At 67.3% G+C, this 113,119-nt stretch carries 103 protein-coding genes and 2 tRNA genes (1 of these 105 cut by a window edge); 56 read left to right on the top strand and 49 right to left on the bottom strand.

Features of this window, described 5'->3' with window-relative positions; all coding sequences use genetic code 11:
- Window positions 1-183 precede the first annotated feature (183 nt).
- The 5 genes from ACFLIT_RS15855 (at window position 184) to ACFLIT_RS15875 (ending at window position 9,011) form a co-directional block, all read left to right on the top strand.
- Window positions 184-930 carry a TetR family transcriptional regulator gene (locus ACFLIT_RS15855; protein ID WP_479912235.1) on the top strand — a complete coding sequence of 249 codons (747 nt, stop codon included), beginning with the start codon at window positions 184-186 and terminating at the stop codon, window positions 928-930.
- Between the two features lie 178 nt (window positions 931-1,108).
- Entirely contained in the window at window positions 1,109-2,170 is a 1,062-nt protein-coding gene (locus ACFLIT_RS15860; protein WP_479912236.1) for a sugar phosphate isomerase/epimerase family protein, read from the top strand.
- A gap of 279 nt (window positions 2,171-2,449) precedes the next feature.
- Window positions 2,450-5,236, top strand: a complete 2,787-nt coding sequence (locus tag ACFLIT_RS15865; RefSeq protein WP_479912237.1) for a TonB-dependent receptor plug domain-containing protein — start codon at window positions 2,450-2,452, stop codon at window positions 5,234-5,236.
- A gap of 148 nt (window positions 5,237-5,384) precedes the next feature.
- On the top strand, window positions 5,385-7,046 hold the full coding sequence (locus ACFLIT_RS15870; protein ID WP_479912238.1) for a carboxylesterase/lipase family protein: 1,662 nt from the start codon (window positions 5,385-5,387) through the stop codon (window positions 7,044-7,046).
- A 90-nt stretch (window positions 7,047-7,136) separates the two neighbouring features.
- A complete protein-coding gene (locus ACFLIT_RS15875; RefSeq protein ID WP_479912239.1) occupies window positions 7,137-9,011 on the top strand; it encodes a bifunctional sugar phosphate isomerase/epimerase/4-hydroxyphenylpyruvate dioxygenase family protein in 1,875 nt (624 codons plus the stop codon).
- A gap of 6 nt (window positions 9,012-9,017) precedes the next feature.
- Here ACFLIT_RS15875 and ACFLIT_RS15880 read toward each other — a convergent pair whose 3' ends face one another.
- From ACFLIT_RS15880 to ACFLIT_RS15890, 3 genes are all read right to left on the bottom strand, one after another.
- Entirely contained in the window at window positions 9,018-9,473 is a 456-nt protein-coding gene (locus ACFLIT_RS15880) for a type II 3-dehydroquinate dehydratase (protein WP_479912240.1), read from the bottom strand.
- Window positions 9,474-9,584: 111 nt separating this feature from the next.
- On the bottom strand, window positions 9,585-9,848 hold the full coding sequence (locus tag ACFLIT_RS15885; protein ID WP_479912241.1) for a DUF6894 family protein: 264 nt from the start codon (window positions 9,846-9,848) through the stop codon (window positions 9,585-9,587).
- A 10-nt stretch (window positions 9,849-9,858) separates the two neighbouring features.
- Window positions 9,859-10,770, bottom strand: coding sequence for an iron-containing redox enzyme family protein (locus ACFLIT_RS15890; RefSeq protein ID WP_479912242.1), 912 nt, complete (start codon window positions 10,768-10,770; stop codon window positions 9,859-9,861).
- Window positions 10,771-11,031: 261 nt separating this feature from the next.
- Between ACFLIT_RS15890 and ACFLIT_RS15895 the strand changes: the two genes are divergently transcribed.
- The 11 genes from ACFLIT_RS15895 (at window position 11,032) to ACFLIT_RS15945 (ending at window position 22,643) form a co-directional block, all read left to right on the top strand.
- On the top strand, window positions 11,032-11,307 hold the full coding sequence (locus tag ACFLIT_RS15895; protein ID WP_479912243.1) for a hypothetical protein: 276 nt from the start codon (window positions 11,032-11,034) through the stop codon (window positions 11,305-11,307).
- 169 nt (window positions 11,308-11,476) lie between these two features.
- Window positions 11,477-11,887, top strand: a complete 411-nt coding sequence (locus ACFLIT_RS15900) for a hypothetical protein (protein ID WP_479912244.1) — start codon at window positions 11,477-11,479, stop codon at window positions 11,885-11,887.
- A gap of 50 nt (window positions 11,888-11,937) precedes the next feature.
- Complete coding sequence (locus ACFLIT_RS15905; protein ID WP_479912245.1) at window positions 11,938-13,230, top strand: L,D-transpeptidase family protein; 1,293 nt, start codon at window positions 11,938-11,940, stop codon at window positions 13,228-13,230.
- Window positions 13,231-13,314: 84 nt separating this feature from the next.
- On the top strand, window positions 13,315-14,715 hold the full coding sequence (locus ACFLIT_RS15910; protein ID WP_479912246.1) for an alkaline phosphatase family protein: 1,401 nt from the start codon (window positions 13,315-13,317) through the stop codon (window positions 14,713-14,715).
- Entirely contained in the window at window positions 14,705-15,952 is a 1,248-nt protein-coding gene (locus tag ACFLIT_RS15915) for a 3-dehydroquinate synthase (RefSeq protein ID WP_479912247.1), read from the top strand. The genes ACFLIT_RS15910 and ACFLIT_RS15915 overlap by 11 nt, the downstream gene beginning before the upstream one ends.
- Window positions 15,949-17,148, top strand: coding sequence for a metabolite traffic protein EboE (gene eboE / locus ACFLIT_RS15920; protein ID WP_479912248.1), 1,200 nt, complete (start codon window positions 15,949-15,951; stop codon window positions 17,146-17,148). Before ACFLIT_RS15915 ends, eboE begins: the two co-directional genes overlap by 4 nt.
- A complete protein-coding gene (locus ACFLIT_RS15925; protein ID WP_479912249.1) occupies window positions 17,121-18,014 on the top strand; it encodes a UbiA family prenyltransferase in 894 nt (297 codons plus the stop codon). Before eboE ends, ACFLIT_RS15925 begins: the two co-directional genes overlap by 28 nt.
- Complete coding sequence (locus ACFLIT_RS15930) at window positions 18,011-18,877, top strand: EboA domain-containing protein (protein WP_479912250.1); 867 nt, start codon at window positions 18,011-18,013, stop codon at window positions 18,875-18,877. The genes ACFLIT_RS15925 and ACFLIT_RS15930 overlap by 4 nt, the downstream gene beginning before the upstream one ends.
- A gap of 10 nt (window positions 18,878-18,887) precedes the next feature.
- Window positions 18,888-19,976 carry a TatD family hydrolase gene (locus tag ACFLIT_RS15935; protein WP_479912251.1) on the top strand — a complete coding sequence of 363 codons (1,089 nt, stop codon included), beginning with the start codon at window positions 18,888-18,890 and terminating at the stop codon, window positions 19,974-19,976.
- A gap of 225 nt (window positions 19,977-20,201) precedes the next feature.
- Window positions 20,202-21,839, top strand: a complete 1,638-nt coding sequence (locus tag ACFLIT_RS15940; RefSeq protein ID WP_479912252.1) for a hypothetical protein — start codon at window positions 20,202-20,204, stop codon at window positions 21,837-21,839.
- Window positions 21,840-22,643: a hypothetical protein gene (locus ACFLIT_RS15945; protein ID WP_479912253.1), complete on the top strand. Its 804-nt coding sequence runs from the start codon at window positions 21,840-21,842 to the stop codon at window positions 22,641-22,643.
- A gap of 155 nt (window positions 22,644-22,798) precedes the next feature.
- Here ACFLIT_RS15945 and ACFLIT_RS15950 read toward each other — a convergent pair whose 3' ends face one another.
- The 12 genes from ACFLIT_RS15950 to ACFLIT_RS16005 all read right to left on the bottom strand — a co-directional run bounded on the left by ACFLIT_RS15950 (window position 22,799) and on the right by ACFLIT_RS16005 (window position 35,224).
- Window positions 22,799-23,368 (bottom strand): DUF2939 domain-containing protein, encoded by a 570-nt coding sequence (locus ACFLIT_RS15950; RefSeq protein ID WP_479912254.1) that lies wholly within the window; start codon window positions 23,366-23,368, stop codon window positions 22,799-22,801.
- Between the two features lie 217 nt (window positions 23,369-23,585).
- Window positions 23,586-24,803, bottom strand: coding sequence for an NADP-dependent isocitrate dehydrogenase (locus ACFLIT_RS15955; protein ID WP_479912255.1), 1,218 nt, complete (start codon window positions 24,801-24,803; stop codon window positions 23,586-23,588).
- A 109-nt stretch (window positions 24,804-24,912) separates the two neighbouring features.
- Window positions 24,913-25,479: an NUDIX hydrolase gene (locus tag ACFLIT_RS15960; protein ID WP_479912256.1), complete on the bottom strand. Its 567-nt coding sequence runs from the start codon at window positions 25,477-25,479 to the stop codon at window positions 24,913-24,915.
- On the bottom strand, window positions 25,479-26,636 hold the full coding sequence (gene rodA, locus ACFLIT_RS15965) for a rod shape-determining protein RodA (RefSeq protein ID WP_479912257.1): 1,158 nt from the start codon (window positions 26,634-26,636) through the stop codon (window positions 25,479-25,481). Before rodA ends, ACFLIT_RS15960 begins: the two co-directional genes overlap by 1 nt.
- A complete protein-coding gene (mrdA, locus tag ACFLIT_RS15970) occupies window positions 26,633-28,630 on the bottom strand; it encodes a penicillin-binding protein 2 (protein WP_479912258.1) in 1,998 nt (665 codons plus the stop codon). The genes rodA and mrdA overlap by 4 nt, the downstream gene beginning before the upstream one ends.
- Entirely contained in the window at window positions 28,627-29,142 is a 516-nt protein-coding gene (locus ACFLIT_RS15975; protein WP_479912259.1) for a hypothetical protein, read from the bottom strand. The genes mrdA and ACFLIT_RS15975 overlap by 4 nt, the downstream gene beginning before the upstream one ends.
- The gene (gene mreC / locus ACFLIT_RS15980; RefSeq protein ID WP_479912260.1) at window positions 29,139-30,194 is read right to left on the bottom strand and encodes a rod shape-determining protein MreC; all 1,056 of its coding nucleotides are present in this window, start codon (window positions 30,192-30,194) and stop codon (window positions 29,139-29,141) included. Before mreC ends, ACFLIT_RS15975 begins: the two co-directional genes overlap by 4 nt.
- 42 nt (window positions 30,195-30,236) lie before the next feature.
- A complete protein-coding gene (locus ACFLIT_RS15985) occupies window positions 30,237-31,280 on the bottom strand; it encodes a rod shape-determining protein (RefSeq protein WP_479912261.1) in 1,044 nt (347 codons plus the stop codon).
- Window positions 31,281-31,459: 179 nt separating this feature from the next.
- The gene (locus ACFLIT_RS15990) at window positions 31,460-32,338 is read right to left on the bottom strand and encodes an EamA/RhaT family transporter (protein ID WP_479912262.1); all 879 of its coding nucleotides are present in this window, start codon (window positions 32,336-32,338) and stop codon (window positions 31,460-31,462) included.
- Window positions 32,339-32,407: 69 nt separating this feature from the next.
- Window positions 32,408-32,692 carry a hypothetical protein gene (locus ACFLIT_RS15995; protein WP_479912263.1) on the bottom strand — a complete coding sequence of 95 codons (285 nt, stop codon included), beginning with the start codon at window positions 32,690-32,692 and terminating at the stop codon, window positions 32,408-32,410.
- 19 nt (window positions 32,693-32,711) lie between these two features.
- Window positions 32,712-34,394, bottom strand: coding sequence for a YbaL family putative K(+) efflux transporter (gene ybaL, locus ACFLIT_RS16000; RefSeq protein WP_479912264.1), 1,683 nt, complete (start codon window positions 34,392-34,394; stop codon window positions 32,712-32,714).
- Between the two features lie 155 nt (window positions 34,395-34,549).
- Entirely contained in the window at window positions 34,550-35,224 is a 675-nt protein-coding gene (locus ACFLIT_RS16005; RefSeq protein WP_479912265.1) for a hypothetical protein, read from the bottom strand.
- Window positions 35,225-35,381: 157 nt separating this feature from the next.
- On the opposite strand from ACFLIT_RS16005, the gene ACFLIT_RS16010 reads away from it, so the two are divergent.
- Together ACFLIT_RS16010 and ACFLIT_RS16015 are read left to right on the top strand one after the other, a co-directional pair.
- Window positions 35,382-37,439, top strand: coding sequence for a TonB-dependent receptor domain-containing protein (locus tag ACFLIT_RS16010; RefSeq protein ID WP_479912266.1), 2,058 nt, complete (start codon window positions 35,382-35,384; stop codon window positions 37,437-37,439).
- Between the two features lie 50 nt (window positions 37,440-37,489).
- Entirely contained in the window at window positions 37,490-37,885 is a 396-nt protein-coding gene (locus ACFLIT_RS16015) for a hypothetical protein (protein ID WP_479912267.1), read from the top strand.
- Between the two features lie 24 nt (window positions 37,886-37,909).
- Here the strand turns inward: ACFLIT_RS16015 and ACFLIT_RS16020 are convergent, their stop codons facing one another.
- Window positions 37,910-39,481, bottom strand: coding sequence for a 2-isopropylmalate synthase (locus ACFLIT_RS16020; protein WP_479912268.1), 1,572 nt, complete (start codon window positions 39,479-39,481; stop codon window positions 37,910-37,912).
- A gap of 219 nt (window positions 39,482-39,700) precedes the next feature.
- Window positions 39,701-40,441 (bottom strand): TVP38/TMEM64 family protein, encoded by a 741-nt coding sequence (locus ACFLIT_RS16025; protein WP_479912269.1) that lies wholly within the window; start codon window positions 40,439-40,441, stop codon window positions 39,701-39,703.
- A 321-nt stretch (window positions 40,442-40,762) separates the two neighbouring features.
- Here ACFLIT_RS16025 and ACFLIT_RS16030 point away from each other — a divergent pair, with 321 nt between their 5' ends.
- Both ACFLIT_RS16030 and ACFLIT_RS16035 read left to right on the top strand, forming a co-directional pair.
- A complete protein-coding gene (locus ACFLIT_RS16030; RefSeq protein ID WP_479912270.1) occupies window positions 40,763-41,674 on the top strand; it encodes a LysR family transcriptional regulator in 912 nt (303 codons plus the stop codon).
- Window positions 41,671-42,270, top strand: a complete 600-nt coding sequence (locus ACFLIT_RS16035; RefSeq protein ID WP_479912271.1) for a helix-turn-helix transcriptional regulator — start codon at window positions 41,671-41,673, stop codon at window positions 42,268-42,270. Before ACFLIT_RS16030 ends, ACFLIT_RS16035 begins: the two co-directional genes overlap by 4 nt.
- 3 nt (window positions 42,271-42,273) lie before the next feature.
- On the opposite strand, the gene ACFLIT_RS16040 is transcribed toward ACFLIT_RS16035, so the two are convergent.
- Both ACFLIT_RS16040 and ACFLIT_RS16045 read right to left on the bottom strand, forming a co-directional pair.
- Complete coding sequence (locus ACFLIT_RS16040; RefSeq protein ID WP_479912272.1) at window positions 42,274-43,155, bottom strand: AraC family transcriptional regulator; 882 nt, start codon at window positions 43,153-43,155, stop codon at window positions 42,274-42,276.
- A 76-nt stretch (window positions 43,156-43,231) separates the two neighbouring features.
- Window positions 43,232-43,765, bottom strand: a complete 534-nt coding sequence (locus ACFLIT_RS16045; protein ID WP_479912273.1) for a hypothetical protein — start codon at window positions 43,763-43,765, stop codon at window positions 43,232-43,234.
- A 116-nt stretch (window positions 43,766-43,881) separates the two neighbouring features.
- Here ACFLIT_RS16045 and ACFLIT_RS16050 point away from each other — a divergent pair, with 116 nt between their 5' ends.
- The 8 genes from ACFLIT_RS16050 to ACFLIT_RS16085 all read left to right on the top strand — a co-directional run bounded on the left by ACFLIT_RS16050 (window position 43,882) and on the right by ACFLIT_RS16085 (window position 49,966).
- Window positions 43,882-45,084, top strand: a complete 1,203-nt coding sequence (locus ACFLIT_RS16050) for a pyridoxal phosphate-dependent aminotransferase (protein WP_479912274.1) — start codon at window positions 43,882-43,884, stop codon at window positions 45,082-45,084.
- A gap of 175 nt (window positions 45,085-45,259) precedes the next feature.
- A complete protein-coding gene (locus ACFLIT_RS16055; RefSeq protein WP_479912275.1) occupies window positions 45,260-45,607 on the top strand; it encodes an ArsR/SmtB family transcription factor in 348 nt (115 codons plus the stop codon).
- Window positions 45,608-45,618: 11 nt separating this feature from the next.
- A complete protein-coding gene (locus ACFLIT_RS16060; protein ID WP_479912276.1) occupies window positions 45,619-46,572 on the top strand; it encodes an SRPBCC family protein in 954 nt (317 codons plus the stop codon).
- Window positions 46,569-47,027, top strand: a complete 459-nt coding sequence (locus ACFLIT_RS16065; RefSeq protein ID WP_479912277.1) for an SRPBCC family protein — start codon at window positions 46,569-46,571, stop codon at window positions 47,025-47,027. The genes ACFLIT_RS16060 and ACFLIT_RS16065 overlap by 4 nt, the downstream gene beginning before the upstream one ends.
- Window positions 47,024-47,698: a YceI family protein gene (locus ACFLIT_RS16070; protein WP_479912278.1), complete on the top strand. Its 675-nt coding sequence runs from the start codon at window positions 47,024-47,026 to the stop codon at window positions 47,696-47,698. Before ACFLIT_RS16065 ends, ACFLIT_RS16070 begins: the two co-directional genes overlap by 4 nt.
- Before the next feature lie 37 nt (window positions 47,699-47,735).
- A complete protein-coding gene (locus ACFLIT_RS16075; RefSeq protein ID WP_479912279.1) occupies window positions 47,736-48,203 on the top strand; it encodes an SRPBCC family protein in 468 nt (155 codons plus the stop codon).
- Between the two features lie 29 nt (window positions 48,204-48,232).
- The gene (locus ACFLIT_RS16080) at window positions 48,233-48,835 is read left to right on the top strand and encodes a glutathione S-transferase family protein (protein WP_479912280.1); all 603 of its coding nucleotides are present in this window, start codon (window positions 48,233-48,235) and stop codon (window positions 48,833-48,835) included.
- Between the two features lie 57 nt (window positions 48,836-48,892).
- The gene (locus ACFLIT_RS16085; protein WP_479912281.1) at window positions 48,893-49,966 is read left to right on the top strand and encodes an acyltransferase family protein; all 1,074 of its coding nucleotides are present in this window, start codon (window positions 48,893-48,895) and stop codon (window positions 49,964-49,966) included.
- A gap of 1 nt (window position 49,967) precedes the next feature.
- On the opposite strand, the gene ACFLIT_RS16090 is transcribed toward ACFLIT_RS16085, so the two are convergent.
- Window positions 49,968-51,374 (bottom strand): Mur ligase family protein, encoded by a 1,407-nt coding sequence (locus ACFLIT_RS16090; protein WP_479912282.1) that lies wholly within the window; start codon window positions 51,372-51,374, stop codon window positions 49,968-49,970.
- A 46-nt stretch (window positions 51,375-51,420) separates the two neighbouring features.
- Here ACFLIT_RS16090 and ACFLIT_RS16095 point away from each other — a divergent pair, with 46 nt between their 5' ends.
- Together ACFLIT_RS16095 and ACFLIT_RS16100 are read left to right on the top strand one after the other, a co-directional pair.
- Window positions 51,421-52,287, top strand: a complete 867-nt coding sequence (locus ACFLIT_RS16095; RefSeq protein ID WP_479912283.1) for an LD-carboxypeptidase — start codon at window positions 51,421-51,423, stop codon at window positions 52,285-52,287.
- 73 nt (window positions 52,288-52,360) lie between these two features.
- On the top strand, window positions 52,361-53,539 hold the full coding sequence (locus ACFLIT_RS16100) for a class I SAM-dependent methyltransferase (RefSeq protein WP_479912284.1): 1,179 nt from the start codon (window positions 52,361-52,363) through the stop codon (window positions 53,537-53,539).
- Window positions 53,540-53,921: 382 nt separating this feature from the next.
- Here the strand turns inward: ACFLIT_RS16100 and ACFLIT_RS16105 are convergent, their stop codons facing one another.
- Window positions 53,922-54,839: a hypothetical protein gene (locus ACFLIT_RS16105; protein ID WP_479912285.1), complete on the bottom strand. Its 918-nt coding sequence runs from the start codon at window positions 54,837-54,839 to the stop codon at window positions 53,922-53,924.
- Between the two features lie 287 nt (window positions 54,840-55,126).
- On the opposite strand from ACFLIT_RS16105, the gene ACFLIT_RS16110 reads away from it, so the two are divergent.
- The 5 genes from ACFLIT_RS16110 (at window position 55,127) to ACFLIT_RS16130 (ending at window position 59,424) form a co-directional block, all read left to right on the top strand.
- Entirely contained in the window at window positions 55,127-56,284 is a 1,158-nt protein-coding gene (locus tag ACFLIT_RS16110; protein ID WP_479912286.1) for a tyrosine-type recombinase/integrase, read from the top strand.
- A 194-nt stretch (window positions 56,285-56,478) separates the two neighbouring features.
- On the top strand, window positions 56,479-56,703 hold the full coding sequence (locus ACFLIT_RS16115; protein ID WP_479912287.1) for an antitoxin PaaA2 family protein: 225 nt from the start codon (window positions 56,479-56,481) through the stop codon (window positions 56,701-56,703).
- 671 nt (window positions 56,704-57,374) lie between these two features.
- Window positions 57,375-57,560, top strand: a complete 186-nt coding sequence (locus ACFLIT_RS16120) for a helix-turn-helix transcriptional regulator (RefSeq protein WP_479912288.1) — start codon at window positions 57,375-57,377, stop codon at window positions 57,558-57,560.
- Complete coding sequence (locus ACFLIT_RS16125; protein ID WP_479912289.1) at window positions 57,557-57,709, top strand: hypothetical protein; 153 nt, start codon at window positions 57,557-57,559, stop codon at window positions 57,707-57,709. The genes ACFLIT_RS16120 and ACFLIT_RS16125 overlap by 4 nt, the downstream gene beginning before the upstream one ends.
- On the top strand, window positions 57,706-59,424 hold the full coding sequence (locus tag ACFLIT_RS16130; protein ID WP_479912290.1) for an AAA family ATPase: 1,719 nt from the start codon (window positions 57,706-57,708) through the stop codon (window positions 59,422-59,424). The genes ACFLIT_RS16125 and ACFLIT_RS16130 overlap by 4 nt, the downstream gene beginning before the upstream one ends.
- Window positions 59,425-59,448: 24 nt before the next feature.
- Here the strand turns inward: ACFLIT_RS16130 and ACFLIT_RS16135 are convergent, their stop codons facing one another.
- Together ACFLIT_RS16135 and ACFLIT_RS16140 are read right to left on the bottom strand one after the other, a co-directional pair.
- Window positions 59,449-59,676: a hypothetical protein gene (locus ACFLIT_RS16135; protein WP_479912291.1), complete on the bottom strand. Its 228-nt coding sequence runs from the start codon at window positions 59,674-59,676 to the stop codon at window positions 59,449-59,451.
- Window positions 59,677-59,715: 39 nt separating this feature from the next.
- Window positions 59,716-59,928 carry a hypothetical protein gene (locus ACFLIT_RS16140; RefSeq protein ID WP_479912292.1) on the bottom strand — a complete coding sequence of 71 codons (213 nt, stop codon included), beginning with the start codon at window positions 59,926-59,928 and terminating at the stop codon, window positions 59,716-59,718.
- Between the two features lie 120 nt (window positions 59,929-60,048).
- Between ACFLIT_RS16140 and ACFLIT_RS16145 the strand changes: the two genes are divergently transcribed.
- Window positions 60,049-60,792 carry a hypothetical protein gene (locus ACFLIT_RS16145; protein WP_479912293.1) on the top strand — a complete coding sequence of 248 codons (744 nt, stop codon included), beginning with the start codon at window positions 60,049-60,051 and terminating at the stop codon, window positions 60,790-60,792.
- A gap of 214 nt (window positions 60,793-61,006) precedes the next feature.
- Here the strand turns inward: ACFLIT_RS16145 and ACFLIT_RS16150 are convergent, their stop codons facing one another.
- From ACFLIT_RS16150 to ACFLIT_RS16165, 4 genes are all read right to left on the bottom strand, one after another.
- Window positions 61,007-61,849, bottom strand: coding sequence for a restriction endonuclease (locus ACFLIT_RS16150; protein WP_479912294.1), 843 nt, complete (start codon window positions 61,847-61,849; stop codon window positions 61,007-61,009).
- A 25-nt stretch (window positions 61,850-61,874) separates the two neighbouring features.
- Window positions 61,875-63,035 carry a hypothetical protein gene (locus ACFLIT_RS16155; protein WP_479912295.1) on the bottom strand — a complete coding sequence of 387 codons (1,161 nt, stop codon included), beginning with the start codon at window positions 63,033-63,035 and terminating at the stop codon, window positions 61,875-61,877.
- A 199-nt stretch (window positions 63,036-63,234) separates the two neighbouring features.
- Complete coding sequence (locus ACFLIT_RS16160; protein ID WP_479912296.1) at window positions 63,235-64,683, bottom strand: PIN domain-containing protein; 1,449 nt, start codon at window positions 64,681-64,683, stop codon at window positions 63,235-63,237.
- 270 nt (window positions 64,684-64,953) lie between these two features.
- A complete protein-coding gene (locus ACFLIT_RS16165) occupies window positions 64,954-65,544 on the bottom strand; it encodes a hypothetical protein (RefSeq protein ID WP_479912297.1) in 591 nt (196 codons plus the stop codon).
- A 322-nt stretch (window positions 65,545-65,866) separates the two neighbouring features.
- Between ACFLIT_RS16165 and ACFLIT_RS16170 the strand changes: the two genes are divergently transcribed.
- A complete protein-coding gene (locus tag ACFLIT_RS16170) occupies window positions 65,867-66,193 on the top strand; it encodes a hypothetical protein (RefSeq protein WP_479912298.1) in 327 nt (108 codons plus the stop codon).
- Between the two features lie 161 nt (window positions 66,194-66,354).
- On the opposite strand, the gene ACFLIT_RS16175 is transcribed toward ACFLIT_RS16170, so the two are convergent.
- Window positions 66,355-66,987 (bottom strand): hypothetical protein, encoded by a 633-nt coding sequence (locus tag ACFLIT_RS16175; RefSeq protein ID WP_479912299.1) that lies wholly within the window; start codon window positions 66,985-66,987, stop codon window positions 66,355-66,357.
- A 30-nt stretch (window positions 66,988-67,017) separates the two neighbouring features.
- Window positions 67,018-67,794 carry a hypothetical protein gene (locus ACFLIT_RS16180; RefSeq protein ID WP_479912300.1) on the bottom strand — a complete coding sequence of 259 codons (777 nt, stop codon included), beginning with the start codon at window positions 67,792-67,794 and terminating at the stop codon, window positions 67,018-67,020.
- 269 nt (window positions 67,795-68,063) lie between these two features.
- Here ACFLIT_RS16180 and ACFLIT_RS16185 point away from each other — a divergent pair, with 269 nt between their 5' ends.
- The gene (locus ACFLIT_RS16185) at window positions 68,064-69,476 is read left to right on the top strand and encodes a hypothetical protein (protein ID WP_479912301.1); all 1,413 of its coding nucleotides are present in this window, start codon (window positions 68,064-68,066) and stop codon (window positions 69,474-69,476) included.
- Here ACFLIT_RS16185 and ACFLIT_RS16190 read toward each other — a convergent pair.
- Together ACFLIT_RS16190 and ACFLIT_RS16195 are read right to left on the bottom strand one after the other, a co-directional pair.
- Window positions 69,452-72,133, bottom strand: a complete 2,682-nt coding sequence (locus tag ACFLIT_RS16190; protein ID WP_479912302.1) for a TrlF family AAA-like ATPase — start codon at window positions 72,131-72,133, stop codon at window positions 69,452-69,454. The two genes, ACFLIT_RS16185 and ACFLIT_RS16190, sit on opposite strands and share 25 nt — an antisense overlap.
- 306 nt (window positions 72,134-72,439) lie before the next feature.
- Window positions 72,440-72,515: transfer RNA gene (locus ACFLIT_RS16195), tRNA-Lys, on the bottom strand.
- Window positions 72,516-72,601: 86 nt separating this feature from the next.
- On the opposite strand from ACFLIT_RS16195, the gene ACFLIT_RS16200 reads away from it, so the two are divergent.
- Window positions 72,602-72,955 (top strand): Hpt domain-containing protein, encoded by a 354-nt coding sequence (locus ACFLIT_RS16200; protein WP_479912303.1) that lies wholly within the window; start codon window positions 72,602-72,604, stop codon window positions 72,953-72,955.
- Here ACFLIT_RS16200 and ACFLIT_RS16205 read toward each other — a convergent pair.
- From ACFLIT_RS16205 to ACFLIT_RS16225, 5 genes are all read right to left on the bottom strand, one after another.
- Window positions 72,952-74,532: a putative bifunctional diguanylate cyclase/phosphodiesterase gene (locus ACFLIT_RS16205; RefSeq protein WP_479912304.1), complete on the bottom strand. Its 1,581-nt coding sequence runs from the start codon at window positions 74,530-74,532 to the stop codon at window positions 72,952-72,954. The two genes, ACFLIT_RS16200 and ACFLIT_RS16205, sit on opposite strands and share 4 nt — an antisense overlap.
- Before the next feature lie 70 nt (window positions 74,533-74,602).
- A complete protein-coding gene (locus tag ACFLIT_RS16210) occupies window positions 74,603-75,544 on the bottom strand; it encodes a DMT family transporter (RefSeq protein ID WP_479912305.1) in 942 nt (313 codons plus the stop codon).
- A 58-nt stretch (window positions 75,545-75,602) separates the two neighbouring features.
- The gene (locus ACFLIT_RS16215; protein ID WP_479912306.1) at window positions 75,603-76,856 is read right to left on the bottom strand and encodes a TolC family protein; all 1,254 of its coding nucleotides are present in this window, start codon (window positions 76,854-76,856) and stop codon (window positions 75,603-75,605) included.
- Complete coding sequence (locus ACFLIT_RS16220) at window positions 76,853-79,942, bottom strand: efflux RND transporter permease subunit (RefSeq protein WP_479912307.1); 3,090 nt, start codon at window positions 79,940-79,942, stop codon at window positions 76,853-76,855. Before ACFLIT_RS16220 ends, ACFLIT_RS16215 begins: the two co-directional genes overlap by 4 nt.
- A 3-nt stretch (window positions 79,943-79,945) precedes the next feature.
- Window positions 79,946-80,992 (bottom strand): efflux RND transporter periplasmic adaptor subunit, encoded by a 1,047-nt coding sequence (locus ACFLIT_RS16225; RefSeq protein WP_479912308.1) that lies wholly within the window; start codon window positions 80,990-80,992, stop codon window positions 79,946-79,948.
- A 180-nt stretch (window positions 80,993-81,172) separates the two neighbouring features.
- Here ACFLIT_RS16225 and ACFLIT_RS16230 point away from each other — a divergent pair, with 180 nt between their 5' ends.
- Entirely contained in the window at window positions 81,173-81,826 is a 654-nt protein-coding gene (locus ACFLIT_RS16230) for a response regulator transcription factor (RefSeq protein WP_479912309.1), read from the top strand.
- Window positions 81,827-81,830: 4 nt separating this feature from the next.
- A complete protein-coding gene (locus tag ACFLIT_RS16235; RefSeq protein ID WP_479912310.1) occupies window positions 81,831-83,198 on the top strand; it encodes an ATP-binding protein in 1,368 nt (455 codons plus the stop codon).
- Window positions 83,199-83,248: 50 nt separating this feature from the next.
- Here ACFLIT_RS16235 and ACFLIT_RS16240 read toward each other — a convergent pair whose 3' ends face one another.
- Window positions 83,249-84,634, bottom strand: coding sequence for an MFS transporter (locus tag ACFLIT_RS16240; protein WP_479912311.1), 1,386 nt, complete (start codon window positions 84,632-84,634; stop codon window positions 83,249-83,251).
- Window positions 84,635-84,836: 202 nt separating this feature from the next.
- Between ACFLIT_RS16240 and ACFLIT_RS16245 the strand changes: the two genes are divergently transcribed.
- Genes ACFLIT_RS16245 through ACFLIT_RS16275 form a run of 7 tightly spaced genes read left to right on the top strand, consistent with a single transcriptional unit; the run spans window position 84,837 to window position 93,791 of the window.
- Window positions 84,837-87,260 carry a TonB-dependent receptor plug domain-containing protein gene (locus ACFLIT_RS16245; RefSeq protein ID WP_479912312.1) on the top strand — a complete coding sequence of 808 codons (2,424 nt, stop codon included), beginning with the start codon at window positions 84,837-84,839 and terminating at the stop codon, window positions 87,258-87,260.
- A gap of 20 nt (window positions 87,261-87,280) precedes the next feature.
- Complete coding sequence (locus tag ACFLIT_RS16250; protein ID WP_479912313.1) at window positions 87,281-88,228, top strand: TauD/TfdA dioxygenase family protein; 948 nt, start codon at window positions 87,281-87,283, stop codon at window positions 88,226-88,228.
- Window position 88,229: 1 nt separating this feature from the next.
- Window positions 88,230-90,005 carry an ABC transporter permease gene (locus ACFLIT_RS16255; RefSeq protein WP_479912314.1) on the top strand — a complete coding sequence of 592 codons (1,776 nt, stop codon included), beginning with the start codon at window positions 88,230-88,232 and terminating at the stop codon, window positions 90,003-90,005.
- Window positions 90,002-91,156: an ABC transporter ATP-binding protein gene (locus tag ACFLIT_RS16260; RefSeq protein ID WP_479912315.1), complete on the top strand. Its 1,155-nt coding sequence runs from the start codon at window positions 90,002-90,004 to the stop codon at window positions 91,154-91,156. The genes ACFLIT_RS16255 and ACFLIT_RS16260 overlap by 4 nt, the downstream gene beginning before the upstream one ends.
- Entirely contained in the window at window positions 91,153-92,253 is a 1,101-nt protein-coding gene (locus ACFLIT_RS16265; RefSeq protein ID WP_479912316.1) for an ABC transporter substrate-binding protein, read from the top strand. The genes ACFLIT_RS16260 and ACFLIT_RS16265 overlap by 4 nt, the downstream gene beginning before the upstream one ends.
- A gap of 10 nt (window positions 92,254-92,263) precedes the next feature.
- Window positions 92,264-92,932 (top strand): glutathione S-transferase family protein, encoded by a 669-nt coding sequence (locus ACFLIT_RS16270; protein ID WP_479912317.1) that lies wholly within the window; start codon window positions 92,264-92,266, stop codon window positions 92,930-92,932.
- 43 nt (window positions 92,933-92,975) lie between these two features.
- Window positions 92,976-93,791, top strand: coding sequence for a hypothetical protein (locus tag ACFLIT_RS16275; RefSeq protein ID WP_479912318.1), 816 nt, complete (start codon window positions 92,976-92,978; stop codon window positions 93,789-93,791).
- 16 nt (window positions 93,792-93,807) lie between these two features.
- On the opposite strand, the gene ACFLIT_RS16280 is transcribed toward ACFLIT_RS16275, so the two are convergent.
- A complete protein-coding gene (locus ACFLIT_RS16280) occupies window positions 93,808-94,476 on the bottom strand; it encodes a hypothetical protein (protein WP_479912319.1) in 669 nt (222 codons plus the stop codon).
- Window positions 94,477-94,532: 56 nt separating this feature from the next.
- Window positions 94,533-94,608 (bottom strand) — tRNA-Asn (locus ACFLIT_RS16285).
- A gap of 159 nt (window positions 94,609-94,767) precedes the next feature.
- Here ACFLIT_RS16285 and ACFLIT_RS16290 point away from each other — a divergent pair.
- A complete protein-coding gene (locus tag ACFLIT_RS16290) occupies window positions 94,768-95,841 on the top strand; it encodes a flavodoxin family protein (RefSeq protein ID WP_479912320.1) in 1,074 nt (357 codons plus the stop codon).
- Window positions 95,842-95,845: 4 nt separating this feature from the next.
- On the opposite strand, the gene ACFLIT_RS16295 is transcribed toward ACFLIT_RS16290, so the two are convergent.
- Window positions 95,846-96,409, bottom strand: a complete 564-nt coding sequence (locus ACFLIT_RS16295; RefSeq protein ID WP_479912321.1) for a GNAT family N-acetyltransferase — start codon at window positions 96,407-96,409, stop codon at window positions 95,846-95,848.
- A gap of 6 nt (window positions 96,410-96,415) precedes the next feature.
- Window positions 96,416-96,826, bottom strand: a complete 411-nt coding sequence (locus ACFLIT_RS16300; protein ID WP_479912322.1) for a helix-turn-helix domain-containing protein — start codon at window positions 96,824-96,826, stop codon at window positions 96,416-96,418.
- A 394-nt stretch (window positions 96,827-97,220) separates the two neighbouring features.
- On the opposite strand from ACFLIT_RS16300, the gene ACFLIT_RS16305 reads away from it, so the two are divergent.
- Entirely contained in the window at window positions 97,221-98,780 is a 1,560-nt protein-coding gene (locus ACFLIT_RS16305; RefSeq protein WP_479912323.1) for an MFS transporter, read from the top strand.
- Between the two features lie 54 nt (window positions 98,781-98,834).
- Here ACFLIT_RS16305 and glcF read toward each other — a convergent pair whose 3' ends face one another.
- The 3 genes from glcF to ACFLIT_RS16320 form a co-directional block, all read right to left on the bottom strand.
- On the bottom strand, window positions 98,835-100,109 hold the full coding sequence (gene glcF / locus ACFLIT_RS16310) for a glycolate oxidase subunit GlcF (protein ID WP_479912324.1): 1,275 nt from the start codon (window positions 100,107-100,109) through the stop codon (window positions 98,835-98,837).
- Between the two features lie 192 nt (window positions 100,110-100,301).
- Window positions 100,302-101,525: a glycolate oxidase subunit GlcE gene (gene glcE, locus ACFLIT_RS16315; protein ID WP_479912325.1), complete on the bottom strand. Its 1,224-nt coding sequence runs from the start codon at window positions 101,523-101,525 to the stop codon at window positions 100,302-100,304.
- 16 nt (window positions 101,526-101,541) lie between these two features.
- Complete coding sequence (locus tag ACFLIT_RS16320; protein WP_479912326.1) at window positions 101,542-103,029, bottom strand: FAD-linked oxidase C-terminal domain-containing protein; 1,488 nt, start codon at window positions 103,027-103,029, stop codon at window positions 101,542-101,544.
- 174 nt (window positions 103,030-103,203) lie between these two features.
- Between ACFLIT_RS16320 and ACFLIT_RS16325 the strand changes: the two genes are divergently transcribed.
- Entirely contained in the window at window positions 103,204-103,626 is a 423-nt protein-coding gene (locus tag ACFLIT_RS16325; protein WP_479912327.1) for a suppressor of fused domain protein, read from the top strand.
- Window positions 103,627-103,701: 75 nt separating this feature from the next.
- On the opposite strand, the gene ACFLIT_RS16330 is transcribed toward ACFLIT_RS16325, so the two are convergent.
- Window positions 103,702-104,916 (bottom strand): hypothetical protein, encoded by a 1,215-nt coding sequence (locus ACFLIT_RS16330; RefSeq protein ID WP_479912328.1) that lies wholly within the window; start codon window positions 104,914-104,916, stop codon window positions 103,702-103,704.
- A gap of 166 nt (window positions 104,917-105,082) precedes the next feature.
- On the opposite strand from ACFLIT_RS16330, the gene ACFLIT_RS16335 reads away from it, so the two are divergent.
- A complete protein-coding gene (locus ACFLIT_RS16335; protein ID WP_479912329.1) occupies window positions 105,083-105,322 on the top strand; it encodes a hypothetical protein in 240 nt (79 codons plus the stop codon).
- Between the two features lie 65 nt (window positions 105,323-105,387).
- On the opposite strand, the gene ACFLIT_RS16340 is transcribed toward ACFLIT_RS16335, so the two are convergent.
- On the bottom strand, window positions 105,388-106,056 hold the full coding sequence (locus tag ACFLIT_RS16340) for a nucleotide-binding protein (RefSeq protein WP_479912330.1): 669 nt from the start codon (window positions 106,054-106,056) through the stop codon (window positions 105,388-105,390).
- A gap of 152 nt (window positions 106,057-106,208) precedes the next feature.
- Here ACFLIT_RS16340 and ACFLIT_RS16345 point away from each other — a divergent pair, with 152 nt between their 5' ends.
- Complete coding sequence (locus tag ACFLIT_RS16345; protein WP_479912331.1) at window positions 106,209-107,084, top strand: SMP-30/gluconolactonase/LRE family protein; 876 nt, start codon at window positions 106,209-106,211, stop codon at window positions 107,082-107,084.
- Window positions 107,085-107,150: 66 nt separating this feature from the next.
- Here the strand turns inward: ACFLIT_RS16345 and dld are convergent, their stop codons facing one another.
- The 3 genes from dld to ACFLIT_RS16360 form a co-directional block, all read right to left on the bottom strand.
- The gene (gene dld / locus ACFLIT_RS16350; RefSeq protein WP_479912332.1) at window positions 107,151-108,878 is read right to left on the bottom strand and encodes a D-lactate dehydrogenase; all 1,728 of its coding nucleotides are present in this window, start codon (window positions 108,876-108,878) and stop codon (window positions 107,151-107,153) included.
- A 133-nt stretch (window positions 108,879-109,011) separates the two neighbouring features.
- Window positions 109,012-109,758: an SDR family NAD(P)-dependent oxidoreductase gene (locus tag ACFLIT_RS16355; RefSeq protein ID WP_479912333.1), complete on the bottom strand. Its 747-nt coding sequence runs from the start codon at window positions 109,756-109,758 to the stop codon at window positions 109,012-109,014.
- Window positions 109,759-109,861: 103 nt separating this feature from the next.
- Window positions 109,862-111,160 (bottom strand): MFS transporter, encoded by a 1,299-nt coding sequence (locus ACFLIT_RS16360; protein WP_479912334.1) that lies wholly within the window; start codon window positions 111,158-111,160, stop codon window positions 109,862-109,864.
- 241 nt (window positions 111,161-111,401) lie between these two features.
- Between ACFLIT_RS16360 and ACFLIT_RS16365 the strand changes: the two genes are divergently transcribed.
- From ACFLIT_RS16365 to ACFLIT_RS16375, 3 genes are all read left to right on the top strand, one after another.
- Entirely contained in the window at window positions 111,402-112,175 is a 774-nt protein-coding gene (locus ACFLIT_RS16365) for a GntR family transcriptional regulator (protein WP_479912335.1), read from the top strand.
- Between the two features lie 70 nt (window positions 112,176-112,245).
- On the top strand, window positions 112,246-113,067 hold the full coding sequence (locus ACFLIT_RS16370) for an SDR family NAD(P)-dependent oxidoreductase (protein ID WP_479912336.1): 822 nt from the start codon (window positions 112,246-112,248) through the stop codon (window positions 113,065-113,067).
- A gap of 48 nt (window positions 113,068-113,115) precedes the next feature.
- A protein-coding gene (locus ACFLIT_RS16375; RefSeq protein ID WP_479912337.1) for an SDR family oxidoreductase crosses the window boundary here: on the top strand, window positions 113,116-113,119 show its start. 740 nt of this gene lie beyond the right edge of the window; only the first 4 of its 744 coding nucleotides appear in the window; it begins with the start codon at window positions 113,116-113,118; its stop codon lies beyond the right edge, outside the window.

Below are 113,119 nucleotides of genomic sequence, written 5' to 3' on the forward strand. Positions count from 1 at the left end.
CTGTTCAACTTCTGCACCAACCTGGCGGGCATCATCACCCCCATCGTCATCGGCTTCGTCGTCGCCGCCACCGGCTCCTTCTTCGGCGGCCTCGCCTTCATCGGCCTCATGGCCCTCATCGGAGCCTGCTCCTACATTTTCCTGCTAGGCGAGGTGAAGCGCGTCGGCGATGAATAGGGCGACATGACTCGAACTCCGACGCGCCGCAGCGCCCCTCAAGAGCTCCAGGCGGCCGACGCCCCGTCGGCCCCGAAGCGGCGCGTCGCCCACACCGCTACCCGCATCACCAAGGCCGGTCCGGAACTGGTGATCAAGGACGCCGAGCGCACCCGGGCCGAGATCATCGAGGTGGCGACCAAGGAGTTCTCGCAGCGCGGGTACAGCGGCGGTCGAATCAACGAGATCGCCGAGCGGACCCGCACCTCCAAGCGGATGATCTACTACTACTTCGGCGGCAAGGAGGGGCTCTACCGGGCGGTGCTGTTCGAACACTACCGCCGGCTTAGGGCCAACGACCGGGCCGCCGGCCTGGAGGATCTGCCGCCGACCGAGGCGCTGGCCAAGCTCACGCTCACGACCTTCGACTGGTATGTCGAGCACGCCAGCGAAGTGCCGCTGGTCATGGTCGAGAACATCCATCACGCCCGCCATGTCAGCAGCATGCCGGACATCGGGTCGCTGAACCTGACCGCTATCGAGCTGGTGAAGTCGATCTACGATCGGGGGGTGGAGCAGGGGACCATGCGGCCCGGCCTGCGGCCGATCGACATCTACATGGCCATCGCCTCGGCGAGCTTCTTCAACGTCTCCAACCGCTACACCTTCAAGGCCATCTTCGGCCATGACATGAGCGCCAAGGCCGAGACCGCCACGCGGCGGGAAGCCCTGGTCGACACCGTCCTCCGCTACGTCGCCGCCGACCGCGGCTGAACGCGCCGAGCCGTTCGCCGGGCGGGGGAGGACTTTGCGAATTAACTCACCAAATGGTTCATCTAATGCTTGACGGCGCTCCACCGGCCATACCAACTGACCGCGAAACAGCGTGAGGGCCGGGCGAACCGGCGCGCCGACAACGGCGCATCGCGCGGGAGGAACAAGGGCCGCCATCATGGACAGACGTCAACTTCTGCTGGCCGGGGGCGCCCTGGCGTCGGGCCTCACCGCCCGTCAGGCCCTGGCTCAGGGCCAACCGGCGGCCGCCGCGCCGGCGTCGCGAAAGCTGCAGATCGACGCCTATTCGCGCCACCTGCAATGGCTGCGCGATCCGGCGGAGGTCGCCAAGGCCGTGCTCGAAATGGGCTACGAAGGCCTGGACATCACCGTGCGGCCCTATCCGGGACATGTCGATCCCGAGAAGGCAGCCACCGACCTGCCGGTGTTCGTGAAGGCCGTGCGAGCCCAGGGCGTGAAGGTCTCGTCGATCACCTGCCCGATCACCGACGCGGATTCGCCCAACGCTGAGCGGATCATGGACGCGGCGTCCAAGCTCGACATTCACCACTACTGGTGGGGCACGTTCCGCTACGACCAGACCAAGCCGGTCATGCCCCAGCTCGACGCCCTGAAGCCGCGCATCGCCAAGCTGGCGGCCCTCAACGCCAAGTACGGCATGACGGCGATGTACCATAACTACTCCGGCCCCGGCACGGTCGGCTCCGCCATTTGGGACATGCTGCTCCTGATGCGCGACCATGACCCGAAGCTGATGGGTTTTCACTTTGACGTCGGCCACGCCACCAACGCCGGAGGCAACAACACCTGGGCGCTGAACATGCGCGCCGCCGGTCCCTATATCGCCGGCCTGTCCATCAAAGACTCGTTCCTCGAGCGGGTGACGCCCGGCTCGGCCCCGGCCCCGGCCCGTCCGCCAGGCGGCGCGGCGCCTGCCGGCGCGGCGAGAGGGGCGGGGCCCGCGAGCGACGGTCCGCCGTATCCCTGGCGCGTGAAGTACACGCCGCTGGGCGAGGGCAACGTCAATCTGCCACTGCTGGCCCAAGTGCTGAAAGAGATCGGCTTCGCCGGTCCCACCGAGATTCAGGCCGAATATCCGAACGGCGGCGCCGACTCGGCGCAGGACAAGCTGACCCTGCCGCGAGAGGTGGTGCTCGGCGCCATGAAACGCGATCTCGAGACCCTGAAGAAGGTCTGGGCGGGCTCGGGGCTGGTCTAACCCTCGAAAGAATCCCAGCGATTCCAGCATCACGCCGTCCGAGCCTCGCTCGGGCGGCGTTTTCGCGTGTGAGCGCGAGGCCACGCAGGCGCAGCTTGTTGCACCAAATGGTACAAGAGAGTTGACAGCCGATACCGGCTGCGTGCTATCGCTACTGTACCGCACGGTACACGAACAACGACAAGTGCGGTGGAGGGAACACGGCGCCGTCTCGGCGCGCAGGTTCTGAAGCGTGGGCGAGGCTGTTCGCCCGCCGCGGCAGGGACTCAGGAGAGGGTTATGAGCAGCAGATTCACCACCAGCCGGCGCATCGCGCTACTCGCCACCGTCGCCGGGATGCAGGCCCTGGCCGGCCAGGTCGTCGCCCAGACGGCTCCCGCCGCCGACACGGCGGTCGAGGAAGTCGTCGTCACCGGCACGGCCATCCGCGGCGTGGCGCCGGTCGGTTCGGCGACCGTCAACGTGACCCGCGAGACGCTGATCGAGGCGCCCGCCCGCAGCCCTTCGGAATTGATCCTCAACCTGCCGCAGGCCTCGGGCCTCGGCGCCACCCTGGCCAACAGCACCGGGCGCACCGCCGGCGTGAACCTGCGCGGCCTCGGCAACAACGCCACTCTGCTGCTGTTCGACGGCCACCGCGGCGTGTCGCAGGGGGTGACCAACCAGATCTCCGATCCGAACACCATTCCCTTCGCCGCCATCGAGCGCGTCGAGGTGGTGACCGACGGCGCCTCGGCCATCTACGGCTCCGACGCCGTGGCCGGGGTGGTGAACTACATCCTGCGCAAGCCCTTCGACGGGCTTGAAGTCACCGCCCGCTACCAGAATAACCTGTTCGACCAGTATGTGATCGAGGGCGTGGGCGGGAAGCGCTGGGACGGCGGCGGCGTGATCTTCGGCCTGGCCTACGAGACCAACGATCTGGTCAAGCGCTCGGTCAGCCCCCTGCTGGCGTCGGACCTGCGTCGCTATGGCGGCAACGACAACCGCTTCATCGGCACGAGCGTGACTCCCGGCGTCAACGGCGCTCTGATCCAGGGCACCACGGTCTACGGCCTGCCGGCCGGTCTCAACGGCCGCATTCCGACGGCGGCCGAGGTGCAGGCGCTGCGCAACAATCCGGAGTTGGTCGACACCTCGATCTACTCGCCCTACTTCGCCGAACGTGAGCGGATCAGCGGCATCATCCGCGCGAACCAGGACTTCGGGCGCGCGGGCGAGGTCACGGCGACGGTGCTGTTCAACAGCCGGCGGACGACCGCGCCCGGCACCGGCGACGGCGGCTTCACCAACATCGGCGTCACGGTGTCGCCGTCCAGCCCGTTCTACATCGCGGGTCTGGGTACGGGTAGCCAGACGGTGGTCTACAACTTCCGGGCCAATAATCCGGGGCGGGCGTTCGACCAAAAGAACGTCGACGACTCGATCAACCTGATCGGCGACTACAAGGTCGATCTCTTTGGCGACTTCGCCTTCACGGGGTCGGGCACCTATGGCCTGAACTTCGGCTGCGCCGTCTGCCAGCCGCAGGGCAACACGGTGCTCACCGCGGCGATCACGCAGCCGCAGTACAACCGCGCCTTCAATCCTTACCAGCAGGGACCCCAGACCGGCGCCGAGGGCATCTTCGGCGGTTTCGTCCAGAAGGCGCGCAACCAACTGATCGACTTGGTCGGCAAGGTGGACGGCACGCTGTTCGAACTGCCCGCCGGCAATGTGCGGATCGCGGCCGGCGTCGAGTATCAGAAAATCGACTTCGGGTTCCGGGCGCTGAACACGCTCAACCTGCAGACCGCCTACCAGACCTCGCGCTACGCCAAGCGTCACCGCGTCATCAACTCGGGCTTCGTCGAAGGCTTCGTGCCGATCTTCGGCGTCGACAACGCCATCCCCGGCTTCCAGCGCCTCGATCTGTCGCTGGCGGTTCGCTACGACGACTATTCGGATGTCGGCTCGACGACCAACCCGAAGGTCGGCGTGTCGTGGCGGCCCATCGACGATGTGCTGGTCCGCGCCTCGTGGGGCACTTCGTTCCGCGCTCCGACCCTGGGCGAATCCGATCCGCGCACCGTCGGCCAGACCAACCGCGTGTTCGTGAACAACGGCCTCAACGATCCCTCGATCCCGGTGACCAACGTGGCGACCGGGCAGAGCCTGGTGCTGCAGCGGGGCGGCAACAGCGGCAACCTGCAGCCGGAAACCGCCGAGATTTACTCGCTCGGCGCGGACTATACGCCCAGCGCCATTCCGGACCTGCGCTTCGGCGTGACCTATTACAACGTCGACTATCAGGACCGCATCGAGAACCTGCCGAACGCCAACCTGATCCTCTCCAGCCCGACGACCTACCAGCAGTACAAAGACTTCTTCATCGTCGCGCCGCAGCCGTCGAGTTGCGTCAACGGCGCCCAGCCCGGCATTCCCGGCCAGCCGCAATACGCCACCTACAACCCGGCCTACCTGCCCTGGCTTTCCGACCCGAACGCCGTCTACTCGCCGACGACGAACAACGACTGCCAGCTGGTCGGCATCATCGCCGGCGGCCTGCGCAACCTCGGCCGCGTCAAGCAGTCGGGCCTCGACCTGACCGCCAGCTACGCGCTCGACACGCCGCTGGGCCGCGCCTCGTTCAACGGCTCGTTCACGAAGATCCTCAACCTGCAGCGCAGCCTGCTGCCGAACTCGCCGCTGGTCGACGCGATCGACACCATCGGCAATCAGGTGTCCGAACGCGGGCGCTTCTCGACGACCCTCGTGCACGGGCCGTTCAGCTTCAACCTGGCCGCCAACTATGTTGGCTCGTACCTGAACAACGCCACGATCACGGTCGGCGGCGTGAAGTACCCCGACACCAAGGTGCCGTCTTGGACCACCGTCGACTTCGGCGTGATCTACCGGCCGCCGGTCGAAGCAGGGCTGCTGTCGGACCTGCGGCTTTCGATGAATATCCAGAACGTCGAGGGCAAGGATCCGCCGATCGTGCTCAGCGGCAGCAACGCGGTGGATCTGAACAACCACAACATCTTCGGGCGCGTCTGGACCTTCGAGGTCAGCAAACGCTTCTGATCCAAGCGGCGGACGGGCTCGCCCGTCCGCGGACGACTGGGACGCCGGCGACGATCCCCTCCGCCGTCGCCTTCCTTGCCCGCCCCGCTTCCCATGCCCGGGAGACGGGGCGGGCCTCTTCTCTTCTCGAGGGGCAGGGGCGCACGTCGTGAAGCTTGCAAGCATGGTCGCCAGGGCGGCCTTCTCGGCGGCGCTGATCGCCGGTCTGCTGGGCGGGGCTCAGGCGCAGGTCGTCGAGCGCCCTATCGCCCCGATCAAGATCGATAGCGGCCTCGTCGCGGGGCAGGTGCTCCCCTCGGGGGTGCAGGCCTGGTTCGGCGTTCGCTTCGCCAAGCCGCCGACCGGCGAGCTCCGCTGGAAGCCGCCGGAGCCGATCAGCTGGAACGGCGTCTACAACGCCGACCGCAAGGGCGCCGAGTGCATTCAGCCGCTGCGACCACACAACATCAATCACTACTTCGGGGAAGAGGCGACCAGCGAGGATTGCCTCTACCTCAATGTCTGGGCTCCGCCCGGCGCCAAGGCGGGCGATAAGCTGCCCGTGGTCGTCTACATCTATGGCGGCGGCTCGACGATCGGCTCCAGCGGCATGGCGCTCTATGGCGGCGAGGAGGTCGCCAAGCGCGGCGCGGTGTTCGTCAACTTCAACTATCGGCTCGGCATCCTCGGCTACATGAGCCACCCCGAGCTGACGGCGGAGTCGCCGAACCACGCCTCGGGCAACTACGCCGGCCTCGACCAGGTGGCGGCGCTCAAGTGGATTCAGGCCAATATCGACAAGTTCGGCGGCGATCCGTCGAAGGTGATCATTTCCGGCCAGTCGGCCGGGGCCGGCGCGGTCTCCGCCCTTCAGGCCAGCCCGTTGGCCAAGGGTCTGTTCCGCGGCGTGGTGGCGATGAGCGGCGGCGTCTGGGGGCAGGGCGGCGACAACACGCCGAAGCTCGCCGACACCGAAAAGACCGGGGTGCTCGTTCAGACGACGCTGAAGGCCGCCGACCTCGAAGCGATGCGCAATGTGCCGGCCGACCGGCTGCTGGCCCTGCAGGAGGACTGCCAGCTCGGTTGCACCAACGGCAATATCCGGGTCGGCTCGACGGTGGTCGACGGCTGGTTCATGCCCGACACCCCGGCGAAGATCTTCGCGGCCGGCAAGCAGAACGACGTGCCGGTGATCGCCGGCTTCGCCAATGACGAAAGCCGCAACGACCTGTCCTCGGCAAAGACCCTGGCGGACTTCAATGCGGCGGCCGAGCGGCTCTACAAGGACAAGGCGCCGGAGTTCCTGAAGCTCTACCCCGCCAAGACCGACGCTGAAGCCAATCTGCTGGGCCGCGCGGCGGCCCGCGAGGCGATGGTCGGCAAGGGCGCGCGCAACTGGGCTGTGGCCCAGGCCAAGTGGGGTAAGGCGCCGGTCTACATCTACGATCTCGTGCGGGTGCAGCCGTTCAACCCCGCCGCCCTGCCGGCCGACCGTCCCGATCAGGTCGGGGCCTATCACACCTCGGACGTGCCCTACTGGTTCGGCACCCAGGACGCGCTGAACATGTGGCGCCCGACGCGCAACTGGACAGCGGATGACCGGCGGCTGTCGGCCGACATGACCGCCGCGCTCGTCGCCTTCGCCAAGACCGGCGATCCGGCGACGGCGCGGATCGCCTGGCCGGCGTGGTCGCCGAGCAAGGAGACTCTGGTGGAGTTGGACGTTCCGGCGGCGCGCATCGCGCCGATGCCGACCGCGCGGTGGGCGTTCCATGTCGCCAACGCTCCGGCCGCGTCGACGCGGACTGCGCCTCGCAACACCCGGGACTAGGCGAAAAGCTCGTCTGCGCGGTCTGGCGGCTCGAACCTCCGAGTGTCCTGTGTACTATCTGGTTACCTGCCCGATGGAGCGCCGAGGACCATGCACAACGCGATCGCCACGGTCTCGCTGAGCGGCACGCTCGAAGACAAGCTCGCCGCCGCCGCCGCGGCCGGATTCACCAGCGTGGAGCTCTTCGAAAACGACCTTCTAGGGTCGGCGCTGCCGCCGCGCGGAGTGCGCGGGCTGATGGAGGATCTCGGCCTCGGCTGTTCGCTTTACCAGCCTTTCCGCGACTTCGAGGGCATGCCGGGCGCGCTGCGCCAGCGCGCCTTCGACCGGGCCGAACGCAAGTTCGACCTGATTGCCGAACTCGGCGTCGATCGGATTCTCGTCTGTTCGAACTGCCAGCCCGCGTCGCTCGGCGACAGGCAGCGCATCGTCGACGACTTCCATGAGCTCGGCGAACGGGCGAAGCCGCGCGGCGTCTACGTCGGCTATGAAGCGCTGGCCTGGGGTCGGCACGTCTTCGATCACCGCGACGTGTGGGAGATCGTCAAGGCGGTCGACCATCCGAATATCGGCATCATCCTCGACAGCTTTCACTCGCTGTCGAGGCGAATCCCCAGCGAGTCGATCCGCGACATCGCCGGCGACAAGATCGTCTACGTCCAGCTGGCCGATGCGCCGGTGCTGGAGATGGACCTGCTCTACTGGAGCCGGCACTTCCGCAATCTGCCGGGGCAGGGCGGCTTCGATCTGACCGGCTACGTCGCCGAGATTCTGCGCACCGGCTACGATGGGCCGCTAAGCCTGGAGATCTTCAACGACCGCTTCCGGTCGTATCCAGCGTCGCTGGTCGCCACCGACGGCATGCGGTCGCTCGACACCCTGCGCGACGCCGCGCTGAGGGCGATCGGCCAGGCGCCGACGCTGCCGCCGGTCGAGCCCATCCTCGCCGCCGAATTCGTAGAGTTCACCGCCTCGTCGTCCGACGCCGAGCGTCTCGGCGAGATGTGCCGCGCCCTGGGTTTCGCGCAGGTTGGAACGCACCGTTCCAAGCAGGTGACCCGTTGGCGGCGAGGCGACGTCAATCTGGTCATCAATTCGGAGCCCACGGGCTTCGCGGCCTCCTATCGCTACGTCCACGGCGCCTCGATCTGCGCCATAGGGGTGAGGGTTGGCGACCGGCAGGGGGTCGTCGACCGCGCGGCGGCGTTGCGCATCGACCGGTTCGATGAGGCGGGGCAGGAGGGCAATCTGGCCATGCCCGCTCTGCGGGGCGTCGGCGGCAGCTTGGTCTATCTCGTGCAGGACGACCAGGCGGCGCACCTCTGGGCGGATGAGTTCGCGCCGGTGGAAGGAACGGCGCCCGAGGCGGGTCCCGAAGCGACCCGGTTCGATCACCTGGCGGCGGTGGTGATGAACGACGAGTTCCTGTCGTGGCAACTCTACTGGCGATCCCTCTTCGGCCTGCAGCCGCGCGCCGCCCAGGACGTGATCGATCCGCTGGGGCTGGTGCAGAGCCAGGCTTTGCAGTCGCAGGACGGGGCGTTCCGGGTAACCCTCAACGCCACCGATGCGCCGGGCACGCTTTCAGGGCGCTTCCTGTCCCATGGGTTTGGCGGCGGCTACCAGCATGTCGCCCTCGGAGTCGACAATCTTGTGGAGACGGCCAGGGGCCTGAAGATGCGCCAGGCGGAGCTCCTGCCGATCTCGCCCAACTATTACGACGACCTGATCGCCCGCTTCGGCTTCGACGCGGCGCTGGCCGGGCGGCTTTCGGATCTCGGCGTTCTCTATGACGAAGACGTCGAGGGCCGCTATTGGCAGGTCTACAGCCGAGCCTTCGACAAGACTTTCTTCTTCGAGTTCGTGCAGCGCGACCTGGCTTACTCGGGCTACGGCGCGCCCAACGCCGGCATCCGCATCGCGGCGCAGGGGCGTTATCGCGCGGACGAGCCGACCGCGCTTTGATCGGCGCTAGGTTTTGCTTTCCGCCAGCCGCGCGGCGATGAATTCGATCGCCAGGCGATAGCCGTCGACACCGAGGCCGGCGATGACGCCCGTCACGGCTTGCGAAATGATGCTGTCGGCGCGCCATGGCGCCTCCACTGCGGCGCGTTTGTGGATGTTGGTGATGTGCAGTTCGACGACCGGGCCTTCGCACATCTTCAGCGCATCCAGCACCGCCACGCCGTGATAGCTGAATCCCGCTGGATTGATGACCAGGCCCGCCGCCGCGCGCGCTTCCTGCACCCAATCGACCATCTGGCCTTCAATATTGCTCTGGCGGAACTCGACCGCGTAGCCGTGACGGCTGGCCGCCGCGCGGCACAGGGCCTCGGCGTCGGTCAGGGTCTGGTGGCCATAAAGGTGCGGCTCCCTCAAACCGAGGAGATTGAGGTTCGGACCGTTGAGAACGTAGATGGACTTCACTGGAGATCTCGAGGCGCTTTGTGGCGCTTGCTAGTGCGCCTTGCTGAGCGAGCCAAGCCATTATCGGCGGCGCTTCCGGAGCCTAAGTGAGGCCGGCTAGGTTTCGGGCGCCTACCGCGAAGGCTTGCGCCGCGCCTTTTTCAGCACCGGCGCATCGGTGCTGGTGGCCTCGACCACGAACAGCGTCAGCCCCGTGTCGTCGGTGACGGTCACGGTAAGGCCGCCGTGGCGCCACAGCTGCTCGGGCGCGCCGCGCAGGGCCTCGGTGAGGATGTCGACGGCCGCGTTGCGCGCGCCCTCCAGGTCGGGAAATTCTACCCCGTCATCGTCGCGCAGGCTGACGCCGTCATCGATGTTGAAATGATAGCGGCTCACGGTGACGGCTTTACTCCGCGGCGAACCGGCGGGCGGCCTCGCCCCAGAGGTGGCTGCGATAGACCTCGAAGCAGCGGGCGCCGCAGGTCAGGCGCATGAGCGCGCCCTCGGCGAGATAGGGCGTGCACTCCGGGACCTCGCGCACCAGCGGCTGAAGGACGTTGGCGATCCAGTCGGCGGCGTGCTTCACGTCGAGCACGGCGTGCAGGTCGAAGTACTTGCGCACCACCGGCGGGTGATCCAGGCGCTTCAGGCCCTTGCCGACCAGGGCGACCCGGCCGGGGGCGGTGAGTTCGACGACGCCGAGCGCGCCGATGGCGTGCCAGGCGTAGCGGCGGGTGGTGGCGAAGGCGGTCAGGGTGTTGGCCAGCGCCAGGGAGGGCCAGACGGTGTCGTCGATGGTCGGCTTCAGGTCCAGGGTGCGGATGGCGCGGTCGAGCATCGGGCCGTGCATGCCCAGCGGGTTGCCCCGGCCCATCTCGTCCCAATAGTTGCGGGCCAGCTCGAGCTTCGGCTCTTGGGGCATCTTCACCTGCGACAGGGCGACGAGGTCGTCGAAGCCCGCCTCGCCGGCGGCTTCCTGGGTGAGGAACCAGTTCATCTCACCGGCCGTGGCCTCCTCGGCCAGCCAGTCGAACAGCGGGTCGTGCTGGCCGGGTCCGTCGGCCTCCAGGGCCTCGAACCAGGCCGTGAAGCCTTCCACGTCGCGCGGGGCGGCGGCGGCCCGCTCGGCCACCTCGGCGCGGAAGCCTTCGATCCAGTGGGCTTCCAGGGCCCGCATCTCGCGCTCCTCGTCGAGCTCGGCGGCCCAGCCCGCGTGGGGCGTCGCGGGGGACAGCCGCCGATGGTTCCAGTGCGCCAGACGACGGTGAAGCGTTTCCGCGTCCAGCGCCGGCAGGGCGCGAATGTCTGCTTGAGCCATGATGACCTCCGTTCGGCCGCTGAACGCCATCTGCCGGCGTTCGTTGCCTGGAGGATCGCAATCGGCCGCAATTTCACCCGTTGGCCTATCATGTTGGAAAAATGAAGGAACTAGGCCTCACCTGAGGCCGTTTAGCCGCCCTTTTGGCGTCCCCTTAAATCGTGCCCGCTGTCATCATTCGTCACGGATGGAGGGGGCGCCCGACACTCCGGCGCCGCTTTCTGAGTCTACTCCGGGGATGCGCATAGAGGAGGCGCTTCCATGAAAAAGGCAGTGATCGTCTCGGGCGTCGTCGCCGCGTTGGTCTTCGGCGGCAGCGCCCTCGCTCAGGTGAACGCCAACTCGCTGGACCGCAGCCAGCCGCTGACCGCCCATGCCGCGGTCGCCTACGCTCAAGCGCAGGGCGGCTCGGGCCTGATGGCTCCGGGTTCCACCCTGCGGGCGCCGGATCGCGCCGAGGTGCGGGACGCCGGCGCCAAGAAGCACCGCTCGGACGCGCGCGGCGAGAAGAAGAAGCGCGACGGCCGACGCGGCTGATTTCGACCGAAGCTGAGCCTCCGCGCGCCTTGCCGGCCTTGAGGTTGCGCGCCTAAGGCTCAGCTACAGTGTTGAATTCAGTCACTATTCGTCATCAAGGGAGCGGAACCGGCCCGTTTCGGGGTGGTTACGCCGTGCATTCAAGGCATGTGCGCAAGGAGGCGCTCCCATGAAAAAGGCAGTGATCATTTCAGCCGTCGCCGCTGCGTTGGTCGGCGGCGCCGGCGCCGTGGCGTTCGCCCAGTCGGCCACGCAGAATTCGTCGATCAGTCCGGGTATCGGCCAGCCTCTGACCAACGAGCAGGCCGCCGGCTACGCTCAGGAGCAGGGCGCCACCGGCCTGATGGGGCCGGGCGTCACCGGTTCGCGTTCGAACGGATCGGCGATGAATGGATCGGCGCAGACCGCCCCAAGCGCCGGGGCCTATAGCGCCGACACCTCCGCCCAGACGAACTCGGGCATGGCCCCGACCACGACCGACCGTTCGGGCGCCATGGAGAGCAACCGCGCCGCCGCGGGCGGCGCGAATTATGCACAGAACGACACCGGCGCGATGATGCGCGCTGGCGAGCGCGGCTGACCGCGAAGGCCTTGCCGGCTTTCGCAAGACCGTTGTGGGTGGCGGGGGCCTTGGCCCTCGCCATCGGCATGTCCGGCTGCGGCGGCGCGGGGTCGTCCGAGATCGCGCGCCTTGCGCAGGCCGATCCCGTCGTCGCTCAGGTCTATCGCAGCCACGAGGACCGGCCGCTCTGGCTTCGCGGCGACAGGCTGAACGATCGCGGCCGGCTGGTCGTCGAAGTGCTGTCACGGGCCGGCGACGACGGTCTCGATCCGCGACGCTACCTGCCCAAGGGGCTGCGAGACGGCGCCGTCGTTGGCGATCCCGCCGTGTTCGATGTCGAGCTTTCCCGGGCGCTGATCGCCTACGCCGCCGACCTGCGCCGTCCGACGGTCATGCCGAGCTTCACCTTCACCGACCCGGCCCTGACGCCGGTCGCCCCGCGTGCGCCGGTGTTGCTCGAGCGCGTCGCCTTCGGCGAGAATCCGCGGGAAACCCTGGCGGTGATCCGCCGCATCAATCCGATCTACGACGGCCTGCGCACCGCGCTCGCCAAACAGCGCCAGGGCGGCGCCGCCACGCCCGAGGCGCGTCGCACCGAGCGGCTGATTCTTATCAACATGGACCGCGCCCGCGTCCTGCCGCCGGACTTCGGCCGCCGCTACGTATGGGTCGATATTCCCGCCGCGCGGCTGACGGCGTTCGAGGGCGGCGCGCCCCGGCTGAGCATGGCGGTGGTGGTCGGCAAGCCGGAGATGCAGACGCCGATGATGGTCGGCCTGCTTCGCTACGCTGTGGTGAACCCTTACTGGAATATCCCCGAAGACCTGGTGCGCGATTCCATCGCGCCGAAGGTCATGCGTCAGGGCGAACGCTATCTGCGCGCCAAGAACATCGAATTGCTTTCCGACTGGTCGGAGCATGCCGCGCCCATCGCCCCCACCCAGGTCGCGTGGAGCCAGGTGGCCAGCGGCGCCACGTCCCTTCGCGCCCGCCAACGACCCGGGCCGTCGAACATGATGGGCTCGATGAAGATCATGTCGCCCAACGCCATGGGCATCTATCTGCACGACACGCCGCATCGCGACCTCTTCGCGGCCGAGGCGCGCACCTTCAGCTCTGGCTGCGTGCGTCTCGAGGATGCGCCGGCCCTGGGGCGCTGGCTATTCGGACGCGATGTGCGCTCTTCGACCGCGCCGCCCGAGACGCGGGTGGACCTGCCATCCGCGACGCCGCTTTACCTGACCTATTTCACCGCCGTGCCGACCCCGGACGGGGGGATCGAAGAGCGCCCCGACATCTACGGACTCGATAAGGCGCAAGGCGGGCGGATAGCGACCGGCGATATATCGGGCGCTTCGTAGATGTGATGTCGCCGCCGTGTATATTGCCCCTCGCGTAAGCGGCGCTTAGGTAACAGCCGCGACCGGGGAGTGAGTGCAGGCGGAATGCGGCCGACCATTGTCATCAACGCTGTCGGCCTGACGCCGCGCATGCTGGGGCCGAACACCCCGAACCTCAGCCGTCTGGCGGCCCAGGGCGGGGTCAAGCCGCTCGGCACGATCACGCCGGCCGTAACCTGCTCGGCGCAGGCGACGTTCCTGACGGGAGTTCTGCCGACCGAGCATGGCATCGTCGGCAACGGCTGGTATTTCCGCGACACCGCCGAGATAGGCTTCTGGAAGCAATCCGCCGCGCTGGTGGGTGGGGAGAAGATCTGGGACGCGGCGCGCAAGCGGGACCCCAGCTTCACCGCCGCCAACATGTTCTGGTGGTACAACATGTATTCCGGCGCCGACATCGGCGTGACCCCGCGGCCGATCTACTGCGCCGACGGCCGCAAGCTGCCGGACTGCTACGCCGCGCCGAACGGGCTGCGAGACGAGCTGACCCAGCGGCTGGGGACCTTCCCCCTATTCCAGTTCTGGGGCCCGGCGACCACGGTGAAATCCAGCGAATGGATCGCCCGCGCCTCGCTCTACGTCCGTCAGACCCGCAACCCGACACTGACGCTGATCTACCTGCCGCACCTCGACTACGGGCTGCAGAAGGTGGGGCCGAACCATCCTTCGATGGCCAAGGACATCAAGGAATTGGATGACGTCTGCGGGGAGATCATCGAGGACGCCAAGCGCGACGGCGCGGCGGTGATGGTGATCTCGGAATACGGCATCACCGACGTGAACCGCCCGGTGCACATTAACCGCGCCCTGCGCCGCGCCGGCCTGATCGCCGTGCGCGAGGAGGTGGGGACCGAGCAGCTGGACCCCGGCGCCTCGGAGGCCTTCGCCGTGGCCGATCACCAGGTGGCCCATATCCATGTGCGCGACCCGGGCCGGCTGGCCGAGGTGCGGGCGTTGGTGGAGTCGCTGGATGGGGTGGAGCGCGTGCTCGGCGCTGACGAGAAGCCCGCCTGGGGCCTCGACCATTCGCGGGCCGGCGACCTGGTGGCCATCAGCAAGGCCGACAGCTGGTTCACCTACTACCACTTCCTCGACGACGACCGAGCTCCGGACTTCGCCCGCACCGTCGAGATCCACCGCAAGCCGGGGTACGATCCGGTCGAGCTGTTCTTCGATCCGAAGTTCAAGAATCCGAAGGTCGCCGCGGGCTTGCGCCTGCTGAAGCGCAAGCTCGGCTTCCGGCAACTGATGGACCTGACGCCGCTCGACGCCACCCTGGTGAAGGGCAGCCACGGCCGGATCACCGACGATCCGCAGGACGGCGCGATCTTCATCTCGTCCGAGGCCGCCCTCGTGCCGCAGGGCGACATCGCCGCCACGGCGGTGAAGGGGCTGATCCTCGACCACGTCTTCGCGTCCGCCGGCAAGGCCAGCCATGCCGCATGACGCCTTCGACGATGGCGCGGGCTCCTATGACGGGGGCGGCGAGGCCGTGACGCCAAGCGCCGCCGCGTCAGTGGATCAGCGATCCTACGTTCAGCGCTTCTCGGTGGCCTACGAATATTCCGTGGCCTTCACGCGCCACCTGTTCGCCCCCGCCAACCGGGTGCTCGTCGACGTGGTGGCCAAGGCCGGGGCCGGCCAGGCGCATAAGGTGTGCCTCTTCGTCGACCAGGGCGTCGCCGACGCCGACCCGACGCTGCAGGGTCGCATCGCCGCCTACGCCGCCGCCCACGCGGAGACCATAGACCTCGTCGCCGCGCCGGAGACTGTGCCCGGCGGCGAGGCCTGCAAGAACGATCCGGCCCTGGTCGAGCGCCTGCAGAAGCGCCTGGTCGATCTCGGCATGGACCGCCACGGCTTCGTGATCGCCGTTGGCGGCGGGGCGGTGCTGGACCTGATCGGCTATGTGGCCGCCACCACCCATCGCGGCATCCGCCACATCCGCGTGCCGACCACCATCCTCGGCCAGAACGACAGCGGCGTCGGGGTGAAAAACGGCGTCAACGCCTTCGGCCAGAAGAACCTGCTGGGAACCTTCGCCCCGCCGTTCGCGGTGCTGAACGACAGCGCTTTCCTTGAGCAGCTCGATCCGCGCGACAAGCGGGCGGGCATGGCCGAGGCTGTGAAGGTGGCCCTCATCCGCGACGCCGCCTTCTTCCGCTGGCTGGAGAGCGCGGCGACCGATCTGCACGCCTTCGAGCCCAAGGCCGTGGATCGCCTGATCCGGCGCTGCGCCGAGCTGCACATGATCCAGATCGCCTCGGGCGGCGATCCCTTCGAGCGCGGCAGCGCCCGGCCGCTCGATTTCGGCCACTGGGCCGCGCACAAGCTGGAACTGCTGACCGGCCACGCCCTGCGGCACGGCGAGGCGGTGGCCATCGGCCTGGCGCTCGACACCCGCTATTCGGTGCTCTCCGGCCGCCTGCCGGCCGGGGAAGAGCTGCGGGTCGTCGCCCTGCTGAAGGCCATCGGCCTGCCGACCTATCACCCGATGCTCAAGGCCCATAACGACGCCGGCCAGCATGTGCTGCTGAAGGGCCTGTCGGATTTCCGCGAGCATCTCGGCGGCGAGCTGACCATCACCCTGCTGACGGCGCTCGGCGTCGGCGTCGAGGTGCATGAGATGGACGAGGCGCTGATCCTGCAGTCGATCGAATGGCTGGAGGAGCAGGCCGCGTGAAACTCTCGGGCGATCGCGGGCACCTGACCTACTGCACCAACGTCCACCCCGGCGAGACCTGGGAGGCGGTGTGGGGCGTGCTGCGAAACGACCTCCTGGCTGTCCGCGAGGCCGTCGCGCCGGGCGAACGGTTCGGCGTCGGCCTGCGCCTGTCCGGCCAGGCGCTGGAGCAGGCGAGCGCGCCCGAGGCGATGGCGCGGATGAAGGCCTTCCTGGCCGAGAACGACCTCTACGTCTTCACGATGAACGCCTTCCCCTACGGCCCCTTCCACGGGACGCGGGTGAAGGAGGAAGTCTACCTGCCCGATTGGCGCGACAACGAGCGCCTGCGCTACACCAACGCCGCCGCCGACTACCTGGCCGAGATCCTGCCCGAGGGGCTGGCCGGCAGCATCTCGACGGCGCCTGGCTGCTACAAGACCAACGTCGACGGCGACGCCGTCGCCCAGATGACCGAGCGCTTCGTGCAGCACGCGGCGCACTTGGTCGGGATCGAACGACGCACCGGCAAGACCATCGCCCTGGCCATCGAGCCGGAGCCCTCCTGCTTCCTGGAGACCACCGAGGAAGCCGTCGCCTTCTTCCGCGACCACCTGTTCGCCCCGGCCGCCGCCGCGCGGCTCGCCGACCTGACCGGTCTCACGGCGGACGAGGCGGGCAGGGCGCTGCGCAAGCACCTCGGCCTCTGCCTTGATCTCTGCCACGCCGCCGTCGAGTTCGAGGATCCGGCCGCCACGGTCGCCGCCCTGCGCGAAGCGGGGGTGGCGGTGACCAAGCTGCAGGTTAGCGCGGGCCTGCGCCTTTCCGGTGTCGGCGCCGAGGCGCGGGCGCTGCTCGCCCCGTTCGACGACGGGGTCTATCTGCACCAGGTGGTCGAGAAGCAGGGCGCGGCTCTCAACCGCTACGACGATCTCGCCGATGCCTTCGAGGCGCTGGGCGAGGCCCCGGCCGCCGCCGACCGCGAGTGGCGGGTGCACTATCACGTGCCGCTGTTCCTGGCCGACCTCGGCCCGTTCGGCTCGACCCAGGCCTTTGTCGCCGAGGCCCTGGCGCTGCACGCCCGCGATCCGATCTCGCCGCATCTCGAGGTCGAGACCTATACCTGGGGCGTTCTGCCCGATAGCTACCGCACCGGCGCCCTGCCGCCGGCCATCGCCAGAGAGTTGCAATGGGTTCGTCAGCAGCTGCCGGCCTGAGCTGGCCGGTCGCTCTTCGCCTTGGGCGGGTCTCGAACCTGCCGACGGTCTGGACCAACGTCCTGGCCGGCGCCGTGCTGAGCGGCGCCGTGTTGAGCGCCGTCGACGTGCTGGTGCTGATGCTGGCGTTGTCGCTGTTCTACGTCGCCGGCATGTACCTGAACGACGCTTTCGACGCGGCGCATGACGCGGTCAACCGGCCGACGCGGCCGATTCCCGCCGGCGTGGTCTCCAAGGCGACCGTGATGGGCGCGGGGGCGGTGATGATCGCCGTGGCCCTGGCCCTGCTGGTGGGCCTGGCCCTTTCCGGCGGCGGGCTCGGCCTGCCGGGCGTGGCCGGCGGCGTCGCCCTGACCGCCGCCATCGTGGCCTACGACGCCTGGCACAAAGGCAATCCGGCCAGCCCGGTGATCATGGGCCTGTGCCGCCTGCTGGTCTACGTCACCGTCGCCGCCGCCCTGGTGGGCGGGTTGCAGCTGCAGGTGATCTGGGCCGCCGGCATGGCCCTCTGCTACCTGATCGGCCTGACCTACGCGGCCAAGCAGGAAGACCTGAAGACGCCTGGGCGCCTGTGGCCCCTGCTGTTCCTCGCCGCGCCGTTCGTCTACGCCGCGCCGCTGGTGGCGCAGGTCGGCGTCGGGGCGGCGGTCTACGTAATTCTCCTGGCTGTCGTGCTCTATGCGGTGTCGCTGATGATGCGCCGTCAGCGGGCCAACATCGGCCGCGTGGTGTCCCTGCTGATCGCCGGCATCTGCCTGCTGGACGCCCTGTTCATCGCAGGCGCGGGCCAGCCGATGCTGGCGCTGCTCGCCGCCCTGGGCTTCCCGCTCACCCTGATCTTCCAGCGTTGGATTCCTGGCACGTGACCCCCGCAGAGCTTCTCCGCCAATGGATCGGCCGCGACGCCGCCCCGGACGCCGTCGCCTGGTTCGACGCCAAGCGGGCAGGGCTCGCCGCCGAGCCCGCCAGCAAGACCCTGGCCATCGCCTTCAGCCAGGCCCGCCGTCTCGGCAAGGCCGAGCTTTCCCTGACGGCCGAAGATCTGGCGGCCGCCGAGGCCGCCCGTCCCGGCTGGCGTCCCCAAGGCCTGACCGCCGAACAGGCCGGCCGCATCCTGCTGCTGATCGACGCCGGCGCGGTGATGAACGACTTCCCGGCAGTGGTGAAATCCATCTTCAGCACCTCGGACCTCGGCGAGCGCATCGCTCTGCTGCGCGGCCTGCCGCTCTACCCGCGCGGCGAGGACCTGCTGCCCACGGCCGTCGAAGGCGTGCGCACCGCCATGCAGCCGATCTTCGAGGCGGTGGCGCATGGCAATCCCTATGCCGCCGAGCACTTCCCGCAGCCGGCCTGGAATCAGATGGTGCTGAAGGCGCTGTTCATCGACAGCACCATGGCTCCCATCATGGGTCTGGACGACCGATGGAACGCCGAGCTGGCCGCCACCATGATCGACTACGCCCATGAGCGCTGGGCCGCCGGGCGCGCCATCAGTCCCGAACTGTGGCGCGGGGTGGGGCGGTTCGCCGACGCTTCGGGCGTCGCCGACCTCGCCAAGGTGCTGGCCACGGGCGATGAGACTTCGCGCAAGGCCGCGGCCCTGGCCCTCTCTGAATCCAGCCTACCCGAGGCGGCGGCGGCCCTGGCGGCCGAGCCCACGCTTGCGTCGGCCGTCGCGAACCACGAAATAGGCTGGAAAACGGTGCTGGCGACGGCGCCGCAGGTTTAGGGAGAGTGTCATGGACAAGCCCGAGGAGAAGTCAGGCCTCGTGTGCGAGCCCGCAGAAGCCAACGGCGGCGGCATCGGCTGCCCGTGCTGCGGCGTACCCCTGACCCGCGATCAGATCGCCGCCCTGAAAGCTCAGTTGACCGACGCCCCCGCCTGGCGCGGCGAGCGCCCGGCCGGAACCATGTATATCGACCCGCATGCGCACATGATCGCGCGCACCACCGACGACTACGTGGCCATGGCCGCCGCCGGGGTGGTCGCCTTGGTCGAGCCGGCGTTCTGGATCGGTCAGCCGCGCACCAACGTGGGCAGCTACATCGACTACCTGTCGCACATCATCGGCTTCGAGCGCTTCCGCGCCGGCCAGTTCGGCATCCGCCACTACTGCACCATCGGCCTGAATTCGAAGGAGGCCAACGACGAGGCCCTGGCCGAGGCGGTGATGGACATCCTGCCGGGCTTCGCGGCCAAGGAGGGCGTCGTGGCCATCGGCGAGATCGGCTACGACGACCAGACGGCGCTGGAGGACAAGTACTTCCGCCTGCAGATCGAGCTGGCCAAGGAGCTGGACCTGCCGATCATGATCCACACCCCGCACCGGGATAAGAAAAAGGGTACGTCGCGGACCATGGACGTACTGGTCGAACACGGATTCGACCCGGCCAAGTGCGTGATCGACCACAACAACGAGGAGACCGTGCGCGAGGTGCTCGACCGCGGCTTCCAGGCGGCGTTCTCGATCTATCCCGGCACCAAGATGGGCAACGCCCGCGCCACCGAACTGGTCAAGCAGTACGGCTCGACGCGGGTGATCGTCGACAGCGCCTGCGACTGGGGCGTCTCCGACCCGCTGGCCGTGCCGAAGACTGCCGCCCTGATGCGCGAACGCGGCGTGGCCGAGGCCGACATCCGCAAGGTCACCTACCAGAACGCCCTGGCCGTCTACGGCCTCAACGGCGAGATGAAGGCCGAGGACTGGATCGACGTGGCGACCGTCGATCAGAAGGCGCTGTTCTCGGGCAACTCGATCCTGCGCGGCGGCGAGGCCAGCCCGTTCCCGGAACACCTTCGCCCGGCCGGCGCGCTCGAGATCAGCTGAGCGGCGGCGAGACCGAACTCTCACCTTCTTAAACCGCTTCCCTCGGCCTTGTGCCGAGGGCCCCTGCTTCCCGAGAGTTCGAATCCAAGTTGTTTTTCAGCGCGGGCTGAACGAGGGCCCCTCGGCACAAGGCCGAGGGAAGCGAATTTTTGGAATGAGAGAAGAGGCGTCGCCGACATCAAGCGGCCAATTGATTGTTATGTCCCATACGCTAAGCCTTGGCGCATGGGACAAGACGCACCGAAACCGCGCGCCTATCGACTGACCTTCGCCCTGGTGGGCGCGAGCTTGCTCGGGCTCGTCGGCGCGGCCGCTGTCTCCCAGACGCCGAACAAGCCCGGCGTGCTCGGCGGTGTGGCCGGGCAGGTTCCAGCCCAGGCGGCGCAGGCCGCGCGCGCGCCGGCGACCGAAGCCTACGAGGCCGGCGCCGACTGGCTCAACGGCGCCTCGGGAATGCCGGCCTCGGCCGAGTACGCCAACCCGACCGGCCGCATCCGGGTGCTGAACGCCGACGGGCCGGTGGCGGCGGGGCATCCGTTCTTCGCGCCGCTGGGCGCCAACGGCCGGGCCTGCGTCAGCTGCCACCAGCCGTCCGACGGCATGAGCCTGTCGGTCGAGACCATCCGCAAGCGGTGGGCCGAGACTGGCGGCAAGGACCCGATCTTCGCGGCCGTCGACGGGGCCAACTGCCCCAGCCTGCCGCAAGGCGAGGCGGCCTCGCACTCCCTGCTGCTGAACAAGGGCCTGTTCCGCATCTTCATGCCCTGGCCGCCGCGCGCCGCCGACGGGGCGCGGATGACGCCGGAATTCGACATCGCCGTGGTGCGCGATCCCACCGGCTGCAACACCGACGCGACCTATGGCTTGAAAAGCGCCAACCCGATGGTCTCGGTGTTCCGGCGCCCCCGGCCGGTCGGCAACATCAAGTTCCTGACCGAGCTGCCGCACGGCGTGCCGCCGCACGAAGCCTTCGTCTACAACGACAAGAGCCTCTTGCCACGCGATCCGGAGACGGGCGGCTTCGTCTCCAACCAGCTCTTGTCCGACGGCCGCCAGCCGACGCTGAAGACCCAGGCCGTCGAGGCCGCGATCACACACCTGCAGACGCAGGGGCGGCCGAGCCAGGAACAACTGGCGCAGATCGTCGCTTTCGAGAACCAGGTCTATGTCGCCCAAGCCTTCGACGCCCTCGGCGGTCCGCTGACTGGTCCCGGTGCGCCGCCCGGCCTCGGCCCCGAGGCGATGCGCGACGGGGCGCCCGCGCGGCTGGGCAACAACCCGATCAACAAGGTATTCGGCAGCTTCACCGGCTGGGCGGCCGGGCGGGGGAGTAGCCAGGGAACTGGGCCGCAGGACGAATTCCGCCGTTCGGTCGCCCGCGGGGCCGACGTCTACTTCTCGCGCCGGTTCCTGATCCGCGACGTCGGCATGTACAACGACAAGGGGCTGGGCAATCCGTTCAAACGCTCCTGCGCCTCGGGCTGCCACAACACCCTGCTGGCGGGCATGGATCTCGCGCCCGGCTTCATGGACCTGGGGCTGAACAACTTCCCCTGGGCCAACCAGCGCGATGATCTTCCGCTGTTCAAGGTGACCTGCAAGGCCAGCGCCCCTGCCCAATCCTACCTCGGCCGCACCATCTTCACCCACGACCCGGGCCGCGCCCTGGTGACCGGCAAGTGCGCCGACGTCGGGGCGACCATGACCCAGCAGCTGCGGGGGCTCGCCGCCCGCGCGCCATACTTCGCCAACGGCTCGGCCGCCGACCTGCGCGAGCTGGTCGACTTCTACGATCGCCGCTTCAACATCGGCTACACCGAGCAGGAAAAGCGCGACTTGGTGAACTTCATGAGGACGCTCTAGATGCGCCGCGCCGTCGTTATCGCCGCGCTCATGACGCTGGCCGCTGGGCGGGCCATGGCCGCCGACGCGGTGGCCTTCATCACCTGCCCCATCGCCCGCGACACCGGCCCGCAGGCCGACCTCTGCTTCCTGGTGGAGCGCGACGGGGCGCGGATCGGCATCGCCAACCCCGCCGACACCGGCAATCCGCAGCTGAAGCACAGGCTGCTGGTCGAGGGGCGCATCGATCCGAACCGCACCGTCTGCGGCGCGCCCGCGCTGGACGGCCGCGCCTCGGTGCTGCCCGAACTCGCGCCCGAGTGCGACCTCGTGCTGCCGTTCGACGGCTCGGTGGTCGGCGGACCCGGCGGCATCTTCAACAGCGGCCCGCCCGAGCAACGCGCCGCCATGCAGGCGCTGGCCCAGCGGGCCGAGGCCGACCCTTCGCTGTCGGTAAAGCCGCTCGACGCCGCCTACACGCCGCCGCCCGGCCCGCCGCCGCCCGAGACCCTGACGATCTATTTCCCGTTCGAGAGCGACCGGGGTTCCGGGCCGGACATGCTGACGTTGTGGAACATGGTCAAGGCCGCCTCGGCCTCCGGCGAGACGCTGGAGATCGTCGCCCACCAGGGCGTCAGCCGTCTGAACACCGGCGAGACGTTGCGCGAGCGGTCGGGGATGGCCCAGCAGCGGGCCGACAAGCTGGCGGGCGTGGTCGTTGGGCTTGGGTTGCCGAAGAGTCAGGTGTGGACACGCGTAGAGGCTGCGCCTGACGAGGCGACGGTGGGGTGGCGGTCACGATATGCGGTGGTGGCGGTGAGGTGATGAATCCCTCTCCCTCGAAGGGAGAGGGGCAGGGGTGAGGGTGTTCGCACTGAGAGACCGGCTTGTCATTGATGGCGCGGCCTGTTGAGCCCGCCTGGGCAGGCTGCGCATTCACCCCCATCCCCAACCCTTCCCCCTTCGAGGGAGAAGGGGGCTCAGGGCTCGCCCACCGGCAAGGTGATCGCCACCAACTTCCACACGAACCAGCCTCGGCGCTGCCAGGTGAAGATCGTGCGTTTGTCCTTCGCCTCGGGGCGGGTGACGGCGATGCGGACGCGGTTGGGATCCCAATAGACCATGGTCGGGTGGGGCCCGCGCACCGCTGTGCTTAGTGCGTTCCAGGGGGACCGGGGCTCGGCGATCGCCGGTGCGGCCCCAAGCGCGTAGCCGCGCGTCAGGGCCGAGACGCCGGCGACGGTCAGGTAGCGGTCGACGGCCGGCTCGGGCGGGGCGATCGGCTCGATGGCGCGGCGGAAGGCGCCCATCGGATTGCGCCACAGCGAGGGTGGCTCGGCGGTGGCCGGCGCGGCGGCGGTGCGGGCTTCAAGTTGCTGGGTGAGGGCGCGGCGCGTGGCGGGAAAATCGACAAGCTCGCCGATGGCCGCGACATCCTCATAGGTCGCCGCCGACTTCAGGGCGCGGAAGGCGAACAGCGGCGCGGTGACGAAGGCCAGGGCCGTCGCCAGCAGCAGGAAGAGGACGATGTCGAAAAATCTGGGTCTCACCCGCCGGGGCTCCGAAAGCTCAGCTTGATCGGATGCCAAACGCGTGGGCGGTAAAGTGGCTGCCCCCTAAGTCCCTTCCCCCTTCGAGGGGGAAGGGTAAGGGATGGGGGTGGGTGCAGGGCGTTTCGGGTGGAATCTCAACAGGCGGCGACTGCTCAACGTCAGCAGTCACCCCCACCCCTGGCCCCTCCCCCTTCGAGGGGGAGAGGTCTTTCAGTTAGGCCGCGGCCATGGCCTTCTTCAGGTTCTCGTCGATCTTGTCGAGGAAGCCTTCGGTGGTCAGCCAGCTTTGCTTCTCGCCGACCAGCAGGGCCAGGTCCTTGGTCATGAAGCCGCTTTCGACGGTGTCGACGCAGACCTTCTCGAGGGTGTGCGAGAACTTGGCCAGTTCCTCGTTGCCGTCGAGCTTGGCGCGGTGGGCGAGGCCACGGGTCCAGGCGAAGATCGAGGCGATCGAGTTGGTCGAGGTGCTCTCGCCCTTCTGATGCTGGCGGTAGTGGCGGGTCACGGTGCCGTGGGCGGCTTCGGCTTCCACCGTCTTGCCGTCCGGCGTCATCAGCACCGAGGTCATCAGGCCGAGCGAGCCGAAGCCCTGGGCCACGATGTCGGATTGCACGTCGCCGTCGTAGTTCTTACAGGCCCAGACATAGCCGCCCGACCACTTCAGGGCCGCCGCCACCATGTCGTCGATCAGGCGGTGTTCGTAGGTCAGGCCCGCCGCCTTGAACTGGTCGGCGAACTCGGCGTCGAACGTCTCCTGGAAGATGTCCTTGAAGCGGCCGTCGTAGGCCTTGAGGATGGTGTTCTTGGTCGACAGATAGACCGGCACGTTGCGGTTCAGGCCGTAGGCCAGCGAGGCGCGGGCGAAGTCGCGGATCGAGTCGTCGAGGTTGTACATGGCCATGGCGACGCCCGAGCTCGGCGCGTCGAACACGTCCTTCTCGATGGTCTCGCCGTCTTCACCGACGAACTTGATCGTCAGCTTGCCCTTGCCAGGGAACTTGAAGTCGGTGGCGCGGTACTGGTCGCCGAAGGCGTGGCGGCCGACGATGATCGGCTGGGTCCAGCCCGGCACGAGGCGCGGCACGTTTTGGCAGATGATCGGCTCGCGGAAGATCACGCCGCCGAGGATGTTGCGGATGGTGCCGTTCGGGCTCTTCCACATCTGCTTCAGATTGAACTCGGTCACCCGCGCTTCGTCCGGGGTGATGGTCGCGCACTTCACGGCGACGCCATGCTTCTTGGTGGCGTTGGCCGCGTCGATGGTCACTTGGTCGTTGGTGGCGTCGCGGTTCTCGACGGACAGGTCGTAGTAGTCCAGGTCGATGTCGAGGTACGGGAAGATCAGCTTATCCTTGATGAGCTTCCAGATGATGCGGGTCATCTCGTCGCCGTCCATGTCGACGACGGGATTGGCGACTTTGATCTTGGCCATGAGGGCGGAACTTTCCTTCCGGTGTGAACGCGCATCGGGGCGGCGCACAGGGCCGATCCCGGGCGGCGGGGCGGTCTCGCTATAGCGGCTTGAGGGCAGGCGGGAAAGCTCAGTCCTCGGTGGGAACGAGCCGCCCGGTCGCTAGCAGCGCCAGGAGCAGCGACGCCGTCTGCGGCATGGGCAGAATCTCGCCGGCCTGGGCCCGGCGCACGGCTTCGGCCACCGGCTGGCGCAGCACCTCGATCCGTTCGGTGGGGTCGTCGAGCGCGCCGCCGACCTTTCGCAGACCTTCGCAAAGCACGGTGTGGACCGTGTTCTCGCAACCGGCGGGATTGAGCGGCGCGCTGGCGATCAGGCGGGCGCCGGCGGCCTCATGGCCGGTCTCCTCGCGCAATTCGCGCAAGGCGGTGGCGACCGGATCGGTCTCGCCCGGGTCCATGCGGCCGGCGGGCAGCTCGATCGTGAAGCTCTTGGTCCCGTGGCGGTATTGACGGACCAGCAGGAGGCAGCCCTCGTCGTCGAGAGCGACGATCTGCACCCAGTCGGGATATTCGACCACGTAGTAGGGCGCGACGCGGACCCCCTCGGCGGTGACGCAGTCGTCGGCGCGCAGGCCGATCCACCGGTCCTTGCGGACGTACTCCGAACGAACGACCGTCCAGGGCTTCTGGTCCACTAAAGCAGGGCTCCGCGGCCGCTGGTCACCTCGGTGTAGCGATGCACGCGCACCGACTGCACGAGGCCGAAGCCGATCATCACCGTCAGCATCACCGTGCCGCCGTAGGAGAGCAGGGGCATGGGCACGCCGACGACGGGGGCCAGGCCCATCACCATCGCCCCGTTGATCAACACATAGAGGGCGAAGGTCGAGGTGATGCCGGCCGCGGAAAGGCGGCCGAAGTGGCTGTGGGAGATCGACGAGATGCGCAAGGCCATGAAGATCACCGCCCCGTACAGGAACAGGATGCTGAAGCAGCCGGCGAAGCCGAACTCCTCGGCCAGGGTCGCGAAGATGAAATCGGTGTGCTTTTCGGGCAGGAAGTTCAGCTGACTTTGGGTGCCGAGCCCATAGCCTCGCCCGAGCAGGCCGCCAGCCCCCAGCGCGATCTTCGACTGCAGGATGTGATAGCCCGAACCCGACGGGTCGGCCTCCGGATTGAACAGCACGTCGACGCGCTTTCGCTGATAGTCGTGCAGCACGAAGAAATACATCGCCGGGGCGACCACGGCGACGGCGGCGACGCCCGCGGCGATCAACTGCCAGGCGAGGCCCGCCAGCACCATGATCGCCACGCCGGTGAACAGGATCAGCAGCGAGGTGCCGAGATCCGGCTGCTTGGCGACGAGGGCGACCGGGATGGCGATCATCAGCCCTGGGATGATCAGCCGCCAGGACAGCCGCGCGCTGTCGCCGGAGAGGCCATGGTAGAAGCGGGCCAGGGCAAGCACCACGCCGATCTTCATGATCTCCGACGGCTGCATTCGGATCGGGCCGAGCTGCAGCCAGCGCTGGGCGCCCAGCGAGATGTCGCCCATCACCTCCACCGCCAGCAGCAACACCAGGCCGACGGCGTAGACCGGATAGGCCATGGCGAACCAGACCCGCAGATCGACCATCGCCAGCACGATCATGATGCCGAGGCAGACGGCGTAACGGATCATGTGGTCGGCCGCCCATGGCTGCCAGGAGCCCCCGGCGACGGAGAACAGCATCAGCCCGCCGGCCGAGGCGATGAGCGTCAGGGCCAGGCAGAAGGTCCAGTCGACCTCGGCGAACTTGATGAGCAGGCGATCGCGCTCGCCGGGTCGGGTGATGCCGCCGCTGAGGGTCATTGGGCGCCTCCGGGCAGGTCCGGCGGCGGAGCGCCGATGGTGGGTTCGTCGGGCGCGATGCCCTCGATGTCGCCTTCCACCGGCGCGTCCGGCAGCGGGGTCGGCCGCTCGATCCGGGCGCGGATTTCGGGATCCTTGAGCAGGGCGGTGCGCATGACTTCGCGGGCGCGCGGCGCGGCGGCGCTGGAGCCGAACTGGCCGCCGTGCTCGATGATCACCGACATGGCGTAGCGCGGATTGTCGTAGGGCGCGAAGGCGACGAAGAGGTTGTGGTCCTTCAGCTTCCAGGCCACGCCCACGTTGCTGCGCGAGCCGGCGCCGTACTGGCGCACCTGGGCCGTGCCCGTCTTGCCGGCCATCAGCACGTCGCCGAGGCCGAGCTGGCTCTGCCTGTAGGCCCCGCCGGTGGGATCGTTGGCCACCGCCGCCATGCCCTCGCGGACGATGTGCAGGTGCTCGGGGTCGAACGGCAGGTCGGGGACCGCCGCGCCGCTGGGCAGCTCCACGCCGCCGATCGAACGGATCAGGCGGGGCGTCAGCGCCTTCTTGGCGTTGGCCATGCGGGCGGTCATCACCGCCAGCTGCAGGGCGTTGACCGAGATCGCGCCCTGGCCGATGCCGTAGCTCGGGCTCTCGCCCGGGAACCAGATCTGATTGCGTGGGTCCTTGAAGGCGCTCTTCTTCCAGGCCCGGTCTGGAACCAGCCCCTTGCGCTGGCCGGGAATGCCGATGTCGAACGTCTCGCCGAAACCCATGGCGCGCGCCGCCGTCGCGATGGCGTCCGGGCCGATGCGCAGCGCCATCTGATAGAAGTAGACGTCGCAGGAGTTCTTGATCGCGTCGTGAACGTTCTGCGCGCCGTGACCGCCCTTCTTGTGGCAGTGCCAGGTGCGCCCCCCGTAATACCAGCCGCCGGTGCAGACGATCCGCTCGCTCGGATCGATGCCGGCGCCCAGGCAGGCGAGCGCCACGGTCGGCTTGAAGGTGGAGCCCGGCGGGAAGGTGCCGCTCAGGCATTTGTCGAGCAGCGGCTTGCGCTCGTACTCGCTGAGGGCGCGGTACTCGGGCGTGGACAGGCCCTTGACGAAGCGGTTGGCGTCGAAGCTCGGGGCCGAGGCCATGCAGAGCAGGTCGCCCGTGCGGCAGTCCATCATGACGATGGCGCCGCTCTCGTCGCCCATCACTTCCAGGGCCCGGTTCTGGATGTCGGCGTCGAGTGAAAGGCGGACTTCCTTGCCCGGGGTGCCCGGAATGTCGCCTTCCGGATCGAGGCGCACCGTGCGGCCCTGCGCATCGACCTCGGCCTTGATGGCCCCGGCGCGGCCGCGCAGGTCGCGGTCGAGCGCCTTCTCCACGCCCTGCTTGCCGATGCGGAATCCGGGATTTCGCAGCAGCTGCTGGTCCTGGGCCGGGTCGCCCTTGGCCTGCTCCAGGTCGCGTTCGGAGACCTTGGCGACATAGCCGATCACGTGCGCGAACGCGCCGCCGTAGGGGTAGACCCGCACCTCGCCCATGTCGGCGGTCACGCCAGGCAGCTCCGGCGCGCGGATGTTGACGCGGGAAAACTCCTCCCAGGTCATGTCCTCCATGACCGGCATGGGCGTCTGCTTCGGGGTGCGGGTCAGGTCCCGGGACAGGCGCTGGCGGCGCTCGTCGTCCATCGGCACGAGCTGGGAAAGCTCGAGAAGCGTCTTGTCGACGTCCATGTCGTCCTCCCGCGCCACCATGAGGCGGAAGTTCGGACGGTTGGACGCCAGGGCCACGCCGTTGCGGTCGAGGATCAGGCCGCGGGGCGGGGGGGTGAGGCGGTAGTTGAACTGGTTGCCCGAGGCCAGCTTCTGATAGCGGCCCGTCTCCAGCACCTGCAGGTGCAACAGTCGCCCCGTGAGGGCCAGCAGGCCGACGCCGGCGAAACCGCCCAGCAGGAAGGCCCGGCGGTGGAAGGCGCCCTGCCGTTCGTTGACGTCGGAGAAGTAGATCGAGGGTTCGCTCATCGGAACCTGACGTCGGCGTCTTCGAAGCGGTCGATCAGGCGGTAGGCGAACGGAAACAGCACGATCGTGGCGAGGTATTGCCAGAACACCGCCAACAGGCTGGGGGCGGCCAGGGCGTCGAGCATGGTCACCAGATAGCCGGTGGCCATGGCCAGGGCGCAGATCGCGGCGTACCAGACGAACATCATCACCGGGCTCTGACCGGTCATCATGTTGCGCGAGAACAGGGTGGCCCCGTAGGCGACCAGCAGCGACAGGGCCCAGAGGCCCAACGGCCCGCCCCAGAACAGGTCCAGCGCCAGACCCATCAGCAGCACCAGGAAGGGCGCCAGCACGGCGGGGCGGATCACCGCCCAGGCGAAGGCGGGGGCGAGGGCGAACACCGGCTCGGGCAGGCGCAGGCCGAAGACGCGGATGGGCGCGGCGAACAGCACCGCGGCGAGCAGCGCCAGCAGCAGGGGCGCGACCAGCCAGCGCCACGGATCGAGCGGGCGGGCCGAGGACAGGCTCATTGCGGCGGGGCCGCCGTTGCCGGGACTGAGGCCGGAGCTGGGGCGGCCGGCCGAGGCGATGCGGCCGCCGGGGTCTGGGCCGGCGGCGTGGTCGTCGCGGGGCGGGGCGGGGCGGGCGTCGCGGCGACAGGGCCGAGAATGCTCTCGCGCTGGTTCTCGGTGGTCACCGGCGGCATGACAGTCTGGCGCAGCTCGGTCTCGTTGGCGAGCTGGGCGAAGTCTTTGAACAGCAGGATGCGCACGAAATCGATCGGGGCGGCGTCGCTGGCCAGCTGCACGCGCCAGCCGCCGTCGACGCCCTTGACCGCCACGCCCACGGGCAGGCCGCGCGGGATGACGCCGCCGTCGCCGCTGGTCATCACCCGGTCGCCGCTTCTCACCGGATCGCGACCGCGCAGGTAGTCGAGCTTGGGGTTCGGGCCGCCGTCGCCGGCCAGGATGGCCCGGGCGTTGGTCCGGTCGATCATCACCGGGGTGCGCGAGGCGATGTCGGTCAGCAGGACGATGCGGCTGGCGTCGCCGGAGACGCCCACCACCCGGCCCACGAGGCCGCGTTCGGAGAGCACGGGGTTGCCGATGGTCACGCCCTTGTCGCGGCCGGCGTCGGCCAGGCGGGCGTTGGCGAACGGGCCGCGGCTGTCGGCGACGACCCGGGCGGCCACCATCGGCAGCGGCGGATCGGTCTTCAGGCCGAGCAGCGTCCTGTAGCGGTCATTGGTGTCGCGCAGGGCGATGGCGACGTCGCGCCACTGGCGCATCTCCTCCAGCTCCTTGCGCAGCCGGCGGTTTTCGGACACCGCGAAGAAATAGCCGCCGACGAAGGCCAGGCCCTGGCCGGTCGCGCGCACCGGAGCGGCCACCACCTGCCCCACCGGGGCCGCCACCGTGTCGACGGTCTGGCGCGCCGTGCCGTAGGCCTGCTCGCGCAGGGTTTCACGCCGGTCGGTCAGCAGCAGGGCGACGGCCAGGATTCCGGCCACGACCAGGGCGACGGCCGCCGTCCAGGTCAACGGGACCTTCAGTTCGCCCAACGGACTTTCGCGGAACGCCAAGCCGTCTCTCCAGGGCGCGCCCGGCGCCCAGAACTGCAGTGTCTACGCGAGCGTCGATTCGAGCACGCCCTTCATCCACTTGGGATGTTCGAGCACCTTGCCGCAGCCCAGGGCGACGCAGGAAAGCGGATCGTCGGCCACCGTGACCGGCAGGCCGGTGTGGTCCCGGATCTCGGCGTCGAGGCCGCGCAGCAGGGCGCCGCCGCCGGTGAGCATGATGCCCTTGTCGGCGATGTCGCTGGCGAGCTCGGGCGGGGTGGCTTCCAGGGCGACCTTCACGGCCTCCACGATCTGGTTCACCGGGTCCTGCAGGGCGTCGGCCGCCTGCTTTTCGCTGATGCGGACTTCGCGCGGCACGCCCTGCATCAGGTCGCGGCCCTTGACGTCGATCGACAGGCCTTCGCCGTCGGCCGGGGCGCGGGCGGTGCCGATTTCCTTCTTGATGCGCTCGGCGGTGGTCTCGCCGATCAGCAGGTTATGGTGGCGACGCATGTAGCTGATGATCGCCTCGTCCATCTTGTCGCCGCCGACCCGGACCGAGCGCGAATAGACGATGCCCGAGAGCGAGAGCACGGCCACCTCGGTGGTGCCGCCGCCGATGTCGACCACCATCGAGCCGGTCGGCTCGTGGATCGGCAGGCCGGCGCCGATCGCCGCGGCCATCGGCTCGTCGATCAGGCCGACGCGGCGGGCGCCGGCGTTCAGGCAGCTGTCGTTGATCGCGCGGCGCTCGACGGCGGTGGCGCCCGACGGCACGCAGACGATGACCTTGGGGTTCACGAAGCCCTTGCGGTTGTGAACCTTGCGGATGAAGTACTTGATCATCTCCTCGGCGACTTCGAAGTCGGCGATGACCCCGTCGCGCATCGGGCGGATGGCTTCCATGTGGCCCGGGGTGCGGCCCAGCATCTGCTTGGCCTCTATGCCCACGGCGTGCACCTGCTTGCGGCCGCCGACGTTGCGCAGCGCCACCACCGAGGGCTCGTTGAGCACGATGCCCTTGCCCTTCTGATAGATCAGGGTGTTGGCCGTGCCGAGGTCGATGGCGATATCGTTCGAGATGGCGCCGAAAAGGGATGCAAACATCGGTGGCCTGAGAAAAGCGTCGAAGGTCGGGGCGGGGCGGAGACATGTCCACCGAGCGGCCACGAAGGGGGTCGAACGCTCGTCGAACGCCGTGGGTTTGCCCTGCGAACGTGTTGAATTCAAGGTCTATCGATATGAACCGTCACGGAGTTCGCCGCGCGCGGTGACGCAGGTGGAAGCTAGGCCAGGGCGGCCAGCACGACGCCGGCGGCGGTGAGGGCGGCCGACGCCCACTGCAGCAACGTCAGGCGCTCGGCGAACAGCTTGCGGCCGGCCAGGGCGGCGATCGGCATCTCGACCACGCCGACGGCGCGAACCGGTCCGGCGGGCGCCATGGCCAAGGCTGTGAACCAGCAGCACGAGGCCGCCGCGCCGAAAAATCCGGCTCCGAGCGAGGGCCGCCACGACCGCAGGGCGGCCATCAGGGCCGGTCGGTTCAGCACCGCCAGTATGGCGACCAGCAGGGCCGACTGCAGGGCCTGAACCATGCAGACCGTGGCCGTCGAGGCCGCTGCCACATGGGCCGCGTCGAGCGCCAGGGTGGCCTGGCGGAAGACATTGTTGCCGATGGCGAAGCCGAAGCCGGCCGCCAGGCCGAAGACCGCCGCGCTCCAGTCGCCGCGAAAGCCGCCCTTGGGCCAGGAAAGGCCGAAGACGCCCAGGGTCACGGCCGCGACGCCGATCCAGGCCGAGGCGTTCAGGAGATCGCCGAACAGGAACTGGCCCATCACCGCCGTGAACGGCAGCAGGCTCTGCTGGAGCGAAGAGCCGATGGCGAAGCTCGAACGCTGCATGCAGACCAGCAGGGCCGCCGTCGCGGTCACCTGGCTGACGGCGCCGACGGCGCAGAAGGCGAAGAAGGTCGGCGACGGCCGCAGGGCGACCCCCGGCGTCAGGGCGACGGCGGTGAGCACGAAGATGATGCTGAACGGCAGGCCGAACAGGAAGCGCACCAGGGTGGCGCCCCAGGGGCCCGCGCCCTCCATCAGGCTGCGCTGAGTGGCGTTGCGCGCCACCTGCAGGCTCGCGGCGACGATGGTGATGGGGATCCAGTACACGCCGCGTCGCTTATCGCGCGGCGGCGGCGCGCGAAACCGCTATTCGACCTGGATGCTCGGCGGCGGCCGTCAGAAAGGAACGATGCCGGCCTTCAGGGCCTCGGCGGCCTGATGCGAGGCGAGATAGCCGTCCTTCGACATGCGCAGACGACCCTCCTCGAGCGGTTCGATCAGCCCCTTGTCAGCCAGGCTGCGAACGGCGCTGCTCAGGCGTTGCGGGTCATAGCCGTGGGTGTCGGCGGCGGCGGCGAAGGCCTGCTCCGTGCCGACCGTCTCCAGCGGGCCGAAGCCTTGGGCGTTCAGTCCGGCGAGGAAGGCGCGTTCGGCGTCGTCGAGAATCCAGCGGCGGGTCATGTCGTCTCCTTTCAGCGTGTCAGGCGGCGGTGTCGGCGGCCACGGGCGGGATCAGGGCGCGAGCCCCGGCGATCATCGAGCGCGCGATCTCCCGCTCGCCCATGACGATCAGGTCGGCCCCGAAGGCCTTCAGGTGTTCGGCCTCGGCGTCGCTGTGGGCGCGGGCCAGAATGTTGAGTTTGGGATTGGCGGCGCGGGCCATCTCGACGATGCGCCCGGCCTCGAAGCCATCTGGGACGGTAACGAACAGCCAGTCGGCGCCGCCGAGGTTCGCCTCCTCGGCCACGGCGGGTGAGATGGCGTTGCCGGCGATGGCCGGGACGCCTTGGGCGGTGAGGTCGTCGACGATCTCCTGCCGGTCCTCGATCACGACGAAGTCGGCGTTGGCCGCCTTCAGCGCCGTGCCGACCACCGAGCCGACGCGGCCGTAGCCGACGACGATGGCGCGGCCTTCCTTCGGCGTTATCGTCGGGATGGGCGTGGGCGCCGCCGCCTTGGCCTTGTCGCCTCGCCAGTGGTCCGAGATCAGGAAGACCAGCGGGTTCAGCAGGATGGAGAGAATGGCGCCGGCCAGGATCAGGTCGCGCCCGGCCTCCGGCAGCAGGCCCAGTTGCACGCCCATGGCGGCGAGGATGAAGGAGAACTCGCCGATCTGCGCCAGGCTGGCGGCGATCAGAATGCTGGATCGGATATTCTGGCGGAACAGCGCCATGATCCCGAGGGCGGCGATCGACTTGCCGATGACGATGATCGCCAGGGTGGCCGCCAGCGGCCAGGGGTTCTCGAGCAGCACCGTGGGATTGAACAGCATCCCCACCGAGACGAAGAACAGCACGGCGAAGGCGTCTCGCAGCGGCAGGGTTTCGTTGGCGGCCTGCTGCGACAGCTCGCTCTCGCCCATCATCATGCCGGCGAAGAAGGCGCCGAGCGCGAAGGAGACGCCGAACAGCTCGGCCGCGCCATAGGCCACCCCCAGGGCGACGGCCAGCACGGCCAGGCGGAACAGCTCGCGGCTGCCGGTGTGGACGACGCGGTGCAACAGCCAGGGGATCAGCCGGCGGCCGACCACCAGCATCAGGGCGATGAAGGCCGCGACCTTGCCGAGCGTGAGCAGCAGGGTGAAGCCTACGGCCTTGAGCTGCTCGGGGCCGAAGCCGCCGCTGGCGGAGACGTCCTTCTGAATCTGGGCCCAGCTCGGCAGCAGCACCAGGGCGAGGATCATCGCCAGGTCCTCGACGATCAACCAGCCGACGGCGATGCGGCCGCGGTCGGTCTGGATCAGCCGCCGCTCCTGCAGGGCGCGCAGCAGCACCACGGTCGAGGCGACGGAGAGCGCCAGGCCGAAGACGATCCCGGCCTCCAGCCCCCAGCCCATGGCCAGCGCCAGGGCCACGCCCAGCAAGGTGGCGAAGGCGATCTGCGCCACGGCGCCCGGCGCGGCGATCTTGCGCACCGACATCAGGTCCTTCAGCGAGAAGTGCAGCCCGACGCCGAACATCAGCAGGATGACGCCGATCTCGGCGAGTTCCTGAGCCAGGTGCGCGTCGGCCACATAGCCCGGCGTGAACGGGCCGATGGCGACGCCGGCGAGGAGGTAGCCCACCAGGGGCGAAGCCTTCAGTCGCGTGGCGATGGCGCCGAACACGAACGCCAGCACGATGCCGCCGACGATGGTGGAGATCAGGGGCGTTTCGTGCGGCATGGGTCGGGGCCGGCTCCATGTCGGTTGTTGTTATGGGCGGTCCGAGCGCTCGGACCGCCCATGACCAACTACGAACCTAGGGCGCAGGTTGCCGAGCGCCACCGCAGATAGCGTGGCTGTGAACGGATGTTATCGGGCGACCGCCTGCGGCCGCGTCAGATCGGCTCCGCCTCGATCACCCAATCGAAGCCCGTCCGAAGGCCGCCTTCCCGCCGACAGTGGACGAGGCCCTCGCTTCGAGCAGCTTCCAACGCTGCGCGCAATCCGTCCGCCAGGGCGGGGTCGCCCACGCGGTCCAGTCTTCGCAGCGCCATATCGATCTGACTGTTGACCCAGGTCTCGCGATATCGGTTCGCGAACCGGCGCGCCGAGCTTACCCGGAAGCCGGACGCCTCGAGATGGAAGACGGCCCATTCCGCGGGATACTCGCGGTAGGGGGTTTCGTCGGCCGCGAGCATGCACGCATCCCGCAGCCTGCCGATCCTGCGGGCGATCTTGGCCGCCTCGGTATCGGCGGGTCCGACTACATAGGGATCCAGCCCCACGACGTAGAGCCTGCCCGCTATCAGCGGGCGCAGACGTGCGAACAGGTGCGGCTGGAAGTAGGGCGAAAAGCCCTCGACGGCGCCGAGCAGATAATCGGCCAACACGGTCTCGAACTGCTCTCCGGCCAGGAGCCGCTCGTCCGTCCAGTCGCCGATCAACAGCCGATCCTGCGGGCGGAGCTGTTCGCCGACCGCCGCCTTCACCTGCGCGGCGTGCCCAGGCGCCGCCGTGACGGCCGTCCAGCTGTCGGTCGCGAGGCCGGTGCTCCACAGGCTGGAGTTCACGCCGGTTCCGGCGTCGAGAAACCGTCCCCAGGGCGTGCCACCCTGCAGGGCTGTAATGTGACAAAACATTGCGGAGAGCACGAAATCGGCGAGGTGGCGTTGATGATAGTTATTTTATAACATACCGAAGCGGCTCAAGTCATCCAGGGGGCCGCCGATGCGCGCGAAATCCATTCTTCTCTCCGCCGTGGCGAGCGCCGCCATCGTCGGCGTCGCCAACGCTCAAGCGCCTCAGGACGGAGCCGCGAACGTCGACGAGGTGATCGTCACCGCCGACCCGTTGGGCCGCTCCGCCGACGAGGTAATCTCCAGTGTCGCCGTTCTGCGCGGCGAAGCCTTGGTGCAACGGCGCGAAGGCACCCTTGGCGACACCCTGAACGGGCTGCCGGGGGTGAATTCCGACACCTTCGGCGGCGGCGCCACCCGCCCGGTCATTCGCGGCCAGACCGCGCCGCGCGTGAAGGCGCTGGCCAACGGATCCGCCATTATCGACGCCTCGCAGGTTTCGCCGGATCATGCGGTCGTGGGCGAGCCGTTGCTGCTGGAGGGCATCGAGATTCTGCGTGGACCCAGCGCCCTGCTGTACGGCGGTGGCGCCATCGGCGGCGCGGTGAACCTGATCGATCGCAAGGTGCCGACGCGAATCCCGGCCAATGGCGGCGAGGGCGTCGCCGAGGTCCGGCTTGGCTCGAACGACGATGAACGGGCCGGCGTGCTGGGCGCGACGGTCGGCGCGGGCAATTTCGCGGTTCGCATCGAAGCCGCGGGCCGCGACGTCGACGATTATCAGGTTCCGGATTGGAGCGAAGACCGTCTCGCTGGTTCCAGCAGCAGCTCATACACCGGCACGTTCGGCGCTTCATGGATCGGCGAGCGTGGCTACCTCGGCGCGGCCTACACCTATCAGCGCAGCGACTACGGCCTGCCTGGTCACAGCCATGAGTACGAGAGCTGCCACCCCCACGGCTCCAGCCTGCACTGCGGAGGTCACGATCACGCCGAGGATGACCATGACCATGATCACGAACACGATCATGAGGGCCACGACGTGCCGGTCGTCGACCTCGTCAGCCGCCGTCTCGACCTGCGCGGGGAACTACGCAATCCGTTCGCGGGCGTGGAGCTGATCCGATTCCGCGGCGGCCATACCAACTACGCCCACGACGAGATCGACGAGGGTGAGGTCTCCACCACCTTCACCAACAAGGGCTACGACGCACGGCTGGAAGTGCAGCACGTTCCGCTCGCCGGGCTGCGTGGCGTGGTCGGGGCCCAGGTCTCGAAGAACGATTTCGCCGCCGTCGGCCTGGAGTCGTTCATCGTGCCGACCACGACCGAGACCACCGCGCTGTTCGTCCTTGAGACGCTGCAGGCCGGAAACTGGGACTTCGAGGGCGCGTTGCGACAGGAGTGGCAGAAGACTTCGACGGGTGGGGCGCTGCCGCTGACCCGGTATCCGAACCGCGAATACAAGCCGTTTTCAGCCTCGGCCGGCGCGCACTGGCATTTCGCGCCTAAGTACACGCTTTCGCTGTCGCTCGCCCGCTCCCAGCGCGCGCCGAACATTCAGGAACTCTACGCCCGCGGCGTGCACCTGGCGACGAACACCTATGAGATGGGCGGCGCCGATCTCGATGAGGAGACCGTCACCTCGGTGGAACTCGGCCTCAAGAAAACCGCTGGCGACACCACCTTCGCCGTCAGCGGTTATCGCTACGCCTATGACGGCTACATCTTCGCCGACACCCTGGATCAGTTCGAAGACTTCCGGCTGATCCGCTACGTGCAGGACGACGCGACCTTCACCGGCCTGGAAGGCGAGGTCACCCATCGCTTCAGCTCCGCCGTGTCACTGACGGCGTTTGGCGACTATGTGCGCGCCGAGACGCAGGATGACGGCGATCTGCCGCGCATTCCCGCGGGCCGTCTGGGCCTGCGCACCAACCTCGACCGCGACGCCTGGTCCGGCTCGGTGGAGTACACGCGCGTTTTTGAGCAGGACCGGATTGCCGCCTATGAGACCAAGACCGCGGGCTACAACATGCTGAACGCCACGGTGGCCTACGACATCGACGGGTCCAGCCTGAAGACCCAGGTCTATCTGCGCGGCACCAACCTGCTGGATGATCTGGCGTTCAATCACGCCTCGTTCATCTCCGACCTTGCTCCGCTGCGTGGTCGCAAGGTGGTGCTCGGCATTCGGACAATGTTCTGAGCTCGCGGGGGAGCGGCGCGCCGCTCCCCGAGACTGACTGGAACAGGGCGATGGAGACGGCATCCTCAACCACCGAGCGGTTGCAGAGCGAGCTGGTCGCCCAACTGGGGACCCGCGGCGCAGCTTCCGCCTATCGCTTGAGGTGCTGGGTCGAGGCTGAGTGGAAGCGCAAGGTGCCGCCGCCGCTGATCTACCGCGCCCTCGACCGGTTGTGCGCCCAGGGGCAAGTGACACGGCTTTCGACGACGCGTCGCTTCGCGCTCGTCGAAATAGGGGAGGGCGCCCGCGTGGTTCTCAGCTGCCGGTCCTGCGGCGACGCCGAACTTCACGAGGACGCGGGGGCGGTCGACGCGTTGAGCCGCCTGTCAGACCGCCGCGCCTTCATTCCCGATCAAGGGCCGGTCGAAATCGTGGGGTTATGCCGAGGCTGCGCTCCGGCGGCGTGACCGCCGGAGGCCAGGCTTTCCTGCCTAGAACCCGCTGGCGATGGCCGAATCCGGACGGCTCTTTTCCTTGCGGGCGAAGAGGTTGTTCAGCGCGTTGACATAGGCCTTGGCGCTGGCCGTCAGGGTGTCGGTGTCGGCGGCTTGGCCGGTGGCGATGCGGCCGTCTTCCTCGAGGCGGACGCTGACCTGGGCCTGGGCGTCGGTGCCCTCGGTCACGGCGTGGACCTGGAACAGGCGCAGGGCCGCGCCGTGCGGCACGATCTCGTGGATGGCGTTGAACACCGCGTCGACCGGACCATCGCCGGTGGCTTCCGCCATGCGGTCGACGCCGTCGACATTCAGGGTCAGCTCGGCCGACTGGCCTTCGGTGCCGGCGATCACGCGCAGGTGCTCGACCTTGATCTTCTCCGAGCCGCGCGCCAGGGCGTCGTCGACCAGGGCGATGATGTCGTCGTCGTAGACGTGCTTCTTGCGGTCGGCCAGGTCCTTGAAGCGGCCGAAAGCCTCGTTCAGGGCGTTCTGGCCCAGGTCGTAACCCAGGGCCTTCAGCTTCTCGCGGAAGGCGTGGCGGCCCGAGTGCTTGCCCATCACCAGGTTGGTCGCGCCCTGACCGACGTCCTCGGGCTGCATGATCTCGTAGGTTTCGCGGTTCTTCAGCATCCCGTCCTGGTGGATGCCGCTCTCGTGGGCGAAGGCGTTCTTGCCGACGATCGCCTTGTTGAACTGCACTGGGAAGCCAGTCACCGCCGAGACGAAGCGGCTGGCGCGGGTGATGTGGCGCGCGTCGATGTGGGTCTCGTAGGGCAGGCGGTCGCCGCGCACCTTCAGGGCCATGACCACCTCTTCCAGCGCCGCGTTGCCCGCCCGTTCGCCGATGCCGTTGACGGCGCACTCGATCTGCCGCGCACCGCCCAGCACGCCGGCCAGGCTGTTGGCCACGGCCAGGCCCAGGTCGTTGTGACAGTGGGTCGAGAAGATCACCTTGTCGGCGCCCGGCACGGTCTCGATCACGTCGCGGAACATCGCTTCGTATTCGCTCGGGTAGGTGTAGCCGACGGTGTCGGGCAGGTTGATGGTGCCGGCGCCGGCCTTGATGGCGGCCTCGACGCAGCGGCGCAGGAAGTCGCGGTCCGAGCGGGTGGCGTCCTGCGCCGACCATTCCACGTCGCCGATCAGGTTGCGCGCATGGGTGACCGACTTGGTGATGGCGTCCAGCACCTCTTCCTCGCTCATCCGCAGGATGTGATCCATGTGGTGCGGGCTGGTCGAAATGAAGGTGTGGATACGGCCCCGCTTGGCGTGGCGCACGGCCTCGGCGGCCCTGTCGATGTCGACGGCGGCGGCGCGGGCCAGGCCGCATACGGTGCTCTCGGTCACGATCTGGGCGATGCGCTGCACGGCCTCGAAGTCGCCGTTCGAGGCGATCGGGAAGCCGGCCTCGATGACGTCGACCCCCATCTCCTCGAGGATCTTGGCCAGCTCCAGCTTCTCGTCCAGCGACATGGAGGCGCCGGGCGCCTGCTCCCCGTCGCGCATGGTGGTGTCGAAGATGATGACGCGGTCGCGCTCGGCAGCGGCGGTCTTTTGGGTGGTCATTTTATGGTCTCGCGTAGTCCGGTTTTGGCTGGGAGGGGGTTCGATGCTGATCCCCTGAGCGACCGGCCGCTCGACGACGCGCGCGGCTAGACGGACGCCCAGGGGCCGCTAAGCCCCAGCGCAAGAAGGTTCGACGGAAGGAGGTCGAAGCGACGCATGCGGTCTGAATACTCTCTCAGTCCTTGACGGGCAAGGCGCGCCTGCACGCATGGGCTGCGGTCAGACGCCGCCCTCGGCCTCGACCGCCTTCGCGGCGGCGCGGGCCTCCTTGCGCTTCAGCCAGTTGCGGGCGATCCAGCCCGCGCCGATCCAGATCGCGGCCACCAGCCCCAGCACCAGCACGTGCTGCATGCCGCCGCCCTGCATGGCCTTGAGCACCGAATTGCCGGCGAAGGCGGTGAGGGCGATCTTCGGAATGATGCCGACGCCGGTGCCGGCGAAGAAGTCGCGGGTGCGCATCGGGGTGACCCCCGCCGCCATGTTGACCACGATGAACGGGGCCGAGGGCACCAGGCGCACGATCAGGCTGGCGAGGAAGCCGTTCTCGCCGATCATGTCCATGAAGCGTTTGACGCCGGCGCCGGCGATGTCGCGCAGGATGCGCGCCCCGAACTGGCGCCCCAGCCAGAAGCCGATGATCGACGACACCATGGTGCCGATCCAGCTGTAGGCGAAGCCCTGCCATGGACCGAAGGCGACGACGGCGGCGGCGATCAGGATGATCTGGGGCACGCCCAGGAAGGCGAGGGCGGCGAAACAGGCGATGGCGACCGGCAGGCCCCACGGCTGGGTCGAGGCCGCGCCGAGCCATTGCTCGACGGCCGCCTCGCCGTTCAGGCCGAGAATCGAGGCGCCGAAGAAGAAGACCAGACCCACGCCGCCGAACAGCACGAAGGACACGGCGAGGGTCCGCCAGGCCTTCGCGTCCATGTTCAGAAGGAAATCGATCAGCCGGCGCATTTCCGCCCAGCCGTGGCGGATCGGCGCCAGGGGGTCAAGCGGCTGCGGTGTGGAGCGGAAGTGAAAGCGAAGGGGTGTGTCGCCAGGCAAGGGCCGTCGCTCCGAAATCCGTAGGCCCCGAGTTTTGCTGAATACGAAGCGGCGGCCGGAGTTCCCGAGGATTACGATCCGCACAACCCAAAGGTGTGCAACCGACGGAAGTCATTACTAAAACTTCATGGCCGTTTCCTCCATTTGGAGGAAGGCAAGTGCGGCGTGCTGCATTAGCGATGCTTACCGAAAACGGCTGAGTCCGTTCATCGGTGTTACAAGGCGTCGGCCATGGCTCGTGAAGCGTTGTCCCTTTCGTCCCTCAGGGTGATCGAGGCTGCGTGCCGACATGGGGGTTATTCCGCCGCCGCCCGCGCCCTGTCGATTTCGCACAGCGCCATCAGCCAGCAGGTCTCGCGGCTGGAGCGCATTCTCGGCTTTCCGCTGTTCGAGCGCGTCGGCGGGCGGTTGCGGCCGACCGAGATGGGACGCGAGCTCGCCGCCATCTACGCCCGCGCCGCTCAGTCGCTCGACCGCCTGGTCGCCCGCGCGGGTGGGGAGGGGCCGGCTCCGGTGGTCATCTCGGCGCCGGCGGCCTGGGGGCGATGCTGGTTCCGCCATCGGGTGCGCAGTCTGCACGGCCTTTCGCCCCACATCTCGATTCAGCTTCGTCCGCGCGGCGAGAGCCCCGATTTCAGCCGCATCTCCGCCGCGGTCACCGGCTCGGAGCAGTTCGAGGAAGGTTACCGCCGCGAGTGGCTGTTCAACGAGACCCTGACTCCGATCTGCGCGCCCTCGCTGCTGCCGCATCATGGGTTGCGTTCACCCGCCGACGTGTTGGCCGCGCCGCTGCTGGTGCATGACGAGGCGGCCTGGCGCGCCTGGTTCGCACGGCACGATCTGTCGCTGGACGACGCGACCTGCCTCATTCACCTCGACGATCTCGACCTGGCGCTCGATGCGGCGCTGGAGAGCCAGGGCGTGGCCCTGGCCTGCGCCACCCTGATGCAGCGCGACGTCGCGCAAGGTCGCCTGATCGTGCCGATCGACGACGCGCTGGACACCGGTCGGCGGGTGCATCTCGTCTGGCCGCAGGACGCGATCGAGGCGGTCGAGATTCAGGGCTTCGCCGAATGGCTCGGAGCCGAGCTGCGCAATTCGCCGCAGCCCGTGCTACGGGAGGCGATGATGTCCGCGGCATGACGACATTGGCGGCCCTGACCCGAAAGGAAAGCGTGGCCGTCTTCGATCCCGCCCTGCTCGCCGAGCAAGGGCGCGACGCCCTGTTCGTGCTCGGTCCGATGCGGCAGCTGGTCTACGCCAACGGTGAGGGCAGGGGCCTGCTGCAGGCCGCCTATCTGGTCGAGCTGACGCCGTTCGGGATTATCGAGGCGGCCAACGAAGCGTTCCGCACGCCGTTGCGCGCGATCGCCATCGGGGCCTTGGCTCACGGCCGATCGGGCGGCCTCGATATCGCCATGCCCTGCCGCCCCCGCCACCGCTTGGCCGTCCGCCCGCTAGGCGGCGTCGCCGGTGGCGAGCTGGCCGTGCTGACGGTGCGCAACCTCGACGACTATCTGCAGCGCTGCGCCGCCTTCGCCGCCGACCGCTTCGGCCTGAGCGACGCCGAGCGTCGCCTGGCCGAAGGGCTGCTGCGCGGGCTTTCGCCCGCCGACTACGCCGGCGCCTGCGGCATCAAGATCTCCACTGTCCGCAGCCAGTTGAAGTCGCTGTTCGCCAAGGTCGGCGTGGCCCGCCAGTCCGACCTCGTGCTGCAGTTGGGCGTGATCTGCGACTGACCGCTACTTCAGCGGCAGATGCACGTCGGCGGTGACCTCCATGGGCGCGCCCTCGGCGGACAGGAACCGACGCTCGCAATAGACCGGGAAGTCGCGGAGTTCCTCACCGCTGGCGGGCAGCCACTCGCGATAGAGATAGAGCGCGGCGGGCTCGAGGTTGTGGGTGTTCTCCGCGACGCGCAGCACCGCGCAGCGGCCGCCTGGGATGACGCCGGCCTTCATGACGGGATCGTTCGGATCGATGGGCCGGTCGGTCCCGACGCAGAGGTCCATGCTGTAGTCGGCCGGATTGGACGGGGTTCGCTCGGACCGAAAGATGTTGAAGGTCGAACTGGTGTGGGGCGACAGGCCGGCGGCCTTTCGCCAGGCGATGAACCGTTCGATGGTCGCGGGAAGGCCCGCGCGGTCCCCGCGATGCTCCAGTATCGCCACCGGGGTGGGGGAGGTCTCGATGATGGTGACGTCGTCGGGGGTGTAGGTCGTCTGCATAAGTTTGCTCCTGGCGTTTTCGAGCGGCCGGAAGGCCGAAAGCCACGGAATCCAGTCGGGCGAACTTCGGAACGACGACGGCGATTGCCTGAACCGACGCCGGAAGGCGCGGGCGAAGGCGTCAGGCGCGTCATAACCAGCCTCCATCGCGATATCGGTGACGCTCCGGCCGTCGTTGGCGGCCAGCCGATGGGAGGCGCGCTTCAGACGGGCGAGTTGGACGTAGCTGTGCACCGACACCTCGAAGGTGGCCGTGAACTGCCGGTGGAAATGGAACTTCGAGAAGGCCGCGACGCGGCTCAAGGTTTCCAGATCGAGATCGCCGTCGAGCTGCTGGTCGATGTGATCCAGCACCCGTTGCATCCGCGCGTGGTAGTTCCGAAGCGCCGCCGTCATCGTTCCCTGTTCCGTGACGGTCTCAGATTGGCGCGCGCCGCCCCCGGCCGCTCGACCGATCTTGCGGTTCGACGGGCTACTCCGTCTCCTCCGGCCAGCACCAGATGAGCCCCGTCGGCTGAAAGGGCGCGCCTTCGACCATCATGGCGCCGGCCGACTCGGCGAAGGTCAGGCGCAGGTTCGCGGGCGTGCGCGCGCCCTCCTGCAGGCAGGAGCCGGCGATGTCGAAACCGCCGGCCCGCTCGGTCACCCGGCTGAAGGTGCAGGAGGTCTCGCCCGCCGTGACCAGGCCGTCGGGCCGGAAGCGCCAGGCGCCCGAAACACAGAGGTTGGGCCGCGCCGCCCAGACGCCGACGTAACGTTGCGGGCCAACCGGCGGCAGCGAAAGCCCCGGCGCCGGCTCCTGGTTCGCCTGGCCCGGACCCGGCTCGTCGTCGCCGACGACGTCGTCCGGATCGAAGCCGCCGCCCGCGCTGGTCTGGGGCGCCGGGGTGGCGGTGGAGGCGGCGGGGGCGTCGGCCTTCTGATGGCCGTCCTGACGGTCGCAGGAGGCGAGCATCGCGGCTGCGGAGGAAATCAAAAGAACCAGAAGCGTCGAGGATCGCGTCATCGGCTGGGTTCCTTGGGCAACGTCTGCAAAGCTTGAGACTAACCACCGGTTCCTTTGATTGCGCCAGGGGGAGGGGGGGCGTAAAGACCCGCGTCCCTTCATCTTTGGAGCCTGTCATGTCGCTCGAGTCCGAGGCGCTGCGCCGCATCGCCCCTTCCGCCACCATCGCCATCAGCGCCAAGGCGCGGGCGCTGAAAGCGGCTGGCCGCGACGTGATCGCCCTGTCGGCCGGCGAGCCCGACTTCGACACGCCCGAGAACATCCGCGCGGCCGGCATCGCGGCCATCAACGCCGGCAAGACCCGCTACACCGACCCGGACGGCACGCCGGAGCTGAAGGCGGCCATCTGCGCCAAGTTCAAGCGTGAGAACGGCCTCGACTACAAGCCGAGCCAGGTGCACGTCGCCCCGGGCGGCAAGCCGGTGATCTACAACGCCCTGGTCGCCACCCTGAACCCGGGCGACGAGGTGATCATCCCCGCGCCGTACTGGGTGTCGTACCCCGACATGACCCTGCTGGCCGGCGGCACGCCCGTGCCGGTGGAAACCACCGCCGCCAACGGCTTCAAGCTGACGCCGGAAGCCCTGGAAGCGGCGATCACGCCGAAGTCGAAGTGGCTGATCATCAACTCGCCGTCGAACCCGTCGGGCGGGGCCTATACCGCCGAGGACCTGCGCGGCATCGCCGACGTGCTGCTGCGCCACCCGCAGGTCTGGGTGCTGACCGACGACATGTACGAGCACCTGGTGTTCGACGACTTCAAGTTCGCCACCATCGCCCAGGTCGAGCCCAAGCTCTACGATCGCACCCTGACCATGAACGGGGTCTCCAAGGCCTACGCCATGACCGGCTGGCGCATCGGCTACGCGGCCGGCCCGGAGCCGCTGATCAAGGCCATGGCCAAGATGATCAGCCAGACGACCTCGAACCCCTGTTCGATCAGCCAGGCCGCCGCCGTCGAGGCGCTGAACGGCGCGCAGGATTTCATCAAGCCGCACCAGAAGCTGTTCCAGGAGCGGCGTGACCTCGTGGTCTCGATGCTGAACCAGGCTACCGGCATCGAGTGCCCGACTCCGGAGGGCGCCTTCTACGTTTACCCGTCTTGCGCCGGCCTGATCGGCAAGACCTCGCCGAGCGGCAAGGTGATCGAGAGCGACGAGGACTTCGCGACCGAACTGCTCGAAGCCGAGGGCGTGGCCGTGGTGCACGGCGCGGCCTTCGGCCTCTCGCCGTTCTTCCGCATCAGCTACGCGACTTCCAACGAGGTCCTCGAAGACGCCTGCGGCCGCATCCAGCGCTTCTGCGCCGCGGTGAAATAACAACACTACTGCTCTTCCCGGCGCAGGCCGGGATCCAAGCCGAGCTCCGAAAGGGGCTCGGCTTTTTTATTGGCTCGTCGCTTAGCTGGTGGTTTCGCATTTAACCGACCGGTTGACTCCGCGTCGGCTCATTCGTATTAAACCAATCAGTTGATTAACCGGAAGGTTGAACGCCATGGAGGCCGACCGCCTCAGCCTCACGCTCTCAGCCCTGGCCGACCCGACGCGCCGGGCGATCCTGGCGCGGCTGTCGTCGGGTGAGGCGACGGTGAGCGAGCTGGCCGAGCCCTTCGACATGAGCCTGCCGGCCGTCTCCAAGCATCTGAAGGTGCTGCAGAAGGCTGGGCTGATCAGCCAGCACCGCGAGGCCCAGTGGCGCCCCTGCCGCCTGGAGCCGGCGCCGCTGAAGGACGTGTCGAGCTTTCTCGACCAGTACCGACGCTTCTGGGAGGCGAGCTTCGACCGCCTCGACGAGTATCTGCAACGCATCCAGACGCCCGACCCGAACGTCGGCGAACAATAGGGAGAAGCCCGATGGGAAAGACCACCTGCACCTATCCCGACGACGCGCCGCTGATGGTGTTCGAGCGCGAGCTCGACGCCCCGCGCGAACTGGTCTGGCGAGCGCATACCGACCCGGCGATGGTCGCCCAGTGGTGGGGGCCGCGCTATCTGCGCAACGAGGTCCTGGAGTTCGACGTGCGGCCCGGCGGCGCCTGGCGCGTGAACCAGCATGAGCCGAACAGCGCGGTGCATCGCTTCAGCGGCGTCTATTCCACCGTCTCGCCGGTGGAGCGCCTGGACTACACCTTCCGCTACGCGGACTACGACGCCGTGCCGATCACGGTCCGCTTCGAGGACCTTGGACAAGGCCGCACCAAGGTGACCAGCGTCACCGACATGGGCACGTTCGACGCCCGCAAGGGCATGATGGACGCCGGCGCCGAGTCCGGCGGTCGCGAGGGTTACGATCGGCTCGACGTGCTGCTCGGCCAGGCCAAGCTCGTCATCGTCCGACGTCTCGCGGCGCCCCGAGCCCTGGTCTGGAAGGCCTATACCGAGATCGACCGTCTCGCCGCCTGGTGGGGGGCCGTGGGCTTCAAGTGGCTTCGGGGCACGCTGGACCTGCGTCCCGGCGGCCGGTTCCACTACGGCATGTCCGCGCCGGACGGCTCGGAGATGTGGGGCAAGTTCACCTATCAGCAGGTGCGGCCGCAGGACCGTCTGGCCTTCACGGTCGCCTTCTCCGACCGCGAGGGAACGACCCAGCCGGCGGCCTTCGATCCGTCGTTCCCCGATGAGTTCATGAATATCATCACCCTGACGGAGGAGGGCGACGAGACGGTTCTCACCCTCGAAGGCTGGGCGGTCAGCGAAGACCCGGCCGAGCTCGCCGCCTACGCCGCCATGATCCCCAACATGCAGCAGGGCTTCGGCGGGACCTTCGATCAACTCGTGGCCTACCTCGCCAAGGAGCAGGCCCAATGAACGCGCCCCTTCCGACCTTGACCCTTGAGCGGGTGTTCGCCGCACCGCGCGAGCTGGTGTTCCGCGCCTGGGTCGAGCCGCACCGTCTCGCCCAGTGGTGGGGGCCGTACGGCTTCACCGTCGAGGCCTGCAAGATCGAGCCGACGCCGGGTGGCGAGCTTCACATCGAGACCCGGCTGCCGGACGGCCAACTTCATCGCATTGTCGGCCGCTTCACCGAGGTCGAACCGCCGGCCGTGCTCGCCTTCGACGGCGGCGCCGAGACGGAAGAGGGCGGACTGCTGGCCGGCGGCCACACGCGCGTCAGCTTCGACGACGAAGATGGCCGCACCCGTCTGACCGTGGCGGTGACGGTGTTCAACGTCATCTCGGCGTCCGACCTGAAGCAGATGGAGGAGGGGTGGTTGCAAATTCTCGAGAAGCTCGCCGCCAACATTTCGGAGACCCGCGCATGACCCGCCTGATCGTCCTCGCCGCCGCCTCGGCTCTCGCCGTCGCCGCCTGTTCGAAGCCCGCCGAGAAGGCCGCGACGGCCGCCGTGGAGAAGGCCCCCGCGCCGGCCAAGGTCGAAATCCCGGCCGGCGCCTACGCGCTCGACCCATTGCATTCGACCCTGATCGCCCGACTGAACCACCTGTCGTTCTCGCAGTACACGGTGCTGTTCACCAGGTTCGACGCCAAGATGCAGCTCGATCCGGCCAACCTTTCAGCCACCACGCTGGAGGTCAGCATCGACCCGCGCTCGATCGCCCTGCCGGCCCCGCCGACCGGTTTCAAGGACGAGCTGCTGGGCGCCGACTGGCTCGACGCCGGCCGCTTCGCGACGGTCACCTTCAAGTCCACGGCCGTGCAGCCGACCGGACCCGACACGGCGACCATCACCGGCGACCTGACCCTGCGCGGCGTGACCAAGCCGGTCACCCTGCGGGCCAAGTTCAACGGCGGTTATCGCGGCTTCGCCATGGACCCGGCCGCCCGGGCGGGCTTCTCGGCGCAGGGATCGTTCAAGCGCTCCGACTTCGGCATCGCCTACGGCATCCCGGCGCCCGGCAGCACCATGGGCGTCGGCGACGAGGTGCAGATCATCGTCGAGACCGAATTCACCGGTCCCCCGCTTCCGAAGTGATCGCGGCGAAACATCGAAAAATCAGAAGGATAGAGCCATGACCGAACGCGTCGTCCTGCATGGGACCTTCACCATCGAACGCCGCTTCAAGGCGTCGCGCCAGCAGGTGTTCAACGCCTTCGCCGACCAGAACGCCAAGGCCCAGTGGTTCACCGGTCCGCCCGATTGGGACAGTCAGCCCGGCGTCTTCGATTTCCGCGTCGGCGGCATCGAGACCAGCATCGGCGGGCCGAAGGGCGGCTGGACCAGCAAGTTCGTCTGCCGCTACCACGACATCACGCCGGGCGAGCGGATCGTCTACGTCTACGACATGTTCATCGACGAAGCGCCGATGTCGACCTCGCTGGCGATCATCGAGCTGAGGCCGGACGGGGCGGGAACCCACCTCGTGATGACCGAGAGCGCCGCCTACTACGACCAGTTCGCTACCCGCGAGAGCCTGCTCGGCCGCGAACACGGCACCAACGCCCTGTTCGACGCCCTGGCCGCTTCGCTGGGCGGTTGATAGGCTTCCGGAAACGGGAGGCTTCGGCCATGAGCGACGATCTCGTCTTCTACTACAACCCGCGCTCGCGGGCCTCGATGGCGCGGTGGATGCTGGAGGAGGTCGGCGTTCCGTACCGCACGGTGCTGCTCGACCTGGAGAAGGGCGAGCACAAGACACCGGAGTTCTTGGCTCTGAACCCGATGGGCAAGCTGCCCACCATCGTCCACAAGGGGACCGTGGTCACCGAGACGGCCGCGATCTGCGCCTATCTGGCAGACGCCTTTCCGGCGGCGGGCCTGGCGCCCGCCACCGACGACCCGCGGCGCGGGACCTACTATCGCTGGCTGTTCTTCGGCGGCTCGTGCTTCGAACCGGCGATGATCGACGTAATGATGGACCGACCGCCCGTGCGGAAGGGCATGGCCGGTTGGGGCGATTTCGACGACGTGAAGGCCGCGCTTAAGACCGCTCTGGCGACCGGCCCCTATCTGCTGGGCGACCAGTTCACGGCGGCGGACGTCTACATCGGTTCGGAACTGAATTGGTCGATGATGTTCGGCGCGCCGGGCGTCAAGGATGAGCCGGTGTTCACGGCCTACGTCGACCGGCTGAAGGAGCGCGAAGCGTTCAAGCGGGCCAGCGGGGCCTGACGCCGCGACCGCGCGCGTTCTGGACAAATACCGCGCCGCGTCCCAATGGATTCGGCGATGTCCGGCAAGGTCAAGCTTTCCCGCAGGATTGAAGGCCTCGACGGCCTTCGCGCGATCGCCGTGCTGGGGGTTATCGTCACGCATGTGAATGAGCGGTGGCTGCCGGGCGGACAACTGGGCGTCGACCTGTTCTTCGCGCTCTCCGGCTACCTGATCACGCACCTCCTGCTGGAGGAGCATCGCCGGTTCGGCGCCGTCTCGCTCCGCGCGTTCTACCTTCGGCGTTTCCTGCGTTTGACGCCGGCTCTGGCGGTCTTCGCCCTGGTCACCACGGCGCTGTCGTTGTGGCTGGGTGATCCACATGCCTGGGGCGCCCTGGCCGCGACCCTGACCTACACGATGAACTTCGCCATGGCCTTCGAGGTCTTCGGCCGCAGTTCCTACCTCGGCCACGCATGGTCGCTGGCGGTCGAGGAGCAATTCTATCTCTTGTGGCCGCTGCTCCTGACCATCGTGCTGGCGGGGCGTCCGAGCGTGCTCCTGCCGCTGACCCTGATGCTGATCGCCCTTGGGCTGGCGTTGACCTTCGCCTTCCAGAAGATGGGCGTGGACACCTGGCGGCTCTATTTCCTGCCGACCACGCGCATCGCGCCGCTGCTTGTGGGGGCGGCGGGCGCGATCGTGCATCAGCGGGGACTGTCGGCCTGGGCGGCGCGTCTGGCGACGCAACCCCTGCTCGCCGCCGGGGCCCTGGCGCTCATGGGGGCGTGGATGTTCCACAACACCTGGATGGACCGCTGGACCTGGCGCGCCGGCTTGGCTGTCTTCGCGTCCCTGGCCGTGTTCGTGATCGTGCATGTGACCGAGGCGCCGCGCAGCCCTGTCGCCAGGGCGCTCTCGGCGTCGCCGCTCATTTGGATCGGGCGACGGTCCTATGGAATCTATCTGTGGCACTCTCCGGTGCTGTGGATGCTCGCCGTTCGGGTCTCCGACCGCTGGATTCAACTGGCCATCACCCTGGTGGTGACGGCGGCCGTGGCGGAAATGTCGTGGCGCTGGATAGAGCGGCCCGCGCTGCGGTGGAAAGCCCGTTTCGAGCGGGCGGCGTTGTCCACGGCCCCGGCCGCCTGAATTAAGCCCGTGCGGAGGCCAGCTTCACGACCAATTCCGCCGCGAAGTCGCTCAGCGTGTCGTCGCGCGCGCCCATGACCACGATGCGGTCGCCCGGTTTGGCGAGTTCCAGCAGCCGCGCGCCGCAGGCGGCGCGGTCGGGCAGGGCCTGGGCGTGGCGGCCTTCGCAGGCGACGCCCCCGGTGATCGCCTCGCTGCCGACGCTGCGGTCCACCGTGCCGCCGAAATAGACCGGCTCGGGCATCAAGAGCACGTCCTCTGGAGCCATCTTCTCGACGAAGGTCTGGATAAGCGCCTCGCCCATCAGCCGCAGTGGGCCATAGCCGTGCGGCTGGAACATCAGCAGCAGCCGGCCCGGGAAGTCGTGCAGGGTTTCGAGGGTGGCGGCGATCTTGTCCGGGTTGTGTCCGAAGTCGTCGATCACGGTGACGCCGCCGGCCGTCCCCGCCACCTCCATCCGCCGCTTGATGCCGGCGTAGCCGCCGATGTGTCTCGCAGCGTCGGTGAGCGACACCCCGCAGGCGACGGCGGCGGCGATGGCGGCGAGGGCGTTGGCGACGTTGTGGCGGCCCGGCACGGCCAGGCGCACGGCTGCGGTCTGCTCGCCATGCATCACGTCGAAGTCGACGCCGTCGGGCCGTACAGCGATGGCCGCGGCGACGAAGTCGGCGGCGCTGTCGGCCAGGCTGAAGGTCAGCGCCCGGTCGCGCGGCAGGGCGGCGGCCAGGGCGGCCGTCTCGCCGTTGTCGCGGTTCAGCACCGCCGTCTGCGCCTTGGCGGTGAAGGCGCCGAACAGGGCGCGCAACTCCTCCATCGACTTGTGGTCGAGGCTGATATTGGTCACGACGGCCACCGACGGCTGGTAGAGGGCGATGGAGCCGTCGCTTTCGTCCACCTCGCTGACGAACAGGGCGTCGCCGCCGACCAGGGCGCTGGCGAAGGGCGCTTCCGGGGTGGCGAAGTTCTTCATCACCGCGCCGTTCATCACCGTCGGCGCGCGGCCGGCCTGATGCAGAATCCACGCGATCATGCCGGTGGTGGTCGACTTGCCGCTGGTGCCGGCCACGCCGACGCCGGCCTCGGCTGCGTTGAACAGCTTGGCGAGGAGTTGGGCGCGGGTGACGATGGGGGCGCCGACCCGTCGGGCGGCCTGGACGTCCGGGATCGTCTCCTCGACGGCCGCGGACACCACAACCGTCTGGTCGGCGCGGGTCACGCCGCTGCCGTCCTGCGGGTGCAGGGCCACGCCCTGGCGACGCAGGAAGTCGAACTTGGCGGGCGTGCGCCCCTGGTCGAGCGCCCGGTCCGAACCGTCGACCCGCGCGCCCCGCGCCTCAACGATCAGGGCCAACGGGGCCATGCCGCTGCCGCCCACGCCACAGAAGAAATAGCTTTCACCGGTCGTCATGGCGGCGGACCCTAGGTGTGGGAAAGACTCGGGGCAACATCGCAGAATGAGTGACCCCTACAGGATCGGGATCGTCGCCACCGGCGGCCGCATCACGCCGGAGCTGGCGGAGCGCGCCATCGCCCTGTCGCGCCAGGATCTGGGGCTCTCGCGGCCGGTCGAGCTGATCTTCCATCCGCAATGCTTCCTGTCGCACGGCCACTTCGCCGGGTCGGATGAGGCGCGCGCCGACGCCTTCGTCGCGTTCGCCAACGATCCGTCGCTCGACGCCGTCTGGTTCGCCAAGGGCGGCTACGGCGCCGGCCGCATCCTCGACTTCGTATTGCCGCGCCTGGGCGCCGCCGCGCGAGCCAAGCGCTATCTCGGCTATTCCGATGTCGGGGCGCTGTTCGCGGCGCTGTACCGGGAGGGCTTCGAAACCCTGGCGCATGGCCCGATGGTGATCGACCTGACGCGGGAGGGCGGGGAGGCGGCTTTCCGCCGGGCGCTGGCCTGGCTGGTCGACCGGTCGCCCGAGGCGCTGGAGCCCGGCCTCGACGCGACCCCGACGGTCGCCTTCAACCTCGTGGTCTTCAGCCAACTGATCGGCACCCTCTACCAGCCCGACCTGACCGGCCATGTGCTGATGCTGGAGGATGTGGGCGAGTACATGTACCGCATCGACCGCAGCCTGTTTCACCTCGCCTCCAGCCCCAGCCTGGCGGGCCTGGCGGGCCTGCGCATGGGACGCTGCAACTTCGTACCCGATAACGATCCGCCGTTCGGACGCGATGAGGACGACATCGCCCGCGAGTGGTGCGACCGGGCGGGCGTTCCCTATCTCGGCCGCGCCGACATCGGCCACGACGCCGCCAATAAGGTGGTGCCGTTCGGGGCCGCGACCGATTTCGGAAACCGGCGGTCGACTGTCTGATTTGACAGCACGGCGACGCTTGTCGCTCAATCACCACCAAGCGCCCTAAGAGCGGTGGACATCCGGGGGAAGCATGGACGTCTTCGAACGCCTTGCACGACGCGTGCTGCGCGTGGGCGCGGCCACCTTCAACCTGCCCGGCGGGCGCAGCTTCGTTGTCGGCGATCCGGGGGAGGCTGAGCGGCTCGTCGCCGAGATCACGAGCAACGCCTGGCTTTCCCGCATCGTCCGTCGCCCGTCCATGGGCTTGGGCGAGGCCTATATGGAGGGCGGCTTCGTCCTCCATCGCGGCACGATCTACGATCTGCTCGACCTCGTGGGCCGCAACTTCGCCAACCGGTCGGACGCCAAGGTCACCTGGGTGCGGCTGCTGAGCCGCCGGATCGACCAGGCCAACAACCGCATCCGCTCGCGCCGCAACGTCGCCGCCCACTACGACCTGTCGCTACAGCTCTATCGGCTCTTCCTCGACGAGGACCTGCAGTACTCCTGCGCCTACTTCGCCCGACCGGACATGACGCTGGAGGAGGCGCAGATCGAGAAGAAGGCGCGGCTGGCGAAGAAACTGCTGCTGAAGCCTGGGGTGAAGCTGCTCGACATCGGCTGCGGCTGGGGCGGGCTCGGCCTGACGTTGGCGGAAGCCGGCGCCGACGTCGTAGGCGTGACCTTGTCGACCGAGCAGCTGGCCACCGCCAAGGCGCGGGCCGTCGAGCGCGGCCTGGCGAATCGCGCCGAGTTCCGCCTGCAGGACTATCGCGATGTGCCGGAGACCTTCGACCGGGTGGTCTCCGTCGGCATGCTGGAACATGTCGGCCTGCCTCAGATGGACGAATACTTCCAGACCGTCGCGCGCCACCTGGCCGATGACGGCGTGGCGGTGATCCATTCGATCGGCCGCGCCCACGGACCGAACACCACCCAACCCTGGATCGCCCGCTACATCTTTCCCGGCGGCTACATCCCGGCGCTGTCGGAGGTGCTGCCCGCCATCGAGCGGGCGGGGCTGTGGGTCACCGACATCGAGATCCTGCGCCTCCACTACGCCGAGACCCTGAAGGCCTGGGCCGAGCGCTTCGCCGCCCGCCGCGCCGAGGCGGCCGCGCTCTATGACGAGCGGTTCTGCCGGATGTGGGAATTCTACCTGGCGGCCAGCGAGATCGCCTTCCGCTGGGGCGACCACATGAACTTCCAGATTCAGCTGACCAAGCGGCGCGATGTCGTGCCGCTCAACCGCGACTATCTCTGCGGATAAAGTACGGGCGCCTGCGCCGGATCTGTCTTCAAACTGTTCGGGAAACTCGCCACCGGGTGGTGGGTGCAGTAGGATTCGAACCTACGACCCGCTGATTAAGAGCACACCTAAGCATCTGATTATATCGAACTATATCGCCTCATATTGTTGCCCTGGACCCGTAATTATTGATCTCGGACCTGCTGATGTCCCCGCAGATCGTTTCAGGTCCGAGCATATGATTTCGGTCGCCCGATACCCCTCTGATGCCCTCTGGGTAGACTCTCGTGCTGGGTATCAGATCGGTGCGGTTCTTGCGTAAGGCCCGAGCGGGTGGTGCGTGCCTAAGCGGTGCAATCAAAGCGGCAGTCTCGGCGCATCTGACTGGTCACATGATGAAGAGCTAGTTCACGATTCGGCTGCGGGTCAGATGTCCGAGGCTGCGGTTGCGGGAGGTAAGGCGCTGGAGCCTCTTCCTTGCTTCTGGATGTAAGCGGACCTGCTCGGCGTATATGCCCCGCTCGGAGAAGCGCACTGCAACTTGCCCAACTTCAGGGGCGCCGGCATCAGCGAGTTTCTTTAACGCGCTCTCATTGTTGGCTAGCCACGCCTCCAGAGGCCCTTTGGCAGTTTCTCTGACCAGCTTCATCACCTCGTCCAAGCCCTGCAAATATTCGCGGACGAGCGGCAAAATATTGATCTTGCCATTTTTGTCACTCACCCGGTCCAAGACTTCCCGAGCGTGTTCCTTGAATTCTTTTTCCAAAAGGCTTCGGTTGATACCGATCTGAGCGCTATGAACCAGCGCATCCGGACCGTCTGCCTGCTCCTCGCGCCGGAGGCTATAGGTGACACCACTGATGCTGCTGCCGTTGTGCTGGGCGTAGTTCCGCAGGTTGTCCATGAACTTATAGCCCGCGTAGGTGTCGTACGACTTGTTCGTGGCCGAACGAAATTCCTGTTGCGCGATCTGGCCGAAGAGATGCTTCACTTGGCTTGGTGTTTTGTCGAGAAACGCGCGCGCAGTAGTCAGCATGTTGTCCACCAACCGGGTTCCGGTCCGGCGCGCATCATCAAAGTCATGAATGTCGTTGCCGCCGCCCGTCAATAAGGTAGCAACGCCCATTTCTGCCAATGCCAGCTCGAGTGCCCGATAGTTGGCTAGAAGTGAGTCCCACGCCTCCTCGATGCTGAGGTAAACGTCAATCTTCGCGAGATCGCGCTTTAAAGAGCGAAACTCGCCCTCCGAAATCTCTACGTTAGGCGTACGCCCCAGTATCGCGGTGGTGAGTGCAAACTCAGGATAAGAGCGTTCGGACATGCGCCTGTTATCCGCAATCGTTGGCCGCTTGGCCAGGTTCTCACGGGTTCTTAGGAAGGGTACGGCATCACGCGATTACATGAGAGCGCGAAACCAGAGAATGGATCGCGCCGGTTGGTGCGTGTTCTCCGTTGGGGCGTCGGTCGAACGACCCCCCGGTCACTATGACGAGTTAAGCAGGTCGCGTCAGGCCTGACTTTCCTTTTCCGTGTCCTCCACGGCCTGTTTGTTTCTTTGAGATCGCGTCCGCCGTGTGATTATTCGATTGCCATCCGAAAGGGATGGGGATGCGGAAACTACTAACAGATAGGTCGATCGAGGCGCTGAAGCCTCAATCGAAACGTTATGAGGTCCACGACCTTCAGCTTCCCGGACTGACGATGCGCGTAGCGCCGTCCGGACAGAAGACGTTCAACGTCAAATTCCGCTTTGGTGAGAAGCAGCGCCGCCAAACTCTTGGGCCTTATCCGCGCGTCACCCTCGCCATGGCGCGCGAGAAGGCGATGGCCGTCTTGCGCATCGTGGACGAAGGCGTTGATCCAACCGGACTCCGACCGCAGCCAAGTTTCTTCGTCGAAGCGATCTGTGCCGAGTTCATTCGAAGGTACGCACGCCCCCGAAACCGAAGCTGGCGGGAGGCGGAGCGAACCTTTCAACGAGAACTCTTCCCCACGTTGGGTAAGCGGGACATCCGCAAAGTCACCCGGAAGGATATTCGCGCAATCATGGATGATGCGATGGAGCGAGATGCTGGCTACCAGGCCAATCGAATCCTCGCCCACACCCGCAAGTTGTTCAACTGGTGCGTCGAGCACGAGATTGTAGACGCCAATCCTCTCGCAGGAATGACGCGTCCGGGCGTGGAGAAGTCCCGCGACCGCGTGCTGAATGACGCTGAGATCCGGCGACTGCTCACAGCGTGCCGGGACGAGATCTACCCGTTCCGTCAGTTCGTGCCTTTGCTCCTTGCGACCGCTCAACGCCGGGGGGAGCTTTCAGCCATGCGCTGGAGCGAGATCGACCTTGACGCCAAACAATGGGTCATCCCGGCCGAGCGAGCGAAGAACGGCAAGCCCCACGTTGTGCCACTGAACGATTTCGCGCTGGCGATCCTGAAGGAGACGCCGCGCTTCCAAAGCAGCGACTATGTGCTGACGACCACCCGTAAGACGCCGATCAGCGGCTTCGTGAAGATGCAGCGTCGGCTATCCGAGCAGGCCGAAGTCACCGAATGGCGCCTACATGATCTACGTCGGACTGCGGCGTCTGGCATGGCCCGGGCGGCCGTCCCGCCGCATGTGGTTGAGAAGGTGTTGAACCACATCAGCGGGACGATCTCTGGCGTAGCGGCGGTGTATAATCGCTATGGATACGATGCCGAAAAAAGAGATGCGCTCGACAGGTGGGGTACGGTTCTCGAGGCGCTCGATCGCGTTCAGCCTTGAAGCCGGAGTTTTTAGCGAGGCGGGAAGGCGTTATGGTCTGAGCGAAGGCTTCGAATGACGGCGACGCAATTGTCTCGCGTTCCGGACCCCAAAAATCTGATGAGCAGGCGCCATGATGGCTGCTTACAGGCCAAGATTGCGGCCAGCCGAGCGGACCGCAGACCCGGTATTCCTCACAGGACGTGGAACGCCGAATGACTGAGCGTTTAGCTCGCTTGTGTGTGAACCCACAGTGGGAGCGTGAAGCAGTGCAGCCTAAGACCGACGAAAACGGCGGCTACCGTGAGTGGTTGAAGGCTAAGGTTGCCGCTAGCCTAGCGGACGATCGACCGCTAATCGCGCACGATGAGGTTATGGCCGAGATGGACCTTCTCATTGGCCAGATGGAAGCAAGCAGCGTTGGGCGCGCTGGCGAGTGAGCGTTGGACCGCGACTTATTCCGCTCGGTGAAGCTTTTGAACGCTTCGGGCTGACCTTCGTGCCGGGATGGACTGGCGCAGAGCGGGCGGTTGCAGCCCCGGGAATTCCAAAATCCGCGAACCCAAGCGCATGGGCGCGCGCTAGGGCTGCCTTGGCAATAATGCGTGAGTACGCCCGCGATGGCCGCCTCGGGGTCATAATGTATGGCCCGCGAGACGGCACCCGCAGGCGCTTTTTCCAAGAAGCTTCGTACGAACTGAATGCGTTGCTCTTGCCGCCAGGAGTTGATGCAGGCGGATTCATCGAACTTTCTGACGGAACTATGTTGGAATGCGAAGCCGACATTTCCGGCCTCAACTTGCGCCAATTGCCGAAGCGTCTGCCCGGTCCGAAGCCAAGATTTGTTTGGCTTGACGCCCTTTGTGACGAAGCTCTCGCCGTGGTTGGTCCCCGGGCCGCCAACAGCGAGGTTTGGTCCCGAATAAAAAGCCACAACGATCACGCATGGCCAAAGTCCAAAACCACAGTGAACAACGCGATCAACGCCGCGCGCGAGCGGTATCAAAGTCGCAGCGGCCAGAGTTCTAACTCTGGCTAGTCGTTGGCTGGCGGCTTGTGGACGCTCCAGGGCTTCCCTTTAATTTCACGAGCCTTCGCAAAGGAGGCTCACATGCAAATTCTCTACGACCGTGCCGATCTACGTCGGCGCGGAATTAAGCTCAGCAATTCAAGTCTCATTAGGCTGGAGGCGGCGGGCCGATTTCCAAAGCGCGTTCGCGTCGGCGCCCATACCGTGGCGTGGATCGCAGCGGAGATCGAAGGCCACATCGTAGCCCTCGCAGAGGTGCGTCGATGAAAACCACGTTCGTCATGCGTCAGATTACCGATCCTGCCACCGGACGGGGGAAGTGGGTCAAGGTCATCGCGAAGTTCCGAAACAGGCGCCACCTTGGCGCCATTCTTAGGGATATCGACAAGCGCTTTCCTCGCGAGGAGGGCCAATGACCCAGCAGCGGCTTTCCCAGAAGGCCGAGCGGAAGATGGCCGCCGCTAAGGCTGCCATCGATGCTGGCATGGGCGTTATCGCCCTGGAGCCACGGTCAAAGCGTCCAGATACCCGCTATTGCCCAAATGGCAGCAAAAGCGCGACGCGCAAGCTAGCACAAGTAAAGCGTTGGCTGCGCGAAACTCCTGACATCAACCTCGGAGGCGTTGTTCTCGGCACCTCCCTGCTAGCCATTGATGTCGATGGACCGGAGGGAGAATCGGCTCTGGCGACGTTCGGGGCCTTGCCGCCCACGCGCGAGACCCGAACCCGCGACGGAAGGCATCTTTTCTTCGACCATGGTGGGAGGGTGAAGGGCTCTCGCATCAACCTTTCGCCCAAGCTCGACGTGATTGCGTCGGGCTACTTGGTGCTGCCCGGAAGCGTTCATCCCGAAGGTGGGCGCTACAAGTCGAAAAATTTCGACGTGCCCATCGCTGCCCTACCGCGCGCGGCCATATTGGCGATCAACAAAAGGGGGAAAGAGGAGGCGGCTGCGAAAGGAGGGGGCGGCATCCCGAAGGGCGGCCGCGACAATCGGCTGACCAGCCTAGCTGGGTCTTTTCGGCGTCAGGGTTTTGGTTCTGAAATCATTCAGACGGCCCTAGCGGCGGTGAATGAAGCTCACTGCCGCCCACCTCTTTCGGGCGGCGACATCGAGAAAATCGTCCGCAGCATCGCCAAATACGAGCCCGCTGATGAGGGCCTATTCAAGTCGATGGCGAAAGTCACGCCTCGAGACGTCGACTTCCTGTGGGATCCTTACTTCGTACGCGGTGCGGTCAACCTGCTGGAGGGCGATCCCAACGTCGGCAAGACCTTCTTGCTGTGCGAGATCGCGGCAGCTGTTTCCGCTGGTCGCGACCTGCCAGGGCAAACGGCGTCTAAGTCGAGACGGGTGCTGTTCCTTAGCGCCGAAGACGACCCTGAGACGACTCTCGTGCGCCGATTGATGCGCATGAAGGCGGACCTAAGCCAAATCTCTTTCGCGACCAAATTTTTCAGACTCGAAGAGGAGGCCCTAGGATGGATCGAGAAGCACGTCGATGACAATGGGGTTGAGGTGGTCATCATGGACCCGCTGCTCGCCTACATGCAGGGCGGCATCGACATGAACAAGGCCAACGAGACCCGACCATTCATGGCGCGCCTAAGCGAGATGGCGAAAGCCAAAGGCGTCACCGTCATTGCTCTGCGACACTTGACGAAAGGCGACAAGGACAAGGCCATTTTCCGGGGGCTCGGTTCGATTGACATCACGGCCGCGGCGCGCTCTGCGGTGTTGATCGGCGAACACCCAGAAGACCCAGCATTGCGGGCTCTGGTGCACATCAAGCACAACCTGTCCGAACGGGGGCCAACGCTGCTCTACGAGTTAGCCGGGGGCGACAAGGCAAGTCGCCGCCTGCCGAAGGTCACATGGCGTGGGGAGTGTGATCTGGGACCGGATGACTTCACCCGGCCTCCCGCTAAACCCGGTCGCCCCGACACAGCGATCAACGACGCGAAGGACTTCCTACGGCGGGAACTCGCCGGCGGCGCGGTCGAGATTAAGGCGGTGTTGGCGGTGGGCGAGAAGCGGTCGTTTTCTGAACGGACCCTCAGGCGCGCTGCACGCGAGCTAAAGGTGCAGAAGGTGAAGCGCACTTGGAAACTGGCCAAAAAGTCCCCGTAGGGAGGTTCTGGCCAGTTTGGGCGGTCATTGCCCTGAAAGGGCGGCGGTCAGGGCCTTGCGGGCTTCTGTCAGGGCCTTCGACCCTGCCGTCCATTCCCAGGGCTGACGCATCGCGCGATCCTTGCCTAGGGTCGGAAATTCAGCCTTGCGCTTAGCTGCCAGCCTGAGGGCCATGCGCGCTTCGCGCGGATCGACTTTCAGCTCCTGGCAAAGTTCCTTGAGCGTGATTGTTTTGGTCGGTGTCTCGGTCATGGCGACCGTCTCCTGGGATCTAGGGGCGGCTGCTATGACTCAGTCTAGCAACGGAACGTCGAAGACACGGTCGGGGCCGACGAAGACGTAGCGGTCGTCGTCACTCCCGATTTCGAACGTGTAGGTGACGCCATCGATTTCGAGGTGGATCACTTCGTTGTCGAAGTCTTGGGTGACGCCGACGTCCGCGCCAGGGAAAAGCGCCTGGGCGTGGCGGGTCAAGTGTCGGCGTTCAAGTTCGGACGTGGTCATGGTGGCCGTCTGGTTGGTGACCACAATCTATTAAGAGGACGCTGGAGACCTCGTCAGGGTAAATCCTAGAGCAATCTGGGAATTAAATCGGCGGTAGGGGTAGCTATGAGTTCAGAGTGGGTGGCGGACATCACCGCCAACGATTGGCGTCTGGATAATCTGGCGTATCGCAGCACGGGTTACGACGTGCGGGTTTGGGTCGAGGAAGAGGACTCCTCACCGCGATTTTATTTCTGGGCTTCTCCCCACCTGGACGTGTCCGACGATGTGAAGGTCGTGCAGAACCGGGCCGCCGCTCTCAGGGCTTTGTGGAACGGCGTGCTCTTTGTTCACTACAAGGACTACACGCCGCTTCGACTGTCGGTTCTGCGTAGAGACAGGGGCCGGATTGCGGACTTCGAGCTAGGAGACCCCAATTCCGAGCCATTCGCTCCAGAGGTGCTGTCTAGAAGCCGCATTCAGCTATCACGGTGGGAAAATCCGCTAGAAGACAATGTTGAGCTTTGCATGGCGTTGGCGCGTCATGACGTAGGCGCACGGCATCGGCTACAGGCATTGGGGATCGCCGGGGTGACTATGCCGACGCTGTTTCTTCTGCACGAAGACATGGCCAAGATCGGAAAATGGACCAACGATGAAATCGACAAGTACGGCGAGGCTAGCGTGCCTGTCGCGCAGCGTTTCCAGGCCACGGTCAATAATCCCACAGACAGCGGTCCTCAGTCGCGGCATGGGGGGCCTGGCACCCCGCCATCGAAAGCAGCCCCGGCCACGCTTGCGGAGGCTCGCCCGGTAATCTTAAGAGCCTACGGTCGCTATCTACTCAGGCGAGCTGACGAAATCGGATTGGCGAGCTTAGTCTAAATTCCGACCGACGAGATCGGACAGGCGGTTACGCCGATTTACTGATTTAGAACCTGGGTGCCAATGTGGGCAGCAGCTTTGGGCCCAACTACCCTAGGCGGTTTTGCCGGCGTTTCATTCTTTCAGCGACCTTAGGCGGAGCACTCAGAGTCGTGAAGGCGAGAGGGGCGGGCGGGGGGGCGTCCCCAATGCAGCAATGTGCTCTCCAATAAGGTCAGGACGGAGACAGCCATTCTGCGAAGGCGGCATGATCGAAGACTGGGCCACTCCCATCGTCACGCATTCCAACGCCCTTTTCCGCTAAGAACACCGCCAACTGTTCGCCTGAGCGTATCACGATCCCTGCGGCTGACGCTAATCGCACCGCACCAGACGATACAGATCCAGTGGTCAAAAGCAGGGTTACGATCGAGGAATGAGACCGAAGGTCGATCCGATCGAAAAGGTCGACCTTGTCCCGAGAAAAAGCTCCGGCTTTGGCTAGTGCCACGGCCCCTGCGATCTCACGGACCACATTGGGTCCGATCGTTCGCGTGGGGTAGTGCTTCGCCTGCCCAATAAAGCCGAGCCGGATGTCCCGAGCCAGTTTCAGAAAAGGCAGAGGGTGATCTGTCAGCTGACCGAGGTTCAGCTCCCCGAAAAAATCGATCCCTTCATCGCCGCTGCTAGGCGTGACCTCCGCAGTAGTCGCACCCAGTTCCGTGAGGACCTTCACCCCGAAGTGCTCAAACTCATTAAAGGTGAGCGACCGCATCGCGGCGAGCAACATGGCGGCCTGTTGGCGTCGCCTCTTCAGAAACGTGACGGCTTCGCTGTCGCTGCTCAGCCGATGGCACCCCCCCGCAACTATATCAAACGCGCCGCCCAACAGCACAAGGCGCGGGACAATGCCCTGAGCGTCGCATTCGGCCAGGCGCTGGCTAATGAGCTGAGAAACGCGAGGAGTTAGCTGCTCCGCGCGCTCCGCAGCTACAATGGATGCAGCGCCGAACGTGTCGGAAAGTTCGATCTCAATAGCCTCAACCAGCCGTCGAGGTTCACCCTCGGGCCAAAACACTTCTTCGAGTCTGTCGACTACTTGTTTAGGCGTCACGGGGAGGCATGAAAGCGCGAACCTTGTCCACGACAGACACCAGATCCGCCCATATCTGCTTGGCGCGATCGTCCGGACTTAGCCAGGCATCAATGCTCGGTTGCCTCAGGGCTTGCAGGGCGACGCCTAAGGCATGTTCGAGAATACCTGTTTCGTCTTCGGGGGTTTCAGCCGCTGCGGCGCGGACGGCGTCTTCAAGACTACGCTCGGGGTCGCTTAGGATCTTCAGTGGAACAGGTTTATCGACGATATCCTTTAGCTGCCGGATGTGCCGATTGGCGTTCTGTAGCTTTGGCGGACGGACTTCTCCATCGACCTCTCGAGGGCTCAGAAGTTCATAGAACACGCGCCGAGCTTCTGCATCTTCTGAGCGATATGTGGTGTCAGAATATTTCAACCATTCACGCACCTTGGGTTGTGAAACGGCCTCGTGGAAGAAGGCGTAAAGCTTAGGTTCGGCATATTCGGAGAACTCTTCGTCCTCTTCCATTTGCTCTAGGGCTTTCGATGCGCGGTAGCGCCTGGCTACTTCTCGAGAGCTAATGCCAATACGTTGAGCGACTGGCCCGAACGCACCTTCTTCATTGTCGTACATTTCCACTACAAGGCGGGCTTGCTGGTAGGGGCCCCATTCCCGGATCCCCGCTACGTGGCGTATCGCCATAAGCGTCTTCTGATACTTGGCCCGTTCAGTGTCAGTGCCCGTGATCTCGATCACCTTAATCGTACGGAGGGTCTCAAGAATTTCGGGCTTTAAGTCGCGAGCACCACCCTGATGGTCACGTAGCAATGTCTTGATCGCGGCAGCACGACGGTTTCCTTCGACAACAACGTACATACGCTTGGTTGCCGACGGCTGGTTATCTCCGTTCGATTGGTCGGCCTCGGCCAACTTCGGAAGCTCTACGGGGTATGCTTCCACAACGATCTGCTCGAACGGGACGAAGCCATTCGAGACAATCGATTCTCTTAGGGCGCCGAGATCAAACGCCTGGGTTTCTTGGAGAAATTGGAGGGCGCGCTCTTGCACACCCGCCTCGGCAAAGCGGGCGCGAGTTACCTGTCGATAGCCGGGAAGGTCGTGGAATCGATAGTTATTGGGGTCTAGAAGGAGTTGATCCGGACTCAACTCTAGCGCTTCGATTTGCACGTTGGGCCATCCTAGTTGAGGCGTCACATTACCGAGGCTGACCTGGCTGTGAAAGCCAGTTCTGGGTCAATCAGGCGCGGCGTGCCGGAGTAGCTGCGAGGCGGAGAAGACCATGTTCCCTGCCCAGACTATTCATTGCGGTGCCGGAGCTGAGACAAAGCGGTTCACGGATCCGCTGATTTAAGAAGATAGACGTTCGCTAACTTCCCCCACCGGTCACCTGAGCGATGATCTTGGCAAGCGGCGGCTCTAGCGCGGCAAGCGCAACCTTGTCGTCCCACGCCGCTTCTCGATCGGCAAATTCGAGCGGAAGCTCAATCTCCAGAGGCTCGCTCAGATTGGAGCCATGGAGGTCGATGATGAGCTTGCCGTCTAGCGGCGCAGCCTCGTGGGGCCACAACCAAATGACATCTTCATGTCGCCGCTTCGCCCGGAATTCTTCGCACCCATATCTGCCTCGTGTGCTCTCGTATCGCGGCCGGTCGATCCAGTAGAAGCCAGTCGGATCGCGAGTCGTCGCCGGCTGATGCACGAGATGCCGAAACTGCCGGCTGACATCGTCGGCCTTCGCCGCCCGATCACGCTGGTCCTGTTGGAAAGGTGTCAGCGGAGGGCCGGGCAGCATGACCGGAAACGGCGCGATGTCATCGACGTCCTTCTGATCGGCGAGCACTTGCCAACCATCCGACACCGCGAAGTCGATTGTTAGCCGCTCGACGGTCACTGCGCCCACATTCTCGAACCATAACATAGCGCTGGCGAACCGGGTTCTGTTGGCGATGCGCTTCGGGAGCTCGTCGAAGAATGATGCTAAGCCGTCAGCCCAATTCGCCCACTTCTTGACGTAGCGGTGGTAGTCGTCCTCGCCGAACCGGCCTAACGTGTCGTCGTCGCCGATATAGAAGCGGCTTCCCATCTTCATCGTGGCGGTGGCGTGGGGCCATTGCACGCGGCATAACGCGACGGCAGCCGCGATCATCTCGCTCGACAAGGCCGGAACGATCAGACGTTCGGTCCTAAGGCTTGTCAGAGGCGCTTCCGCGCTTCCCCATCCCGCCACGACTTGCGGATAGCGTGCCTTAAGCAGCTCATTTTCGCGCTGCAACTTTTGTATTTGCTTGCGGTCGTCGTCGAGCGTGTCCGGCAGTAGCCATCCATCGGGGACGCTTTTGGCCACAAGTCCTAGCCGCCGCGCTGCCAGACGAGGCCCGCTATCATGCGAGAGGAGGGCCTTTGGAACGTCGGATATTAGATCGACCGCCTGGGCTACTAAGTGGTCGTCAGGCCGCGATGCGTCGAGTCTTGGATGTTTGCCCCACTCGGTAGCTGCGATTTCTGGAAGATTGAGCGCGACCACGAGCGGGCCTTCTCGTAGTACGACGCGCATCGGATTGGCCTCAGATGCCTCGTCGATCAACTTGATGGCCGTCCTTGCGCGATTGCGGATTCGATCCTTGGGATCGACCTTCTTTTTGTCGAGCTCAGCCACAACGGAGGGCGTGACCATGATCTCGACCCGGTTCACACCCGGAAATAGGTCGCGCCAGGCAAGATCCTTTAGATCGCGGAGCTGAAGGAAGCAGTTGCAATCGACGATCACCGCGATCGTGCCTGTCGCGGACACGGGAGGTGAAGAACTGTCGGTCATGGCGCTACGCTCGTGGTTCGCATCTTGGCTGCCTCAATCACAAAGAAGCTTGGCAAGTTAATTCACGAGCATACGTGCACTGTCCGTCGCATTTCGTTCTCACGTGGCTGGTGGCGCTTGCCGACTTTCGCCTACAGATCGGCACACGCATAGAGGCTGCTGCCGATCCACTGATTTAGAAACATTCCGTCCCATCACCCAACCGTTTGAGCCCGCTCGTCTTTATCGAGCGCGGAGGGCTTCCTGGGTACCGTGTGGGCACCAGACTCTCTAGTCGGCCCGGTCGAGGCGCTTCTGTAGAGCCGCCGAAAACAGCGCCCGTTCCTCGGCCCGTGCCTGCGCCAACCGCTGCGCCACCTTGTAACGTTGAAAACCGCGCGGCTTCGGAGCCGACGCTTGGCCTTTTAAATGGGCATGCAGCGCGCGACGGCGCTTTCTGGCTCGCGGCAGCGCCGACATACTTTGAGTGGCGTAGGCGAGCCTGTGAGCCTGCCGTGATGCCCATTGCTGGCTATGCAGATAGATGGCTTGGCAGCGCCGACCATGCGTGGGGCACCGGAAATAGAAGCGGTGGCCACCTAACCGGCAGGCCTCGGCTTCGATCTCAACGACCTGCCGGAGCACTCGGCCGCCCTGCGCTACGGTCACCACCATCGTTGGTGCATCCAGAATCGATAAATCGATGCGTATGTGCGCCTCAGCGACGCCGAGGCCGCCGCGCGCCCAGCGCAATGTGTCGATGACGCATTCGCCCGACCTGAGCACGCCCAGCCGGCGCAATACGCGCATATCAATGACTGGTAGGTCCTCAACCGCCGCCGGATGAACCGTTCTCCACCTTCCTGAACCGATCCCGCCCATAGCGATCTCTCGCTGCTGCTAGGTCGGCATTTTACGAAAGTTCCTGCGCTAATGCAGGCGAAAGCCCGCGCGCCAGCTTTCCATTGCCCCGGCGGCGGTGACTGCCTCATAAAGGCGGTGGGTTCGCAACAGGCGGACCTGGGGCGTGGAAACCCCTCACCTAGGCGGCCCGAGTGCGGCCGTCCCCAGCACTCCTCGACCATGCGGTCGGGGAGGCGTCAGTGTATGTCCAGGGCGCGAGCCTAAAGACTGGCGCGGCTTCTCCTAGGTGAGGCTTTCCAACTCCCCGATCACCAGGGAGGGAGAAAGCTTGAGCAATCACTTGGAGTCTACCATCGGCCGACTGCAGTTTTTCGCCATAGTCGGATTGTCCCTGCTCGGTGGAGCGTGCGACGGGCAAGTAAAGACAGCGGTCAAAGATCGATTGATTGATCCCGGATCGGCAAAGTTCTCTGAAATTAGCACCGAGGACGGCATCACCTGCGGGCTAGTGAACTCGAAAAATAGGATGGGAGGCTACACCGGCGACAAGCAGTTTTTGTACCTCAACGAAACGGTGTTGTTCGAAGAGGACGAGGGGTTCCACGCGTACCCGCACACCGCTTGCACGCCCAAAGCCATGCTCGCCTACTTTCAGGACTTGAGATGACCGTGGGGGCAGCGTCGGGGCCACCTGGAGGGGGAGGCGCCCAAAAGATGGCGAAGCGTGTACGATACGACCGCCCATCAATTGCTCTGGCCCACTAGGCGTTAAGGTGCCGGATCAGATGATGAGCTGCTCGCTCTGTGCCTCATCTCGCTCGCCTTTCGCTAATTCGCAGCCTCAGCCAGCCATTCACCAATGTCAGGAAAATCGTGTGCGCAGACGGCTCGTATATTGTCGTAAATCACCTGATCGCCGGTTTGATGCGTGGCAAGGCAAAGGTAGTAGTTCACGCCGTCGCGCTTGAGGAAGACGATCCATTCACCGGTGATCTGCTTTGAGGCATAGCGTTCTTCGAAGGCAGCAATTGTGAAGCGACCTGCGATCCTTGCAATTGTCGCTTCGTCGAGAATGGCTCCCTCTTTTGCGACTTCACTGATCCAGTCCGCCGCTTCTGGGCGCTGCATCGCGGCCAAGAGATTGCTGGCCATAAACCGTGCGCCAAACCAGTGCTTGTGCCACAGACCCTTAAGGGGTTTACGGCGGAAGCGGGTAGCCGGCTTAGTTCCCGCTCCTCGTTCCTGCTCCTCTAACGACACGATAGAATCGAGCACTTCGTGCGGAGCGACGCCGTATCGATGGTTGAGCGCGAGAAGGTTCAACCATACGCACCCGGAAATGCGGTCGGCCACGGGTTGCAGTGCGACGGCGAACTCCAGGCAACGGTCTCGAAACGCGTGAAGGACCGGAGCGGGAACACTGAGTTGTGCGCCATCCACAAACCGATGATGATAGATCAAGCGACCGGCGTCCTACTGTGCGGCGTCCAGCTAGAGTTTGAAGTTCCCTCGATCAGCGTAGCCGTTCGCGGCTAGGTGCATCGCCGCGACCGTGCGCAATCGGGCCTTGCGGCTATTGAACACCGGCTTGCTGGAGAACTGGAGCCAAGCACCATCGCGACGCTCAAGCCAGCCCGCAGCGAACGCATCACCAGCGAGAAACCCGGCATTGTTGACCACCACCCAGCGCTGGGCTTCAGCGGTCGGCCAGAGGGCGATGTGGATCGCCAGTTCGTCCCATCCCGCGTTGCTCACCGAGACGATGGCGGGGATGCCCTGGATCTCGAACTCAAACACATGGGTTGAGCCACGATTGGGTCCGTCGGCGCCCGGCCAACGATTGTCGCCGGCGCGGATCGTAAAAAGGCGGCGCTCGATACCGGTATTGATGGCCGCCACCATCATGTTGCGCCAGGCCTTATCACGAAGGGACTGGTAGGAGCCTTCCTCCGCCTTCGGTGACCAAGTTTTAACCACGCCGTCGTCGGAGGGGTAGCTCAGAAACTCGAAGAACCCTGGATCATCCTCGAAAACCTGCCCCGTCAGCTGGCTAAGGCGATGCATGAAAGCGTCTTCGTTGAGCAGAGCATAGTCGGGGTCCGCGCTGTCCTTCGCGCGCACTGTCGCCAAGAGAGCGGCGTGTGAGCTGTAGCCGCACGCGGCCGCAAGCGCCTCCGTCAGGTGGGCGGATTTCTCCTCCACAAAGCATCGGCGAAGCGCACGCTTGGCGTTGAGCAAACTCGGTTCGGTAAGGGCAATGGCAGTCATAAATCGTCCTTCACAGGTGAGGTCGATGTCCGCCGATTACACACCGACCATGCGGGTGAAGGTCGATTGGTGGTCAAGTTAGAAGTCCACTTTGACCCGGCGGCAGGTCAGGCGAGACGGCCTATGAAGGCAAGATAGTCCCAGCCGGTCATCTTACAAGGGCCATGTCGAACGATGTTATCCATTGGATAACATGGACTGGTGAATGGCCCAGGATTCCTTCTCGCGGTTAGAATTGCGCCCATGAGCGACGGGAGGCGGTCATGCCAATGATGGGAGAGACCCGCTTCACCGGGACAATATCCGGGCCAGAACTTGAGGTGCCGGTGACCTTCACGGCGGAGGTGAATGATCGCGGCCAACTCGTCCTCACCTTCGATCCGCAGCCGGTCTCTTCGGAAATGTTCACGTTGGCGCGCGGGCTGAATGCCGATCAAGTTGCGCCCGACTGGACACTGCATGGAACGGCGGAGACGAGCGAGGTGATCTCCTCGACCACCTTTGCCGTTACCGGTCGTCGAACCCACAGCACCCCGGATCACAGCATCTTCACACTGAAAGGCGAATGCAGGGAAGCTGAGATCGTGCGGCCTCTCGCAGTGACGTCAGAACGGGCGCAATTCCGGTGGATGTTCCCACGCTTTCGAACTGTTCACCGGCTCCAGCACGTCATCTCCAGTGGAACAATTTACGCGGGGGGCGCAGCGCCTGACGCCGAGGATGAGCATCGCTTGACCGGTTTTATCGCGGTGCGCGCGGATCAGGCGGAGGTTTCCAAAGAATGGTGGGAGGAGGTCGACGCCACAGTCGACCATGTGCGCCGGGTCCTGTCGTTCGCCAGCGCGGTCTATCTCCTACCCTACGTTGAAGATCGCGTAGAGGGCCATACCCACAGGCTGCGCGTCTACAACCGCTCGAAAACACCCCCTGCGTTCATCGCGCCGTTTCACTTCCTGAACCTGGGCCCCATCTTCGCAACGGCATGCACCTCATCCCCGGAGGTCCGCGCGCGCTTCCTGGCTCTGGATTCCGCTCTCCGTTGGCTGCTTGCGCCGGGCCACTACCAAGAAATCCGTCTGCTCGCCGCGATCACGGCGCTCGAAAACATCGTTGAGCTCGACTACCCGTCAAAGACCCAACCGCTCATGTCGAATGGCCTGTTTAGGACCTTCGCCAAACGAGTTCGAGCGCTGATCACCGAACTGAACCTGCCCGTCACGGTCATCGGCAAGCTTCCCGAACTCAACCGCGCCAGCTTCATCGACAAGGTCGAGCGCTACGTTGCCGATCACGGGATCGTCGTCGCCGACTTCCCCGAAAGTGGACTGAAGTCGGTGATCCAGGCGCGCAACGCCGTCGTGCATACCGGCATCTATTTCAATGACGAGCAGACTCAGCCTGACATCTGGGACCACATCATCGTGGCCCGAGAGCTTGTGAACCGCATCTTCCTCGATGCGCTCCAATTCGAAGGAAACTACTTCAGCAAACTCCATGGCGACGCGCAGCTTCGCTTCCCGAGCTGCCATCGGCTCACCACTCCGCAGGGGTATGCAATCGCCTTTGACGATCCGGCTGCGGCGCCGCGACCGCCTACACGGGTTGGGTTGGCTGAGCCTATCGAGCCGGGGCTCGATACGTTGGCCCCTCTCGACGATCAGGAACCTCTGGCGACGCCATAGATCAGCGCGCGTCGCTTAAACGCCTCCTGCGACCCTTCGAGGATTGCGCAGGCGTACTCGCGGGTTTTTGGGTGATCGATAGAGCCTGTTGAAACGATCTGGCCCTTATCGTCCTGCGCCTTCAGCACGATGATCTGCTCGGCATCGCCCAGCACCGCGATGTTGGCATTGTGGGTCACAATGATGACCTGGCGACGTTCCTTCGCGCGACGCAGAACCGGCACAAGGGTTTGGTAGATGAACTCGCTGTCGAGGTGATCCTCGGGCTGGTCGATGATCAGCGGACGGTTAGATTCCGCCGACAACATCAGCGCCAGCAGCACTGACTGCTTTTGGCCGAGCGACAGGCGGCTGAAGTCACGGATGATCGGCTTCGGCTGTCCGGTCACGGTTTTACTGACGATGAGCAGTGGTCGGTCGATCACCTCGACGGCTTGGAGTTTGTGAAGCACCGCAATGTCGGAGAGCTTTTCGATGAGGGTCGTTGCATCCGCATCGGAAAACACAGTTGAGCCGTCGGAGCTTTTCACGCCTTTGATCGCGGCGCGATCCGACTTCGCGATGGCTTCCAAGAGACCAGGCAAGGTGAGCGCTTCAATCAGCAACGGCGCTCTCGGCACCTGAGAGGTGCGCCATCCCATCGCCTCCGAAATAAGGGCGCTAGCGCTGGGGGAAAGCGCACTCTGCCGGAATTTGAGACTGACGTTCAGATCGGTGAGCACGGCCTGAAGCGTCTCGCTCGCCTTGGTGCCGTAGGCATTGCGTTTCATAGCGATGCGGCTGCGGACAGCCCAACGCTCGCGCACCAAAGCCGCCCTCTCTTTCTCGCGACGCTCCAACCCAGGCACCCAGGTCTTCAGGACCCTGAGGGTTTCAGTGAGTTTTGCCTCATCCGTCGAGAGGCTGTTGATGAACACCATGTCGAGGCGAACGCCGCTAGCTTCCAGCGCAGCCTTCTTGGTGTCGATCGTGCGTTGAGCTTCGACTTCTTTTGAGCGCCAAGCCATGAGCGCGGTCTCGGTGCTCGCCGCGAGCGCCTTCGCTGCTGAGGTCAAGTCGGCTTCGGACGCAACCACCTTTGCCTTGAAAGCCGTCGCCTCTTTCGCGATGGCGACGTACTCGGCCGATCCGACTGTCAGTTCGGCAGGGTTCGCCAAAGTCTCGATGTTCTCGGCGTACTCTTTGAGGGTGTCGTGCTTGGCGTGGTCCAGCAGCGCTTTGACATCGTTTCGCAGAGAAATTCGAAGCTGCTTTTCCGTTTCAAGTTTTCGGATGAGCGCGATGACCTCCTTGCCATTCTGCTTCTCGAGCGCGGCAAGTTGGCTTTTCTTGAGAGCGAGGTCGCGCTCCACGCCTGGGATGCGCGCCACGATTTCCGCTGCCTTCTTTAGGTCGGCCTCGGATTCTAGGAGCTTGGCCCGCAGCTCTTCCTCTTCGCGCAAATCGCTCGAAACGCCGATGAACCGATCCAGAAAGCTGAGAAGCGCTGCCGGATCTGCGTTCGCGTTTTGGCTGATGGTGGCGGCTTCGCTCTGCGCATAACACTCGACATTGATCGCGTTGACCTGAGCTTCCGGATCGTCGGCGTTTTCCACTTCCGAATTAAGCCGCCGGCGCAAATGCGCCTTCTGGCCAGCCTGATCCTCCACGATCAGATCGATCATCTCCGGCCAGACTTCGGAATCGACTACGTCGCCTGTGCCGCTATTGCCGGTGAGGCAGCGTATCGCCTCGAAGGTGGTGGACTTCCCGGTGCCACGCCCGCCGATGATACAGTTGAGGTTGGGGCTGAAATTGATGGCCTGTCCCGCCAGAAAGCCACCGTCGAGATAGAGGGTGCGCACCATCGGGATGCGAGCCGGTATTTCCTCTTCAATGCGCACGCGAGCATCGGCGTCCTGGAGAGCCATCCGCAAGCCCTCGAACGAAACTTCCTGCATCTTGTAGCGCGTGACTTTCCGGTCACCCGCCGCGTTTCGGCCGAGCGCCGCCAGCGTGTGGGAATCGGAGTTTAGGATGCGTGCGAGGAACTGTGACTTGCCCAGCCCAAGCGCCTCAATGCGTTCGCGGCCGAGTTGTTTTCGACCGGCATCTGCATCACGGTCGGAGAAGGCGACCGGTGAATCCGCGCGCATCAGCTCCATCCCAAGAAGCGCGGGGTGGCAGATGATGTCCTTCTTGTGCGGAGGCGATCCAGGCACCTCCGTCTCGAGCCCCTTGCCGCCATCCACATGCGCCAGAATGGCGAACCCGTTACCTTCACGAACAAGGTTAAGGATGTCGACCACGCCCGTTGAGCAACGCGAGTTCGCGGTGTTGCGGTCGGCAAGCGATAGCTTTGCGTGAAAGCGCTGAAGCGCGTCGAGCGTGGGCAGATAGCAGAGAAGGTGTCCATGCGCCGTGGACAGCTCAACGGCTGGCACCACCAGAAGCGGCAGTGTTCTCGCCGCTTCGATTGCTGCTGCTACACCGGAAATTTCGTTGTGATCGGCGATGGCGATCAGGCTTAGGCCCTCGCTATGCGCGGTGGTTACGATAGCTTCGGGCGTGGCCGTGACGTCGCTGACGTCATGCGATCCAGCGATGCTATGGATGTGCAGATCACCGCGGAAAAAGCGCGCACCACGATCCAGCGCTTCGGCTTCTTTGATGTCCATTGGTCCCTCGACCGCAACGCTAGCCTAGGGTTGGAAGCTTGACCAGAAACAACCGGCGGATGTTCTCAGGCGGGCTTAGGACACACGTCTCTCTAAGTTCCTTCCTTGGTACCTAGGCTTGCCTCGGGCGCTGCATCCCGCCGAACCTCGTAGCTTATTGAGGGCAGCAGGCTGCGGACCGCGCGTCGCTCGCTAAGAGCCCGGTCCCGAGACCCTACTTCCGAGATTCGACCTTTTGTCTGGTACCCCACTGGTACCCCAGCTCGTTGCCTTGGGTACCAAATGCCGCCAAACCCTTGAAGGGATTGGTGGGTGCAGTAGGATTCGAACCTACGACCCGCTGATTAAGAGTCAGCTGCTCTACCAACTGAGCTATGCACCCCCGCCGGGTTGGGCGAAGGGCGCGGAACATACGGCAAAAGTTCGGGATGGCAAGGGGCCAAAGTCAACTCGCTGAGGGACGGTGAAATGGCGAAGCGGGACATCACCGGAGCGGTCGATTTTTCCTACCTGGAAAGCTTCGCCGGAAGCGACGATTCGCTGATCGACGAGGTGCTGGAAATCTTCCGCGAGCAGGCCGGCCTGTGGTCTCCCATGCTCGACGCCGACTCCGTGGGCTGGCGCGACGCCGTCCACACGGTGAAGGGCGCGGCGCGCGGGGTCGGCGCCTTCGCGCTCGGCGACGCCTGCGAGCGAGCCGAGCAGGGCGGCAGCCTGGAGGCGGTGCGCGACGCCATCGACGTCGCCCTGCTGGACATCGCCGCCTATCGCCACGAGCGTATGCTGCGGGCCCTGAAGACGCCGCGCGAGACGTTCGGCTAGGCGCGCCGCCGTTTCGGGGCCGCGACCATGGCGCACGCTTCTTCCGCGTTGACCGAGCCGCCGTAGAGCGCGCCCTGCTGTTCCTCGCAGCCCTGGGCGGCGAGGGCCGCCCGTTGATCCTCGCCCACCACGCCGTCGGCGATGACGCTGAGGCCCAGACCCTGGCCGATGGCGATCAACGCCTTGACCATCACCGCCGCCTGGCGATCCCGGGTCATGGCCTGGACGTAGCTGGGGTCGAGCTTGATGCGGTCGAGCTGCAGCTTTTGCAGGTTCTTCAGGTCCGCATAGCCGGTGCCGAAGTGATCGGCGACGATACTGACCCCCGCCCGGCGTAGGGGAGACAGCAGCAGGCTGGCGGTCTCGGTGTCGCGGATCAGGGCGCCTTCGTCGACTTCCAGATCGAGGCGGGTGGGCGCGAGGCCGGTTTCGCCCAGAACCTTCAGCACGCGCAGGCCGAAGGTCTGATCGGGCAGAAGGCCGCTCGGCAGGTTCATCGACAGCCGCACGCCCGTGGGCCACGTCGCCGCCGCGGCGCAGGCCTTGGCCAGGGTGCGTTCGGTCAGGGCTGCGAGCAGCCCCGCCTCCTCGGCCACCGCCAGAAAGCGCTCGGGCTCGATCAAGCCCAGTTCGTCGTCCTCCCAATGCGTCGTCGCCTCGAAGCCCGCGATGCGGCGCTCGTCGATCCGGCCGCAGGGCTGGAACCGCACGGCGATCCGGTCCGCCTCGATCGCGGCGCGCAAGGATCGCTCCAGGGCGTCGCGCTCCCGCAGGCGGGCGTCCATATGCTCCTCGAAGAACCGCACCGTCGATTTGCGCTCGGCCTTGGCGCGATAGAGGGCGACGTCCGCCTTGCGCAGCAGCTCCTGCGTCTCGACGCCGTCCGACGGCGATAGCGCCACCCCGATCGCCGTACCCACCGCGTGGTTCACCCCGCCGGCCGAGACCGGCGTCTGCAGGCTGTCGATGATTCGCAGGGCGATTGTCGTCGCCGCCTCGGCCCCGGCGACGTTGCGGGCGAGGATGGCGAACTCGTCGCCGCCCAGGCGGGCCACCAGGTCGCCGTCGCGGACTGCTCGGAGCAGGCGCGCCCCGACGTGGATCAGCGCCTGATCGCCGACCGGATGGCCATGGACATCGTTGATCTTCTTGAACCCGTTGAGGTCGAGCAGGAACACCGCATGAGCCTCGGGGGTGGCGGGCAGGGCGTTCAGCGCGGCCTTGAGGGCGGTGTCGAACTGGCGGCGGTTGGGCAGGCCGGTGAGGGGATCATGCAGCGCAAGGTTCATCACCTCGCGCTCCGCGGCCATGCGGCGGTTGTTTTCGCGGCGATGCTCGCGGGCGCGCCGCCAGGTGTAGATCAGCACCCCGGCCATCAGCAGAGTGACGCAAACCATCAGTTCGTCGAGCTCGAGGGTCTCCCGCGCCTGGCTCACATGGCCCTGATGCTGGAAGACGTCGACCTCGAAGGCGAAGAGAGCGGCGACCAGCAGGAGGATGGCGATGAAGCCGGCGTCGAAGATCTTGACCCGGTGGCGCATGATGAAACTCACTCCGCGCGTCAGCAGCTCAGGCATGGCGGCTCCAGGATAGGGCCGCCCAATTTGCGGGGATCATGTTTAAGGAGCGGTGCTCGGCCGTTGCGACCTAAAGTCGCCGCCGCAGCCAGCGCAGGGGGCGGCCGTCGATAAGGATCAGGCCGAGGGCGATCACCGCCATGCCGGCGTAGGCGCGCGAAGGCAGGCGCTCGCCCAGCATCATCGCGCCGAGGGCGATGGAAACGATCGGGATCAGGAAAGTGACCAGCTGCAGGTTGGTGGCCCCGGCCGTGGCCAGGATGCGGAAGAACAGCACGAAGGCCACGACCGTGCTCAGGACGGCGATCCCGAAGATGGCGCCCCAGACCTCGAGAGACGGCGGCGGCAGGGTCCAGGGGCGCTCGAACGCCAGCGCCAGGGGCAGGGTGATCAGGGTGCTGGCGGTCAGCTGGCAGGTGGCGGCGGTCAGGGGCGGCGTGTCGCGAAAGCGGCGGCCATAGACGGCGGCCAGGGCCGCGAGGCCGGCGCCGATCACCGAGCAAGCCTGGCCGATCAGCACCTTTCCACCGCCCTGTTCGAAGGCCGAAGGGCCCATCAGCACCGCCACCCCCGCGAAGCCGGCGGCGACGCCGAAGGCGCGCTGCGGGGTGAGCCGGTCGTCGCGGGTGAACATGTGGGCCGCCAGCACGGTGAAGATCGGCGTCGAGGCGTTGAGGATCGAGGCCATGCCGCTGGGGATGTAGCGGATGCCGTAGGCGGTGAGGCTGAACGAGATGACGTTGTTGAGCACGCCCATGACCGCCACCCCGCCCCACAGCGCCGGATCGCGCGGCAGCGGCCGCCGCAGGACCAGCATCACGAGGTTCAGCACCACCGCCGCGACGCCGACGCGGGCGAGGACGATGGTGAAGGGCGGCAGGCTCCCCGCCATCACCTTGAAGAACGGAAACGAGCAGCCCCACAGCAGGGCCAGGCCGCACAGCATCGCCCATTCGCGCCCGCCCATCTGCAGGTTCGCGGCGGAAGAGGCGGGCGGGCGGTTGGACGACATCGGCGCGTGTTAGCCGATCGGGGCGGCGGGCTCCATGTGTCCCGGTGAAGCCGGCCTCCTAGCCTTCGTCGTCCAGCCAGAACTCGTGCGCGTCAAGCGCCAGGCGCATGACGGCCCGGTGCGCCTCGGCGCGCGTTTCCAGCTCAAGGCGGCGGGTTTCGAAGGCCTGCCGTTCGCCCAGCAACCGTTCGGCCAGGTCGCGTTCGCCCAGCGCATAGGCCCGCGTTATGCGTTGGGCGGCGATCTCCCCTGTCTCGCGCGCGGCCTTGGCTTGCTCCCAGGCTGCGAGCGCGGTCTGCACGGCGATGACCGCCGACTGGGCCTCCAGCCTCACCTCGCGCTGCACCTGGGCGTGGCGGGCCTGCGCTTCGCTGGCCAATGCCGCCGCGCGGTCGGCGCTCGCGCTGCGCAGCCGGCTGCCGAACGGCACCTGCAGGAACACTCCGGCGCCGCGTTCCTGGCCGCCGAATTCGGTGAAGGTGCGCACGCCCAGGATCGGGTCGGGCACACGGTCGGCCGCCATGCGTCGGGCCAGGGCTGCTTCCTTGTCGGCGGCGGCGCTGGCCGAGGCGATTTCGTGGCTGCGCTCGACGATGATGTCCGGCCACAGGTCGAGCGCGCGGTGCGGGCGGATCGGCGCCGGCAGCGGCTGCCCGGTTTGCGGCGTCAGGGTCGGGGCCACGGCCGCCAGGGCCGCGCGGGTCGTGCGCTCGGCCCCGACCGCCTGGGCCAGGGTCAGGCGCGCCCGCGCCTCGGCGGCCTTGGCCTGCTCCAGGTCGAGGGGAGCCGCGTCGCGCAGTTCGACGCGGCGGGTCAGCGCCTTGACCTCCGTGGCGTAGGTGTCGAGTTCGGCCTGGTCGATGGCGATGCGTTCGGCGGCCTCCTGCCAGTCGATCCACAGGTCCACGAACTCCAGCGAGGCGTGATGGCGGGCGTCCTCCAGGCCGTCGTAGGCGGCGCGCGCAGTCGCGGCCCCTGCCTGCCGGTCGAGGGCGGCCTTGTTGGGCAGACGCACGCCCCGGCTGATCTCGACGTTCCACTCGCGATAGTCGCGGTCGTCGCGGACCCGGCGTTCGTCCCACTGCCCGCGCACCGTGGTTTCGTAGGGGCCAGCCGACAATTCTCGGCCCTCGGCCTGGGCTCCGGAAAGCCGCGCGCGGGCGGCGGCGACGGCGGGCGTCTCCTCCAGGGCCTGGACGATGGCCTCATCGGGCGGCAGCCAACCGGGACGGGCGGCGCCGGGCTCCGCCGCGCTCGCCGCGGTCGCGATGAGCAGGCCGCAGGCGGCCAGAAGGGTGACGCGAAGATTCATTGGGCGGTCTCCGCCGCCGGCGTTCCCGGCTCGACGCCGAAACGGCGGTAGAGGATGGGCAGCAGGATCAGGGTGAGCAGGGTGGAGGTGAGCAGGCCGCCGACGACCACGGTGGCCAAGGGCTTCTGAATCTCCGAACCGGGGCCGGACGCCATCAGCAGCGGCACGAGGCCGAGCGCTGTGATCGAGGCGGTCATCAGTACCGGCCGCAGGCGGCGGCGCGAGCCTTCGACCACGGCGCGCGTCATGTCGTAGCCGCGTTCCACCAAGTCATTGAAATGGGAGATCAGGACAAGGCCGTTGAGCACGGCGATGCCGAGTAGGGCGATGAAGCCCACCGAGGCCGGCACCGACAGGTATTGGCCGGAGGCCCAGAGGGTCAGCATGCCGCCGATCATGGCGAAGGGGATGTTGGCCAGGATCAGGGCCGACTGGCGGATCGACTTCAGGGTGACGAACAGCACCAGAAAGATCAGGCCCAGGGCCGCCGGCACCACGATGGCGAGGCGCGCGGCCGCGCGGCGCTGGTTCTCGAACTGGCCGCCCCAGGTCAGGCGATAGCCCTGCGGCAGGGGCACGTCGGCGGCGACCCGGGCCTGGGCGTCCCGCACGAAGCCGACGAGGTCACGACCCGAGACGGAAGCCTGGATCAGGGCGTAGCGGGAGGCGTTCTCGCGATCGATCTTCACAGGGCCGTCGACGCGCTCCGGCGGGGCCAGCTCGCTGATCCGCGCGAAGCCGCCGTTCGGTGTGGCCACCTCCATCTCCTCGATCTGCTCGGGTTGGGCGCGCAGGTCCTCGCGGCCACGCACCACGATCGGCGTGCGCCGGCCCGGCTCGAAGACGGTGCCGGCCGGCGCGCCCTCGATCTGGGCGCGCAGTTCGTTCTGCACCGCCTCGGTCGTGAGGCCGGCGCGGGCCACGGCCGCGCCGTCGACGTCGAACTGCAGGTAGCCGATGCTGTCGCCGGCCACGGTCAGCACGTCCTCGGCGCCGGGCGTGGCCTTCACGGCCGCCTCGATGGCCTTGGCCAGATCGCCGAGCACGGTGAGGTCGGGGCCGAACACCTTCACCGCAAGGTCGCCGCGGCTGCCGGTCAGCATCTCGGCGGTGCGCATCTCGATCGGCTGGGTGAAGCTGGCCTCGGCGCCGGGGAATTCGGAGACCACCTTGCGGATCTCCTCGGTGAGCCAGGCCTTGTCGCGGGTGCGCCATTCGGCCTTGGGCGCCAGTTCCATGAAGACGTCGCTCTCGTTCAGTCCCATGGGGTCGAGCCCGATCTCGTCGGTGCCCACGCGGGTGACGATGCGCCTCACCTCCGGCACGCGGGACATCACCGCCTTCGCGATGGCTCCGTCCTGCGCCGAGCTTTCGTCGAGGTTCAGGGTCGGCAGCTTGGCCAGCTGCATGACGATGGCGCCCTCGTCCATGGTCGGCATGAAGCTCTTGCCGACGAACATGTAGCCGACCACCGTGGCGCCGAAGCCGATCAGGGCCGCGGCGATGACCGGCAACGGCCTGGCGAGGGAACGTTCGAGCAGCCGCTGGTAGGCGGGCCCGATCCGGCGCATCAGCCAGGATTCGTGGTGGGGCTGGGCCTTGAGCGCCAGGGACGACAGCACCGGGATGAGGGTGAAGGACAGCAGCAGGCTGGCGGCCAGGGCGAAGACGATGGTCAGGGCCACGGGCCGGAACAGTTTGCCTTCCAGACCTTCGAGGGTGAGCAGCGGCATGAACACCAGGCAGATGATGATCACGCCCGAAGTCACGGGCGCGGCCACCTCGCGGCAGGCCTCGTAGATGCGGTGCAGGCGCTTGGCGCCCTTCATCTGCGGATCGTCGAGGCGTTCCACGGTGTTCTCGACCACCACCACCGCAGCGTCGACCAGCATGCCGATGGCGATGGCCAGACCGCCCAGGCTCATCAGGTTCGCCGACAGCCCGAACCATCGCATCATCAGAAAGGTGATGAGGGCCGCGAAGGGCAGGGTGACCGCGACCACAAGGGCGGCGCGCAACTCGCCCAGGAAGATCAGCAGCAGGATGACCACCAGGATGCTGGCCTCGATCAGGGCGTGGGTCACCGTCTCGGTGGCCCGCTCGACCAGCTCCGACCGATCGTAGAAGGGTTTGATCTCGACGCCTCCCGGCAGGGACGACTTGAGGTCTGCGAGCCGCGCCTTGACCTCGTGCACCACCGCCTTGGCGTCGGCGCCCTTGAGGGCGATGACGATGGCTTGAACCGCCTCCTCGGGCCCGTCCTGCGTCACCGAGCCGTAACGGGTGACGGCGCCGACGCCGACCTTGGCCACATCGCCCAGGCGCACCGAGCCGCCGGCCGGCAGGGGCACGGGGATGGCCTCCAGGTCTTCCAGCCCGCCCGCCGCGCCGGCGACGCGCACCACCAGGGCCTCCTCGCCCTCAACGAGTCGGCCGGCGCCGTCATTGCGGTTGGCGGCCTCGATGGCCTCGACAAGGGCCGCGCTGGTCAGGCCGGCGGCGGCCATGGCCCCAGGGTCGGGCGTCACCTCGAAGGCGCGCGCCCGTCCGCCCAGCACATTGATGTCGGCCACGCCCGGCACGCCGCGCAGGGCCGGGCGGATCGTCCAGTCGAGCAGCGTGCGCTTTTCCTCCAGCGAGAGGTTCGGCCCCTCGATGGTGAACATGTACATGTCGGACAGCGGCGTGGAGATCGGAGACAGCCCACCCTCGACGCCGGCGGGCAGGCCGCCTAGCGCCGCGTTTAGCCGCTCGGACACCTGCTGACGCGCCCAGTAGACGTCCGTGCCCTCGACGAAGTTCAGCGTGATGTCGGCGATGGCGTACTTGGCCATCGAGCGCAGGTCCTGCTGCCGGGGGATGCCCAGCAGCTCCATCTCAAGGGGGGCGATGACCTTGTTCTCGACCTCCTCCGGCGTCATGCCTGGGGCCTTGAGGATGATCTTCACCTGGGTGGAGGCGATGTCCGGGAAGGCGTCGACAGGCAGCTTGCGATAGGCGTCCACGCCCAGCAGCAGCAGGCCCACGGCGGCCACGATGATCATGAGCCGCTGGCTCAGCGACAGGCTGACAAGGCGCGAAAGCATGGCCTAGAGACCGGCCGCGGACTTGAGCTGGCTGACGCCGGCCGTGACTACCGAGGCGCCGGGCCGCACGCCGGTGACGACCACTTGCGTCTGCGAGGCGCCGGCCAGTTTCACCGCCTGGGCCCGGAAGCCCGAGGTCTCGCGGACGAACACCGTATCCGCGCCGCCGGCCTTGATCACCGCGCTGCGGGGCAGGGTGACGGAGCCGGCGGGCGCGGCGCCGTGAACCGTCAGCCACACCGTTCGGCCCGCCGTCAGGGCCGCGCCCGCGGGCAGTTCGGCGCGCAGAACCACCGAACGGGTGCGCGGGTCGATCGCCGAACCGACCGCGACCACGCGGCCGCGCAGGCCTTCGGCCGTCACCGGGGCGCCGACGGCGATGCGGCCGACAAAGGCGGCGGGCAGCCGCGCCTCCGCCCACAGGCGGTCGCTCTTGTCGATCACCGCGACGGCGGCCATCGCCTCCACCCCGCCGCCGGGCTGAAGGTTCATTTGCGAGACATGACCGGCGATAGGCGCGCGCAGGACGTATTCGCCGTTGCCGCGACCTCCGGCCGAGGACACCAGGCGGCGTTTCTCCGCGGCGGCGGCGCGGGCCTGGGCCAGACGCATGCGCGCCTCGTCGGCGCGGGCGCCGGCGACGATGCCTTCCTTGGTCAGGATCTCGGCCCGCTCGGCGGCGGCCTGGGCGGCGGCCAGTTCAGCCTCGGCCTGGGCGAGCTCGGAGCCGGCGCGCAGGGCGTCCTGACTGAAGATCACCGCCAGGGTCTGGCCGGGGCGAACCGCCTGGCCTTCCAGCGCATCGACCCGGACCACCGTGCCGGCGAAGGGCGCGGCGGCGACCACCCGGCCGTTCGGCGGGGGGGCGGTAATCGCGCTGACCGAGGTGATCGGCGCTTCGCTCGCCGCGACGGCGGTCGCAACCCGCAGCCCCATGCTGCGCTCCTGGGCGGGGGTCAGCTTGACGGGCTCGGCGGCGAAGGCGGACGGGAAGCCGAGGACGCCGGCCAGAGCGACGGCCCCGAAAGCCGAATTAAGACGTGGACGCACCAAGACCCCCGAACGAGCGTGTCGCAGTTTCGAAGGGGGTGTATGGCGGCGCCGCCTGAAGCTGCGCTGACGCGAAGCTGAATTCTGGCTGACAGCGCGGCTGGGTGCGGTCTTGCGGGGGGCGTGACTGCCTTTCAGGTCGCTTTCAGCCAAGGCGGCTAGTAGGAGGGCGAAACGCCCATGCGCATCCTTCTTGTCGAAGACGATCAAGAGTTGGCGGGCCGCCTGGGCTTGGCCCTGCGCGAGGCCGGCTTCGCCGTGGATTGCGCCTATGACGGCGAGGAGGCGGCCTTTCTGGGCGAGACCGAAGTATTCGACGCCGTGGTGCTCGACCTTGGTCTGCCCAGGCTTTCCGGCCTTGAGGTGCTGCAGCGTTGGCGGCGCGGAGGCCGCGACATGCCGGTGCTGGTGCTGACCGCCCGCAACGCCTGGACCGACCGGGTCGATGGACTGAACGCCGGAGCCGACGACTATCTCGGCAAGCCGTTTCAGAACGGGGAGGTGGTGGCCCGTCTTCGCGCCCTGATGCGCCGGTCGGGCGGGACGGCCTCGCCGGTGCTGGTTCACGAAGGCCTGACGCTCGACCCCACGGCCGGCGTGGCCAAGGTCGACGGCAAGCTCGTCGAGCTGACGGCGCGCGAACTGCGCATCCTCGAATACCTGATGCATCGCAAGGGCCGCATCGTCTCCCAGGGCGAACTGATCGACCACATCTACAGCCTGGACGACCAGCGTGAGCCCAACACCATCGAGGTCTACGTCGGGCGCCTGCGTCGCAAGCTGGGGCGCGAGGTGATCCGGACCATGCGCGGCCTTGGCTATCGGGTGGGTTGAAGCGATGCCGACATTGTGGCGCAGCTTCCGTCTGCGGCTGATCGTCGGGGCCGGCGTCTGGATTCTGGGCGGCATGGCGCTCAGCGGCGTGGCGCTGTCGCAGCTCTTCCGCGAGCATGTCGTCGCCCAGTTCGACAACGAGATTCAAGCGCACGCCGACGAACTGGCCGTGCTGGTCGATTTTCGCCCCGACGGGCGCCTGTTTCTGCATCGCCCGGTGAGCGATCCGCGTTTCCAGCCGCAGGGCTCGGGTTTCTACTGGCAGATCGAGAACGTGGCTGGCGATGTGCTGGCGCGTTCGCCCTCGCTCGGATCGGCGGTCATGGTGCTGCCGACGGCCGCTCCGCCGGTGGGACAGGCGCGGCGCATCTTCGCCGACGGCCCGCGTGGTCCGGTCCGGTCGGTGGAAAAGACCGTGGCCAAGGCCGGGGCGCCGGACGGCCTCCTGCGCGTCGGCATCGGCATCGATGAGGTTCAGCTCGACGAGGTGCTTTCGCATTTCAACCGCAGCCTGGTGCTGTCGCTCGGCGTCGTCGCCCTGGGCCTGATCGCGGCCGCCCTGCTGCAGGTGTGGTTCGGGCTGCGCCCGCTGGGACGGGTGAGGGCGGCCCTGGCCGAGGTCCGCCTCGGCCGTGCGCGCCGCCTGCCGGAGGAGGCGCCCAGCGAGATGCGGCCGCTGGTCCACGAACTCAACAGCCTGCTGGAGGCCAATGGCGAGATGATCCGCCGGGCGCGCGCGCAGGCGGGCAACCTAGCCCATGCCCTGAAGACGCCGCTGGCCATTCTCACCGACGAGGCCGAACGCCTGGCCCGCGCGGGCCAGGGCGAGGCGGCCGAGACCCTGCGCATCCAGTGCGAGCGGATGCATCGCCAGATCGACTACCAGCTGGCCCGCGCCCGCGCCGCCGCCTCGCGCAGCACGCCCGGCGCCGCCGCCGACGCGGCGACGACCTTGGAGCCGATCCTCAGCGCCATGCGCCGCCTCTACGGCCCCCGCGGCGTGACCTTCACCCTCGATGCCCCGGAGCCGGTGGCGGTGGCGGTCGAGGCGCAGGATTTCGCGGAGATGGCGGCGAACCTGATCGACAACGCCGGAAAATGGGCCCGCGGCGCCGTGCGCGTCATCGTCCGGAATCCCGCGCCGGACCTGGTTCACGTCATCGTCGAGGACGACGGTCCGGGCCTCGCGCCCGAGAACTGGGAGGTGGTGTTCGACCTCGGGCAGCGGCTGGACGAGCGCGCGCCGGGCTCCGGCCTGGGCCTGGCCATCGTTCGCGACCTCGTCCACCTCTACGGCGGGCGGGTTTGGCTGGAAGCTGCCGACTCCGGCGGCTTGCGCGCGGTGTTGGCCGCGCCCGTCTTCAAGGCCTGACACTCAAGGTCGAGGCGCGGCGTCCAGATTGCCGTTAGCGGCCTTGAAGGTCAGGCGCGCTGGATCAGCGAGGCGCCCGCCGAACGATGCAGTTGCAGAAAGCCCAGCGAGGCGATGATCGTGATCGCGCCCACAATCAGGAAGGCGACCTGAAAGTCGCCAAGGCTCTGCTGTCCGCCCGGGCCGCGCAGGGCGGACAGGATCACGGCGGCGGCGGCGATCCCCAGGCCGTTGGACACCTGGTTGGCCATGGTCGAAAGCGTCGTCGCCGAGCTGAAGGTTTCCTCGGGCACGTCGGCGAAGGTCAGGGTGTTGATGGCGGTGAACTGCGTCGAGCGCGTCGCGCCCGCGAGGAAGAGCAGAAGGCCGGTCGCCAGGGGCGGCGTCGACCCCGAAAGGCCGGCGCAAGCCGCGATGCAAAGGCCTGAAAGCACGCCGTTGACGATCAGCAGGCGGCGGAAGCCGAGCGCCCGCAGCAACGGGGTCGTGGCCGGCTTTATGCTCAGGTTGCCGGCGAAATAGATCAGCACCATCACGCCGGCCCCCAACGCACTGCGCGCGAAGACCAGTTGGAACAGCAGCGGCAGGAGGAACGGCGTCGCCGAAATGCCCAGGCGGGCGGCCATGCCCGCGCCGAGCGCCGTGGTGGTGAAGGTGGGGATGCTGAACAGGCCGGGGTGGATCAGTGGATAATCGGCCCGGTTGAGCCGTCGCCAGGCGCCCCAGCCGAGACCGATCGCCATGACCAGCAGTCCCGCCGCCAGCGGCCAGCCCGCCGGATCGTGGGCCAGGCTTTCCAGGGCGTAGACCAGGGTGGTGGCTGCCCCGCCCACCAGGACGAGGCCCGGCACATCGAGCGGCGCGCGCGCGGCGGCCTTGACGTTCGGGATGAACACGAGGGCGCAGACCAGGCCGCCGAGCCCGATCGGAAGATTGATGGCGAAGTTCCATCGCCACCCCCAGGTCTCGGTGATGAAGCCGCCGAGCGCCGGGCCGATCACCGGGGCCATCAGCGCGGGCCAGGCCATGAGGGCGATGGCGTTGAGGATATCGGCCTTGGCGGTGTTGCGCAGCACGGCGGCCCGGCCGACCGGCGTCATCAGGGCCGCGCCAAGGCCCTGCACCACGCGCGCCAGTGAAAAGAGCAGGAGGCTGGGCGCCAGGGCGCATCCCAGCGACCCGACCACGAACACCGCGATCGCCGTCGCGAAGACGGTGCGCGCGCCGAAACGGTCGGCCAGCCATCCCGCCAGCGGGGTGAAGGCCGCCGAGGCCAGGATGTAGCTGGTCACCGCCAGGCTCAGGGCGGCCGGCGGCAGGCCGAAATCGCGGCCCATCTGCGGCAGCGAGGTGACGATCACGGCGGCGTCGAGGTTCTGGATGAACAGCGCCGAGGCCACGATCAGGGCGACGGTGCGGGGGCGAGAGACGGTCATTGCGCGCGCTATAGGCGTCGCCGCCGCCGAGGGGAGGGGATCATTACTGCAAAGCCGATCAGGAAAGCTGACTTCCAATTCCTATAAGATCGATAGGAATAATGTGATCTCCAAGCGGGGCCAATCCCTCTTGGTTTGCAGACCCGGGGAACGCCGAGCGGAAACGCGCGGTGGGGCAGCAAAAAACAGGTCGATGAAGTCTATGTCCGTTTTCCTTCGCCGCGCACTCCACGGAGCCTCCGCCGCGGTTCTCACCTTCGCCGCCACGGCCGCTCACGCCGCGGACGCCGCCGCCGCCGATGCGGCGGTCGGCGCTGTCGACGAGGTGATCGTCACCGGCACCAGCACCAGGGGTCTCACCACCCTCACCAGCGCGACTCCCGTCGCCGTGGTCAGCGCGGCACGGCTGCAACAGGGCGGGGCGGGCGATCTCGGCTCGGCCCTGCAGGCGGCCGTGCCCTCGATCAATTTTCCGTCGGTGACCATCGGCAGCGCCGCCGGCGCCAACCTCAACGCCACCCTGCGCGGCCTGGCGCCCGATCAGACCCTCGTGCTGGTCAACGGCCGCCGGCAGCACAAGTCGGCCTTCGTCAACGTGAAGGGCGGTGTCGCCCGGGGCAACCAGGCGGTGGACTTGGCGACCCTGCCGCTGGCCGCCATCGAGCGCGTCGAGGTGCTGCGCGACGCGGCCGCCGCCCGCTACGGCTCGGACGCCATCGCCGGCGTTATCAACGTGGTGCTGCGCGAGAAGGTCGATGGCGGCAACATCGCCCTACGTGGGGGGCAGTATCGCGACGGCGACGGTCAGACCGCCTACGTCCGCGCCTGGAAGGGGCTCGAACTGCCCGGCGACGGCTTCCTGTCCCTGGCGCTGGACGCCGGCCACGCCAACGACACCGACCAGTTCGCCAGCCCGGAGACCCGCGCCTACTACTTCCCGGGCGATCCGCGCGAGGCGACGGTCGACAAGAGCAAATTCTACCGCGGCCAGCCCGAGATTCGCACCGACGTGCGGGCGGCCTTCAACGCCGAGGGCCATGTCAGCCAAGGCGTCGAGCTCTATGGCTTCGGCACGATCGCCCGCAAGCGCACGCGCATCAACGGCAATCCCCTGCTGCCGCGCGCCAACGAAACCATCCGCGCCCTCTATCCGGATGGGACCAAGCCCAATCAGTGGGTCAACAGCGACGACCGCACCCTGGCGGGCGGCGTGCGCTGGGATGTGGCCGGCGAGGGGCAGATCGATCTGTCGCTGACCGGCGGCGACAACCGTCAGCGCTACCGCACCACCAAATCCAACAACGCCTCCTTCGGCCTGGCGACCCCGACCGACTTCAACACCGGCTCGCTCTATCATTCGCAGACGGAGCTGAACCTCGGCTATGTGACGCCGCTGCCGGTCGGCTTCGTCGAAGGCCCGATCACCTTCTCGGCGGGCCTGTCCGGTCGGCGCGAACTCTATCGTATCGGCGCCGGCGAACTCGCCTCCTACGTCGACGGCGGCGTTCCGATCCTCGACGGGCCCAACGCCGGCAAGGCGGCGCCCTACGGCTCGATGACCTGGCAGGCCTACCTGCCGACCGACGCCGGAGAGACGACCCGCAAGGTCTGGGGCGGCTACGCCAGTCTCGAGGGCCTGGTCACCGAGAAGCTGCGTCTCAGCCTCACCGCTCGGGCGGAGGACTATTCCGACTTCGGCGGCGTGGCGACGGGCGAGACCTCGGCCCGCTACGAGCTCACCCCGACCGTCGCGCTGCGGGGTTCGGTGTCGAGCGGCGTGCGGGCGCCCAGCATCGGCCAGGTGGCCTATTCCTACACTCAGACCACCACGGTGGTGAACCAGACGGGGCTGTTCCAGGTCCGCACCTTTCCGGTCGACAGCCCGGTGGCCATCGCCCTCGGCTCGGCGCCGCTGGAGCCGGAAAAGTCGACCAACCTTTCGGGCGGCGTGGTCTGGCGGGTGACGCCGGCGGCTTCGATCACGCTCGACGCCTATCAGATCAGCATCAAGGACCGCATCGCGCTGTCGGACAATTTCGCCGGCGCCGAAGTCCAGACCCTCTTGGCCAATGCGGGCTTCCCGCAGGTGATCTCGGCCAATTTCTACACCAACGCCCTCGACACGCGGACGCGGGGCGTCAGCTTCACCGGCGACTACGCGACCCCGTTCGCCGGCGGCGACCTCAGCCTCAACCTCGGGATCGAGTTCAACAAGACCAAGATCACCGAGATTCGCAGCGTCAACGGCAAGACGCCCATCGGCCGCCAGACCGCCGGCTACATCGAATACGGCACCCCGGACGTGAAGGTGGTGCTGTCCGGGACCTATGTGCGCGGGCCGTGGGCGGTCACCGCCACCGGCATCCACTACGGCGAATACAGGCAGATCGATCCGTCCAAGTCGGCGCTGGATCAGACCTTCTCGCCCCAGCGGGTGCTGAACCTCTCGGTCGCCTACGACCTTCGCGACGACGTGAAGCTGACCGTCGGGGCCGACAACCTGTTCAGCTCCCAGGCCGATCCGATCCGCCAGTACGCCATCGACGGCGGCCTGCCGACGACCTCCCTCAACCCCGTGAACTCCGACGGCCGCTTCGTGTGGGCCTCGATTTCCTACGACTTCTGATCGCCGAAAGGGACCCGTTCATGACCCGCCAAGCCAAGCTGAGTTTCGAATCCTTCGAGGTCACGCCCTCCGACCGCGCGCTCGGGGCCGACCTGCACATCGCCGACGTCGAGGCGCTCGACGAGCGGGCGATCCGAGAAATCAAGCAGGCCGCCGTCGCCTACCAGGTGGTCCGCATTCGCGGCCAGGACCTCGGTCCCGCCGCCGTGGTCCACTTCGCCAAGCGCATCGGCGATCCGACCGTGCGCGGACAGGAGACCGAGGAACGCAAGAACAGCCCCCGGCGCGACAACAAGTTGACCGACGAGCGTTTCCCCGAGATCGGGGCGGTCTCGAACATCGTCGAGAATGGTCAGGCCCAGGGCGCCTACGGCTCGCAGGAGCTCTACTGGCACTCCGACATGGTCACGCGCGAGAAGCCGGCGAGCTTCACCGTGCTCTACGCCGTCGAAGCGCCCTCCGGCGAGGGGCAGACGGTGTTCTCCAGCGTCACCCTGGCGGCGGAAGCGCTGTCGCCGGAAAAGCTCGCGGAGCTGTCCAAGCTCTCGCTCAAGAACAGCGGGGCCGCCAACGCGGCTGGTCTGGTCGAAGGCTTCGACGAGATCACGGACGTTACTACCTCCCCGGGTCGCGTCCACCCGCTGGTCTCCCGTCACCCGGAGACCGGCCGTCCGGCCCTGTTCCTCGGCCGGCGCATGCACGCCTACATCACCGACCTGCCGGTGGAACAGTCGGAAACGCTGCTGGACGAGGTCTGGGCCCACGCCACCCGCGACGAGTTCCAGTGGGAGCAGGACTGGCGACCGGGCGACCTGGTGGTGTTCGACAACCGGGGCCTGCTGCACCGGCGCAATCCCTTCTCGCCGGAGAAGCGCCGCCTGCTGCAGCAGATCGTCCTGCGGGGCGAAGACCCGGTCTACCGCTACGAGCCCCAGGGGAAGACGTCGCGCGAGCCGGTCGAGGCCTGACGTGACCCTCGCCACCGACGCCTTTCCCCCGGTCGATTTCTCCGGCGCGCCGGCCCTGCGGCGGCTGGGCCGCTCGTCGGTGGTGCAATACGCCCCGGTGTTCATCGCCCTGGCTGTGCTGCTGGTCTGGCCGCTGGCCATGCTGGTGGCCGGCAGCTTCCGCACCGCCGCTCCGGGCTTTCCTGGCGAGTGGACCCTGGCGGCCTGGGGTTCGGTATTCGGCGGGCCGGGGGTCGCGGAGTCGATCCGCAACTCCCTGGCCATCTCCTTCACCACCACGGGTGTCGCCACGGTGATGGCGGCGGGCCTGGCCTTTCTCTCCGAGCGCACCGACGCGCCGCTGCGGCGGTTGATCACCCCCGCCCTGGTGGTGATGTTCGCCACGCCGTCGACCTTCTACGCCATCGGCTACGCCCTGCTGGGCAACGCCTACACCGGCCTCTTCAATCAACTGCTGCGCACCCTGATCGGGCTGAAGGACCTCACGGTCATCGACATCGAGACCTGGCCGGGCCTGCTGGCGGTGATGGCCCTGAAGAAGGTCTCGGTGATCTACCTCTTCCTGATCGGCCCGTTCCGCGCCCTTGATCCCAGCCATGACGAAGCCTCGCAGGTCGCCGGGGCGGGGGCCTTCGAGACCTTCTGGCGCATCAACCTGCCGATCCTCGCGCCCGCCCTGACCGGCGCGGTGCTGCTGGGCGTGGTCACCGGGCTGCAGGCCTTCGACATGATCGCCATCCTCGGCTGGCCGCAGGACATCGAGGTGATCACCACCCGGGTCTTCGACTTCATCACCGTCTCGGCGACACCCGACTACGCCAGGGCCAGCGCCCTATCGCTCAGCCTGCTGGCCCTGATCGCCACGCTCTGCACCGTGCAGATGCGCATCTTGGGGTCGAAGAGCTTCTTCACCGTCAGCGGCAAGGCGCGGCAGGGACGGCGCCTCGCGCTCGGCGCCTGGCGCTGGCCGCTGGGCCTGCTGATCGGCCTTTACCTGCTCGCCGCCGCCGTCGCCCCCATCGGGTCGGTCGCCTACAGCTCGATCCAGCCGTTTCCGGGCGTCTACCGTAATCTGTCGCTGGCCAACTACAGCGAGGTGTTCGCCATTCAGCGGGTGGTCCCGGCGATGCTGACCACCCTGGCGCTGTCGGCCCTCGTCGGTCTCTTCGCCATGAGCTTGGCGCTGCTGGCCGCCCAGGCGACGCGCGCCGCCGGGCCGCGCATGGCGGGCGTCATCCGCTTCGCCACCTTCATTCCGCTGGCCATGCCCGGTGTCGTGACCGCGCTGGCCATCGCCTGGGCCTTCGTCTCCACACCGGGGCTGCAGCAGCTCTACGGCACCATCTACCTGACCGGGCTCGCCCTGGCGGCCTGCGTGCTGCCCTTCGCCATGCAGGCGGCCAGCGCCGCGCTGTCGCAGATCGCGCCCGAATTGCAGGAGGCCGCCCGCATCTCCGGCGCCAGCGCGCTTCGGGCGCTGGCCGACGTGGCCCTGCGCCTGATCGCGCCGAGCTTCCTGATCGGCTGGTTCATGACCGCCATCCTGGCCTCGGGGAACCTCGACGTGCCGCTGCTGCTCGACGCGCCCGGCCAGCGGCCGATCATCTCGGTGATCTACGACCTCAATGCTCGCGGCGACTTCTCGCTCGCCTGCGCCCTGCTGATGCTGACGCTGCTGGCCAAGGCCGCTGTCGGCCTCGGGGGCTACCTCCTGCTCAAGTCCATCGCCGGCCTGCTGCGCCAGCGCTTTCTCGTTCCGCGAAAGGTCTCCGCATGACCCAGGTTATCCTGCGCAATTTGCATAAGCGTTTCCCCGGCCCGACCGTCGCCAAGCGCGGTGCGATCAACGGCATCGACCTGGACGTTCAGTCCGGCGAGTTCTTCGTCCTGCTCGGTCCCAGCGGCTGCGGCAAGACCACCACCCTGCGGGCCATCGCGGGCCTGGAAGAGCCGACCGAGGGCCGCATCGAGATCGGCGACCGCGTCGTCGCCGACGCCGTGCGCGGCCTGTTCACGCCGCCGGACAAGCGCGAGCTGGGCATGATGTTCCAGAGCTACGCCCTATGGCCGCACATGACCGTGGCCCAGAACGTCGCCTATCCGCTGGAGCGCAAGAAGCCGCGTCGTTCGCGGGCGCAGATCGGTGAGCGCGTGGCCGAGGTGCTCGAACTCGTCGGCCTGACCGGGGCGGAAGACCGCTATCCTTCGCAGCTCTCCGGCGGTCAGCAGCAGCGGGTTGCGCTGGCGCGGGCCTTGGCCGCGCGGCCGCGCCTGGTGCTGTTCGACGAGCCGCTCTCCAACCTCGACGCCCAGCTGCGTTTCCGCCTGCGCCATGAACTGCGCCGGATCCACGAAGAGGCGGGCTCCACGTCGCTCTATGTCACCCACGATCAGGCCGAGGCCCTGGCCCTGGCGGACCGGGTGGCCATCCTGCGCCAGGGCGAGATCGAGCAGCTTGGGCCGCCGACGGAAATCTTCCTGTCGCCCAAGAGCCGCTTCGTCGCCGAGTTCCTGGGTTACGAGAACATTCTGGCCGGCGTCATCGAGGCCGGCGGCGCCTTCCGCCCGCAGGACTGGCTACGCGGTCTGCCGGGCCGGCTGACGGCCGCCGCGAGCGCTGGCGTCGCCGGCGATGTCGCCATCCGCGCCAGCGCCCTGAAGGTCTCCCTCGACGCCGCCGAGGCGGGGCCGAACCCGCTGCTCGGCGTGCTGCAGGCCGTGACCTATCTCGGCGACCGCTACAGCGCCCGGGTCGCCGTCGGCCGCCAGACCCTGTTCGCCACCCTGGCGGCGGATCGCTGGACGCCGGGCCGCCCAGCAGCGGGCGAGGCGGTCTATCTGTCGGTTCGGCCCGAGGACGTCGTCATCATTCCGGCGACCTTCGGCGCGACCGCCGCCGCCGCCGATCTTTCGCAAGCCGCGGCGTGAGTGGGCGTCGCGCCTTCCTGGCGGGTCTCGCGGCCCTGCCGTTGGCGGCCTGCGCGGGCGGTCGCCGGGCGCCGGCCGACGTCGCCACGGCCGAGCCGCTCGGCCTGACCGGGTCGGCAGCGGCGCGGGCCGAGCTGCGCGACCTCTACCGCCAGGCGCTGGCGGCGGGCGAGCGCCGGGTGACGGTCTACAGTTGCACGGGCGACACCGAGTGGAATCCGCTGTGGCGCGCTTTCGAGGCGAGCTTTCCGGGATTAGACGTTGTCTATTCGCACATTTCGCCCAGCCAGGTGATGGTGCGGATCGACGCCGAGACGGTGACCCGCCGTCACTTCGGCGACCTCTACCTGCCGCCGGTCAACATCGCCGAGGATATCGCCGACAAGGGCTACTTCCTGCCGTTCTCGCCGGCCTCCCTGGCCGAATACGATCCGCGCTGGCGCGACCCGAAGGGCATCGTCGACTATCCCTTGGCCAAGGTTTTCGGCCTTGCCTACAACACCGACACGGTCCGGCCCGCCGACGTGCCGCGAACCTTCCGCGACATCCTCGCGCCGCGTTGGCGTGAGCGGTTCACCTATATCCAGCCGGGGACGCAGAACGGCACCACCGACATCGCCGTGGTCAACCTGCAGGCGGCCCAGCGGGTCACCAAGACCGACCTCGACGGTCTGCGGGACGCGGGCGCCTACGCGGGAATCGAGGCGGGCGTCACCTACGTCAGCCAGGGGCGGCAGGACATCCAGCTGTGGGCCTATCTGCCGACGGTGCTGCGTCAGCACGAACTGGGCGCCCCAGTCGCCATCGCCTTTCCGCCGGACTTCTCCACCCTGGCGCCGTTCGCCGCCGTCATCAGCCGCAACGTGGTGCATCCGAAGGCCGCTCGCCTGCTGAAGGCCTGGCTGTTCACCCCCGCCGCCCAGACCGCCCTGGCGCGCGAGGTCGGGATGTACGCCACCGGCCCCGGGGCGCCGCTGCCGCCGTTCCTGCCGCCCTCCACCGAGACGCAAGGCCCGCGCCTCGGCCTCACCCCCGCCCAGCTCCAGCCGACGCTCAACAAGAGCCGCAAGAGCCTCAAGTCCATTTTCCACGTCTAGGTGTGATCCGATGAGCCAGTACGCCGCCCTCAAGACCGCTCCCGTCCCAGGCCCCAAGATCTGGGCCCGCCGGTCGTCCTCCAGCGCCCAGAAGGTCTACTGGACCCTCGACGAACTGGGCGTGCCGCACCAGCAGATCGACGCTGGCCGCAGCTTCGGCGTGGTGGGCACGCCGGAGTACCGCGCCAAGAACCCCAACAACACTGTGCCGACCCTGGAGGAGGCAGACGGTTTCACCCTCTACGAGTCCAACGCCATCATCCGCTACCTGGCCGCTCAGTACGGCGGGCCGGATTTCTGGCCGGAAGACCTGCGCGCGCGGGCGGACGCCGACCGCTGGATGGAGTGGGCCAATTCGGTGTTGCTGCCGGCGGTCAATCCGATCTTCGGCAAGCTGGTGATGCGCCACGGCGATCCGCCGCCGGGAGGCTTTGTCGAGGACCAGGTCGCCAGGTCCGTGCGGGCCTTCGGCATCCTGTCCGAGCGGCTGCAGGATCGCCCCTATGTCGGCGGCGACCACCTGACCTTCGGCGACATCTCGCTCGGCATGATCGTCAACCGCTGGTTCGGCCTGCCCATCGAACGCCCGGAGCTGCCCGTCATCGACCGCTACTACGCGCGCCTGTCCGAGCGCGACGCCTACCTCGCCAACGTCGTCAACGCCCCGCCCGTGATCTGAACGCGGCCTATTCCGTCAATCCCAGACGATCCAGGAGCACACCATGGCCACCGCCTACGCCAGCATCGCCGAACGCATTGCGGCCTTCCGCGCCGCCGCCCAGCTCGTGCACGACCTTGAGGTTTCCGACCGCCCGGAGCCCGATCGCCTCGCGGCGATCGAGGCCGTCCTGCAAGCCTTGGCGCAGCGCCAGGACCTGTTTCCGCCATCGGCCTTCCCCCGGCAGCCGGGGACCAGCGGCGGCCTTTATCGCCTGGCCCATTCGCCGGACGGCCGAGGCGGGATCTATGTCTCCGTCGGCTTCACCGGTCGTGGGGGCGGTCAGCCTCACACCCACGCCTCCTGGGCGGCCGTGGTCGGCATCTCGGGCGGGGTGGAGATCAACTATGTCTACGAGAAGACGGCGGCGGGCGCTTTCGAGCTGAAGGCGCGTTCGCCCATCGGGCCCGGCGACGCCATCCTGCTGCCGACCGGCGCCTACCACACCATCGAGGTGACCAGCGAGACGCCGGTGCTGCACCTGCACGCCTACGGCCATCGCGCCGAGCGGCCCGGCTTCCAGCCGCCGCTGCCGGTGCTGAACCGCGGCGAGGCCGAGCGGGCGGTGGCCGAAGGCGTCCTGGCCGCGGTCAATCTCGACGAGGCCGATGCGGATCAGGTTGTCGTCGCCGTCGATCGTCTCGGCCTCTCCCCAGACCAGGCCTTGATCCTGATCGGCGAGGAGGCCGCCGCTGACGAGGCCGCCACGGCGCTCTACGCCGCCGGCTATCCGGTGATCTTTCGCCTGGAATCGCGCGACGAGGCGAACCGGCCGCGCAGCATCGAGGCGCCGGCCGCCTGGGCGGGCGGGGCGGCCTGATCCGGCCCGGGCCGGATCAGCGGCTGGGGGACGGAAAGGCGAGGACCTCGGAGGTATAGGTCTCGACGACCTCGCTGAAAGGCGTTCCGTCCGGCAGCGTCAGGATCGCGCGATGCTGCAGCACCTGATGCGGCATGGCCAACGAAGCCTCCGGCGGCGTCGGCTGGACGGGCTCTCTCTCCCAGTTTCTGGGCAGCGGCGACCAAAGGAGATCGGCCGAGAGGGTGCGGCGTTGAAAATGCAGCGCCTGGACGGCGCGGCCGAAGGCGATGTCCGAGGTGTCCAGCGCGCGGTTCATGTCGGACGTCAAGCGGGAGGGGACGTACCAGTTGTCCGCCTCTGAAAGCACATGCGCGCCGCAGAGCAGTCGCACCCTGCGGTAGCGCACGGCCTCCTCAGGCCCGACCCCCAGCAGTTGGCGCTGTTCCGCCGAGACGGGCTTGTCGATCTCGGTCTGCCGTTGCGCCACGATCCTGGCCGGGCTGGCCAGGCCGTGGTCGCCGCACCACCGTTCCAAGGTCAGGGTGGCGCTGTCGTGGCTCAAAAGGTCGCTGTTCAGGGTCTGCAGCAGCGCGAGCGCTTCCAGCCGTCCGGCGTAGTCGCCCGGCCAGGCGGCCGCGAGGTGGGGCGTGAAGGCCAGGAGCAGTGACGCAAGGGCCGCCGCCGGCCCCGAGAACTTCCTCATAACGCGAATCCCTGCCGCGCCGCCGGGCCTGGTCGTTTTCAATGCGTGGGAACCGATGGCTCCCCGAGCAGGACTCGAACCTGCGACAAGTCGATTAACAGTCGACTGCTCTACCAACTGAGCTATCGGGGATCACCGCATCGGTGAAGGAGGCGCGTATACGCCGATCCCCTCGGCGAGCGCAAGCGCCAGCAGCGCGACTTTTTGCATCTTCGGAACGGAGCGAGGCGGACGCCGTTCAGCCGAAGCCGCTCGGGGGCCACGGGATCTCCGGCGGACCAGGAGAAAAGCATGGTCGAACCTCGCAAGGGCATGCCGGAACGCGCCCTGTCCGAGGCCGAGTTCAAGGCCAGGTTTCTCGCCCAGTATCAGGACCCGGCGTTCGCCCCTTTGACGCAGGAGCTGGGCCGCGTCGCCCAGGCGGCGTGGGAAGGCTATTCGAACCACCGCAAATCGCCGGTCACCCGCAAGGCGGGGCCCGAGTTCGCCGATCCCGACTACGACCTCGCCGTCGACTGGATCGCCGCCAACGATGCCATCAAGGCCGCTCGCCTGCGCCACGACGCCGTCGACGGACCGATGCGCTTCCTGATCGTCAATTGCTCGGCGCGCACGGAGCACACCTGCCCAGGCGAGATGTCGAAGTCGTACCGGATGGCCGAGATGAGCCAGGCGACCTTCGACGATGCGGCCAACACGGTGACGACCATCCTCGATCTGTCCCGCCTGACCAGCGAGTACGGGCGCGAAATCCATCCCTGCAAGGCTTGCTTCTCGACGGCCGCCGCCCTCTGCCACTTCCCGTGCTCCTGCTACCCGAACTATTCGCTCGGTCAGACGCATGACTGGATGAACGAGATCTACCCGCTGTGGATCGAGGCGCATGGCGTGATGATCATCACGCCGGTCAACTGGTATCAGGTCTCCTCGCCGCTGAAGCTGATGATGGACCGGCTGGTCTGCGCCGACGGCGGCAACCCCGATCCGACCCGAACGCACGGCAAGGATGCGCAGAAGGCCAAGGACATCGAACTGGCCGGCTGGGACTATCCTCGACATCTGTCCGGCCGGCTGTTCGCCGTCGTGGTGCACGGCGACGTCGAGGGCGCCGAGAACGTGCGGCGATCGATCAGCGACTGGCTGTGCTTCATGAAGATGTGCCCGGCCGGACCGAGCGCCGAACTCGACCGCTATATCGGCTATTGGAAGCCCTACGCCACCAGCCACGAAGAGTACGACGCCGACACCGATGTGCAGGAGGAGGTGAGGAACGCCGCGCGGGCGCTGCTGCAGGGCGTGCAGGCTGTTCGGGAGGGGCGGATGGTGACGGCCGGCAACGCGCTGGAATCGCCGCGCCAGAAGTAGCCGATCAGATGGTGGCCGGCGCCGGTCGTCGCAGGAGCAGGGTCGGCTCGCCGCGGTAGCTGACGGTGGTCTCGTCGCCGAAGCCGCATTTGCGTGCGACCGCCAGCGAGGCGACGTTCTCGCCGCTGATGATGCACAGGGTCGAGGCCGGCCGCAGATGGGCGTCCGCCCAGGCGAGGCAGCGCTGCATGGCCTCGGTGGCGTAACCCCGCCCGTGGGCCGAAACGGCGAAGGCCCAGCCGGCTTCCGGTTCGCCGGCGTCGAGCGCGGGGCAGGGCGCATCGAGGGCGCGGTGGAAGTCGCCCAGGCCCGCCTCGCCCACGAAGCGGCCGCTGGCCTTTTCGATCACCGCCCAGAAGCCGTAGCCCAGCAGGGACCAGTGGCCGGCATAGCGCAGCAGGCGCGACCAGGCCTCCTCGCGCGTCGAGGCGCGGCCGCCGATGAAGCGGACCACCTGCGGATCGGACCAGAGGGCGAAGCTGTCGAGGAAATCGGCCGGGCCGTGCGCGCGCAACGTGAGACGCTCGGTCTCGAGAGTCGGAGCGCGGATCAGCCCCGTGGCGAGCATGGCGCCTTAGGCGGCTTCCTCGTTGTCCTCGGCCATGGCGCGGACGAGGTCGAGAATGCGGCGGCGGGCGCGGCCGTGACGCAGGCGCGGGAACAGCGACGCCAGTTCCAGGCCCTCGGGCGTGGCCAGGAACTCGACGACCGTCCGCTCAGTCTCGTGGTCGGCGATCTCGGCGCTGTGGTCGGCCAGGCCTTCGAAGAAATAGGCGACGGAGGTCTGAAGGCTGCGGCTGATATCGTAAAGCTTCGAGGCGCTGACCCGGTTCAGGCCGCGTTCGTACTTCTGGACCTGCTGAAAGGTCAGACCGAGATCTTCCGCCAGCCGGTGTTGGCTAAAGCCGAGCATCTTGCGTCGCAGCCGGATACGGGCTCCGACGTGGAGGTCGACAAGTTCGGGCTGTCCGTCGTTCTGCGCCAATTAGGGAGCTCCACAATTCTACACAGGCAATACGCCGCAGATGCACACAAGGGTAGAGCTTATTAAGGCCTAAGCTGGGCGATGCGTCATTGTGACCACATGACGCGTCAAAACGAGCGTAAATTAACCGCAAGGCGTTCGCGTGGTAGTGGATTTTTTCTCGACGCCGCGCTTGTGCGATTCCTCCAGCCAGGACGACTCGTCGCAACGGGCGTTTGGCGGGCCTGTAGATCGCCGCTTCGATTTCTGTTAGCGCTAACACTCAGCGGTTCCGTAATGGAGTTTTGCGGGCGGCGCACGCCGACCCAACCAGAAGAGACGCAAAGTCCGGCGCTTGGATCAGAGACCCTCAAACGGGCCGATCCGAGCCGACACAACACAGGGAGGAATGGGTATGGCTGATCCGGCCACATCACAGGACAAGCTTATTTTCCCGCTCGCCTCGGCCTCGATCGTGGCCACGGCCTTCGGCTTCATTCTGCGCGCGCTGGTCCTCGGGGACCTCGGCCAGGAGTTCAACCTTTCGGCCACGCAGATGGGCGCCCTGGCGGGCGTCGGCCTGTGGCCGTTCGCGCTCAGCATCGCGCTTTTCAGCCTGGTGATCGACCGGGTGGGCTTCCGCCTGGTGTTCGTCTTCGCCCTGATCTGCCACGTGGCCTCGACGATCATGCTGATCACCGCCACCAACTACACCCAGCTGTTCATGGGTACCTTCGTGCTGTCGCTGGGCAACGGCGCGGTGGAAGCGGGGGCCAACCCGCTGGTCGCCTCGGTCTATCGCAACGACCGCATCCGCTGGCTGAACTACCTGCACGCCGGCTGGCCCGGCGGTCTGGTGCTCGGCGGCCTGCTGACCATCGTCCTCGGCCTGACGGGCGTCACCGAGACAACCACCTTCGGCCTGCATGCCTGGAAGCTGAAGATCGCCCTGATCGTCATCCCGGTGGCCATCTACGGCCTGCTGCTGATCGGCCGGAAATTCCCGGTGACCGAGCGCGTCGCCGCCAAGGTGTCGTACCGCGACATGCTGAAGGACGCGGGGGCCTGCGGCTCGGCCGCCGTCTCCTTCCTGGCCTTCCTGGCGATCTTCGGCGCCTTCGTGCCGGGCTTCGGCGCGATGCACGCGGCCATCGCCGCCGTCCTCGTGGGCGTGGCCTTCTTCGTCTACACCCGCTCGCTGGGTAACCCGCTCTATGTGCTCATCCTCCTGATGATGATGCCGCAGGCGATCACCGAACTGGGCACCGCCTCGTGGGTGACCGACCTCGTCAGCCCGCAGATGGCCAGGCTCGGCGCCGACGCCGCCTGGGTGCTGATCGCGACCAACGTCGTGCTGCTGCTGACCCGCCTGACCGCGGGCGAGGTGGTGCACCGCGTCTCGCCGGTGGCGATGCTGACCTTCAGCGCCGCGGTCTCGGCGATCTCGATGGTGATGTTCGCCTACTCCTCGGGCTGGATGATCATCGTCGCGGCGCTGCTGTTCGGCCTGGGCACGGCCTTCTTCTGGCCGACCACCCTGGGCTTCGTCTCCGAGCAGTTCCCGCGCGCGGGCTCGGTGGGCATCAACTTCGTGGGCGCCGCCGGCATGCTGGCGGCGGGCACCATCGGGGCCACCCTGATGGGCACGGTGCAGGACAAGTCCAACGAGGACTACCTGACCCGCAACACCCCGGCCGTCGCCTCCCAGGTGCTCGGCGCGCCCAAGCCCAGCCTGCTCGGCGAGTACCGGCCGATCGACCAGACCAAGGTCACCGAGGGGCCGGTCGCCGAGGCCGTGACCACCGCGACCAACAACGGCAAGTCGGTCGCCCTGCGCGACATGGCCGTGCTGCCCAGCGTGCTCTTCGTGCTCTACCTCGTGCTGCTGTTCATGTACCGCGCGCGGGGCGGCTATAAGCGCAACGAACTGCACGTCTCGGAAGAGGCGATCGCCAAGGCGCCTACCGGGGCCTGATCTGACCGATCGGACCAGAAGCGAGGCGGCGGGGCGAAAGCTCCGCCGCCTTTCTTATGCCAACTCTTTCGGCTTCGGGCCGCCGGTGGCCCAGTCGAGCAGCTGGGCGACATGGACGACGGGCAGCCTGGTGCCGCCGGCGATCTGGACCATGCAGCCGATGTTGCCGGTGGCGACGAGTTGCGGGCGGGTGCTCTCGATGTTGCGGACCTTCCGCTCGCGCAGCTGGCCGGCGATCTCGGGCTGCAGAAGGTTGTAGGTCCCGGCCGAGCCGCAGCAGATGTGGCCCTCGGGGACGTCCAGCACCTGGAAGCCGGCGGCGGCGAGCAGGCGGCGGGGCTGGCGGTCGACCTTCTGGCCGTGCTGCATCGAACAGGCGGAGTGGTAGGCGACGGCGAGGCCGGTGGGCGCGGCGGGCGTTTGCAGTTCCAGAAGGTCCAGCACCTCGGTCAGGTCCTTGGCCAGCGACGCGACCTTGGCGGCGCGTTCGGCCCACTCGGGATCGTCGCGGAACATGAAGCCATAGTCCTTCACCGTCGTGCCGCAGCCCGAGGTGGCGACGACGATGGCGTCGAAGTCCTCGCGGCTCCAGGCGGCGATATTGGCCTTGGCCAGGGCGTGGGCCTTGGCGGCCTTGCCGATGTGGTGATCCAGCGAGCCGCAGCAGTCGGAGCCGGAGGTGACCACCACCTCGACGCCGTGGCGGTTGAGCAGGCGCACGACGCTGTCGTTGATCTGCGGCGCGAGCACGGCCTGGGCGCAGCCGGCGAGCATGGCGACGCGGGCGCGCCGCTCGCCGACGGCGGGGAAGACGCCGGGGTGCTCGGTGGGGCTGGGCTTGGGCAGGCTAGCGGGGGCCATGCCGACCATGCCTTTCAGGCGGCCGGGCAGCAGGCCGGCGAAAGGCTTACCCAGGCGGGCGGCGGTGAGCGACAGGCGAAAGAGCGCGCGGTTGGGCAACACCTGCGAAAGCAGCGACCGCAGCAGTCGGTCGGGCAGGGGGCGGACGTGGTGCTCCTCGATATAGCTGCGGGCGTGATCGACGAGGTGCATGTAGTTCACGCCCGAGGGGCAGGTGGTCATGCACGACAGGCACGAGAGACAGCGATCGACGTGTTTCACCGTCTCCGGCGACGGAGGGCCGCCTTTCTCCAGCATCTCCTTGATCTGGTAGATGCGGCCGCGCGGGCTATCGAGCTCGTCGCCGAGCAGGACATAGGTCGGGCAGGTGGCGGTGCAGAAGCCGCAATGGACGCACTTGCGCAGCACCTTCTCGGAGGAGGCGGTGTCGGGGTCCATCAGCTGGGCGGCGGTCAGGTCGGTTTTCATGGGAGAATGGACCTTCGCCTCTCCCTCGAAGGGAGAGGGGTGCAGGGGTGAGGGTGACCGCGGCCGTTCCGATGCGAAGGAGCAGAGAGAGCTGGTCGCGTCGGGATGCTCCGGAGAGTCTGCACCGCCATCCCCGACCCTTCCCCCTTCAACAGGGGGAAGGGGGCGATCAGCGGAACTCGATTGCTCATCTCACACCCCTTCATAGAGGCGGCCGGGGTTGAACAGGCCATGCGGGTCGAACTGGGCCTTCACGCGGCGGGTGAGGGCCAGAAGGCCCGGCTCCAGCGGCTGCAGGGGCGGGACGGCGGCGCGCAGGGCGGCGTCTCCGCGCACCAGGGTCGCATTGGCGCCGGGGATGTCGGCCAGGTGGGCGCGCAGGGCCGCCGCCTGTTCCGGATGTTGGCCATCGACTTCCAGCCAGATCAGGCCGCCACCCCAATCGAGGCAGCCGCGCTGACCGCCGATCACCTCGTCGTAGGCGAGGGCCATGACCACTTCGGGCGCCGAGGCGGGCGGCAGGGTGATGCGCCACAGCGGACGCAACAGGTCGGCGAAGGGGGCGCCGTCCGCGAGGGCCGCCCAGACCCGCTCCGAGGCGGCCTCGCCGAGCAGCTCGGTGGGCGCGGAGAGGTGGGCCAGGGCGTCGGCGAGGACCGCGCGGCGGCTGGGCAGGGAGGGGGCGACGCCTTCGAGGCGGATGAGGGCCACCATCTCGCCTTCCGGCAGGTCGGGGAAGGCGCCGAGGACCTGCGGCGGCAGGAACGCGGCGCCGGTGACCTGGGCGGCGCTGTTCTGGGCGGCGGAAAGCGCGGCGACGGCGCGGGTCGGGTCGAGACCGGTGAGGACCACGGTCTCGACCGTCTGCGGCGCGGGCAGCACCTTGACGGTGATCTCGGTGAGCACGCCGAGCGTGCCCATGGCGCCGGCCATCAGCTTGGGCAGGTCGAAACCGGTGACGTTCTTGACCACCCGACCGCCGGCCCCGAAGGCCTCGCCGTAGCCGTTGACCGCCTTGAAGCCGAGGAAGTGGTCGCGGGCGGCGCCGGCGTAGGGGCGACGCGGCCCGCCGAAGCCCAGCGACAGCGCGCCGCCGAGCGTGCCGGATCCGCGCGGCTGGCCCCAGGCGGCGGAGAGGTCGGGCGGCTCGAAGGCCAGGGCCTGGCCATGCTGGGCCAGCAGGGCGCGGATCTCGGCCATGGGCGTGGCCGGGCGGACGGTGAGCACCAGTTCGGCCGGCTCATAGGCGACGACGCCGGAAAGGGCGGAGAGATCGAGCGTGGCGTCGGCCTGGGAGATGCGGCCGTAGCCGCGCTTGGAGCCAGAGCCGACCAGCTCCAGCGTCCGGCTGGCCTCGATGGCGTCACGGACGATTTCGGCGACGTCCTCGGCGGTTTGGGGCGTGAGCGTGGTCATCAGAAGAATCTTCCCATCAAAACCTGGGAAGGTCGGGGAAGCGGGTCTGGCCGCGGTGGACGTGGACCCGGCCGAGCTCGGCGCAGCGGCAGAGCTTGGGGAACACCTTGCCGGGGTTGAGCACGCCCTCCTCGTCGAAGGCGCACTTGAGGCGCTGCTGCTGTTCGAGGTCGGCCTGCTCGAACTGATATTCCATCAGGTCGCGCTTCTCGATGCCCACCCCATGCTCGCCGGTCAGCACGCCGCCGACATCGACGCAGAGCTTGAGGATGTCGGCCCCGAAGGCCTCGGCCGTCTCCAGTTCGCCGGGGACGCCCGCGTCGTACATGATCAAGGGGTGCAGGTTGCCGTCGCCGGCGTGGAAGACGTTGGCGACGCGCAGGCCGTGGCGCTCCGAGAGCGTGTTCATCTTATTCAGCACCTCCGGCAGGCGGCCGCGCGGGATGGTGCCGTCCATGCAGAGGTAGTCGGGCGACAGGCGGCCGATGGCGGGGAAGGCCGCCTTGCGCCCCGCCCAGAAGGCCAGGCGCTCGGCCTCGGTGGTGGAGACGCGCACCGAGACGCAGCCGTTGCGCCGGGCGATGGCCTCGACCTCGATCATCAGGTGGTCGACCTCGGCCGGGGCGCCGTCCAACTCGCAGATCAGTAGGGCCTCGACGTCGAGGGGGTAGCCGACCTGGACGAAGGCCTCGGCGGCGACGATGGCCGGCTTGTCCATCATTTCCATGCCGCCGGGAATGATCCCCGCCGCGATGGTTTCGGCGACGCAGGCGCCGGCGGCCTCGACGCTGGAGAAGCCGATCAGCAGGGCGCGGCGGCTTTCCGGCGCGGGCAGGATGCGGACGGTGACCTCGGTGACGACGCCGAGCATGCCTTCCGAGCCGGTGACCACGCCCAGGAGATCGAGCCCCGGCCCATCCATGCCCTTGCCGCCCAGGCGGACGACGGAGCCGTCGGTGAGGACGAGTTCGACGCCGAGCAGGTTGTTGGTGGTCAGGCCGTACTTCAGGCAGTGAACCCCGCCGGAGTTCTCAGCCACGTTGCCGCCGATGGAGCAGGCGATCTGGCTGGAGGGATCGGGGGCGTAATAGAAGCCGCGGTCGTTCACGGCGTTGGTGACGCCGAGGTTGGTGACGCCGGGCTGCACGACGGCGCAGCGGTTGTCGTAATCGACCTCCAGCACCCGGTTCATCTTGCCGAAGCCGAGGACGATGCCGTCGGCCAGCGGCAGGGAGCCGCCGGATAGCGAGGTGCCGGCGCCGCGCGGCACGATCTTCAGGCCCGTGCGGTTGCAATAGGCGAGGATGGCCGAGACCTGGGCCGTGTTGCTCGGCAGGACGACGGCGAGGGGGCGCTGGGTATGGGCCGTGAGGGCGTCGCACTCATAGGCGCCGAGGGCCGCGTCATCGTCGATCACCCCTTCGCCGAGGACGATGGCGCGCAGGGCGGCGACGTGCTGCGCCTTGGCGGCGATCAGCGCGGGGTCGGGCGGGGGCATGATCATGGGGCGCCTCGCTAAGCCGCGACGAACAGGGGCCTTTTTAGACGCCAGGCGGGGGGCAGGAGGCAAGCGGGCGCGACCGCACGGGAGCCGTGCGCGGGGTGCGGGTAATGGGGCGTAGCGGGACGCCCGCCACCTGCTCTCGCCATCGTCCGTCTTCCGAGGTAGGCGTGAGGTATGTCCAGCCGCCCCCCTCTGCGTCGCCTGATCGATCTGCCCGGGGTGGCGGATCTTGAGTTCCGCGCCGTGATGAAGCGCGAGTTCGCCGAGCCGGAGGCGCGAGCGGAGTTTCCCGAACTGGATGCATGCTCGCGGGCGCTGTTCGGGCTGACGGCCGACGAAGCCGAAGCGGTCGAGCGGCCCGCCGGATGGGACGACATCGAGACCCAGCCGGCCGCCAAGCAGGTATTCGCCTTCGAGGACGCCGGCTGGGACGTGACGGACGACAAGCGGCGGCCGTTGCGCGTGCTCGGCCACTTCAACCAACAACTGTGGCTCGCCTTGCGTGGGGTGGCGGGCGAACTTCCCTTCGCGCCTGAAGGGGAAGAGGGCTGGGTGGCCAAGCTTGAAGCCGACGCCAAGCGTTTCATCAAACGCTGATAACGATCACAGAACCGCCGTCCTACACTCGGGAAACGCCGTGAAGCGAAGCCTTAGGGGATCGGCGGTCCGCCCCTAATGCACGCTCCCGCCCGGACCTTCCCCCTTGGCCGCGAAGGTGCAGTGCGTCACCCCGATGAAGCCCGTCACCGGGGCCAGGGCCTGGGGCACGCCATGCATGTTGATGACCCGTACGCGGGACAGGGCGCCGGCGACTTTCTTTTCGAGCTTCAGGAGCCGGTGTTCGGTATAGGGCTGATCGGGCGGGCCGGCGGAGAGGGTGGCGCCGGCGGCGGCGACCTTCTCGGCGTTTTCCGGGGTGATCGGCAGGCGGCAGACGACGCCGCGACAGTAGCCTTTGATCATGGCCACCACCTCGGCGAGTTTTCCGGCCGGGATGCCGGCGTCGAGGTCGACGATCTCCCAGGCGAAGCTGCGGCGCGATGAGGCGGGAATGGCGCGCACGGCCTGGAGCAGCTCGTAGCGCGTCTGGGAATTGGCGATGCTGAGGTAGGAGACCGGCAGGACGAGGCCGCCGAACAGGCTGGGCGCGGCGGCGCGCAGTTGCAGGGCCTCGCGCAGCAGTTCGATATCTAGAGCGCAGAGTTCGCTGGGAAGAAGGGCGGCGCGCGCCCGCTCGTCGAGCGGTTCGCCGGCCGTTTCATCGACCACCGTCGCGTGGCCATAGTAGCCGACCAGACGAGGGGCGCTCTTGAGGAACCAGAGGCGGCGCAGGTCGATCCGCACCGAGAGCTTGCGCCCGAGCGGCGTGAGCACCGGGAAGGCGCCGGACCGGGCCGGGCCGGCCACATCGGCCCCCGCGGCCAGGAGCAGGGGCTCCAACTGCTGCGCACTCATCTTGGCGCAGGCGACGCCGTCCGCGTCGACGGAGGCGACGAGGCGGACATCGACGGTGGAGGCGCTGGCGTCGCCGAGGAAGAAGGTCATCAACTCGGCGGCCGCCTGGACGGCGCGCGAGCGTCCGGCGGCGGGCGTGAGCTCCGGCTGGGCGATGAGCACGTTCAGGACGTCGAGCCGGAGGACCAGATCCGCGGGGCCGAAGTAGCGGTTGAGGAAGGCGAGGACGTGGGTCCAGATGGTGTCGCGCTTGCGCTCCCACCGGGAGCCGAGGCGCTGGCGGATCGGCTCCAGGCAGATGACATTGACCCGGTCGAGATCGACGGCGCCGGAGGACAGGAGGCGCAGGGTGTCGGCCGAGCGGTCCCCATGCAGCACCGGCGCGGCGGCCATGAGCGCCTCGAGCGTATCGCTGGGTTCGTCGCCGACCATCGCCACTCCCTGCGACATCTTATGCCCAAGGTAGTTCCAATGCCCGAGGGGCATACATGTTGCGGCTGGAAGTCTTGCGCGCGCGTAAATGTCACACGCGTAAATGTCGCATAAGCGGCGCGCCCTCGTTCCTGTAGCAAGGAACGGCATTCGACAGGGCTGGGCCATGACCTGCACTCTCATTCTCAAGGCTGACGGACAGCCGCTCGTCGTTCTCGACATGCCGGCCGCCACGCCGGCCGCCGCCATCGCCCGGGCGCGGACCGAAATGGCCGTGGCCGTGCTGGAAGGCGAGGCCGCGGAGGTGCGTTGCGACGTGCTGGACGGCGCCGAGGGCGCGCCGAAGCTAGGGGCGTGGATCTGGCGACCGGGCGACGAGGCCGAGCCGCGCTGGATGGCGGGGTAACCCGTTCTGCGTTCGTCACGGCCGGCGCGGACCCGGTGATGACAATGTATGGGTGAGGCGGTCGGCTAAGCTTCCGCCCGCGCGACGTCCTCTTCCTCGTCCGCCTCGGTCCTCAGGTCGATGTACTCCCAGAGGGCGGACATTTCGCGGGCGGCGGCGGCGTCCTGCGTCTCCTCGGCCGAGCGGCCGGTCTCCAAGGCGGTCTGGTAGATGGTGCGGGCGCGGACGATCACCGGGGCGATGGCGACGCGCATGTAGGCCAGGGCCTTGAGGGCGCGGACCACCTGGGGCGCCTCGATGCCCTCGCGGGCGGGCTGGGCCTGGTTGACGACCACGGTGAAGGGCTTCTTCAGGCGAGTGACCAGGGTCATGGTCCGGGCCAGGGCGTGCAGGTCCAGCAGGGTGGGGCGGACGACGACCACCGCGAGATCGGCCAGGACGAGGGCCTCGCTGGCGTCCTCCAGGGCGCCGGCGGCGGTGTCGACGATCAAGAGGTTCTTGCCGACGCGCTCGGCTCCGAACTTGGCGGCCAGGAGACCGGCGCCCGAGGCTTGCAGGCATTCGGGGCCCGGCGTCGCGCGGGCGGCGAGGACTTCCATGGTGGAGCGCTGGGGGTCGGTATCGGCGACCAGGACGTCGAGGCCGCGCAGATGGGCCGCCAGGGCCAGGTGGGCGGCGATGGTGGTCTTGCCCGAGCCGCCCTTGAGGGCGACGACCGCTATTGTGCGCATCATCGTGGGGCCGGCTCCTACGCTACTCCGGGGAGGATTGTAGCCTGGAGGCGGCGTGAGGCGCCATTGCGGCCTATGGCCAAGCTGGGGGGAAGAGCGGTTGCGGCGGCGGCCGGAGCGGTTCAGCGTGCGCCCGCTCAATCGGAGGAAACGCCATGATCCGCTCGCTCGCCGTCGCCGTTTCGTTGCTGGCGATGTCCGCCTCCGCCGCGGGGGCGGCCGAAATCCTGATTCACGACGACAAGTCGCAGCCGGAAAGCCTGTCGGCGAGCGCCGCGACGGGCGACCTCTATGTTGGCAGCGCCTCGAGCCCGTACATCTATCGGGTGAGGAAAGGGGCGACCACGGCCGAGCAGTTCGTGGACGGCAGCGCGTTCGGGGCTGGGAGCATCTACCTCGGCCAGTTGGTCGACGACGCGGGCGGGAAGCTGTGGTCGTGCATTCTGAAGCCGGCGCCGGGTGGAACGGGCCGAACCTCGGCGCTGGTGGCCTATGACATGAGGACCGCCAGGGAGGTGTTCCGCTGGGACCTGCCAGAGACGCCTTCGACCTGCAACGACATCGCCATCGGCCCGGACAAGGCGGCGTATGTGAGCGACACGGCCAACGCCAAAATCTACCGGCTGGCGCCGGGCGCCAAGACGGCCGAGGTGTGGCTGGCGCACAGGGCGCTGACCGGGATCGACGGCCTGACCTTCTCTGGCGGCGCGCTCTATGTGAACAGTGTCTACTTCAACACCATGTATCGCGTGCCGGTGGGCGCGGACGGCAAGGCGGGAACGCCCGAGCAGCTGTGGATCGACATGCCGGCGCGTGGGCTGGACGGGCTGCGCTCCCAGGGCGGCGTACTCTATCAGGCGGCCAGCGGCCACGGTCGGATCGACGCCCTGACCGTCTCGGGCGAGCGGGCGCATGTGGTGGTGGTCAAGGATGGGCTGAAGGGCCCGACCGCAGTGGAGCCGGCGGGCGACGTGGTGTGGATCGCCGAGCGCGGGGCGGGCAAGGTGTGGAGCGTGCCGACGCCGAAATAGGCGCGGCTGGCGCCCAACGATACCGCTCATCCCCGCCTTCGCGGGGGTGAGCGGAAGCTTTTTGGGCTAGTGCGCCGTCGCCTCGAAAGCCGGCCACTTCGGCCGCCAGTGGGCGCATTTGGTGGTCTGGCCGACGCCGGGGTTGAAAGCGTTGCAAGGGTCCAGAGACTGGTAGAACTCGGCCAGGGAGGGCTTGGCGGGATAGAGGTGGCCGACGTTGTGCTCGGCCGGGTACTCGGCGCCGCGCCGGTCGAGCAGCTTCCACATGGCGTGTTCGATGGCCAGCGGATCGGCGCCTTTGCGGACCACGTAGTCCTGGTGGAACACGTAGCAGAAGAAGTGGCCGTAATAGAGCTTGTGGGTGATGTCGGCCTCGATCTCGGGCGGCAGGGTCTCGACCCAGTCCTGATCGTTGCGGCGCAGGGCGATGTCCAGGGCGACGATGTCCTCGACCTCCTTGCCGTGGACGGCGCGGTAGCGGACGGCGGCGCCGGCGGTGACGAAGCGGTGGAGGAAGGCCTGGCGGGCCTCGTCCGGCGTGCATTCGAAGAAGTCCCCGGCGGTCGAGGGGTAGCGCTCGGAGAGGTAGGCGCGGGCGGCCTCGATGCCGTCGCCGCCCATGCGCAGCATCAGGTAGTGCTCGAAGCGCTGGCGATACTCCAGCATCCGCGCGGGCAGGTGCTGGGGGAAGAGGTGGCTGGCGGCCTGCATGAGGCGGTCGGAGAGGTCGTCGGGCAGGAACGGGATGCGGCGGACGAAGGCGTCGACGCGGCCCTTGAGGGCGAAGAGCGAGGGCAGGCGGTCGGTGCCGAGGGCCTCGATGGCCAGGAACATGTCCTTGCCGTAGCGGGCGGCGATGTCGAAGGCGTCGCGGTGGATGTACTCGCCGGCGATCGGCAGGGACGGGAAGGTGGCCAGCATGTCGCGCCGGATGGCGTTGAGGTCGGCCGGGTCGTTGGTCCCGATGTAGAAGACCTTGGTCTCGGCCTCCTTGGCGAAGGTGTCGAGACGGACGGCGAACAGCGAGAGCTTGCCGGCGCTGCCGGAGGCCTCGAACAGGCGGCCGGGGTCGGCGTTGAAGCGGGCCGGGGTGTCGGCCTCGATATCGCGGACATGGGCGGCGTAGCCGTCGTCGGAGGCGCGCCGGCCGGCGCCGTCGTCGACCTCGGCCGGGGTGTAGTCGCCGCGCTGCAGGCGGTCGAGGATGGTCTCGGGGTCATTTCCGAGGCTGACGCCGAGGTGGTTGACCAGCTCCAGCGCGCCATCGGCGCCGAGGCGGGCGTAGAGGGCCATCTCGGTATAGGCCGGGCCGCGCCGGATGAGGGCGCCGCCGGAATTGTTGCTGACGCCGCCGAGCACTGAGGCGCCGATGCAGGACGAGCCGATCACCGAGTGCGGCTCGCGGCCCAACGGCTTCAGCGTCTTTTCGAGATCGTAGAGCGTGGCGCCGGGCAGGCAGATGACCTGCCGGCCGTCGCGGATGACCTGGATGCCGGTGAGGCGGCGGGTGTTGAGGATGACGATGTCGCGGTCGTAGCCCTCGCCGTCGGGCGTCGAGCCGCCGGTCAGGCCGGTGTTGGCCGCCTGCATGATGACGATCTTGTCCGCCGCGACGCAGGCCTGAACCAGCTTCCACTGCTCGACCAGCGTGCCCGGGCGGACGACGGCGAGGCAGCGGCCGGAGCCGAAGCGGAAGCCGGTGCGGTAGGGGCGGGTGGCCTGGTCGCCGGTCAGGACGTGGCGATCGCCGACGATGGCGCGCAGCTGGGCGAGGAAGGGGGCGGGGGAGGTCATCGGGAACTCGGACGGGGAGGGCCGCCCTCGTCCTTCGACAGGCTCAGGATGAGGGCTAGTGCAAAGGCCGTCGGCTAGAATTCCTCATCCTGAGCTTGTCGAAGGACGAGGATTTCTAGCCGTAGCTCTGGGGTTATTTCGCGGTCCAGCCGCCATCGATGGTGATGTCGGTGCCGGTGATGAAGCCGGCGTAGTCCGAGCAGAGGAAGGTGGTCAGGCCGCCGATTTCCTCGACGTTGCCCCAGCGGCCGACCGGCAGGTTGGCCAGGAAGTTGGCCGAGGCGACCGGGTCGTTGATGACGGCGGCGTTGATCTCGGTCTTGAACGGCCCAGGGGAGAGGGCGTTGACGGTGATGCCGTCGGCGGCCAGCTCCAGCGCCAGCGAGCGGGTGAGGCCGAGCAGGGCGCTCTTGCCCGACGAATAGGCGGTGCGCATCGGCAGGGAGACGTTGGCCAGCATCGAGGCGAGGTTGATCACGCGGCCGTAGCCCTTGCCCTTCATGCCCGGCACGAAGGCGCGGCACATCAGGAAGGTGGTGATCAGCGAGCTGTCGACGACGTTCGAGAACTCCTCGAGGGTGAAGTCGACCAGCTCCTTGCGCAGGTTGGTGCCGGCGTTGTTGATCAGGATCTGGGCGTCGCCGTGCTGGGCCTTCACCTCCGCGAGGATGCGGGCGACGTCGTCTTCCTTGCTGGCGTCGCCGACGAAGATGGACGCCTTGTCGCCGAACTGGGCGGCGACCTTCTCCAGCTTGTCCTTGTTGCGGGCCACGAGGGCGACGTGGGCGCCGGCGCCGGTCAGCACCTGGGCCATGGCCTCGCCGAGGCCGCCGCTGCCGCCGCTGATGACGGCGGTCTTGCCGGTAAGATCGATCTTCATGGGGTGGGTCTCACGCAATTGATGGCCGACAGCGCGGCCGGGGAGTTGGCAGTGAAACGGCCGCGTCTGCGGGGAGGCAGACGCGGCCGCGGGTGTAACACGCTTACGGGGTGACTTCGCCCGCGCCCTCGAGGGCCTCGGCGTGGCTCGCCGCCTTCTCGGGGTCGAGGATCAGCCAGGACAGGGCGCAGATGATCGAGCCGGCCACCATCATGTAGATGAGGTAGGTCCAGTTCCCGCCGGAGGTCTGGTTCGGATAGAGCGCCCGGTCCCACTGGCCGTCGGTGCCCTTCAGGATGTAGCCGCCGAGGACGGGGGCCACGAAGCCGGAAAGGTTGCCGAGCATGTTCATGGCCGCCGCGACGGTGGCGGTCGAGCGACGCCCGATCTCCACGCAGGCGTTCCACGAGATCGGCATGCAGAGGTCGGCCGTGAAGCTGGCGCCGCCGAGCAGGATGATGGCGACCAGCGGCGAAGAGACCTTGGTCACGCAGAACAGCAGGATGGCGGTGGCGACCATGGCGAAGAAGGCCACGACGCGGCGGTTGACCGCCGGCGGCAGGAAGCCGGAGACCAGCGAGCCGACGCCGCCGCAGAACAGCGGCACGAAGGCGTAGGTGGCGGCCTGGCCGGCGGAGAGGGCATGGGCCTCGCGCAGCCAGGTGGGCAGCCAGGTGACGTAGAAGTACCAGACGAACGAGAAGAAGAAGTACTGGGCGATCAGCACCAGCACCTGCGGGCGGAACAGCACCGCGAAGCCGCCGGACTTGGCGTGGCCGATGGCGCGGGCGCCTTCGAGCAGATTCAGCTCTTCCTGGTTGACGCCCTTGTGTTGGGCGGGGTCGTCGCGGAACCAGGGGAAGAAGCTGACGACCCAGAGGACGCCGAGCAGGCCGAAGATCACGAAGGCCCAGCGCCAGCCGACAAGGCTGATGACGAACACGGCCAGCAGCGGGGTGATGGCGCCGCCCCAGCGGGTGGAGGCCCACATCAGGGCCTGGGCGCGCACGCGTTCGGCCTTGGGCAGCCACACCGCCAGCATCTTGGTGAGGTTGGGGAAGCAGCCGGCTTCGCCCGCGCCGAACAGGAAGCGGATCAGCCACATGGAGCCGTAGCTCCAGGCCGCGCCGGTCAGGGCGGTGAAGGCCGACCAGAAGATGACGATCTGGCTGAGCATGCGGCGCGGGCCGAGCTTGTCGCCGAGGAGGCCGCCGGGCAGTTCGAACAGGGCGTAGGAGATGGCGAAAGCGCCGAGAATCTGGCCCATCTGGGCCTTGTCCAGGCCGAGATCACGCGAGATGTCCGGCGCGGCCTGGCCGATGGCCACGCGCTGGATGTACATGATGACGGCCAGGGCGACGGCGTAGCCGACAACTGTATACCGAGTCTTCGAGGCCTTCATCGGGCGGCTCCGGGTTGGCGGCGGCTCGCCGGGGTTTGCGCGCAAACCCTTGCGCTGTTGGTCTCTGGCATCTCGACGCCCCCCTCGTTCGCGGCTCTATCAGCCGCCATTTTTGATTGCGCCGCCCGTAGGTTAGGCCAGAATCCGGCCGTGGCAGCTTCACAACTCAGCGTGAACTGTATACTAAGTTCCGCCTGTATCGAGTCAACGCCAGCCCTTTCGCCGGCCCGGGAATATCGCCATGATCGGCTCCATGTCGGACGACGCAGTAAAGGCCGCGAAGGCCTCCCTGGGCAACCAGATCGCCGAGGGCGCGCCGACGACTCTGAAGTCCTTCGTGGTTCAGAAGCTGCGCGAAGCCATTCTTTCCGGCCGCTACAAGCCCGGCGACCGCCTGAACGAGAGCCAGCTGGCGCGCGAATTCGACATCAGCCGCATCCCGATCCGCGAGGCCCTGATCCAGCTGCAGGAGTACGGGCTGGTGATGAACCACGAGCGGCGGGGCATGTTCGTGACCCTGCTGTCCGAGGAGGACGTGCAGCGCATCAACAGCCTGCGGATCATCCTGGAGGCCGAGGCGCTGAAGCTGGCGCGGGCCAACATGAACCCCGAAACGGCGGCCGAGCTGACCGCCCTGGTCGAGCGCATGGAGGCCTGGGACGGCAGCCTGTTCGACGCCGCCGCCCTCGACCTCGAGTTCCACCGCGCGGTCTGGCGGGCGAGCGGCAATCCCTATCTCGCCAAGATCCTGGATTCCCTGGCCACCTCGCTGTTCGCGCACAAGGCGCTGGAGCACGTGAGCTACGAAATCCGCCGCTGGCGCATCAACCACCACCGCGAGCTGCTCGATCTGGTGCTCGGCAAGAGCAACCTCGACGCCCAGGCCGCGATGCTGACCCACCTGCGCATGGGCTACGACCGGCCGGAACGCTTCTCCAGCCTCAGCTCGCCAGCGGCGGCGCAGGAAGCGGCGCCCGTAGAATTTCCTCAGAAGAAGCGCAGCACGCCGCGCTGAGCCGACGAGCGATTCCGGTCGCCCGCATCCGAACAACCTGAACCACAAGAACCCAACGAACGGGGGCGTCATGCCGAGCAGCAACGAAGAACGAGGCGAACTCGCCGGCCAGGTGGCCCTGGTCACCGGCTCCGGCCGCGGGCTGGGCAACCACATCGCCAAGGCGCTGATCGCCATGGGCGCCGACGTGGCGATCCATGACATTTCGGAAGAAGCGCCCGCGCAGTTCGGCGAGTTCGAGACCCTGACCGCCGCCGCCGCCGCCCTGCGCGTCAACAACGCCCGCACGACCTCGGTGGTGGGCGACATCACCAACGAGGCGACGGTGGCCGCGATGGTCGCCAAGATCGAAGCCGACCTCGGCAAGATCGACATCCTGGTGAACTGCGCCGGCGGTGACATCGGCGTCAAAGGCAAGCCGAACCCCAACGACTCCCTGCACACCGCCATGGAAGACGTGCGCATCGTGGTGGAGCGCAACTTCTTCGGCACCATGATCATGTGCCGCGCCATCGTGCCGGGCATGATCGAGCGCCAGCACGGCAGCATCGTGAACATCGGTTCGGTGAACGCCCACTACGGCCTCGACAACGAGGTGGCCTACAGCTGCGCCAAGGCGGCGGTGATCCACTATACCCGTTGCCTGGCCAACGCCGGGCGCGTGCACGGCGTGCGCGCCAACGCCGTCAGCCCCGGCCCGGCCAAGACCGCCCGCTTCATGGCCACCCGCACGCTGGACGCGGCGGCGATGGAGAGCAGCGTCTCGCTGGATCGCTATGCCGAGCCGCAGGAGATCGCCGACGCGGTGGCCATGCTCTGCTCGCCCAAGGCCCGCTACATCAGCGGCCAGGTGGTGCGCGTCGACGGCGGCGCCCTGTTGTTCCCGGGCTGAGCCCGACCCGATCCTCCCCCTGAAGAACGAAATCCAGGAGTTCCCCCCATGG

The organism is Caulobacter sp. HJHS_5 (genome assembly GCF_056683955.1).

Coding starts and splice junctions, on each gene's coding strand:
- ACFLIT_RS15855 (WP_479912235.1), top strand. CDS start 184: ATGACTCGAACTCCGACGCGCCGCAGCGCCCCTCAAGAGCTCCAGGCG.
- ACFLIT_RS15860 (WP_479912236.1), top strand. CDS start 1,109: ATGGACAGACGTCAACTTCTGCTGGCCGGGGGCGCCCTGGCGTCGGGC.
- ACFLIT_RS15865 (WP_479912237.1), top strand. CDS start 2,450: ATGAGCAGCAGATTCACCACCAGCCGGCGCATCGCGCTACTCGCCACC.
- ACFLIT_RS15875 (WP_479912239.1), top strand. CDS start 7,137: ATGCACAACGCGATCGCCACGGTCTCGCTGAGCGGCACGCTCGAAGAC.
- ACFLIT_RS15890 (WP_479912242.1), bottom strand. CDS start 10,770: ATGGCTCAAGCAGACATTCGCGCCCTGCCGGCGCTGGACGCGGAAACG.
- ACFLIT_RS15895 (WP_479912243.1), top strand. CDS start 11,032: ATGAAAAAGGCAGTGATCGTCTCGGGCGTCGTCGCCGCGTTGGTCTTC.
- ACFLIT_RS15900 (WP_479912244.1), top strand. CDS start 11,477: ATGAAAAAGGCAGTGATCATTTCAGCCGTCGCCGCTGCGTTGGTCGGC.
- ACFLIT_RS15910 (WP_479912246.1), top strand. CDS start 13,315: ATGCGGCCGACCATTGTCATCAACGCTGTCGGCCTGACGCCGCGCATG.
- ACFLIT_RS15915 (WP_479912247.1), top strand. CDS start 14,705: ATGCCGCATGACGCCTTCGACGATGGCGCGGGCTCCTATGACGGGGGC.
- ACFLIT_RS15925 (WP_479912249.1), top strand. CDS start 17,121: ATGGGTTCGTCAGCAGCTGCCGGCCTGAGCTGGCCGGTCGCTCTTCGC.
- ACFLIT_RS15935 (WP_479912251.1), top strand. CDS start 18,888: ATGGACAAGCCCGAGGAGAAGTCAGGCCTCGTGTGCGAGCCCGCAGAA.
- ACFLIT_RS15940 (WP_479912252.1), top strand. CDS start 20,202: ATGGGACAAGACGCACCGAAACCGCGCGCCTATCGACTGACCTTCGCC.
- ACFLIT_RS15945 (WP_479912253.1), top strand. CDS start 21,840: ATGCGCCGCGCCGTCGTTATCGCCGCGCTCATGACGCTGGCCGCTGGG.
- ACFLIT_RS15955 (WP_479912255.1), bottom strand. CDS start 24,803: ATGGCCAAGATCAAAGTCGCCAATCCCGTCGTCGACATGGACGGCGAC.
- rodA (WP_479912257.1), bottom strand. CDS start 26,636: ATGACCCTCAGCGGCGGCATCACCCGACCCGGCGAGCGCGATCGCCTG.
- mrdA (WP_479912258.1), bottom strand. CDS start 28,630: ATGAGCGAACCCTCGATCTACTTCTCCGACGTCAACGAACGGCAGGGC.
- ACFLIT_RS15975 (WP_479912259.1), bottom strand. CDS start 29,142: ATGAGCCTGTCCTCGGCCCGCCCGCTCGATCCGTGGCGCTGGCTGGTC.
- ACFLIT_RS15985 (WP_479912261.1), bottom strand. CDS start 31,280: ATGTTTGCATCCCTTTTCGGCGCCATCTCGAACGATATCGCCATCGAC.
- ACFLIT_RS15995 (WP_479912263.1), bottom strand. CDS start 32,692: ATGACCCGCCGCTGGATTCTCGACGACGCCGAACGCGCCTTCCTCGCC.
- ybaL (WP_479912264.1), bottom strand. CDS start 34,394: ATGCCGCACGAAACGCCCCTGATCTCCACCATCGTCGGCGGCATCGTG.
- ACFLIT_RS16010 (WP_479912266.1), top strand. CDS start 35,382: ATGCGCGCGAAATCCATTCTTCTCTCCGCCGTGGCGAGCGCCGCCATC.
- ACFLIT_RS16015 (WP_479912267.1), top strand. CDS start 37,490: ATGGAGACGGCATCCTCAACCACCGAGCGGTTGCAGAGCGAGCTGGTC.
- ACFLIT_RS16020 (WP_479912268.1), bottom strand. CDS start 39,481: ATGACCACCCAAAAGACCGCCGCTGCCGAGCGCGACCGCGTCATCATC.
- ACFLIT_RS16025 (WP_479912269.1), bottom strand. CDS start 40,441: ATGCGCCGGCTGATCGATTTCCTTCTGAACATGGACGCGAAGGCCTGG.
- ACFLIT_RS16030 (WP_479912270.1), top strand. CDS start 40,763: ATGGCTCGTGAAGCGTTGTCCCTTTCGTCCCTCAGGGTGATCGAGGCT.
- ACFLIT_RS16035 (WP_479912271.1), top strand. CDS start 41,671: ATGACGACATTGGCGGCCCTGACCCGAAAGGAAAGCGTGGCCGTCTTC.
- ACFLIT_RS16040 (WP_479912272.1), bottom strand. CDS start 43,155: ATGACGGCGGCGCTTCGGAACTACCACGCGCGGATGCAACGGGTGCTG.
- ACFLIT_RS16045 (WP_479912273.1), bottom strand. CDS start 43,765: ATGACGCGATCCTCGACGCTTCTGGTTCTTTTGATTTCCTCCGCAGCC.
- ACFLIT_RS16050 (WP_479912274.1), top strand. CDS start 43,882: ATGTCGCTCGAGTCCGAGGCGCTGCGCCGCATCGCCCCTTCCGCCACC.
- ACFLIT_RS16055 (WP_479912275.1), top strand. CDS start 45,260: ATGGAGGCCGACCGCCTCAGCCTCACGCTCTCAGCCCTGGCCGACCCG.
- ACFLIT_RS16060 (WP_479912276.1), top strand. CDS start 45,619: ATGGGAAAGACCACCTGCACCTATCCCGACGACGCGCCGCTGATGGTG.
- ACFLIT_RS16065 (WP_479912277.1), top strand. CDS start 46,569: ATGAACGCGCCCCTTCCGACCTTGACCCTTGAGCGGGTGTTCGCCGCA.
- ACFLIT_RS16070 (WP_479912278.1), top strand. CDS start 47,024: ATGACCCGCCTGATCGTCCTCGCCGCCGCCTCGGCTCTCGCCGTCGCC.
- ACFLIT_RS16075 (WP_479912279.1), top strand. CDS start 47,736: ATGACCGAACGCGTCGTCCTGCATGGGACCTTCACCATCGAACGCCGC.
- ACFLIT_RS16080 (WP_479912280.1), top strand. CDS start 48,233: ATGAGCGACGATCTCGTCTTCTACTACAACCCGCGCTCGCGGGCCTCG.
- ACFLIT_RS16085 (WP_479912281.1), top strand. CDS start 48,893: ATGTCCGGCAAGGTCAAGCTTTCCCGCAGGATTGAAGGCCTCGACGGC.
- ACFLIT_RS16090 (WP_479912282.1), bottom strand. CDS start 51,374: ATGACGACCGGTGAAAGCTATTTCTTCTGTGGCGTGGGCGGCAGCGGC.
- ACFLIT_RS16095 (WP_479912283.1), top strand. CDS start 51,421: ATGAGTGACCCCTACAGGATCGGGATCGTCGCCACCGGCGGCCGCATC.
- ACFLIT_RS16100 (WP_479912284.1), top strand. CDS start 52,361: ATGGACGTCTTCGAACGCCTTGCACGACGCGTGCTGCGCGTGGGCGCG.
- ACFLIT_RS16105 (WP_479912285.1), bottom strand. CDS start 54,839: ATGTCCGAACGCTCTTATCCTGAGTTTGCACTCACCACCGCGATACTG.
- ACFLIT_RS16110 (WP_479912286.1), top strand. CDS start 55,127: ATGCGGAAACTACTAACAGATAGGTCGATCGAGGCGCTGAAGCCTCAA.
- ACFLIT_RS16115 (WP_479912287.1), top strand. CDS start 56,479: ATGACTGAGCGTTTAGCTCGCTTGTGTGTGAACCCACAGTGGGAGCGT.
- ACFLIT_RS16120 (WP_479912288.1), top strand. CDS start 57,375: ATGCAAATTCTCTACGACCGTGCCGATCTACGTCGGCGCGGAATTAAG.
- ACFLIT_RS16125 (WP_479912289.1), top strand. CDS start 57,557: ATGAAAACCACGTTCGTCATGCGTCAGATTACCGATCCTGCCACCGGA.
- ACFLIT_RS16130 (WP_479912290.1), top strand. CDS start 57,706: ATGACCCAGCAGCGGCTTTCCCAGAAGGCCGAGCGGAAGATGGCCGCC.
- ACFLIT_RS16135 (WP_479912291.1), bottom strand. CDS start 59,676: ATGACCGAGACACCGACCAAAACAATCACGCTCAAGGAACTTTGCCAG.
- ACFLIT_RS16140 (WP_479912292.1), bottom strand. CDS start 59,928: ATGACCACGTCCGAACTTGAACGCCGACACTTGACCCGCCACGCCCAG.
- ACFLIT_RS16160 (WP_479912296.1), bottom strand. CDS start 64,683: ATGACCGACAGTTCTTCACCTCCCGTGTCCGCGACAGGCACGATCGCG.
- ACFLIT_RS16165 (WP_479912297.1), bottom strand. CDS start 65,544: ATGGGCGGGATCGGTTCAGGAAGGTGGAGAACGGTTCATCCGGCGGCG.
- ACFLIT_RS16180 (WP_479912300.1), bottom strand. CDS start 67,794: ATGACTGCCATTGCCCTTACCGAACCGAGTTTGCTCAACGCCAAGCGT.
- ACFLIT_RS16185 (WP_479912301.1), top strand. CDS start 68,064: ATGATGGGAGAGACCCGCTTCACCGGGACAATATCCGGGCCAGAACTT.
- ACFLIT_RS16190 (WP_479912302.1), bottom strand. CDS start 72,133: ATGGACATCAAAGAAGCCGAAGCGCTGGATCGTGGTGCGCGCTTTTTC.
- ACFLIT_RS16200 (WP_479912303.1), top strand. CDS start 72,602: ATGGCGAAGCGGGACATCACCGGAGCGGTCGATTTTTCCTACCTGGAA.
- ACFLIT_RS16205 (WP_479912304.1), bottom strand. CDS start 74,532: ATGCCTGAGCTGCTGACGCGCGGAGTGAGTTTCATCATGCGCCACCGG.
- ACFLIT_RS16210 (WP_479912305.1), bottom strand. CDS start 75,544: ATGTCGTCCAACCGCCCGCCCGCCTCTTCCGCCGCGAACCTGCAGATG.
- ACFLIT_RS16215 (WP_479912306.1), bottom strand. CDS start 76,856: ATGAATCTTCGCGTCACCCTTCTGGCCGCCTGCGGCCTGCTCATCGCG.
- ACFLIT_RS16220 (WP_479912307.1), bottom strand. CDS start 79,942: ATGCTTTCGCGCCTTGTCAGCCTGTCGCTGAGCCAGCGGCTCATGATC.
- ACFLIT_RS16230 (WP_479912309.1), top strand. CDS start 81,173: ATGCGCATCCTTCTTGTCGAAGACGATCAAGAGTTGGCGGGCCGCCTG.
- ACFLIT_RS16235 (WP_479912310.1), top strand. CDS start 81,831: ATGCCGACATTGTGGCGCAGCTTCCGTCTGCGGCTGATCGTCGGGGCC.
- ACFLIT_RS16240 (WP_479912311.1), bottom strand. CDS start 84,634: ATGACCGTCTCTCGCCCCCGCACCGTCGCCCTGATCGTGGCCTCGGCG.
- ACFLIT_RS16245 (WP_479912312.1), top strand. CDS start 84,837: ATGTCCGTTTTCCTTCGCCGCGCACTCCACGGAGCCTCCGCCGCGGTT.
- ACFLIT_RS16250 (WP_479912313.1), top strand. CDS start 87,281: ATGACCCGCCAAGCCAAGCTGAGTTTCGAATCCTTCGAGGTCACGCCC.
- ACFLIT_RS16260 (WP_479912315.1), top strand. CDS start 90,002: ATGACCCAGGTTATCCTGCGCAATTTGCATAAGCGTTTCCCCGGCCCG.
- ACFLIT_RS16270 (WP_479912317.1), top strand. CDS start 92,264: ATGAGCCAGTACGCCGCCCTCAAGACCGCTCCCGTCCCAGGCCCCAAG.
- ACFLIT_RS16275 (WP_479912318.1), top strand. CDS start 92,976: ATGGCCACCGCCTACGCCAGCATCGCCGAACGCATTGCGGCCTTCCGC.
- ACFLIT_RS16280 (WP_479912319.1), bottom strand. CDS start 94,476: ATGAGGAAGTTCTCGGGGCCGGCGGCGGCCCTTGCGTCACTGCTCCTG.
- ACFLIT_RS16290 (WP_479912320.1), top strand. CDS start 94,768: ATGGTCGAACCTCGCAAGGGCATGCCGGAACGCGCCCTGTCCGAGGCC.
- ACFLIT_RS16295 (WP_479912321.1), bottom strand. CDS start 96,409: ATGCTCGCCACGGGGCTGATCCGCGCTCCGACTCTCGAGACCGAGCGT.
- ACFLIT_RS16305 (WP_479912323.1), top strand. CDS start 97,221: ATGGCTGATCCGGCCACATCACAGGACAAGCTTATTTTCCCGCTCGCC.
- glcF (WP_479912324.1), bottom strand. CDS start 100,109: ATGAAAACCGACCTGACCGCCGCCCAGCTGATGGACCCCGACACCGCC.
- glcE (WP_479912325.1), bottom strand. CDS start 101,525: ATGACCACGCTCACGCCCCAAACCGCCGAGGACGTCGCCGAAATCGTC.
- ACFLIT_RS16320 (WP_479912326.1), bottom strand. CDS start 103,029: ATGATCATGCCCCCGCCCGACCCCGCGCTGATCGCCGCCAAGGCGCAG.
- ACFLIT_RS16325 (WP_479912327.1), top strand. CDS start 103,204: ATGTCCAGCCGCCCCCCTCTGCGTCGCCTGATCGATCTGCCCGGGGTG.
- ACFLIT_RS16330 (WP_479912328.1), bottom strand. CDS start 104,916: ATGGTCGGCGACGAACCCAGCGATACGCTCGAGGCGCTCATGGCCGCC.
- ACFLIT_RS16335 (WP_479912329.1), top strand. CDS start 105,083: ATGACCTGCACTCTCATTCTCAAGGCTGACGGACAGCCGCTCGTCGTT.
- ACFLIT_RS16340 (WP_479912330.1), bottom strand. CDS start 106,056: ATGATGCGCACAATAGCGGTCGTCGCCCTCAAGGGCGGCTCGGGCAAG.
- ACFLIT_RS16345 (WP_479912331.1), top strand. CDS start 106,209: ATGATCCGCTCGCTCGCCGTCGCCGTTTCGTTGCTGGCGATGTCCGCC.
- dld (WP_479912332.1), bottom strand. CDS start 108,878: ATGACCTCCCCCGCCCCCTTCCTCGCCCAGCTGCGCGCCATCGTCGGC.
- ACFLIT_RS16355 (WP_479912333.1), bottom strand. CDS start 109,758: ATGAAGATCGATCTTACCGGCAAGACCGCCGTCATCAGCGGCGGCAGC.
- ACFLIT_RS16360 (WP_479912334.1), bottom strand. CDS start 111,160: ATGAAGGCCTCGAAGACTCGGTATACAGTTGTCGGCTACGCCGTCGCC.
- ACFLIT_RS16365 (WP_479912335.1), top strand. CDS start 111,402: ATGATCGGCTCCATGTCGGACGACGCAGTAAAGGCCGCGAAGGCCTCC.
- ACFLIT_RS16370 (WP_479912336.1), top strand. CDS start 112,246: ATGCCGAGCAGCAACGAAGAACGAGGCGAACTCGCCGGCCAGGTGGCC.